Source organism: Pseudoalteromonas sp. SG45-1 (genome assembly GCF_014164135.1).
Lineage (GTDB): Bacteria > Pseudomonadota > Gammaproteobacteria > Enterobacterales > Alteromonadaceae > Pseudoalteromonas > Pseudoalteromonas distincta.
In genome coordinates this window covers 10,281-125,623 of the sequence record NZ_JACJEP010000006.1, presented here as the reverse complement: position 1 = coordinate 125,623, position 115,343 = coordinate 10,281, and the positions used below count along the sequence as shown (strand labels likewise).

At 38.9% G+C, this 115,343-nt stretch carries 113 protein-coding genes and 2 tRNA genes (1 of these 115 only partly in view); 35 read left to right on the top strand and 80 right to left on the bottom strand.

All coding sequences use genetic code 11. The features are described from left to right. A protein-coding gene (locus H5117_RS07810; RefSeq protein WP_002957811.1) for a hypothetical protein crosses the window boundary here: on the top strand, positions 1-222 show its 3' portion. 72 nt of this gene lie to the left of the window's left edge; 222 of the gene's 294 nt are visible here — the last part of the coding sequence; its start codon lies beyond the left edge, outside the window; it ends in the stop codon at positions 220-222. Between the two features lie 13 nt (positions 223-235). On the opposite strand, the gene H5117_RS07805 is transcribed toward H5117_RS07810, so the two are convergent. From H5117_RS07805 to H5117_RS07780, 6 genes are all read right to left on the bottom strand, one after another. Further along, entirely contained in the window at positions 236-1,153 is a 918-nt protein-coding gene (locus H5117_RS07805) for a histone deacetylase family protein (RefSeq protein WP_076925013.1), read from the bottom strand. A 100-nt stretch (positions 1,154-1,253) separates the two neighbouring features. Further along, positions 1,254-2,795, bottom strand: coding sequence for a serine hydrolase (locus H5117_RS07800; protein WP_182736986.1), 1,542 nt, complete (start codon positions 2,793-2,795; stop codon positions 1,254-1,256). A 15-nt stretch (positions 2,796-2,810) separates the two neighbouring features. Beyond that, positions 2,811-3,305: a gamma-glutamylcyclotransferase family protein gene (locus H5117_RS07795; RefSeq protein ID WP_182736984.1), complete on the bottom strand. Its 495-nt coding sequence runs from the start codon at positions 3,303-3,305 to the stop codon at positions 2,811-2,813. A 27-nt stretch (positions 3,306-3,332) separates the two neighbouring features. After that, positions 3,333-3,971 (bottom strand): LysE family transporter, encoded by a 639-nt coding sequence (locus H5117_RS07790; RefSeq protein WP_182671445.1) that lies wholly within the window; start codon positions 3,969-3,971, stop codon positions 3,333-3,335. Between the two features lie 11 nt (positions 3,972-3,982). Next, positions 3,983-4,756, bottom strand: coding sequence for a hypothetical protein (locus H5117_RS07785; RefSeq protein WP_002957816.1), 774 nt, complete (start codon positions 4,754-4,756; stop codon positions 3,983-3,985). 47 nt (positions 4,757-4,803) lie between these two features. Beyond that, positions 4,804-5,289: a CreA family protein gene (locus tag H5117_RS07780; RefSeq protein ID WP_002957817.1), complete on the bottom strand. Its 486-nt coding sequence runs from the start codon at positions 5,287-5,289 to the stop codon at positions 4,804-4,806. A 207-nt stretch (positions 5,290-5,496) separates the two neighbouring features. Here H5117_RS07780 and H5117_RS07775 point away from each other — a divergent pair, with 207 nt between their 5' ends. Both H5117_RS07775 and H5117_RS07770 read left to right on the top strand, forming a co-directional pair. Then, on the top strand, positions 5,497-5,826 hold the full coding sequence (locus H5117_RS07775; RefSeq protein ID WP_002957818.1) for a 5-carboxymethyl-2-hydroxymuconate Delta-isomerase: 330 nt from the start codon (positions 5,497-5,499) through the stop codon (positions 5,824-5,826). A gap of 520 nt (positions 5,827-6,346) precedes the next feature. Beyond that, positions 6,347-7,663 carry a tyrosine-type recombinase/integrase gene (locus tag H5117_RS07770; RefSeq protein WP_182736982.1) on the top strand — a complete coding sequence of 439 codons (1,317 nt, stop codon included), beginning with the start codon at positions 6,347-6,349 and terminating at the stop codon, positions 7,661-7,663. Between the two features lie 138 nt (positions 7,664-7,801). On the opposite strand, the gene H5117_RS07765 is transcribed toward H5117_RS07770, so the two are convergent. The 6 genes from H5117_RS07765 to H5117_RS07740 form a co-directional block, all read right to left on the bottom strand. Then, positions 7,802-8,314, bottom strand: a complete 513-nt coding sequence (locus H5117_RS07765) for a GNAT family N-acetyltransferase (RefSeq protein WP_182736980.1) — start codon at positions 8,312-8,314, stop codon at positions 7,802-7,804. Further along, positions 8,283-8,594, bottom strand: coding sequence for a DUF1778 domain-containing protein (locus H5117_RS07760; protein WP_182736977.1), 312 nt, complete (start codon positions 8,592-8,594; stop codon positions 8,283-8,285). Before H5117_RS07760 ends, H5117_RS07765 begins: the two co-directional genes overlap by 32 nt. Positions 8,595-9,101: 507 nt before the next feature. After that, positions 9,102-9,911 carry a replication initiator protein A gene (locus tag H5117_RS07755; RefSeq protein WP_182736975.1) on the bottom strand — a complete coding sequence of 270 codons (810 nt, stop codon included), beginning with the start codon at positions 9,909-9,911 and terminating at the stop codon, positions 9,102-9,104. Positions 9,912-9,919: 8 nt separating this feature from the next. Beyond that, on the bottom strand, positions 9,920-10,120 hold the full coding sequence (locus tag H5117_RS07750) for an AlpA family transcriptional regulator (protein ID WP_033032042.1): 201 nt from the start codon (positions 10,118-10,120) through the stop codon (positions 9,920-9,922). 517 nt (positions 10,121-10,637) lie between these two features. Beyond that, positions 10,638-11,015, bottom strand: coding sequence for a hypothetical protein (locus tag H5117_RS07745; RefSeq protein ID WP_182736972.1), 378 nt, complete (start codon positions 11,013-11,015; stop codon positions 10,638-10,640). Positions 11,016-11,074: 59 nt separating this feature from the next. Beyond that, positions 11,075-11,284 carry a hypothetical protein gene (locus H5117_RS07740; RefSeq protein ID WP_182736969.1) on the bottom strand — a complete coding sequence of 70 codons (210 nt, stop codon included), beginning with the start codon at positions 11,282-11,284 and terminating at the stop codon, positions 11,075-11,077. Between the two features lie 115 nt (positions 11,285-11,399). On the opposite strand from H5117_RS07740, the gene H5117_RS07735 reads away from it, so the two are divergent. Continuing rightward, positions 11,400-11,663: a helix-turn-helix domain-containing protein gene (locus H5117_RS07735; RefSeq protein ID WP_054202624.1), complete on the top strand. Its 264-nt coding sequence runs from the start codon at positions 11,400-11,402 to the stop codon at positions 11,661-11,663. A gap of 28 nt (positions 11,664-11,691) precedes the next feature. Here the strand turns inward: H5117_RS07735 and H5117_RS07730 are convergent, their stop codons facing one another. Continuing rightward, positions 11,692-12,519: a hypothetical protein gene (locus tag H5117_RS07730; protein WP_109874062.1), complete on the bottom strand. Its 828-nt coding sequence runs from the start codon at positions 12,517-12,519 to the stop codon at positions 11,692-11,694. A 499-nt stretch (positions 12,520-13,018) separates the two neighbouring features. Here H5117_RS07730 and H5117_RS07725 point away from each other — a divergent pair, with 499 nt between their 5' ends. Both H5117_RS07725 and H5117_RS07720 read left to right on the top strand, forming a co-directional pair. Beyond that, positions 13,019-13,240, top strand: a complete 222-nt coding sequence (locus H5117_RS07725) for a hypothetical protein (RefSeq protein ID WP_182736967.1) — start codon at positions 13,019-13,021, stop codon at positions 13,238-13,240. After that, positions 13,233-14,114, top strand: a complete 882-nt coding sequence (locus H5117_RS07720) for a site-specific integrase (protein WP_182736965.1) — start codon at positions 13,233-13,235, stop codon at positions 14,112-14,114. Before H5117_RS07725 ends, H5117_RS07720 begins: the two co-directional genes overlap by 8 nt. A 51-nt stretch (positions 14,115-14,165) precedes the next feature. Here H5117_RS07720 and H5117_RS07715 read toward each other — a convergent pair whose 3' ends face one another. The 7 genes from H5117_RS07715 to H5117_RS07685 all read right to left on the bottom strand — a co-directional run bounded on the left by H5117_RS07715 (position 14,166) and on the right by H5117_RS07685 (position 19,515). Further along, positions 14,166-15,743: a non-canonical purine NTP pyrophosphatase gene (locus H5117_RS07715; RefSeq protein WP_024600177.1), complete on the bottom strand. Its 1,578-nt coding sequence runs from the start codon at positions 15,741-15,743 to the stop codon at positions 14,166-14,168. After that, positions 15,736-16,647, bottom strand: coding sequence for a hypothetical protein (locus H5117_RS07710; RefSeq protein WP_241763451.1), 912 nt, complete (start codon positions 16,645-16,647; stop codon positions 15,736-15,738). The genes H5117_RS07715 and H5117_RS07710 overlap by 8 nt, the downstream gene beginning before the upstream one ends. Positions 16,648-16,681: 34 nt before the next feature. Further along, positions 16,682-17,386, bottom strand: a complete 705-nt coding sequence (locus H5117_RS07705; protein WP_024600179.1) for a hypothetical protein — start codon at positions 17,384-17,386, stop codon at positions 16,682-16,684. A 134-nt stretch (positions 17,387-17,520) separates the two neighbouring features. Next, a tRNA-Ile gene (locus tag H5117_RS07700) sits at positions 17,521-17,597 on the bottom strand. Positions 17,598-17,850: 253 nt separating this feature from the next. Then, positions 17,851-18,348: a hypothetical protein gene (locus H5117_RS07695; RefSeq protein ID WP_259404279.1), complete on the bottom strand. Its 498-nt coding sequence runs from the start codon at positions 18,346-18,348 to the stop codon at positions 17,851-17,853. 369 nt (positions 18,349-18,717) lie between these two features. Further along, positions 18,718-18,876, bottom strand: a complete 159-nt coding sequence (locus H5117_RS07690; RefSeq protein ID WP_002957822.1) for a YqaE/Pmp3 family membrane protein — start codon at positions 18,874-18,876, stop codon at positions 18,718-18,720. A 72-nt stretch (positions 18,877-18,948) separates the two neighbouring features. Next, the gene (locus H5117_RS07685) at positions 18,949-19,515 is read right to left on the bottom strand and encodes a BON domain-containing protein (RefSeq protein ID WP_182693927.1); all 567 of its coding nucleotides are present in this window, start codon (positions 19,513-19,515) and stop codon (positions 18,949-18,951) included. A 328-nt stretch (positions 19,516-19,843) separates the two neighbouring features. Here H5117_RS07685 and H5117_RS07680 point away from each other — a divergent pair, with 328 nt between their 5' ends. Beyond that, complete coding sequence (locus tag H5117_RS07680; protein WP_024597540.1) at positions 19,844-20,512, top strand: LiaF domain-containing protein; 669 nt, start codon at positions 19,844-19,846, stop codon at positions 20,510-20,512. 38 nt (positions 20,513-20,550) lie between these two features. On the opposite strand, the gene H5117_RS07675 is transcribed toward H5117_RS07680, so the two are convergent. Then, entirely contained in the window at positions 20,551-20,967 is a 417-nt protein-coding gene (locus tag H5117_RS07675) for a VOC family protein (RefSeq protein ID WP_182736962.1), read from the bottom strand. Positions 20,968-21,210: 243 nt separating this feature from the next. On the opposite strand from H5117_RS07675, the gene suhB reads away from it, so the two are divergent. Beyond that, positions 21,211-22,014: an inositol-1-monophosphatase gene (gene suhB, locus H5117_RS07670; RefSeq protein WP_002957826.1), complete on the top strand. Its 804-nt coding sequence runs from the start codon at positions 21,211-21,213 to the stop codon at positions 22,012-22,014. A 53-nt stretch (positions 22,015-22,067) separates the two neighbouring features. On the opposite strand, the gene H5117_RS07665 is transcribed toward suhB, so the two are convergent. The 7 genes from H5117_RS07665 to queA all read right to left on the bottom strand — a co-directional run bounded on the left by H5117_RS07665 (position 22,068) and on the right by queA (position 30,353). Continuing rightward, complete coding sequence (locus H5117_RS07665; protein WP_182695500.1) at positions 22,068-22,877, bottom strand: ABC transporter substrate-binding protein; 810 nt, start codon at positions 22,875-22,877, stop codon at positions 22,068-22,070. 19 nt (positions 22,878-22,896) lie between these two features. Continuing rightward, the gene (locus H5117_RS07660) at positions 22,897-24,684 is read right to left on the bottom strand and encodes a bifunctional diguanylate cyclase/phosphodiesterase (protein ID WP_182736960.1); all 1,788 of its coding nucleotides are present in this window, start codon (positions 24,682-24,684) and stop codon (positions 22,897-22,899) included. A 129-nt stretch (positions 24,685-24,813) separates the two neighbouring features. Beyond that, positions 24,814-25,761, bottom strand: a complete 948-nt coding sequence (secF, locus tag H5117_RS07655; RefSeq protein WP_182682574.1) for a protein translocase subunit SecF — start codon at positions 25,759-25,761, stop codon at positions 24,814-24,816. A gap of 9 nt (positions 25,762-25,770) precedes the next feature. Further along, positions 25,771-27,630, bottom strand: coding sequence for a protein translocase subunit SecD (gene secD / locus H5117_RS07650; RefSeq protein ID WP_007586473.1), 1,860 nt, complete (start codon positions 27,628-27,630; stop codon positions 25,771-25,773). A gap of 19 nt (positions 27,631-27,649) precedes the next feature. Then, on the bottom strand, positions 27,650-27,985 hold the full coding sequence (gene yajC / locus H5117_RS07645) for a preprotein translocase subunit YajC (RefSeq protein WP_002957830.1): 336 nt from the start codon (positions 27,983-27,985) through the stop codon (positions 27,650-27,652). Positions 27,986-28,010: 25 nt separating this feature from the next. After that, positions 28,011-29,138 (bottom strand): tRNA guanosine(34) transglycosylase Tgt, encoded by a 1,128-nt coding sequence (gene tgt, locus H5117_RS07640; protein ID WP_182736951.1) that lies wholly within the window; start codon positions 29,136-29,138, stop codon positions 28,011-28,013. 183 nt (positions 29,139-29,321) lie between these two features. Then, positions 29,322-30,353 (bottom strand): tRNA preQ1(34) S-adenosylmethionine ribosyltransferase-isomerase QueA, encoded by a 1,032-nt coding sequence (queA, locus tag H5117_RS07635; protein ID WP_024605593.1) that lies wholly within the window; start codon positions 30,351-30,353, stop codon positions 29,322-29,324. 186 nt (positions 30,354-30,539) lie between these two features. On the opposite strand from queA, the gene H5117_RS07630 reads away from it, so the two are divergent. Both H5117_RS07630 and H5117_RS07625 read left to right on the top strand, forming a co-directional pair. Further along, positions 30,540-33,071, top strand: a complete 2,532-nt coding sequence (locus H5117_RS07630) for a GGDEF domain-containing protein (protein WP_039489071.1) — start codon at positions 30,540-30,542, stop codon at positions 33,069-33,071. Positions 33,072-33,262: 191 nt separating this feature from the next. Next, entirely contained in the window at positions 33,263-33,475 is a 213-nt protein-coding gene (locus tag H5117_RS07625; protein ID WP_182724372.1) for a hypothetical protein, read from the top strand. An 18-nt stretch (positions 33,476-33,493) separates the two neighbouring features. Here H5117_RS07625 and H5117_RS07620 read toward each other — a convergent pair whose 3' ends face one another. The 7 genes from H5117_RS07620 to H5117_RS07590 all read right to left on the bottom strand — a co-directional run bounded on the left by H5117_RS07620 (position 33,494) and on the right by H5117_RS07590 (position 42,141). Beyond that, entirely contained in the window at positions 33,494-34,420 is a 927-nt protein-coding gene (locus H5117_RS07620; protein WP_002957836.1) for a hydrogen peroxide-inducible genes activator, read from the bottom strand. An 82-nt stretch (positions 34,421-34,502) separates the two neighbouring features. Further along, positions 34,503-35,771, bottom strand: a complete 1,269-nt coding sequence (locus H5117_RS07615) for an inorganic phosphate transporter (RefSeq protein ID WP_024597536.1) — start codon at positions 35,769-35,771, stop codon at positions 34,503-34,505. 39 nt (positions 35,772-35,810) lie between these two features. Continuing rightward, positions 35,811-36,488 carry a TIGR00153 family protein gene (locus H5117_RS07610; RefSeq protein WP_002957838.1) on the bottom strand — a complete coding sequence of 226 codons (678 nt, stop codon included), beginning with the start codon at positions 36,486-36,488 and terminating at the stop codon, positions 35,811-35,813. 150 nt (positions 36,489-36,638) lie between these two features. Beyond that, positions 36,639-37,340, bottom strand: coding sequence for a phosphate signaling complex protein PhoU (gene phoU / locus H5117_RS07605; protein ID WP_007586465.1), 702 nt, complete (start codon positions 37,338-37,340; stop codon positions 36,639-36,641). A gap of 46 nt (positions 37,341-37,386) precedes the next feature. Then, positions 37,387-38,214 (bottom strand): phosphate ABC transporter ATP-binding protein PstB, encoded by an 828-nt coding sequence (gene pstB, locus H5117_RS07600; protein WP_002957840.1) that lies wholly within the window; start codon positions 38,212-38,214, stop codon positions 37,387-37,389. A 27-nt stretch (positions 38,215-38,241) separates the two neighbouring features. Continuing rightward, on the bottom strand, positions 38,242-39,891 hold the full coding sequence (pstA, locus tag H5117_RS07595) for a phosphate ABC transporter permease PstA (protein ID WP_002957841.1): 1,650 nt from the start codon (positions 39,889-39,891) through the stop codon (positions 38,242-38,244). 15 nt (positions 39,892-39,906) lie between these two features. After that, the gene (locus H5117_RS07590; protein ID WP_024597535.1) at positions 39,907-42,141 is read right to left on the bottom strand and encodes an ABC transporter permease subunit; all 2,235 of its coding nucleotides are present in this window, start codon (positions 42,139-42,141) and stop codon (positions 39,907-39,909) included. A 380-nt stretch (positions 42,142-42,521) separates the two neighbouring features. Between H5117_RS07590 and H5117_RS07585 the strand changes: the two genes are divergently transcribed. Next, complete coding sequence (locus H5117_RS07585; RefSeq protein ID WP_002957843.1) at positions 42,522-43,028, top strand: glycine cleavage system protein R; 507 nt, start codon at positions 42,522-42,524, stop codon at positions 43,026-43,028. Between the two features lie 137 nt (positions 43,029-43,165). Here the strand turns inward: H5117_RS07585 and H5117_RS07580 are convergent, their stop codons facing one another. From H5117_RS07580 to H5117_RS07550, 7 genes are all read right to left on the bottom strand, one after another. Beyond that, positions 43,166-43,621, bottom strand: coding sequence for a hypothetical protein (locus H5117_RS07580; RefSeq protein WP_002957844.1), 456 nt, complete (start codon positions 43,619-43,621; stop codon positions 43,166-43,168). A gap of 200 nt (positions 43,622-43,821) precedes the next feature. Next, entirely contained in the window at positions 43,822-46,941 is a 3,120-nt protein-coding gene (locus H5117_RS07575) for an efflux RND transporter permease subunit (protein WP_182736949.1), read from the bottom strand. 8 nt (positions 46,942-46,949) lie between these two features. Continuing rightward, a complete protein-coding gene (locus H5117_RS07570) occupies positions 46,950-48,512 on the bottom strand; it encodes an efflux RND transporter periplasmic adaptor subunit (protein WP_182736947.1) in 1,563 nt (520 codons plus the stop codon). Further along, the gene (locus tag H5117_RS07565; protein ID WP_182736944.1) at positions 48,502-49,878 is read right to left on the bottom strand and encodes a TolC family protein; all 1,377 of its coding nucleotides are present in this window, start codon (positions 49,876-49,878) and stop codon (positions 48,502-48,504) included. The genes H5117_RS07570 and H5117_RS07565 overlap by 11 nt, the downstream gene beginning before the upstream one ends. Before the next feature lie 257 nt (positions 49,879-50,135). Next, positions 50,136-50,498, bottom strand: coding sequence for a hypothetical protein (locus H5117_RS07560; RefSeq protein ID WP_259404276.1), 363 nt, complete (start codon positions 50,496-50,498; stop codon positions 50,136-50,138). Positions 50,499-50,592: 94 nt separating this feature from the next. Next, positions 50,593-51,207, bottom strand: coding sequence for a paraquat-inducible protein A (locus H5117_RS07555; RefSeq protein WP_149593780.1), 615 nt, complete (start codon positions 51,205-51,207; stop codon positions 50,593-50,595). Positions 51,208-51,209: 2 nt separating this feature from the next. Next, positions 51,210-52,475, bottom strand: a complete 1,266-nt coding sequence (locus H5117_RS07550) for an EAL domain-containing protein (RefSeq protein ID WP_182694109.1) — start codon at positions 52,473-52,475, stop codon at positions 51,210-51,212. A 149-nt stretch (positions 52,476-52,624) separates the two neighbouring features. Between H5117_RS07550 and H5117_RS07545 the strand changes: the two genes are divergently transcribed. The 3 genes from H5117_RS07545 to H5117_RS07535 all read left to right on the top strand — a co-directional run bounded on the left by H5117_RS07545 (position 52,625) and on the right by H5117_RS07535 (position 54,959). After that, complete coding sequence (locus H5117_RS07545; protein WP_024595823.1) at positions 52,625-53,374, top strand: ABC transporter substrate-binding protein; 750 nt, start codon at positions 52,625-52,627, stop codon at positions 53,372-53,374. 78 nt (positions 53,375-53,452) lie between these two features. Further along, positions 53,453-54,019: a PhnA domain-containing protein gene (locus tag H5117_RS07540; protein ID WP_007586451.1), complete on the top strand. Its 567-nt coding sequence runs from the start codon at positions 53,453-53,455 to the stop codon at positions 54,017-54,019. Positions 54,020-54,140: 121 nt separating this feature from the next. After that, positions 54,141-54,959: an META domain-containing protein gene (locus H5117_RS07535; protein WP_024595822.1), complete on the top strand. Its 819-nt coding sequence runs from the start codon at positions 54,141-54,143 to the stop codon at positions 54,957-54,959. 107 nt (positions 54,960-55,066) lie between these two features. Here the strand turns inward: H5117_RS07535 and H5117_RS07530 are convergent, their stop codons facing one another. Beyond that, complete coding sequence (locus H5117_RS07530; protein WP_182671457.1) at positions 55,067-55,906, bottom strand: 23S rRNA (adenine(2030)-N(6))-methyltransferase RlmJ; 840 nt, start codon at positions 55,904-55,906, stop codon at positions 55,067-55,069. A 238-nt stretch (positions 55,907-56,144) separates the two neighbouring features. On the opposite strand from H5117_RS07530, the gene zapB reads away from it, so the two are divergent. The 8 genes from zapB to H5117_RS07490 all read left to right on the top strand — a co-directional run bounded on the left by zapB (position 56,145) and on the right by H5117_RS07490 (position 61,853). After that, positions 56,145-56,375 (top strand): cell division protein ZapB, encoded by a 231-nt coding sequence (zapB, locus tag H5117_RS07525; RefSeq protein ID WP_002957855.1) that lies wholly within the window; start codon positions 56,145-56,147, stop codon positions 56,373-56,375. Then, positions 56,375-56,680 (top strand): cell division protein ZapA, encoded by a 306-nt coding sequence (locus H5117_RS07520; protein WP_002957856.1) that lies wholly within the window; start codon positions 56,375-56,377, stop codon positions 56,678-56,680. The genes zapB and H5117_RS07520 overlap by 1 nt, the downstream gene beginning before the upstream one ends. A gap of 63 nt (positions 56,681-56,743) precedes the next feature. Further along, the gene (locus H5117_RS07515; protein WP_182736941.1) at positions 56,744-57,766 is read left to right on the top strand and encodes an MBL fold metallo-hydrolase; all 1,023 of its coding nucleotides are present in this window, start codon (positions 56,744-56,746) and stop codon (positions 57,764-57,766) included. A 55-nt stretch (positions 57,767-57,821) separates the two neighbouring features. Further along, entirely contained in the window at positions 57,822-59,291 is a 1,470-nt protein-coding gene (locus H5117_RS07510; protein ID WP_182712023.1) for a LysM peptidoglycan-binding domain-containing protein, read from the top strand. A 66-nt stretch (positions 59,292-59,357) separates the two neighbouring features. After that, a complete protein-coding gene (locus H5117_RS07505) occupies positions 59,358-59,846 on the top strand; it encodes a peptidylprolyl isomerase (protein WP_002957860.1) in 489 nt (162 codons plus the stop codon). Positions 59,847-59,867: 21 nt separating this feature from the next. Next, positions 59,868-60,596, top strand: a complete 729-nt coding sequence (locus H5117_RS07500) for an SDR family NAD(P)-dependent oxidoreductase (protein WP_182736939.1) — start codon at positions 59,868-59,870, stop codon at positions 60,594-60,596. Then, positions 60,593-61,432 carry an amidohydrolase gene (locus H5117_RS07495; RefSeq protein ID WP_182736937.1) on the top strand — a complete coding sequence of 280 codons (840 nt, stop codon included), beginning with the start codon at positions 60,593-60,595 and terminating at the stop codon, positions 61,430-61,432. Before H5117_RS07500 ends, H5117_RS07495 begins: the two co-directional genes overlap by 4 nt. A 49-nt stretch (positions 61,433-61,481) precedes the next feature. Continuing rightward, on the top strand, positions 61,482-61,853 hold the full coding sequence (locus tag H5117_RS07490; RefSeq protein WP_182736935.1) for a hypothetical protein: 372 nt from the start codon (positions 61,482-61,484) through the stop codon (positions 61,851-61,853). A gap of 101 nt (positions 61,854-61,954) precedes the next feature. Here the strand turns inward: H5117_RS07490 and H5117_RS07485 are convergent, their stop codons facing one another. The 4 genes from H5117_RS07485 to H5117_RS07470 form a co-directional block, all read right to left on the bottom strand. Beyond that, positions 61,955-63,130, bottom strand: coding sequence for a mandelate racemase/muconate lactonizing enzyme family protein (locus tag H5117_RS07485; protein WP_007375956.1), 1,176 nt, complete (start codon positions 63,128-63,130; stop codon positions 61,955-61,957). Positions 63,131-63,156: 26 nt separating this feature from the next. Continuing rightward, the gene (locus tag H5117_RS07480) at positions 63,157-63,924 is read right to left on the bottom strand and encodes a class II aldolase/adducin family protein (RefSeq protein ID WP_182736933.1); all 768 of its coding nucleotides are present in this window, start codon (positions 63,922-63,924) and stop codon (positions 63,157-63,159) included. A 165-nt stretch (positions 63,925-64,089) separates the two neighbouring features. After that, the gene (locus tag H5117_RS07475) at positions 64,090-64,413 is read right to left on the bottom strand and encodes a c-type cytochrome (protein ID WP_002957866.1); all 324 of its coding nucleotides are present in this window, start codon (positions 64,411-64,413) and stop codon (positions 64,090-64,092) included. Positions 64,414-64,595: 182 nt separating this feature from the next. Further along, positions 64,596-65,135 (bottom strand): DUF2058 domain-containing protein, encoded by a 540-nt coding sequence (locus H5117_RS07470; protein WP_002957867.1) that lies wholly within the window; start codon positions 65,133-65,135, stop codon positions 64,596-64,598. Positions 65,136-65,333: 198 nt separating this feature from the next. On the opposite strand from H5117_RS07470, the gene H5117_RS07465 reads away from it, so the two are divergent. After that, the gene (locus H5117_RS07465) at positions 65,334-66,482 is read left to right on the top strand and encodes an MFS transporter (RefSeq protein WP_182736931.1); all 1,149 of its coding nucleotides are present in this window, start codon (positions 65,334-65,336) and stop codon (positions 66,480-66,482) included. Here H5117_RS07465 and H5117_RS07460 read toward each other — a convergent pair. Both H5117_RS07460 and H5117_RS07455 read right to left on the bottom strand, forming a co-directional pair. Then, positions 66,449-66,949 carry a prolyl-tRNA synthetase associated domain-containing protein gene (locus H5117_RS07460; RefSeq protein WP_154903604.1) on the bottom strand — a complete coding sequence of 167 codons (501 nt, stop codon included), beginning with the start codon at positions 66,947-66,949 and terminating at the stop codon, positions 66,449-66,451. The two genes, H5117_RS07465 and H5117_RS07460, sit on opposite strands and share 34 nt — an antisense overlap. A 1-nt stretch (position 66,950) precedes the next feature. Beyond that, positions 66,951-67,346 carry a hypothetical protein gene (locus H5117_RS07455; protein WP_182694033.1) on the bottom strand — a complete coding sequence of 132 codons (396 nt, stop codon included), beginning with the start codon at positions 67,344-67,346 and terminating at the stop codon, positions 66,951-66,953. 166 nt (positions 67,347-67,512) lie between these two features. Between H5117_RS07455 and H5117_RS07450 the strand changes: the two genes are divergently transcribed. The 4 genes from H5117_RS07450 (at position 67,513) to H5117_RS07435 (ending at position 74,515) form a co-directional block, all read left to right on the top strand. After that, positions 67,513-67,588, top strand: a tRNA-Ala gene (locus tag H5117_RS07450). A 179-nt stretch (positions 67,589-67,767) separates the two neighbouring features. Next, positions 67,768-69,030 (top strand): PotD/PotF family extracellular solute-binding protein, encoded by a 1,263-nt coding sequence (locus H5117_RS07445; protein WP_182695517.1) that lies wholly within the window; start codon positions 67,768-67,770, stop codon positions 69,028-69,030. Further along, entirely contained in the window at positions 69,030-72,248 is a 3,219-nt protein-coding gene (locus tag H5117_RS07440) for a hybrid sensor histidine kinase/response regulator (RefSeq protein ID WP_182736929.1), read from the top strand. The genes H5117_RS07445 and H5117_RS07440 overlap by 1 nt, the downstream gene beginning before the upstream one ends. 59 nt (positions 72,249-72,307) lie before the next feature. Further along, the gene (locus H5117_RS07435) at positions 72,308-74,515 is read left to right on the top strand and encodes an EAL domain-containing protein (protein WP_182736927.1); all 2,208 of its coding nucleotides are present in this window, start codon (positions 72,308-72,310) and stop codon (positions 74,513-74,515) included. Positions 74,516-74,587: 72 nt separating this feature from the next. Here the strand turns inward: H5117_RS07435 and H5117_RS07430 are convergent, their stop codons facing one another. After that, positions 74,588-75,835, bottom strand: a complete 1,248-nt coding sequence (locus H5117_RS07430) for a glutamate-5-semialdehyde dehydrogenase (RefSeq protein WP_182736925.1) — start codon at positions 75,833-75,835, stop codon at positions 74,588-74,590. Further along, positions 75,832-76,938: a glutamate 5-kinase gene (gene proB / locus H5117_RS07425; RefSeq protein ID WP_002957876.1), complete on the bottom strand. Its 1,107-nt coding sequence runs from the start codon at positions 76,936-76,938 to the stop codon at positions 75,832-75,834. Before proB ends, H5117_RS07430 begins: the two co-directional genes overlap by 4 nt. Positions 76,939-77,807: 869 nt before the next feature. On the opposite strand from proB, the gene H5117_RS07420 reads away from it, so the two are divergent. Beyond that, complete coding sequence (locus tag H5117_RS07420) at positions 77,808-79,655, top strand: sodium:proton antiporter (RefSeq protein WP_182712016.1); 1,848 nt, start codon at positions 77,808-77,810, stop codon at positions 79,653-79,655. Between the two features lie 69 nt (positions 79,656-79,724). Here the strand turns inward: H5117_RS07420 and H5117_RS07415 are convergent, their stop codons facing one another. The 21 genes from H5117_RS07415 to rpsJ all read right to left on the bottom strand — a co-directional run bounded on the left by H5117_RS07415 (position 79,725) and on the right by rpsJ (position 96,040). Beyond that, positions 79,725-80,363, bottom strand: a complete 639-nt coding sequence (locus tag H5117_RS07415; protein WP_039489024.1) for a tetratricopeptide repeat protein — start codon at positions 80,361-80,363, stop codon at positions 79,725-79,727. A gap of 111 nt (positions 80,364-80,474) precedes the next feature. Further along, entirely contained in the window at positions 80,475-81,788 is a 1,314-nt protein-coding gene (locus H5117_RS07410) for an adenylosuccinate synthase (RefSeq protein WP_024597266.1), read from the bottom strand. 214 nt (positions 81,789-82,002) lie between these two features. Further along, a complete protein-coding gene (gene hflC, locus H5117_RS07405) occupies positions 82,003-82,881 on the bottom strand; it encodes a protease modulator HflC (protein WP_002957880.1) in 879 nt (292 codons plus the stop codon). A 5-nt stretch (positions 82,882-82,886) separates the two neighbouring features. Then, a complete protein-coding gene (gene hflK / locus H5117_RS07400) occupies positions 82,887-84,056 on the bottom strand; it encodes an FtsH protease activity modulator HflK (RefSeq protein ID WP_002957881.1) in 1,170 nt (389 codons plus the stop codon). 100 nt (positions 84,057-84,156) lie between these two features. After that, the gene (gene hflX, locus H5117_RS07395) at positions 84,157-85,446 is read right to left on the bottom strand and encodes a ribosome rescue GTPase HflX (RefSeq protein ID WP_024597267.1); all 1,290 of its coding nucleotides are present in this window, start codon (positions 85,444-85,446) and stop codon (positions 84,157-84,159) included. A 15-nt stretch (positions 85,447-85,461) separates the two neighbouring features. Next, positions 85,462-85,725 (bottom strand): RNA chaperone Hfq, encoded by a 264-nt coding sequence (gene hfq / locus H5117_RS07390; RefSeq protein ID WP_024597268.1) that lies wholly within the window; start codon positions 85,723-85,725, stop codon positions 85,462-85,464. 78 nt (positions 85,726-85,803) lie between these two features. Next, positions 85,804-86,721, bottom strand: coding sequence for a tRNA (adenosine(37)-N6)-dimethylallyltransferase MiaA (gene miaA / locus H5117_RS07385; protein ID WP_002957884.1), 918 nt, complete (start codon positions 86,719-86,721; stop codon positions 85,804-85,806). Positions 86,722-86,731: 10 nt separating this feature from the next. Beyond that, a complete protein-coding gene (gene mutL, locus H5117_RS07380; protein ID WP_182736923.1) occupies positions 86,732-88,579 on the bottom strand; it encodes a DNA mismatch repair endonuclease MutL in 1,848 nt (615 codons plus the stop codon). 36 nt (positions 88,580-88,615) lie between these two features. Further along, positions 88,616-89,959, bottom strand: coding sequence for an N-acetylmuramoyl-L-alanine amidase (locus tag H5117_RS07375; protein ID WP_182736921.1), 1,344 nt, complete (start codon positions 89,957-89,959; stop codon positions 88,616-88,618). A 27-nt stretch (positions 89,960-89,986) separates the two neighbouring features. Next, positions 89,987-90,454, bottom strand: a complete 468-nt coding sequence (gene tsaE / locus H5117_RS07370) for a tRNA (adenosine(37)-N6)-threonylcarbamoyltransferase complex ATPase subunit type 1 TsaE (RefSeq protein WP_182712012.1) — start codon at positions 90,452-90,454, stop codon at positions 89,987-89,989. Between the two features lie 622 nt (positions 90,455-91,076). Next, complete coding sequence (gene rpsQ, locus H5117_RS07365; RefSeq protein ID WP_002957888.1) at positions 91,077-91,334, bottom strand: 30S ribosomal protein S17; 258 nt, start codon at positions 91,332-91,334, stop codon at positions 91,077-91,079. Beyond that, the gene (gene rpmC / locus H5117_RS07360; RefSeq protein WP_002957889.1) at positions 91,334-91,525 is read right to left on the bottom strand and encodes a 50S ribosomal protein L29; all 192 of its coding nucleotides are present in this window, start codon (positions 91,523-91,525) and stop codon (positions 91,334-91,336) included. The genes rpsQ and rpmC overlap by 1 nt, the downstream gene beginning before the upstream one ends. After that, positions 91,525-91,938: a 50S ribosomal protein L16 gene (rplP, locus tag H5117_RS07355; protein ID WP_002957890.1), complete on the bottom strand. Its 414-nt coding sequence runs from the start codon at positions 91,936-91,938 to the stop codon at positions 91,525-91,527. Before rplP ends, rpmC begins: the two co-directional genes overlap by 1 nt. 12 nt (positions 91,939-91,950) lie before the next feature. Then, on the bottom strand, positions 91,951-92,652 hold the full coding sequence (gene rpsC, locus H5117_RS07350; protein WP_002957891.1) for a 30S ribosomal protein S3: 702 nt from the start codon (positions 92,650-92,652) through the stop codon (positions 91,951-91,953). Positions 92,653-92,663: 11 nt separating this feature from the next. Further along, positions 92,664-92,996 carry a 50S ribosomal protein L22 gene (gene rplV, locus H5117_RS07345; RefSeq protein WP_002957892.1) on the bottom strand — a complete coding sequence of 111 codons (333 nt, stop codon included), beginning with the start codon at positions 92,994-92,996 and terminating at the stop codon, positions 92,664-92,666. 13 nt (positions 92,997-93,009) lie between these two features. Then, positions 93,010-93,288, bottom strand: a complete 279-nt coding sequence (gene rpsS, locus H5117_RS07340; protein ID WP_004588689.1) for a 30S ribosomal protein S19 — start codon at positions 93,286-93,288, stop codon at positions 93,010-93,012. Between the two features lie 15 nt (positions 93,289-93,303). Next, a complete protein-coding gene (gene rplB / locus H5117_RS07335) occupies positions 93,304-94,128 on the bottom strand; it encodes a 50S ribosomal protein L2 (protein ID WP_002957895.1) in 825 nt (274 codons plus the stop codon). Positions 94,129-94,143: 15 nt separating this feature from the next. After that, positions 94,144-94,446, bottom strand: a complete 303-nt coding sequence (gene rplW / locus H5117_RS07330; RefSeq protein ID WP_002957896.1) for a 50S ribosomal protein L23 — start codon at positions 94,444-94,446, stop codon at positions 94,144-94,146. Further along, positions 94,443-95,048, bottom strand: coding sequence for a 50S ribosomal protein L4 (rplD, locus tag H5117_RS07325; protein ID WP_002957897.1), 606 nt, complete (start codon positions 95,046-95,048; stop codon positions 94,443-94,445). Before rplD ends, rplW begins: the two co-directional genes overlap by 4 nt. Positions 95,049-95,065: 17 nt before the next feature. Next, complete coding sequence (rplC, locus tag H5117_RS07320; RefSeq protein WP_002957898.1) at positions 95,066-95,701, bottom strand: 50S ribosomal protein L3; 636 nt, start codon at positions 95,699-95,701, stop codon at positions 95,066-95,068. Positions 95,702-95,728: 27 nt separating this feature from the next. Further along, positions 95,729-96,040, bottom strand: coding sequence for a 30S ribosomal protein S10 (rpsJ, locus tag H5117_RS07315; RefSeq protein WP_002957900.1), 312 nt, complete (start codon positions 96,038-96,040; stop codon positions 95,729-95,731). Between the two features lie 417 nt (positions 96,041-96,457). Between rpsJ and plsB the strand changes: the two genes are divergently transcribed. After that, on the top strand, positions 96,458-98,896 hold the full coding sequence (gene plsB, locus H5117_RS07310; RefSeq protein ID WP_039489010.1) for a glycerol-3-phosphate 1-O-acyltransferase PlsB: 2,439 nt from the start codon (positions 96,458-96,460) through the stop codon (positions 98,894-98,896). Positions 98,897-98,916: 20 nt separating this feature from the next. Here the strand turns inward: plsB and tesB are convergent, their stop codons facing one another. Continuing rightward, the gene (gene tesB / locus H5117_RS07305) at positions 98,917-99,774 is read right to left on the bottom strand and encodes an acyl-CoA thioesterase II (RefSeq protein WP_182736919.1); all 858 of its coding nucleotides are present in this window, start codon (positions 99,772-99,774) and stop codon (positions 98,917-98,919) included. A 77-nt stretch (positions 99,775-99,851) separates the two neighbouring features. Between tesB and H5117_RS07300 the strand changes: the two genes are divergently transcribed. Together H5117_RS07300 and H5117_RS07295 are read left to right on the top strand one after the other, a co-directional pair. Next, the gene (locus H5117_RS07300; RefSeq protein WP_182736917.1) at positions 99,852-100,310 is read left to right on the top strand and encodes an EVE domain-containing protein; all 459 of its coding nucleotides are present in this window, start codon (positions 99,852-99,854) and stop codon (positions 100,308-100,310) included. A gap of 69 nt (positions 100,311-100,379) precedes the next feature. Further along, entirely contained in the window at positions 100,380-101,414 is a 1,035-nt protein-coding gene (locus H5117_RS07295) for a hypothetical protein (protein WP_002957904.1), read from the top strand. 36 nt (positions 101,415-101,450) lie between these two features. Here H5117_RS07295 and H5117_RS07290 read toward each other — a convergent pair whose 3' ends face one another. Together H5117_RS07290 and H5117_RS07285 are read right to left on the bottom strand one after the other, a co-directional pair. Further along, the gene (locus tag H5117_RS07290; protein ID WP_002957905.1) at positions 101,451-101,648 is read right to left on the bottom strand and encodes a PLDc N-terminal domain-containing protein; all 198 of its coding nucleotides are present in this window, start codon (positions 101,646-101,648) and stop codon (positions 101,451-101,453) included. Beyond that, positions 101,648-102,715: a potassium channel family protein gene (locus H5117_RS07285; RefSeq protein WP_002957906.1), complete on the bottom strand. Its 1,068-nt coding sequence runs from the start codon at positions 102,713-102,715 to the stop codon at positions 101,648-101,650. The genes H5117_RS07290 and H5117_RS07285 overlap by 1 nt, the downstream gene beginning before the upstream one ends. Positions 102,716-102,884: 169 nt before the next feature. Here H5117_RS07285 and H5117_RS07280 point away from each other — a divergent pair, with 169 nt between their 5' ends. Beyond that, on the top strand, positions 102,885-104,195 hold the full coding sequence (locus H5117_RS07280) for a short-chain fatty acid transporter (RefSeq protein ID WP_182736908.1): 1,311 nt from the start codon (positions 102,885-102,887) through the stop codon (positions 104,193-104,195). Positions 104,196-104,297: 102 nt separating this feature from the next. Here the strand turns inward: H5117_RS07280 and H5117_RS07275 are convergent, their stop codons facing one another. Continuing rightward, complete coding sequence (locus H5117_RS07275; protein ID WP_182736906.1) at positions 104,298-105,038, bottom strand: CPBP family intramembrane glutamic endopeptidase; 741 nt, start codon at positions 105,036-105,038, stop codon at positions 104,298-104,300. Between the two features lie 291 nt (positions 105,039-105,329). Continuing rightward, positions 105,330-106,346 carry a metalloprotease gene (locus tag H5117_RS07270; RefSeq protein WP_182736904.1) on the bottom strand — a complete coding sequence of 339 codons (1,017 nt, stop codon included), beginning with the start codon at positions 106,344-106,346 and terminating at the stop codon, positions 105,330-105,332. Between the two features lie 166 nt (positions 106,347-106,512). On the opposite strand from H5117_RS07270, the gene H5117_RS07265 reads away from it, so the two are divergent. Further along, positions 106,513-107,724, top strand: a complete 1,212-nt coding sequence (locus H5117_RS07265) for an EAL domain-containing protein (RefSeq protein ID WP_182736902.1) — start codon at positions 106,513-106,515, stop codon at positions 107,722-107,724. Positions 107,725-107,756: 32 nt separating this feature from the next. Here H5117_RS07265 and H5117_RS07260 read toward each other — a convergent pair whose 3' ends face one another. Then, complete coding sequence (locus H5117_RS07260) at positions 107,757-108,833, bottom strand: hemolysin family protein (RefSeq protein WP_002957910.1); 1,077 nt, start codon at positions 108,831-108,833, stop codon at positions 107,757-107,759. An 84-nt stretch (positions 108,834-108,917) separates the two neighbouring features. Here H5117_RS07260 and H5117_RS07255 point away from each other — a divergent pair, with 84 nt between their 5' ends. Together H5117_RS07255 and H5117_RS07250 are read left to right on the top strand one after the other, a co-directional pair. Beyond that, positions 108,918-111,413, top strand: coding sequence for a S9 family peptidase (locus H5117_RS07255; protein ID WP_182736900.1), 2,496 nt, complete (start codon positions 108,918-108,920; stop codon positions 111,411-111,413). Between the two features lie 216 nt (positions 111,414-111,629). After that, a complete protein-coding gene (locus H5117_RS07250; protein WP_182736898.1) occupies positions 111,630-112,334 on the top strand; it encodes a response regulator transcription factor in 705 nt (234 codons plus the stop codon). On the opposite strand, the gene H5117_RS07245 is transcribed toward H5117_RS07250, so the two are convergent. Both H5117_RS07245 and H5117_RS07240 read right to left on the bottom strand, forming a co-directional pair. Next, positions 112,331-113,842: a YifB family Mg chelatase-like AAA ATPase gene (locus tag H5117_RS07245; RefSeq protein ID WP_182736896.1), complete on the bottom strand. Its 1,512-nt coding sequence runs from the start codon at positions 113,840-113,842 to the stop codon at positions 112,331-112,333. The genes H5117_RS07250 and H5117_RS07245 overlap by 4 nt on opposite strands. A 34-nt stretch (positions 113,843-113,876) precedes the next feature. Further along, entirely contained in the window at positions 113,877-114,491 is a 615-nt protein-coding gene (locus H5117_RS07240; RefSeq protein WP_002957915.1) for a trimeric intracellular cation channel family protein, read from the bottom strand. Positions 114,492-115,343 lie beyond the last annotated feature (852 nt).

The window sequence follows — 115,343 nt, the reverse complement described above, 5'->3', positions numbered from 1 at the left end:
CAAGAGTGCTTGCACAGCGTTACGCAAAGTGAGCTAAGCGATGTGCGAGTACTTAACAAGCAAGGTGACTACCTTAATTTACAAGGCACTGTTTGCCCTAAATTGAATGGCGAGCAACTAGCACAGCTTGTTACAGCTTACTTATTAAATGAAGGGCAATGCTGCCTTGGTAAAATCAAAACCCTAAGTACTGCGCAGGCGTTTGATTTACTAGGGCTATAAACACTCTCTTTATTTAAACCTCAGTAAGCACTTTTATATGCGCTACAGCACTGCGACCTAAAGCTGATAGCGCATAGCCACCTTCTAAATACGAAATAACCCCTTTACAACCGCCCTCTTTAGCAACACCACATAGTTGCTCGGTAAGCCAAATATAGTCATCCTCTACAAACTTTAAGCTTGCCATATCATCTTCTAGGTGAGCATCGAACCCTGCGCTTATAAAAAGTAATTCAGGTTTAAACGCTTTTAATTTTGGTAGCCATTGCTGAGCAAACACCTCTTTTAAATCGTCGCCATTACTGGCAATTGGCAGAGGTGAATTAACTATATGACTATTATTTTTAACCGCTGTATTTGGATAAAACGGATACTGAAATAACGAACAAAGCAGTACATTTTCGTCATCAATAAAAATATCTTGCGTGCCATTACCGTGGTGTACATCAAAATCCGCAATAGCAATGCGCTTAACCCCTTTGCTTTGTGCGTACTTAACAGCAATAGCTAAGTTATTAAACACACAAAACCCAGATGATGAGTTTTTATTAGCGTGATGCCCTGGCGGGCGCACTGAGCAAAAAGCAGCATCGAGTTTATCGGCAAGTATTTCATCAACCGCTAACAATCCTGCACCTACTGCCCGCTCAATCGCTTTAAACGAATCGGGGCACAGCCACGTATCGCCATCTAAATTAGCGAGCCCTTCTGTTGGTAGCGTATTTTCTACGTGTTTAAGTAAAGCTTCATCGTGAGCAAGTAAATAATGCTCACGCTCGGCCTTGGGTGCTTGTAGGTGTGTTAAGCCAACATCTACGCCGCTGGCAAGTAATCGGTCTGTTATGGCATCTAGACGTTCTGGGCACTCGGGGTGGTCGTCTATCATTTTATGCTTACGGCAATGAGGATGAGAAATAACAGCGGTACGCATAAAAAGTCCCTTACAAGGTGTAAAAGCTTAATATAGCAAAGCCACCGATGGGTGGCTTTGCGACTTTGGTTTATATCAATACTTTAAATATCAATATTAGCTATTTTGCTTTTAAATGTAGGTTTCTAAAGTCAAAGCTAAAGTCGGTTACTTGTGTTGATACCGCACGCATTTTGGCACTGTTTACACGATTTTGTGAGCTCATTTCAAAACGAATAAACGCATCTGCTTCTAGTAATTTTTCATCCCACTTAACAATAAATGTATTACCAGTGTAATGCTCAAGAGTGCCTTTCAAGCGTTTAGTGTGGGTAAAATCAATGCGTAATTTACCATCTAACTGCTCAATAATTACATCGCCATACCAATCATCGTGTAATGTACCGGTGTAATTAATGTTTGGTAATTGTGGTTGGTAGTCAGCGGGGGCTTCTGGTTTTGCATTAGCATACGCTTGTTGCTTGCCTTCAAAATGACTTTTAGCTAAATCTTCTACCCAGTCTTTATCTTCAAGTTCAAGTGCATCTTCAAGCACTTCATGGGTTACTGCCGAAAGTGCACCAAAAGCTTGTTGATTAGATAAAATAACAATACCGAGGTTTTTCTCAGGCAATAAAGTAACTTGCGATACCATTCCCAAAATACCACCGCCGTGACCTAGCTTTTTAAAGCCGTGGTAGTCTTCAATACTCCAGCCTAACCCATAACCCCTAAACTGCTGATGATACGATTCAAACGCACTTTTAGACGTCATAGACGTAATATGTGGGTGCCACATTTGCGCTTGTTGCTTTTCACTAAATAGCTGCTCGCCACTTGGCATTTTACCGCCTGCTAATTGCGTACGTAGCCATTGACTCATATCGCTTACACTTGAAGCAATGGCGCCTGCGCCTCTAAAGTCCTCAAGGTAGTTCACAAAAAATGGATGAAGCGTGCCATCCATAGGGATATGACCTGTCGCCCAGTTTTTATTACTTTTAGGAATACGTGAAAAGCCCGCGCGTGAGTTATCCATGTGCAGCGGCTGTAATATATTTTTTTCGATGTAATCGTTCCAGCTCATACCCGACACACGTGCAACCACTTCACCAGCGGTAACAAACATCAAGTTGTTATAAGCGTACTTACTACGAAAGCTGCTCGCTGGTTTTAAATACTGTAATCCCGCTAAAATTTCATCAACTGATTTATCGGTACTTGGCCAAATCATTAAATCTCCTTGCCCAAGCCCAAGCCCACTGCGATGACTTAATAAGTCACGAATACGCATTTCGCGTGTTACGTACGAATCGTACAATCTAAACTCGGGTAAATGATCAATTACGCGGTCATCCCAGCTTAATTTACCTTCATCAACCAACTTTGCCAGTGCCGCAGTAGTGAATGCTTTTGTGTTTGAAGCAATACCAAATAAAGTGTCTTTGTTTACTTTTTTGTTGGTATCGAGATTAGTTACACCAAAGCCTTTAGCAAATATTACTTTATCGTTTTCAACAATGGCAACTGCCATCCCGGGTACGTCAAAACGTGCCATTGACGCTTTAATTACATCGTCAACTTTGTTGGTATCAACTTGTGCCCAGCTGCTAAACGTAGTGCCTGCTAATAGTGCAATTGCGGCAAGTTTGGTTAATTTCATATCAATCCTATTTTATTATTTTTGATGAACTGCAAATTCAATTGCTGCGCGCTCTTGATTGGTGTCGCTTTTTTGTGCGCGATTTAATATGGCATCACTGTATTCTTTTGGTACGCCCGCTTCAAGTGAACCGCGATGAACGTGTTTTATGTACCAATCATATGGCAGTACATCGCTGTCATGGGTATTAGCTATATAACAATGTGCGGCTACAGTCTCACCCGTTAAAAGCGTTGGGGCTATATCTACACAATCGTAACCTACGCCCTCAATACCATCTAAAATAGCTTTTTCTTCTTCATTGAGCTCATAAATAACGCCGTAAACCAATGCATCTTCTTTATCGCTTGGACAAATACTGCATTTACCTGAGCCATCTTTAAATAGCATATCAAAAGTAAGCTCGTAGCCTTTAAGTATCGCAGTTCCTACACGCTTTACATTGGGCAAGCGCGCTAACAAACGGTTAGATGACATATTAGAACCAAACGAAAAATTATATAGCGGCATTTTTATCTCCTGCGCTTTTTGAATAAGTTAAATAACAACACGTACTGCAAGTGCAATTAAAATAATGCCAATTCCACGGTCAAACCAATAACCGCGTTGTTGGAAAAAGCCCCTTACATTATCGCGAGAAAGCATCATTGAAAGCATTGAAAACCACGCCCAAGTAGCCAATGCCATGTACACGCCGTAGCCGACCTGTACGCTAGTAGGTGTTGTTGGGCTAATCACGAGTGTAAATAACGACATAAAAAATAACGTGGCTTTTGGGTTTAATGCATTGGTGAAAAAGCCGCGCCTAAAAGCCACCCAAACGGGTTCCTCTTGAACGGTTTTGTTTTCAACATCTTTTACAGCCTCGCCTTCATTACTTTCAGGCGGTTTTGCAGCTCTAAGAGCTTGTACGCCTAAGTAAGCTAAATATGCACCAGCAAGGTACTTGAGCGCCATAAATAAACTAGGCGATTGCGTTAAAATAAGCGCAACACCTAAAACACAATAGGCAACGTGCAGTAAAATAGCAGCGCCAACACCTGCGCTTGTCCACAATGCATTGCGCCTTCCTTGTTGCACACTTTGCTTGAGTACTACGGCAAAGTCAGGCCCTGGGCTTGCTACTGCAAAAAAATGAGCAATAACAATCAGTAAAAATTCATCTAAGTATTCCACGCAGATCCTTGCTAGTTTGGCGAATAAGCTAATAACAGCGGGTTGGCCGAGTTATTTACCAATGCTTTAATTTCTTTTTGTGCTTTTTTAAACTGGCCACGTAAATGCGGCTTTAAATGCTTTTTAGACACTTTATCGTTTTTAAAGTAACTAATTAGGGCATGCATAAATACCGTATGCGTTTCACTTAACTTAGCTTCACGGTTAGCGTATGGGTTATAGCAAGAGCCACACCCGCCTTTAAACTGATACACCGTATTACTCATCATCACACCAAACCCTAAAAAACAAGCAAGTGCATCAGCAGCTTGTGGTAAATACTCCCTACCACCTGGCGGTAGCACCCCAACGTGATGAATAAGTATGGTGGCCAGAGTACCTGCATAACTAGCCACTAAATCTTGTGGCTGATTAATCTGGTTAGGATTAAAAGAAATATTAATCGTATGGCTTGGAGGCACAATTAGATGGCTGCCTTCGCCACGTATTTCATTGCTAAATTCAAAGTGTGGAAAAACTTGCGGTTGTAATTGCTGCGGTGCAACTAGTTGGATAGGCCATGCGTTCATACCCGCGTAATTAGTAACGCGGTTAAAAACATTACTCGCCATTTCTTCAATGCTCGATACCGAATCAGGGAAAAAAGTGGCCGTTGGCAGTATTATTTGAGTGTGCTTTGTAAAAAACTCAGCATCAAAGTTTTCTACAGCCCAAATAAATGTATCAATAAGCCATTGCTGTTCTTGCTGCTCTAATAATGGCTTTGATTTAAATAAAGCTAACATAGTGTGCTCTTTTAGGTTTTAGTTTAGGTGCTTACGTAGGTGCTAACTTAGTCTTTTTGTGTAAGCGCCCAGTCCCACGCTTGAGTATTGTATAGCGGCACTGTTGATAGCGCATGGTGGTGGCTTCCACTAGACTCTTTAGTTGAGTACGATAAGTACAATAAAGTACGATTTTCAGCATCGTAAATACGACGTACTTTTAGTGATTTAAATAATATACTTTTAGATGATTTAAAGATCACTTCGCCCGATTTGCTACGGTCTATTTTTTGTAGCTGCTGCGCTGTAATTGGCCCCGTTTGACGACACGCTATAGACATATCAGAGGGATCAGAAAAGTCCAAATTAGCCTCTATATGACTAATATGACAAGTAACGCCCTCAACAATAGGATCTTGCTGCGAATTCACCACAACATCTTTAGTTGTAAATAACCCAAGGCTTACCGAAGCAACATCGTCAGAGCAAGCACTTAACGTAACAATTGCACCTGCAAGTAAAGCTAAACGTTTAAATTTTTGTGGTAATTTCATACTTATCCTTAATCAATATATAGGTAACTTAGTAGATAAGTTACTAAGCGAAGGTTCACCTGTTTGTTTTTATACTAACATCAAAAATAAATACGACTAAATTAGTTTAAAGTAAAGATTTTAGATAGCTCAGGGTTTAGTGACCCCTCTTGTATTTGATACAATTACCTCTCGCTCATGCAGTAACTCATAATAGGAAACGCCTAAATGCCGCACATTATTATTGAACACTCAGAAGACCTCCCCGTTTTACCTCAAGTACTGGTAGAAAAAATTCATACAACCGCTTTCGAAAGTAACTTGTTTGAATTAGAAACCATAAAAACACGTGCTATTGCTTATCAGCAATATCAACTTGGCGCAGGAAAATCAGGGTTTATACATATCGCGGTACATATTTTGGCAGGACGCTCAATTGAGCAAAAACAAATGTTAAGCGAACTGCTACTTTCATGTTTAAAAACATATTGCAGAGCATCAGACAGTCTAAGCGTAAATATTTACGATATTGAGCATGAGATATACCGTAAAAATTAGTTAACTCTTGTAGCTTTGAGCAATAAAAGTAAACACTAGTAAGTAAAAAGCCCCAATAGGGGCTTTTTTGTCTTCTGACATTAAATGCTGATCACTGTCACTTATAAAGCAAAGCATCTGATCTAACGCTGGAATTTAATAGTGCATTCGCACTATTCCAAATTTAAGAAAGCTTAGCTTAATCTATGGATTAACTTTATTTAGATTACGTTTATTCTTAGGGGTAACTAAAGAATAAAAATTACACAATATTAAATTAATGTAGCTTTAAATAATTTGGATAGATATTTACTTGGGAAATTTGTAAAAGTGGTGGCCCCTCCCAGACTCGAACTGGGGACCTAACGATTATGAGTTGCAAAACAAGGACTTACTACGAGTTACTTTTTAATATAACTATTTACTAATTTTCATAGCTATATCATAGGGTTATTGAATAACCCCTACCTCTGATGCATAAATCATTATGTATTTCAGAACGTTAAATTTTACGTTCAAAGTAGCACAGAGGTAGCACCATATGTCAGACACAAAATTTCGCTTCACAGAATTGTCGCTTGAAAAGATAGAATCAAACGGTAAACGCACTCGCTATTATGACAATCTATTGTCAGGACTCATTTTAGATGTGAGCGTAGCAGGTAAGAAGTCATTTAGAGTTTATAAAAAAATACCAGGAAGAGACACCCCTATTAATGTCACCCTTGGGTACTTTCCATCAATTACACTTGATGATGCAAGGCGAATGGCTCGTAAAGTAATGGCAGATATTGCTGAGGGTATAAACCCGAACGACCTTAAGCGCCAATTTAGAGCAGCTTCAATTACCTTGAAAGAAGCCTTTGATTCATACATCGAATCTAGAGTTCTTAAGCCTATAACTGAAAGAGGGTATCAACAAAAAATAGATTGCTACCTATCTGATTGGCATAACAAACGTCTAGCCGATATTAATCAAACAATGATTTTAAAGCGCCAACGAGAAATAACCTCAAGAAGTCCTGCTCAGGCAAATTATACCATGCGCCTAATGCGTGCTTTATTTAACTTTGCTAAAGCTGAATACAAATCTTCTGAAGGTCGCTCATTATTTCCAGAAAACCCTGTAGATGCACTTTCTGAAAAACGAAGCTGGAATAATGTAAAGCGTAAAACAACACGGCTGCGTCGTTCACAACTAAAACCTTTTGTAGATGCATTATATGAAGTTAGAAATGAAGCAGCTAAATATCGTCAAAATACTCGCGTTGGTTTTTGTGATTATCTGGAGTTTTTAACCTTTTCAGGCCTGAGAAGGTCTGAGCTACTGCAACTCCCATGGTCACAAGTACACCTTGAAGATAGAATATTCATTCTAGAAGATACAAAAAATGGCTTGGACGTCGAGTTTCCAATTACAGATCGATTAGCTGAGATATTTAATCGACGAAAAGAATACAAGGTATCTGACTATGTATTTGGTACAAATAGCAAAAAAGGCTACCTGACTGATCCTAAAAAAACGTTAAAGCATGTATGCCAAATTGCAGGAGTAAAAATTACTTCGCATGATTTGCGCCGCACATTTACATCGATGGCTGAGAGTAGCGGAGTGTCAGGATACCTCCTGAAACGTCTCCTAAACCACATTACAGACAAAAGTGATGTAACTGCAGGCTATTTAATCTTAACCGCTGAGGAGCTTAAAGAGCCAGCAGAAAAAGTAACAGAAACGATAGCCAAATATGCGGGGCTTATCAGTCCCTGTTACAACTTGGGATTAACAGATATTAAGCTGCAGCTAGAGAGTTTAAGCAAGGAGCAAAAAATAGAATTAGTAAGTACGTTATTGAGATAATGCCTGCGAACTGCTTTGCTTGAATTATAATTTGCAGCTTCATAAAAGCTGCAAATAGATATTAAACTGCTTTCTAGATACCTGCTTAATTTAGCAACTATCGATACGAGTACGTAAACTAAATCTAATAATTTTCAACTAAATTAAGTCAGCACGGTTCAAAAGCAACTCACTATCTTTCATCGTAAGAAACAACCTATAAGGCTCGTCAGGAAAAGCAATGAATCCATATTTCTCATAAAACTCTTTTGCTTTATCATCTTTAGCATCTACAACTAGCATGGGGGTAGGGACTGAAAGAGAGGCAATATATGAATTGCGGATAGCGTCTATCAACAGGAACTCACCATGCCCTTGCCCTTGATACTGAATGTCTATTGCGAGCCTACCTAAAAGAGAGCAATTTAAATTGCCTTTTGGAAGCTTCTTGACCATTTCCGGAGGTAAAGATGATTGGTCAATACTCATCATAGCTAAGGTATAAAAGCCGATGATTTTTGAAGGTACTTTTCCATCTGAAAGAACAAATGTTCTTGCAAGATGTTTTTTTTCGTGTTGGCCTGAGATTGTTTTCAGGTAATTATTTAGCGGTAGAACACCGCAGTCAAATGACTTTTTATCATGTTCGGTGGTAATTTTCTCTATTTTCATTATTCTTACGAGCCTTATATTTCATGGCTGCTTGTAAGAGCTTATCATTAACATTCGCAGGTTTGTCTAACGCTTCAAATAATGCGCTTGCATTTGCTTCACTCAGCTGTAATACATTCGTATAATTCACAACTCGCTGAGCCTCTGAAATAGCTACATTAGTCAAAAAACTATTAAGACTTGTTGCACCAGATAATAATGCTGCTCTTTCCAGCAACTCTCTATTTTCTATTGTAACTCGAGCAGTAATACGCTCGGTCGCCATATTTTGAGTTTTCATATTTGATCCTCTATTCCCCTCCAGAATTAAATTCTTAGAGAGTGGCCTTATAAAGGCCTAGTTCCAAAAATCTTATCGAGCTTCCTTTGTTTATAAAATAGGACAGCTGCAACTAAGTTCGATTGGGCCAATAACAAGCAATTAAAACTTTACTTGTATTCTTACATTATAAGATGATTCTACCTTGCTGTCAATAGCGGTGCCATTTTGGCACCAAGCTTAAATTTTCATTTTAAATAACCAACTTTAAAAATCGAATATTATAATGCATCTGACTTATCAGAATTAAGCTGTATAAATTTAGGGGTTATAATCTCAGAACTATAAAATGCGTTTATTTCTATATTTATAAATACGTTTAGCACTTCTTCCTGTTTAGAACATTGAGTATACAGCTAACACAGGGGCCGCAAGGGACATAAAAAATCAAAAGTACGAATCAAAAAAGTTAAAGGTACGACAGCTTTCATCAAAAGTACGATACTATTCAAGATCAAAAGTACGACACTAACCTGTGTTTATCCTTTTCATAAAAAGTTCGGAGTTAAGTTTTGCGAGTTCCATCCTTCCACTTTCAATATCACGAAAAATAAATAAGCTGTCGCCTTCAACCTTCAATAGGTAATCAAGTATTTTTTCTATTTTTCTAAGCCGCTTTTTTAAATCTGACAATGACGATCTAATACCAATTCTTTCTCGTAAATTATCTAACTTGATAACTTGCTTAGAAGGTCTACCACAGCGCTTCCGGCAGACTTCATAAAGTCTGCGATCAAATGGTTTGGATAATTGAAAGTAATCTTCATGTAATGTTAATACATCATTGTCATCAACCGTCTCAATGAGCCAATCGGGCAGTGTTACTTGCCAACAACTTAAACCACTACCTTCGATTAACTTAAAGCCTTCGATGAGGCCCATACTTTCCAAAAATCTTCGGCCATTAAACTTATAATCAGTAGTGATTAAAGTTCCTGCGAGTCGATATAAAGCCTTTTCAACAAGTTTATACTCTTTTCCTGATGTTCCTCTCCCTGTAGCCTTTAGGAGATCATAGGTGTTGAAGCGAACCGTGTTACTAAGCTCTAACTTAGCATTTTTTGCAGCCATGATATGGCTTAAGCAATAAATGAGTATTTCTTTATCTTTGATGGTTGCTCGACCCAGGACGCTTGGAACGATTTTTATCGATACGCCTTTATATGAAAAATCCAAAACACCTTTAGACTTGCCGTCTAATGCAAACACAGGCCACACCATTGAAAACATATCTGATTTCAAATTGACATGAGTCATTTTGCATTCAAAATGCGCCATAGCTAGCGTTACTTGTTTCTTGGTTGAGAAGCTAACCAGTTGTGAAAATCTTCGACAGGGAAGAGTAATCGAGCGCCAATTTTAATATGTGGCGGTAATGGGTAATTTCCACAGCCTTGTTTGTTCTTAGAGATTTGATTAAAAAGAGCTTGTTTACTGATAAAAAGTAAGTCGGCTACTTCTTCTGAACGATAAAATACCTTTTCCATTATATTGACCTCAAAGCGTAAGCGTTGAGCTCAATTATTAGCTCAACACATCATTAATTAGTTGAGCGACAATGGTAATTAAGTGGTAAGAAGCTTGTCCTTGAAAAACAGGGGTAACTTTCAGGGGGTTTTTGATGTTTTAGGGACAAAGTGAAATAATCTAGTAAACGAAAAAGAGTAACTTTATGATTTTTATCTATATTATTTTTTAAAGTGGGGATTGGCTAGTGTAAATACCTACAAAAAAATTTTCTTGATAATCTTTTTAAGTAGGCTTTTGGAGAGGTCTACGTAATATCACTTACATTTAAGATAAAACAAAACAGCAAAGAAGAGCACAAGACTTAGAATCAAAGCGCAACCAGCGAGTACAGGAGCCATGTTTAAATCCTGCCTTCTTTAATTGCTGCAAAAAGATCATTTTTCAGCTTGTCGTAGCGTCGAATAGCGCGAATCGCTAACACCATTAAAATCCACATTTAAAACTATTCGTATATTGTCATAACTGCAATCTCTGCTAATGCTTTGTACTTGAGTATAGAAAAGATCCTTCCCAATTACACAAAGCAATAATCCACTCACTAATATTTTGTTGCTTCTGCTCATTACAGCCCATGAAGGGGAAAGTAATTTTTTTGCTTCGAGATTTGAAATGACTGAAAGGCTCTAACCTAATATCCCAAACCTCACCTATTTCATTTGTTACATCGAAAGCCAGCGCTTTTTGAGAAATCAAAGCAAAAAATATTTCCTGCTCTGTCTGCACTTCTTTCTCAAATGATAGCCCTAATGGTTCACATTCAGCTTCGATACCAGCTAAGCGGCTTTGAAACTCAGCTACTACAGGTATAAATGGCCTTAGTTCAACATTTTTGTATAGATCTAAAAGTAACATACATTGCTCCTTAAAATTAGGCATGCCTAATTTTGAACACTGCCCTATTCTTTAAGTGATTAGTAATAGGTGTCGTAAAGCTCTCCACGTGATTGTGCATCTTCAGCTTCTTCACGCGACATAAATTCACCATCAGCGATAATATTGCCCATACCATCATTCAATTGGTCTAGTTGCTCTTTTTCGTTCGACGACTGCTCATCGCTTGTAAATATACTTACCAGCAAGTAGATAGCCCCGACTAATACACACACAAATGTTTCAAGCATATTCATTCCTCTCCAAATTCAAATTACCCACGAAAGCAAAAGCTAAGGATTCCTTAGTATCCAGATCCAATTAAAGCTAAGAAACTCTTAGTTTTCAAGTTAAGAATAATAAATAATGAAAACTAATGACGAATCACCATTTCCAAAGCGATTAAAAGAGGCAAGAAAAGCCAAAGGCTTATCACAAAAACAGCTAGGGATTTTAGCTGGCATGGATGAATTTGCAGCATCAGCAAGAATGAATCAATATGAAAAAGGTGTACATTCTCCAGACTTTAAAACAGTGAAAGCACTTGCTGATATTTTAGAAGTGCCCACTGCTTACTTGTATTGTATTGAGGATGGATTAGCATTGATTATTTTAGAGTCTAGTTCTTAGGACAGAAGACGATAATCATTGAGATTAATTATTTATCGGACTTAGCTAGAGTAGCTAATGGCGCAGTACAATGATGCTTAAGCTGTTTATCATCATCTTTATCTAAATCATATCTTGGTGAACAAGCCAAATGTTTTCCCTTTTCATCAAAAATAATACTTTCTGTATTAGTGACAAAAATAAACTCTTTCTTACCCGTGTAAACGATTCTACCTTGTAAGTAATTACCATAAGCATCAATATAAACTGTACACCCCGAGACCTTACTATATTCTTCTTTTTTTACTTCTTTAAAAGGCCTACAAACACCATCCCCTATTAACTTAGCGCCATAAGACTGACCAGCCGAAAAGAATATTGATAAAATACCCCAAACAACCCACAGCAAGGTGGATATAGATATCATATAAATGATCAACCCTATAAATGCGAAAAAAGGATATGCGAACAATTTTTTTAAGCCACCAGGAATTTTTTTAAGCCAATTGAACACCCTACTTGGCTTATTTTTATTCTTTTTTGATAGTTTGTGCTCAAAAAATAAATACCAATAGAGAGCAACAATAAGACAAAGTACAGAAATACTTTCCCAACCCATTTTGAAAAACTTCGCTACCTCGTCCATCCAGTTCTCGTGCATAGTACGGATAGCAAACATAGTCATATGTGTAGTTTCTTGATTACTTAATTCAACATTTGAATTGCCTAATCCTATAACCTCTATAACTCCCTTCAAAAAGCTATAACCTGCATAATGATTAATAGCAGCAATTGCACCGCCTAAAATAGCTAAGATTGACAGTTTGGTCGCAATTCTCTCTATTGTTTCGCTTTTTCTTTTAGTCTCTTCAGTCATTCAATATTCCTTGTAATTGAAACTAATAATTATCATGCTTAAAAGTGTGAATGAAGTAATAAATCACTTTTAAGTTAATTAATTAAACCATTTCAAAATGAGGCATCATGAGCAATTGCCTCCTCTTTTCTGGGCTTCGCCCATCCCCCGCTATGTAGAAGCCTAAAATAGGCTTGCACATAGCGGGGGATGGGCTCTTGAGCATCTTACACGCAGATTTTTATTTGCAGATTGAAATTTAAATTAAAGCTGCTAACCTAAATATTAATCAAGCCCTTCGGGCAAGAAAAAAACAGGCGCTTTTCTGCTGCCTTCAACACGTTGTTACATTCCCTGTAACCCCCACTTCAGAAGCTTTCAGCTTCATCATAAAACCAAGTTTTTTGATTTTTAGGCGCGATCAGTCCGAGCCTTACGCATGCGTAAAACAGGGGCGAATAGGCGTTAGCCGCTGAGCTTAATCAGCCAGTTTTTCTTACAACCACAACGGAGAATAACTATGACCTTTAATGCTAAAGCAGAAGCATTGCGCCTAAAAAATGAAAAAAAATTGATCACTAAAAAACGATTTAAGCCATCTAAACTAGATAAACATAAACAACGACTTCTGGCTCTTTATGAAGAAGATACGAGTATAGCCAATCTTCAAAGATGGCTCTTGCGTAAAGGAATGAGAGTACATTGGACAACTGTAAAACGTTGGGTACAAAAGAATGCCTAAGTTCGCAAAACCAGAAACGCAAGCGGAAAAACTGGCTAAAAACTTATACAAGCACAAAATTATTAAATCTCTAGGTACCGCTCGAAGCTATAAAGCAGCACTTATAAAAATAGCTCGGTGGTCAAAGGATATTGGCATTAATGGTGTGCAAGGCATGAGTATTCAAGATGCTTATAAATATATTGATTACCGCAGTGAGTTTGCAGGCCAAAAAACGCTGGATATGGAACGGCAAGCAATTCAAGCTATGTTTAAACTCAATGGTAAACTTGGCCCTAAAGAAACACTGACTGTAATAAAATCTGAAAAGGAGATAATCGAAAAGTCTCGCGCCTATACTTCAGCCCAAGCTCATGCAATCAGTGAACATCAAACTAGAAAATATAATTTATCTACAAAAATAGCCTACGCAGCAGGCTTAAGAGCCCATGAGCTTTTAACGATTGCCAGAGTATCAGAGCGTAAATCTGATAACCGCCCTGCGTTAAACAGTAAATGGCTTGGTCGAGAAGGTTGTATTTATACAGTGAAAGGCAAAGGCGGCCTAATCCGTGATGTACTAATACCTAACGCACTGGCTACACAACTAGAACAAAGGCGCTTAGCACAGCCTATTACCATTCGTGACAGGGAAATTAACTACTTGCAACGTTATGATATTGGCGGTGGTCATAAATGGTCATGCTCATTCTCAAAAGCATCTAGTCGTACACTATTTTTTTCTAATGGCGGTCATGGCCTCAGGCATAGCTACGCACAAGAGAGAATGGTTGAGCTTAAAGGTTTGGGGCTTAGTAGGCAAATAGCTCTTGAAACAGTTTCGCAAGAGCTGGGTCACTTCAGAGCTGAGATTACAGAGGTTTATTTAAAGTAAGGAGCAGGACGAAAAGGATTTAATTATTAAAGCGGCTAGTTAATATTCAGGCTAATGAGGGAATTCAAACTTTCTAAGTATCAGTTTCGCAAAACCGACTCCAGTATTAGACAAGCGATATTTTCTAATTTTATTAATAACAGCAATTTCAAATAACTCACTCCTATTCATTTTAAAAAACCTGCCAACATTAGTCACATGCTTCGGCTTAGAAATCCCGTTATTATTAATCATCTCTGTGACCTGAGTGGTTGTAAAGAATTCAGATTTCTCAGCATCTCCTCTAGCAACATATAAGACTAATATAATTAACTCTTTTAGAGAAAGCTTCTCAAAATTAGAATGTTTTTGCCTTGTTTGCAAGCCCTGTCCTGCTAAAACGAGCTTCGATTCATAGTTAGTATATAAATCGTTCAACGAGCTCTCATTAGATATTTCCACCGCTTTTGCTTTTTCATGAATTAGTTTCGCAACCCCCATTTCCAATTCCCTTTCATCTCTTTCCTGGAGACCTTCTTCATTAATACTGTCGATGGGCCTGTTGCGCTGATTCTTTCGGTTAAGTCTAAGCTGACTATTGGCTGTCACTAAGACTCTTCTACTTTTATATTTACCAGAAAGATTTTGCTCTATAAACTCTACCTCTTCAACTAAGCGGAAACCAGTAATCACAATATTTTCATCTCCAAAAGAAGATATATATTCAAGAACTTTCTCTGCAACTAGAAATGGAGAAGTCTTCAATATTTCTCTAGCAAAAGCCCCTATCGCAATATCACTTCCCAACCCATGATGTTGCCAATAAATAACATGCATAAAGTCAGAAGCTTCTATGTGTAGGAAATCAAACTTATTTATTAAGTATGTCGCAATTGTGGTTTTACCTGAACAACTTAATCCATAGATAATGTGACAATTAATATTATCAACTAAGCTACCTGTTTTGCTTAATGAATTTGTAATTTTACTTTTCTCTTTAAGCAATTTGTAGCGATCTAAAACTTTAAACATTTCCTCAAATGCTTTTTTTCTAAAATCATACAGATCTGCTTTTTCAATAGGTAACATGCTCAATACGGTTGAAACATTAACAGGTACAAACCATTTGTTAAAAGTTTTATTATCAAGCCACGGGTATATGATATTTGATTCAAAATCGTATTCTTTAATCGTAAAGCTGCCTTCTGTCTTACCTACAAAATAAAAAGGCTCTTCTCTAACCTCTGGCAAATATAAAACTAAATCCGATCTAACCGTAACTGAGCGATCATTTCCTAGTAAATCTAGTTCTAAATCAATATCTATAAAATTTGCATTTTCCATCCAATACTTAACATCAAGGCCTGGGTATTCATAGTTGTATTTTCTAGAAAGCGCATGAATATCTACAGAGGTATCTTCGATTAAAAATGGCTTAACTGCACCAAGCTTAGATTTTTTAAGTTGAGATAAAGCACTTTGGAAGCTCATTTCAAGGAGTTTGCGTCTATTGTATAATCTTGGTTCTTTGTAGTTTGCTAAGCTAGTAATTTCATTGAAATTTCTTATCGTGATATCATAATTTCTACATATATGACGAGCATTTTGCATCTTTATTCGACTTGAAGTAAAAAAGATAAGCTCAAACATACTCTAACTTCCGTCCAGTGTTATTTGGCTTTAGTAATATCTCATTTAAATCATATTTTTCTTTCACATCGCGAATAACCTTTTTATTTTTTCGAGAAAATATGAATACCCCTGGCCCCATACTACTCATTCCAATACCCTTAACATGTTCATTTTCAAGCATAGAAAAAATATTTTTAACATTAGAACCACTGTATTGAACCTCAGCCAATTTCCATGCTGTGTTTCTTATTAAATCGATTGCTTCAATAAATGTTTCATAATTTTTGTCTGCTAATGATGCTGAAACCATAAATATTGCGTTATAGCATGCTTCAAAAGAGTCTATTTTAGCGATAGGAGTAATGGCATTAAAAAAATCAGCCTCTTGCTGCCCGAAGTTATTAAACATACCTTTTGGATAAAGAAATACTATATCGCCAAAAGGATAGCTTTTTTGAAAAAGTAAAGTTGGAATTTTGTTGGGTTCAACCAAGGCCGAAGGTAAATGCGGTTTATTTTCAGATTGTATTCCTGTATCAAATACGAATCCCCCAGTAAAATATGAATGAAGACCCACCCCAGAAGTTCCACCTCTACCCGATAGTACTTGCAAAAATTGAGACGTATAGTCATACCTATTGATAATCAAAAGCGCTTCAATGGCAGCTAGAGTTATAGCTGTACCACTCCCTAAACCAATATGTGGTAGAGGGGCATTATATAAACATGCTTCTAAACCATGAGGAAGCTTTAGGTCTTTTCTTATTTGCTCAAGTTTTATAACTATTCTATCTAATGTAGGCCTAAGCTCTTGAGAAGCAGGTTTAAATTCAATAATACTGGATTTTTTACCTATTAATTTAAAGCCTGTATCAACAGCCATTCCAAACCCACCATTGCATCTAAACGAGCACTGGTGCATTGCAATTAAGTTAAAATGAAGTCTTAACGGAACACTAATCGAAACTTTTTGCATTTTCCCACTCAGTATCGAAAAATTTCTTATAAGGGGCTACAAAACTAGCATTTGAACGAAAATGTATTGAAGGTAAGTATTTTCCTCTTTCATTTTTGAAGTAAGGCCCTATTACTGCGTCTTTATCAGTAATAAATAGATTGTGATTGGGCTCATGCTCATAAAACTTTACCTGGAAGCGTTGATTATATTTATCAGTAAGGCGTTTAATCGCTCGTTTACTGATGTCATATGAGGGCTGCTCTTCTGGCTCTAGAAAATCCCGGTGGGTCAGCAGCATTCTCACTGTTAGCTTTTGATTGCCATCCAGCTTTTTTATAAGAAAATTATCTTCAGCTTCTTCTTCGCAAAAATCTTCAAAGAAACGCTTAGAGGTGTGAAATATCAGGTCAAATTTAGCATCGGCTTTATTTATTAATCGAGAGTAGTATTTCTTATCACCTCTGGTGCTAAGAAACTCTAAAACACCACAATCCTCAAGCTTTTCATTATTTCGGTAATTTTTATAGCCAATCAAAAACTGAACTAAGGAAACTAAAGATGATATTGCCATACCACCTACAATTGGTGCCCACTTTTGATCGAACACCTCCATGGCATATAAGATAAGTAGAACAGTAGTTATTGAAAATAAAGAAATAAGAACAATTAATGATAAAGAAATATTTACTTTTCGTCCGTGCATCTATAGTCCGTTATGTGTTTGATTATTTGTTAAAACTATACTGTATTAATTCAGTGTGGTAAATTCAAAAGTAGCACAGAGGTAGCACAGGGTAATTTCTGTTAGTAGGTGTTTACTTGGAAAGCGTGTAAAAGTGGTGGCCCCTCCCAGACTCGAACTGGGGACCTAACGATTATGAGTCGTGTGCTCTAACCAACTGAGCTAAGGGGCCAACTTTATATAACTGCTAGGCAGTTAATTTTTGAAGCGTTCAGTCACAGAGCGACTAAAGCGGGTTGCAGTATAAAAACTTTTTAGGTGCTTGTCACTACCAAAAACCTTTATTTTAACAATCAACAAGCTAACTGCTTAAATAGTAATCTTTTAAGTGGGCATAAACATAAAATGTAAGATATTTACCGTGCTATTCACTGCATTAAATTATAAACAAAACCTATCCCATATAGTCTTTTATATTTAACCCTCTACTTTTTAAGCAAAGCTAACATATATGTGTAGGCATACAAGGCTGTAAAAAATATGCTTGGGGCTACTGTCAGTGCCAGATTAGGTGTCTGATTAACTACATTTACCATAATCACTAAGCTCGATTGAACAGTAATCGGAATAATAGGCGCAAAAAGTACGCCTGCTATTTTTTTATTACTTAAATACGAGGCACTAGAGTTAATTGCATTATTAAAACTTTGTCGTATTGCTACGTTTTGTGGTGTTTTAGAATGAAACATACAAATAATTGGAGTTACGAACGCAAGCGTTACATAACTAAACTTATACTTGTTGACGACCCTTTCTAAAATAAAGGTAAAAAACAGCGTTACAAATCCACTATACAAACCTTGCACTAATGCAGCTTGAAGAGTGACCGATTTAGCAATGTCTGCCGCGCTATTTGCCCAGAAGGCCCAACTAAAATAAAAAACGAATGACACAACGCCTGACATTATAAGTCGAATATTCAATTAACTACCTCAACATGCCTAAAAACCTAGTTTAATGATAACACTAGAAGTGAAGGTAATATTGTCACTAAATAATAAGGTATTTGATTGTATATTATGGATGTATAAACACACTAATGTTGAAGATTTCCTAAATGGCATCAAATCAGAATCTGAGCGCGACTGTTAGCTGGAAAGCTTATTAGTAAACAATAAGTATAGTTTTAAAATAATATTGGGAGTGAGTTAAGGAAGTGAATTAATGGGTTGAAGAGTTTTAAAAAATGGATTTAATCTAAAAACTTTCTAAAAACTAATATTGTGAGCCGATCGGTACTAAAGTATTTAGCTAAACCTCAGTAGTCGGCTTACACAATATATAATCTGTCATTATTTTTTCGCAATAATGTAGATTGCATGTATTAACCCTGGGAAATAACCTAGCAGTGTTAATAGAATATTTAACCAAAAATGCATACCTAAGCCAACTTGCAAAAACACACCTAATGGCGGTAATAAAACCGAAAGTATTATACGAATAATATCCATGATCAAACTCCATTTAAATTAAACATTGAAAAGACTTAAAGCCCAGTATTACTGGGCCTTAACTATACTGTATTATTCAGCAACAATAGCTAGTTTATCAACTACGTCGCGAACATCTTCAGCATTTTTAGCAATTTTAACTGCTAGTTGCTTTTCAGCTTCAGACTCTACAGAGCCATTCAGAGTTACCACACCGTTGTCGGTATCAACATCAATGTCTGTACCACCTACTTCTGAGTCAAACAGGAAGCGAGTTGTGATTACAGTGGTGATTTTAGCGTCCGTTAGGTCGTTATCATCATCGTCCATCATGTCGTTGTTTTTATCTTCGGTGTCCATGCTTTTAACAACAGTAAGGCTGTTATCAACATCAGTTACACCATCTAGGCTAAGTACAAGTTCTTCTGCTAGCTCTTTATCGAGTTCGCTATTAACTTTACCTGTAAGTACTACCTTGCCATTTTTTACATCAGTGTTAATGTCAAAGTTGTTTAGATTAGTGTTCATAAGTAGAACGGTTTCTGCCTTACCATCAATCCAAGCATCTTTACTTTCGTTTTCCCAGCTGTTTGCTTGGGCACCCATAGCCGTAGTACCAAGAACTAGAGCTGCGATAATAGATTTGTTAAATGTTTTCATAATCTTTCTCCTTTTGATTAAAGACACTTTAACTAATGCGAGCTTCAGGCCAACTTTATTTACCCTTTAAATTCAACGGTTTGAATTAATTAAGAGATTAAACCTTATCTATGTTTGTGTAACTATTTACAGGCTACTCGGTAAAACTTTCTCAAATAGTGAAAATAGCTAGATAATTGCTCTTTTGGTTAATCTATCGTTAATATAACAAAACAAAAAACACCGTTAAATAATAACCAATTGATTATTAATGAAATTATATTTGGTACGCGGTTTGCAATCTAACTACAATAGCAGTATCAATAGTAAATATAAGAAGGAATAACTCATGTCTGTAAAAGTTGAAGACCGCCCAATAGAGCAAGTACGCGAACAAGTGATTGATCAATTAATTTATAATTACAGTCATGGTGTTATTTCTGTTGATGCATTCGAAAGACGTTTAGATAATGCGATGGATGCACCTAATAACGAAGCTCTGCTAGCCTTAGTAGAAGACTTAACACTTAATACCGATCAGCAATATAAAGCAGAAAAACAATCGCAATTTACACCACATTATAGTGCACAGCAAAACAGTGATGATGATTTTACATTACGCAGTATTTTAGGATCTAACGAGCGAAGTGGTCAGTGGGTTGTGCCAAAAAATATATATTTGAGTAACTTTATGGGATCGGTGGTGCTTGATTTTACCGATGCTATTTTTGCGCATCAAAATGTAACTATTCACGTTAACTGTATTTTTGGTAGCGATGAAATTTACGTACCAGAGCATGTCAATGTAGTGTCTAAAATGTTTTGTATTTTAAGTAGCCTTGAAAATAAATCTGTGTCGCTTAACAAACGCCAAGGCCCTACAATTCATATTGAAGGAAAGGCAGTAATGGGCTCGGTTGAGGTAAAAATAAAGCGCACAATTAAAGAAAAATTTATGAGCTTTGCAAATGAGCTAAAAACCCAGTTTGGCACGGGTAATAATAATCGCTCACTATAATTGAGTAGCAGCACTTTAGCGTGCTGCTTAGTATTTTATTATAAATCGTTATTTCGCTCGCTTGGTATATCACTTAAATACTCTACAAACTCAACTTCAAACCCTGCAGGATCAATAAAGTAGACATTCTTTCTGAAAGGATTCTCGTTACCTTGCTTGCTTAGAGTAAAACCCACTTTATTTAAGCGCATTACTACTGCGCTTAAATTATTAGTTACATAAGCAAAGTGTGCAAAACCAACTTGATGGCCCGATAAGTTTCTGTTTTCACCCTCACCATGACTGCTTATCGCAATATAATGCGTGTCATCCCCAAAGTGTACCCAGCGTCTTGGTTTTCCATGCCAATCGCCTCTGCCCTCACTTCTAATCGACCAATGTGGAAATACAGCGCGATAAAATGTAAGCATACTATCTATATCACTCGCGACTAAGTTTACGTGCTCTAAATACATAATGTTATCCTATCAGTTAAGTTAGGAGCACGATAAAACCTCAAGTTAACTTTAGGTAAAGTGTTATTTAAATTTAATTTATTTAAATGCAGATAATTATTTTTTAAAAATATATAAACTTTTCAATCTTGTATAAAAAACAAACACAAGTATTTGGGGTTTATTGTTTACTTTATGGCAAAAGTCGCTAAAATACGCCGGCTGAAATATATAAACGTTCTTTTACAACCCAAAGGTAATACCATGCATCCAATGTTAAACATTGCGGTTCGCGCTGCGCGCAACGCAGGCAAAATTTTACTTCGCGCAAGTGAAGATTTATCAAAAGTTGAAGTGCAACAAAAAGGCGCTAACGACTTAGTAACTAACATTGATAAAGAAGCCGAAGCCGTAATTCGTGACACTATTTTACAGTCTTACCCTACTCACTCAATTGTTGGTGAAGAACTAGGTGAGCATAAAGGCAAGGATGATGATTACCAATGGATTGTAGATCCTATCGATGGAACAACTAACTTCATCAAAGGTATCCCTCATTACGCGGTTTCTATCGCACTTAAAGTTAAAGGTCGTTTAGACCAAGCTGTTATTTATGATCCAATTCGTGGTGAGCTTTTCACTGCATCTCGCGGTCAAGGCACTCAGTTAAACAGTAAACGTCTACGCGTTAGCAAAACTACGGTTCTTGCAGGCACTGTACTTGCTACTGGTTTCCCTTTCAAAAACAAAAACCACATGGATGCATACACTGAAGCGTTTAAAGCATTGTTTGTACACACTGCTGATATTCGCCGTGCAGGTTGTTCTGCTTTAGATATGGCATACGTTGCAGCTGGCCGTGTTGATGGATTTTTTGAAATTGGTTTAAAACCTTGGAACTCTGCTGCGGGCGAACTAATGGTTAAAGAAGCGGGCGGTATGGTTGTAGATTTCGCCGGTGGTAATAACTATAACCACAGCGGCAATATTATCTGTGGTTCACCAAAACTGACTCAAGCAATTATCCGCGAAATTCGTCCAGTATTAACTGAGTCGTTACTTCGCTAATTAAATGCTATTAATAGCATACTAAAAAGGAGCCTAGGCTCCTTTTTTTGTGCCTAAAAATAAGGGTTATCGAGCTTAATCTCTATTGTTTTACCTTTTGTATAAGGTAGTGTATTTAAATCCTTTGCGAAGTATTCATTAAATAATGCATCAAACTCGCCGTTTGTCTGCATTAATATTAAGCCCTCCTCTACTGCCTTTGCCAATTCGGGTTTACTCTTAGTCACAAAATAATAAATACCCGTTGGGTAGCTTATATATAAATCAGGCACAACGACTAAGTTACTTTGTTTGTTTTCAATAAGCTCAGAATTAACCTCAATAAACGAGCGAGGAAAGTAATCTATTCGCCCACGGCTCGTTAAAGTGAACATGGCTTGGTAATTGGTAAGCGGCCTTACACGTAAGCCGTTATAGGACATTATTCTTGTATCTGGCCAGTTGTGACCCTGCACTGCTGAAAACTCTCCTAGCTGCTCTAGGGTTTTTACGTCTTTAAAGCGTGCTACGTTTTGTTTATTAGTGAGTAAAGCCCGCTTTCCTATATAACCTTTAAATAGTGGTATTTTAATAGCTAAAGCAAGTGCCTCTCGCTCTGGACTACTCATACTCCAATACATATCTAGTTCGTTATCATTTAGGTTTATGAGCTTACGTTTTTGCTGATCTGATATGGGAGTCATCCTAATAACCCCAGGATAGTTAACACTCTCAAGTGCACGTACCAGTAGCTCACTTAAGTACTCTTCTCGTGCGTTTTGAGTATCTTGCTTTTGGGCTACATTAATTATTTGCTCTTGCGCCATAAGTGCAAAACTTGCAAGCAGACCAAGTACACTGGTCGAGATTTTTATTGGCAACATAATAATTACCTATTTTTATTTAAATTACCTGCTTATTGCTTGCTAGGCGCACCACTGCGGGCGCAGGCCCTTTACGTTTGCAAATAAACAAATAACTATGGCGATAACGTTTGGCTTCTTTTTTAGCATCAGTTGCGAGTGCTGCAACTTGGTGACTGTTTTTACATTGTTGTAAATCAGGCTCAACTAAGCCAATCGATAACGTTAGTAGCGGCACAAATTGCTTTTCTCCTTCACGATTTGTGGCCCAATACCCTTCGCTCTTTATGTGCTCAGGTGTAAAAAATATACGAGACTGGTGTTCAAATTGCTCAATAATGGTATTACATATATCAACAGCGTCGTGCTGATCAAACACCACCATAAAGTCATCGCCACCTATATGCCCTACAAAGTTAGCACTATTTTTACACGCTTGCACTGTTACATCAGCTAATAGTTTAATTACACTGTCGCCGCTAGCGTAGCCATATAAGTCATTAAATTGCTTAAAATGATTAAGGTCTATATACGCGAGTGAAAACGAATTACTACCTCTTAATCGCTGCTCTATAGCCTCATTAATTGCTACATTACCAGGGAGCATAGTAAGCGGATTAGCATGTTGTGCATGACGTATTTTTTCTTCGGTTATGTGTTTTAAAATATCGCGAAGCGGCGCTAATCCTAAATAAGCTTTTTCTCTAGTTATCACTATATGGCGGCGTATATCAAAGTCTTGCTCAGTTATTTGCTTACTTACGGTATCGAGTAATTGGTTTTCATCAACGACTAAGGGCTGCTTATCCATAAGTGCAGTAACTGGGCGTTTATCGTAAAGGGCATGTCCATAGGGCGCTGCAAAAACTTCTGTTAATTGATCTCTGTGAAGTAGCCCTATTGGCTGGTTTTCAGTACTTAACACTGCAATACTTATAAGTAATTTATCTTGCTCAAAGAGCTTATGTGCATCTTTACAACGAGTATCACTATTTATTGCAGGTTGCGTAATCGATAGGCGACCTATGGCCATTGATTGATCTAATAATGCGTTTGTTTGCACAAATGAAAGTGCCTGCAGCTGTTCTGAGCTGAAGTCCTCACTTGGCTTTATGCTTGGCTTTTCGAGTAAAAACCCTTGTACATTACTAATACCTAAGTTTTCTAAAAATGTAAGCTCTTCTGGACGTTCGATGCCTTCGGCAATAACCTGAGTATTAGTAGCTCTGGCCAAAATAGTAATAGATTTCAAAAACTCTTTTTTAACTTCGCTTTCATCACAATGATCAATAAAATAGCGGTCAATTTTTACAAAATCAGGGCATAGTTCAGACCATTGCTTTAACCCTGAATACCCAGCGCCTAAATCATCTATTGCTATAGTAAAACCGAGCTCTCGATAATGGGCTATCGTTTTTAATAACAAGAAGCCATCATCTACTTTTTCTTGCTCAGTAACCTCTATAACTACACGGTTAGCAGCTAAGCCAAATTGCTCTATTAGGTGCAATGTTTCCCCTTTAGGGTGGCAAGGGTCTAGTAGTGTTTTAGGGCTTACATTTAAAAATAATTTACCTTGTAGGTTAAGCCTTACAAAGTTTTCAATCGCTTTAGAGCGACATAGTAATTCAAGCTCCGAAATTAAACATTCCTCATGGGCAACTTTAAATAACGTATTAGGCATTTCTAACGGGCTATTTTTAGGTCCTCGACTAAGTGCTTCGTAACCTAAAATAACTTGATTACTAATATCAAAAATAGGCTGAAACAGCGTTGTTATTTCACCGCTTTTTAAAATGTACTCTAATACTTTGCGCTGAATCGTCACGTATTTGCCTTACAACTATTTTGATTGGAGCAATAAAGTACCAAGTGTGTATGACATTTTTATTGCGCAAAAAAATGCGCTCATAAAAAAACCGCTCATAAGAGCGGTTTTTATTAAGTACAAACCTAGTTACGGCATAGCGTCTTGGTCTGCGCCTTCTTTTTCTATTACTTCTGGTATTAAATCTTCTTTGCTTACGCCCATTGCTATAGCAACAGAGCTTGCAACATAAATCGAAGAATAAGTACCAATAAACACACCAAACAGTAATGCAGTTGCAAAACCATGAATGGTTTGTCCGCCCCATGTAAACAAGGCAATCAATACTAAAATAGTCGTGATTGATGTTACAAGTGTACGGTTAAGTGTTTGCGTAAGTGAAATATCAATAATTTCTATCGTATCGTCAATGCGTACCTTACGGAAGTTTTCACGTATACGGTCTGATACAACAATCGTATCATTGAGTGAATAACCAATTACCGCAAGAATTGCCGCTAATATAGTTAAATCAAACTCTAAACCTAATACCGAAAATAAACCCACAGTAATGATAACATCGTGTAGTAGTGCACCTACCGCACCTACTGCAAAGCGCCATTCAAAACGAAACGCAACGTAGATTAAGATACAAATAAGCGCAGTTAACATGGCAAGGCCACCCTGCTCTTTTAAGTCTTCACCTACACTTGGGCCTACAAATTCAATACGGCGCATTACTACGCTGTCGTCTGCTTTTTTAAGTGCATCGATTACTTGGTTACCAATTACTTCAGCTTTTACATCGCTACCGCGTGGTGCTAAGCGAACTAAAATTTCTTGGCTTGAACCAAATAGCTGCACTGATGCATCAGCAAAACCATTATCAGCTAGTGCATCACGTACTTTTTTAAGGTCAGCCGGTTGTGAAAAACCCACTTCTACCGCAGTACCGCCGGTAAAATCTAAACCAAAGTTTAGGCCTTTGATAAAAATTGATGCAAACGACGCTAAAATTAGTAGCGTCGAGAAACCCATAGCCACTTTTCGAAGAGACATGAAACGAAGGGTTCTACTACCCAAACTTAAAATTTGCATGTCTGCTCCTTAAATCGAAAGTTTATCAATGCGTTTACCACCAACAAATAAGTTGATTACCGCACGGGTACCAACGATGGCTGTAAACATTGAAGTTAAAATACCAATCGCAAGTGTCACTGCAAAGCCCGCAATCGGACCAGTGCCCACTGCAAACAGTATAATGGCAGCAATTAGTGTCGTGATGTTGGCATCAAATATAGTGCTAAATGCACTATCGTAACCAAAATGAATCGCTTGTTGAGGGCTACGGCCATCGGCCAGCTCTTCACGAATACGTTCAAAAATAAGTACGTTAGCATCAACCGCCATACCTACCGTTAATACAATACCGGCAATACCTGGTAGCGTAAGTGTAGCGCCCGGAATTAAAGACATAACACCTACAATTAGTACTAAGTTAGCCGCAAGCGCAAGGTTTGCAACCATACCAAAACCTTTGTAGTACACAAGCATAAACACAAGTACAAACGCAAAGCCAAGTGCAACCGCAGTCATACCCGCTTCAATATTTTCTTGTCCTAAGCTTGGACCTACTGTGCGCTCTTCAACAATTTGAATTGGCGCTACAAGTGCACCAGCACGAAGTAGTAAGCTTAAGTTATGTGCTTCAGCTGGGTTATCGATACCTGTAATACGGAACGAGCGATCAAGACGTGCTTGAATTGTTGCTACGTTAATAACTTCTTCAACCTTAATAGGCGGAAGCGCTTTACCATCTGCATCTTTTTTACCTGATGGCTTGTACTCAATAAATACCGTTGCCATACGCTTACCAATAGCACGTTTGGTAAAGGCATTCATTTTTGCCCCACCTTTGCTATCTAGCGTAATACTCACTTGCGGGCGTTGGTATTCATCAGCGCCAGATTGCGCGCCAGTTATATGACTGCCTTCTAGAATAATACGCTTTTTAAGTACAACAGGGTAACCGTCGCGGCTCATGATCATTTCAGTACCCGCAGGGATACGACCTTGAGCAGCAGCGCTAATATCAGCGTTTTCGTCTACTTCACGAAATTCAAGTGTTGCTGTTGCGCCTAAAATTTCTTTAGCGCGTGCTGTGTCTTGAATACCAGGTAGTTGAACAATAATACGCTCAGCACCTTGGCGTTGTACGTTAGGTTCTGCAACACCAATTTGGTTGATACGGTTACGAATAATCGTTTCATTTTGCTTGATAGCGTAGTCACGAATTTCTTTGAGTTTTTGCTCACTCATTGTCGCAAAAAATGCTTTATCGTTACTGCTGTCATCAATGTAGACATTCAGCGGGTAGCGAGTTTCTAAGAAGCTCTCTGCTGCATTTTTGTCTTCTTCAGTACGCATTTCTACACGCATACGATCGGAGCCTGCTACGCGGCGAACACTACGATAACGTAGTTTTTCTTCGCGCAGGTCACTGCGAAAATCTTGTTCCATTTGCTCAAGCTGGTTATCAACCGCTGTTGCCATGTCGATTTCCATGGTGAAATGTACGCCACCACTTAAATCAAGACCTAGCTTCATAGGGTTACCACCAACCGCTTTTAACCAAGCTGGTTGAGCAGGTGCCATATTAATAGCAGAAATGTAATCGTCGCTCAGCGAATCACGCAGTAAATCATGCGCTTTAAGCTGTTCTTCAACATTTTTTAAACGAACTAAAATTTGCCCATCTTCAAGTATTGTCGATTTAGCGGTTACATTATTTTTTTCAAGGATTGCGTTTACTTTGTCTACAACACTGAGATCGACATCAGCGCCTTTAGCACCTGAAACTTGTATGGCCGGATCACGACCATACAAGTTTGGAGAGGCATATAAAAGGCCAATGGCTACCACAGCTAAAACAAGTAAATACTTCCAAACTGGAAACTTGTTTAACACGGGGTCGTCCTTATTATTTTTATAGCGACTTCATTGTGCCTTTTGGCAATACTGCAGATACTGCAGATTTTTGTACTGTAACTTCTGCTTGCTCGTTTAAAGAGATAACGATGAAATCTTTCTCTTCAGAAATTTTCACAATTTTACCCACTAAACCGCCTTGGGTAAGTACTTCATCACCTTTAGCCATCATACTCATTAAGCTTTTGTGCTCTTTAACGCGCTTAGCTTGTGGGCGGTAGATTAAAAAGTAAAAAACCAAACCGAAAATAGCTAACATTATTAGCATTTCCCAACCACCGCCTGCCGCAGGTTGACCAGCTGCTGCGTGTGCATTTGAAATAAATAAACTCATGATACTTCCTCTTTAATTTTAAAGTTTAATTTTTTATATCTGCTAACTCTGGCACATCTTGGCCTCGGCGAGCATAAAAATCTTGTACAAATTCTTCTAATTTACCTTCGCTAATTGCATTACGTAAACCTTCCATAACACGTTGATAGTAACGTAAGTTATGAATTGTGTTTAGTCGCGCACCTAAAATTTCGTTACATTTATCAAGGTGATGCAAATAAGCTCGTGAATAGTTTTTACACGTATGGCAATCACACTCAGGGTCAAGTGGCCCTGTATCTGTTTTATGCACTGCGTTACGTATTTTTACTACACCCGTGGTAATAAATAAATGGCCGTTACGCGCATTACGTGTTGGCATAACACAGTCAAACATATCAATACCACGGCGAACCGACTCAACTAAGTCTTCTGGCTTGCCTACACCCATAAGGTAACGAGGCTTGTCTTCTGGCATTTTAAACGCACAATGATCAAGGATATTCATCATTTCGTTTTTAGGCTCACCTACTGATAGGCCACCTAATGCATAACCGTCAAAACCAATTTTTTCAAGGCCAGCTTGTGATTGTGCACGTAATTCTGGGTACATACCACCTTGGATAATACCAAATAAAGCAGATGGATTATCGCCATGCCCTTCTTTTGAGCGCTTAGCCCAACGAAGAGATAACTCCATAGAATCTTTAGCTTCTTTTTCAGTCGCTGGGTATGGCGTACACTCGTCAAAAATCATAACGATGTCTGAGCCTAAGTCGCGCTGTACTTCCATCGACTTTTCAGGCGACATCATAATTTCGTCACCATTTACTGGAGATTGAAATAAAACGCCTTCTTCAGTGATTTTGCGCATTGCGCCTAAGCTAAATACTTGAAAACCGCCTGAGTCAGTTAAAATTGGGAAGTCCCAATTCATAAAGTCGTGTAAATCACCATGTTGTTTAATGATCTCAGTACCTGGGCGAAGCATTAAATGAAAGGTATTACCTAAACATATTTGCGCACCAGTGGCTTTAACTTCATCTGGCGTCATACCTTTTACAGTACCGTAAGTACCAACAGGCATAAAAGCAGGTGTTTCTATTACACCACGGTCAAAAATCAAGCGGCCGCGGCGCGCTTTTCCGTCAGTACAATCTAATTCAAATTTCATATCATCCTCAATGTCGGAAAAACAGTCCAACAAGCTATAATTTAACCGCCTGATTCTACCCTTTTTGCCTCACTAATACTATTAGCTGCGATAAATTCAGTTTTGCCAATTGCCGCAAACAAAAACCCCAGCAACTAAGCTGGGGGTTTTAATATATTCTACTGAGTATTAAACAATATTTTGTTACTTACGTGTTAAAAACATCGCGTCGCCATAACTAAAAAAGCGGTACTGCTGCTCTATTGCAGTATTGTAAGCGCCCATAATATTGTCTTGGCCGCTAAATGCGCTGACTAACATTATAAGCGTTGATTCTGGTAAGTGAAAATTTGTGACCATGGCATCAACAACATTAAATTGATAACCCGGAAAAATAAATATATCGGTATCACCAAAATACGTATCTAACTTGCCGCCGTGAACTTTAGCAGCCGACTCTAATGAGCGAACTGAAGTTGTGCCTATCGCAATTACACGCCCACCATTTGCTTTAGTTTGCGCAACAGCTGCAACTACGTCATCAGGTACTTCTATGTATTCTGAGTGCATTACATGCTCATCAACACTATCAACTCGTACCGGCTGAAAAGTACCAGCACCAACGTGTAGCGTAACAAAAGCCATATTTACGCCTTTATCTTTGAGTGCTGTCATTAACTTATCGTCAAAATGTAGACCTGCAGTTGGTGCTGCAACTGCACCTGGTTTTTCACCATAAACAGTTTGATAACGCTCACGGTCAGCATCGGTATCAGGTCGGTCAATATAAGGAGGCAGTGGCATATGGCCAATATCATTAAGTATATCTAACACGTTTTGGCTATGATCGAACTCAAGCTCAAATAAAGTATCGTGGCGTGCAACCATTATTGCCTTGGCTTTGCCTTCTAAAATAACTTCGTTACCGACCTTAAGCGACTTACTTGCCCGTACATGCGCAAGTACGCGATGCTCATCTAATACCCGCTCTACAAGTACTTCAACTTTTCCGCCTGAAGCTTTTTGACCAAACATACGTGCTGGAATAACGCGTGTATTGTTAAAGACCAATAAATCGCCTTCGTTTACTAAATCAAGTATATCGCTAAACACTTTATGTTCTAAAGTTCCGCTTGGGCCATCTAAAGTGAGTAGACGGCTGCTGGTTCTGTCCGCTTTAGGAAAACGAGCTATTAATTCATCAGGTAAGTCAAAGCTAAAGTCAGCCACGCGCATAATTAGTAATCCACATCATTTAAAATCGCGCCAAGTGTATATGTATCGGATATTAAGCTCAAGAAATCAGCCAAACTTATAATGTCTGTTTGCGTGTTTGCCACTAAATTCTCTTGTTCTTATGGTTAAATGTCACTATTCTTATTCGGCTAAATTATTATAAGTTATATTAGGGGTGTTCAACTCGTGCCAAACCAGCTTAAATTGCTAATATTAAACGCAAGTAGTGCTGAACGTCGCGCGATTAAGGGCACTTTAGAGAGCTTAAATGTATTTACCTTTATTGATGCCCAAGACAGCCAACAAGCTTTAAAGCTTTTAAAACAACACCCTGTTGATATTATAATAACGGGCATTAATGTTGGTAAAATTGATGGCTGGCGCTTTTCTAGGATGATCCGCTCAGGATTATTAAAAACACCAAAAAACACACCAATCTTACTTATTCCGCCAATTTACTGTGAGCGGATTGCCGAAACAACAGCCCGAAGCTATGGGATAGATGCTGTACTACCGTTTGAGCACAAAGATATGCTCCCTCAAGTACTTGCGAATGTTTTATCTACTCACTTAGAAAAAAGTAGCCGGCTAAACTTATTATTATTAGAGCCACTTCAAAATACGGCAGACAAAATAAGTGAACAGTTAAAGTTAAACTTTGCTATCACTCACGTAACTTCAGCTAAAGCGGCACTTAACGCTTATAACCAACAGCAGTTTTCAATTGTGCTACTCGATGCCACTACATCAAGTGCAGAGAGCTCGAGTGTACTCGTTGAAGAAATCCTCCAGCACAATTCTAAACAAGCTATTGTTACAATTATAGAAAGTGACGATGCCGATTACGCTGAGCAGCTTTTGCTTTCGGGTGTTACCGACTTTATTAGAGCCCCTTACGATCCTTCATTTTTAAACAAAGTGTGTGACCACGCCGCACGACGTGAAGATTTTATGGTGAGTTATGCTGAATTTGCTTACAAAGTAGAACAATTAAGCGTGAGCGAAGTGCGTTACAAAGAGTTATTTTCAGCTCATCAGCGTATTTTATTGCACTTAAATACAGTTGTTTTAGAGCTCGATCAGCAAGGTAATATTCGTTTTATTAACCCCGCATGGGAAACATTAAGCGGTTTTGGTGTTAAATCATCACTACAAAACCCATTAAGCGCTTATTGTAATAACGAAGATAAAGGAAGGCTTGACTACACTATTAACGATATTTTACATGGTGGCGAGCAACAGCAACAAATAGAAGTAAAGTTAACCCACAAAAATGGCAATTTAATTTGGGTTGAATGCAGATTGCAGCTAATAAAAAATAGTCGTAACAACGCGACTATAACCGCAACTATCGACAATATACACGAACGAAAGCAAGCTGAGATTCAACTACGTCATTTAGCACACCATGACCCATTAACTGGTTTACATAATCGTTATTATTTTGATCAACAGCTTAATAAAATATGCCAAGATAAATACACCTATGATGGCATAGAGCATGCTGTTATTTATATTGACCTCGATCACTTTAAAATAATAAACGACAGTAAAGGCCATCATCAGGGCGATATAGTTTTAAAAGAAGTGGCGCAATTATTTAAAGCAAATATTGGCGACGATCACCTGGTATGCAGAATTGGTGGGGATGAATTTGCAGTCATACTTACCAATATGAATTTACTGGATGCACACCTTATTGCAGAAGGTGTGTGTAGTGCGATAGAAAAACATGCTTTTAAATCAGAAGATCAGATATACACTATTAGCTGCTCTATTGGTTTAACTCAAATCACGACACAAAATAACGACCCTAATGAGTGTTTAAAACAAGCCGATATTGCTTTGTATATTGCCAAAAACCTAGGGCGTAACTTAGTACATTGCTATTCAAAAGAAGATGCTCAAAACAATACACTACAAACAGGGCTTGAATGGGGCCACGAAATTCGCCAAGCACTACAGCAAGATAATATTGAACTACATTACCAACCTATTTGGGATTTTAAAGAGTGTAAAGTTGCTTATTTTGAAGCGCTTTTACGCTTAAAACTAAAAGGTGAACTCGTATACCCAAATCAGTTTATTCCCTCTTTAGAAATGCTTAACGACACATTTTTGATGGATCAATGCGTTATACGTAATGCTATTGCTTGTGTATCTAAGCACCCAGAGTTAAACCAAGTTGCTATTAATTTGTCAGCACAATCGTTCTTAGATGAACGCTTATTGCCATTAATTGAATCAAACCTTGAAAAGTATAACGTGCCTGCTTCGCGGATAATTTTTGAAATAACTGAATCTGCGAGTATTAATAACCTAAAGGCCACTCGTAAAATGATTGAGAAGCTTAATAGCTTAGGCTGTCATTTTTCTATCGATGATTTTGGAACTGGATTTAGTACATTTAATTATTTAAAACAGCTACCAGCACAGCATGTGAAAATTGACGGCTCATTTGTAAGTGATATGCTCAATGACCCTATAGATTTAGCGTTAGTAAAAGCAATAAATGATATTAGTCGGTCTCTCGATAAGCGCTCTGTAGCTGAGTACGTTGAAAACGAAGAGATATTTTTTGCACTAAAAGAAATTGGTGTTGATTATGGGCAAGGCTACTTTATTGCACGCCCAATACCTGTTGAAAAAGTAAAAGATGAACTCGAAAAAATTTCTAAAAATAAAACGTTTTACCAACAACAAGCTAGCCCAAAATAAACAAAATTAAACAATTTTAATCATTTTATTACTACCAATATTACCTTTCTTGCCTATACTTTCAGCATCAAATGAAAAATGTCGTTCCTTTTTATGTATTTCACTTTAAAAACATGACATTACCTTTTGGCGGCGTAGTACCGATATTTATAGTGGGTTTCAAAGCTATTTAAGCTTTTAAGGAAGAAGGTATGACACAACTAGTTATGTTATTACTGATTATACATTTTGCAATCGCGTATCAGTGTTACCGCTACGCGAATATTAAAGGCTACCCAGTTAAGGTTTTTACTGTATTAGGCTTTGTGCCTTACTTTAACTTGGTGGTATGGATTTATTTATTATTTTTACCTGAACTTGAGCCTTTTGAAAGCCATCTTCAAAATCAAAAGCAGCCTTTGTAGGCTGCTTTAGTTCACTTATTATTCTGCTTTAGAAAAATCTAAACTACATTGACGCTTTAAAAACACCTCAAGCTGTTGACTAAATAGCCTAAAGTCTCGAATTCGGCCCGTAGTTTTACGCCACAAGATACCAATATCTCTATATGCATCACTTTGTGATGGTGTAGCCACCATATTTTTATTATCTAAAATACCCGCATTAATCGCCATCTGTGGTAAAAAAGTCACCCCGAGCTGATGCTCAACCATGCTTAATAGAGTATGTAAGCTTGCAGCTTCAAATGGGTTAATACAACTGGCACGGTTTAAGTGACATGCACTAAGCGCATGGCCCGTCATGCAGTGCTCGCGCTCTAATAAGAATACGCTAGCCTCTGGTAATAGATTAAAGTCGACTACGCCCTTTGCAGCGCTGTAATCCTTATGGTGCACTAAACTAAACTGATCTTTTGCCAATACTTGTGTATGAAATTTATCTGTTTCGTACGGCAGCGCAAGTAGCGCTAAATCAATATGCCCATGTTCAAGTTTATCCAGTAGCTTGTCACTCGTATCTTCAATTAATACCAGCTCTAAATCACAAAAGGTTTCTTTACAAAAATGATAAAGTGGAGCCGCTATAAAGCTTGCAATTGTAGGTATAACACCCACAGTCAGCTTACCACTTAGTGGTGTTAAAAAGCTTTTTGTAAGCTCTTTTAAACTAATTGTATCGTTAATTATTTTACGAGAACGCTCAACAACTTCTTCACCAATACTGGTAAACATCAGGCTGCGATTTTCACGCTCAATTAGCTGACAGCCTAGTGTTTCTTCAAGATTTTGAATAGCGCTACTTAAAGTAGATTGTCCTATAAAGCAGGCACTAGCGGCTCTGCCAAAGTGCTGATGTTGATGAACAGCTAATAAATACTGTAGTTGTTTAATACTTGGAAGGTTAGTCATTTTTTCTTTCCACAAATAAAAAGACCCCAACACCTAGGGCATTGAGATCTTTTCAAGCTAAAAGTCTTTGAGTACTTTTTTATTAAACCCCAAATGCGGTTCTTAGTACGTAGAAAATAACAATAGCAAGGGCAGCGCCAACTGGCAATGTAATTACCCAAGAAACTACAATGTTTCTGATAACACCCATGTTAAGCGCGCCAATTCCACGTGCCATACCTACACCTAATACCGCACCCACTAAGGTTTGAGTAGTAGAGATTGGCATACCAGTACCTGAGGCAATAACAACGGTAGAAGCAGCAGCTAGTTCAGCAGCAAAACCACGGCTAGGTGTTAAATGTGTAATACCTTCACCAATTGTTTTGATTACTTTTTTGCCTAAAATAGCAAGACCAGCAACAATACCAAAACCACCTAGAGGTAGAATCCACCAAGCAATAGCTGCTTTTTTAGCAATTTCACCATTGTTTTCAACAATGTTTACAACAGCTGCTAGTGGACCAATTGCATTAGCAACGTCATTAGAACCATGTGCAAATGCCATACAACATGCTGTTAGTACCATAAGAACAGCAAATACTTTTTCAACATTGTTGAACTGCATTTGTTTATCTGCTTTTGGATCAATATTTAAGCGAGATATGGCAATTTTACCAATCACAGCAACAACTATTGCAACACCTACTGACAGTGCATAGCCTTCAGCTGAGCCTAGGTCTATACCAACGTGCTTTAAGCCCTTTTTAATTGTAACCAATGCCATGATAAAACCTGCTAAGCCCATATAAAGAGGGACATAACGTTTAGCATTTTTTAGTGGTGCATCTGTATTAAAAATAAGTTTTTGTGCGCTCATGAATATTAAGTATGCAATAAAGCCTGATATGGCAGGTGTTATAATCCAACTACCTACAATACCACCTACTTTATCCCATTGAATCGCCTCAGTACCTACTGCAACTAACGCAAAACCAATGATTGCACCAATGATTGAGTGAGTTGTAGATACAGGCCAACCTAAGAACGAGGCCATTAATAACCAAGCACCGGCTGCAAATAAAGACGAAATCATACCCAGAACCATTAATTCCGGAATATCTGCAAATGGTGCTGCATCAATAATTCCTTTACGAATTGTTGATGTAACCTCACCACCTGCTAAATAGGCGCCTGCAAATTCAAAAATCATCGCTATAAAAATAGCTTGTTTGATTGTTAGCGCTTTTGAACCTACAGATGTACCCATGGCGTTCGCTACGTCGTTCGCGCCAATACCATAAGCCATAAAAAAGCCGACTGCTGCGGCAATTAAAATTAATACCGTGCCGTAAGATGCAATGATATCCATTGTAAAACCTTAATCTTTCGTGTTTGAACTGATTTTAAATTAACGAGCTAACATCAGCTCAAGACGTGATCCTACGCGCTCTGCAATATCTGCAAGCTCGCCAACCCATTCAATGATTTTGTACAAAAACATCACATCAATTGGGTTTAACTCACCCTCTACATCACGTAGCTGGCGGCGTACTTTTATCTGCATTTCGTCCGTGTCTTGTTCTATGGCATCCAATTCAACTAACATTTTTTCTACTAAGGTGACTTCTCGACCTTTAAAACCCGTTTCTAGCAATTCTTCTAATTCGTTAATTGCTTTAGATGCTTGTTTAGTCGCATCTACACAACGGGTTAAGTAAGCTAAGAAATCAGCTTGCATAACTTTAGGAATGGTCATTTCACGACCAATCACTCGTCCTGCAATATCTTTTGCTTTATTGGCAATTTTATCTTGTTGAGTTACTAATTCGAGAAGATCTGTACGCTCTACCGGCATGAATAAACCACGTGGCAATTGTAAGCGTATATCTCTTTTCATATCATCAGCTTCACGTTCTAAATTGCGAATAGTGATGCGAAGCTCTTCAGCTTGTACCCACTCTTCTTTAAATACGTGATTAAAAAAAGGTATCAAAGCTTTACTTGCTTGATGAACCTTCTTGATGTGTTCTTCCATTGGTTTGATAGGAGATTTTGCAAATACTCCTAAAAACGCGTTTGTAGGCATAACTGACCCTTTAATCAAATTGATATGCTTTGCAGCATGAATTTTACAGTATTAACCAAGATTGTGAACGCTTTTTATTACTTCACTAAGGCTTGCAATGCACAAAGCGGCACTAAGCCGCTTTAATAAAAAAGAAAAATAGGTAAAAAATTATAGCGATTTTTCTATATCTTCTTGAGATGTATGACGAATATCTTTGCCATTTACAAAATAAATAATGTATTCCGCAATATTTTGACAGCGATCACCTATGCGCTCTAATGAACGAACAGACCAAACTAAGTCCATAATTTTAGGGATTGAGCGTGGATCTTCCATCATATAAGTCATTATTTGACGTGTGATAGCTTCATATTCACGGTCAACTTTTGCATCTTCTTTATGTACTTGAAATGCGCGCTGCACATCCATACGTGCAAATGCGTCTAGTACATCATGTAACATCTTTAGAACTTGGCGGCCCATATTCTCAATATTTACTAACAAGTCTTGTTGATCTTTAGTAAATGAGTCTAGTGCAACTTTAGCAATTCGCTCAGCTTCATCGCCAATACGTTCTAAATCTGCAATAGTTTTTGCAATTGCAATCACTAAACGTAAGTCACTTGCTGCAGGCTGACGACGAGCAATGATACGCGTACATTCTTCATCAATGCTGACTTCCATTGCATTTACTTTGTAATCGTTCTGACGTACCTTTTGAGCAAGCTCAGCATCGTTACGACTCACCGCATCAAGCGCGCTATTTAATTGCTGCTCAACTAAGCCACCCATACTCAATACATGGTTACGTACATTTTCTAGTTCTTGGTTAAAGCGCCCAGAAATATGCTTATTAATATTATGTTCCATAGTTACCTTCTCTCTTAATCTTGTACAACACGCTATAACGGGCTAATTAACCGTAACGACCGGTAATGTAATCTTCAGTCTTTTTCTTCGTTGGTGTAGTAAATAAGGTATTTGTGTCTGAGTATTCAATCAATTCGCCCATATACATAAAGGCTGTTTGATCAGATACACGCGCTGCTTGTTGCATGTTGTGTGTAACAATAACAACGGTAAATTTGTTTTTTAAATCGTTTATTAGCTCTTCGATTACCAAAGTAGAAATAGGGTCGAGTGCTGATGTTGGTTCATCAAGTAAAAGTACCTCAGGCTCAATTGCAATTGAGCGAGCTATAACTAAACGTTGTTGCTGACCACCCGATAAGCCAAACGCGCTATCGTGCAATCTATCTTTTACTTCATCCCACAAAGCAGCACCACGAAGTGATTGCTCTACTACTTCATCTAATTTACGTTTCTCTTTAATGCCTTGTAAGCGCAGGCCATAAACTACATTTTCATAAATTGATTTAGGAAATGGATTAGGACGCTGAAACACCATGCCTACATTACGACGAAGTGCTGCTACATCTACGCTCTTATCGTAAATATTTTGACCATGGAGTAATATTTCACCTTCAATACGGCAAATATCAACCAAATCATTCATGCGATTAATACAACGCAGTAATGTTGATTTACCACACCCAGACGGCCCGATAAACGCAGTTACTTGGCCTTTAGGAATGTTCATATTAACTTTATTAAGCGCCTGCTTATCACCGTAGTAAAGATCGAGGTCTTTAATCTCTAGCGCTTTTTGATCATCCGTTAAATTTTCTAGGTCTAACTTTTGACCAATATTAGCTTGGTTTACTTGTGGAGCGACTGTAATCATTTTTGTTACCTATAAAATCTTTACTAATTAGTGTTCAAGCGATCTGAATTTTTCACGTAAATGGTTACGTATACCAATGGCCGTTATGTTTAGGGTAATAATCACCGACACCAATAAAAAGGCAGTGGCGTATACCAGCGGACGTGCCGCTTCAACATTAGGGCTTTGGAAGCCAACATCGTATATATGAAAGCCTAAGTGCATGAACTTTCTATCTAAGTGAAAATACGGGAAGTTACCATCAAGTGGTAATGTAGGGGCCATTTTTACAACGCCTACTAACATTAATGGTGCAACTTCACCTGCAGCACGCGCAACTGCCAGTATTAAACCAGTCATAATTGCAGGGCTTGCCATTGGAATAATTATGCGCCATAACGTTTCAACCTTTGTTGCGCCAAGCGCTAGTGAACCGTCACGTACGGTACTTGGAATACGAGATAAGCCTTCCTCAGTCGATACAATAACAACTGGCAAAGTTAATATAGCAAGCGTTAACGCCGACCACATTACACCTGGCGTACCAAATACTGGCGTTGGTGCCGCTTCAGGGTAAAATAATTGGTCTAAGCTACCACCTAACATGTATACAAAAAAGCCGAGGCCAAACACACCGTACACAATTGAAGGCACACCGGCCAAGTTAATCACCGCAATACGAATCATCTTAGTGACTGCATTTTTAGCGGCATACTCGTGTAAGTAAATTGCAGCAACAACACCAAACGGCGTCACTATTACAGCCATCAGCATAACCATAAACACAGTACCAAATATAGCAGGGAAAACACCGCCCTCTGTATTTGCTTCACGTGGGTCATCAGATACAAACTTACCTAGCTGCACAAAGTAGTGCCCTAGCTTTGCAAAAAAGCCCATATCATTTGGAAACCAAACATCAAGTACTTGATACATTGGAATCGTAACTACTTCACCGCGCATATCTTTTACAGTTACGTGGTCACGTTTAGCTTGTTTACGTAGTGCAAATAAATCTTTTTCAAGTACACCATACTGCGCACGTAATTCAGCACGCTCTTGAGCAAGCTCAGCAACACGTTCATCAGTGAGTGCGTTATCTAGTAAGTAGCCCTTTTCTTTTAAACGAAGACGCTCAAGCTCATAGTTAATATGCCCAATGTCACCATTTTGTAAATCAAGTGCTTCGTCGTTTAAATCCACGGCACGCTCTACAAGTTCATGTAGAGCTTCAATTTTATCGCCTTCGACTGGTTTACCATCTTTAATTACACTTTCAACATAACCATAAAAATTACCGTTTTTACTACGCTCAAATACAGCAAGCGTTGCAGGCGTTGTTTTATTTTTAATGTCGGTTTCTAATATCCAACGAAAGTCTAAATCTACATACTCACGATTACCTGTTTTAATAAGTAAGCGCTCTATTTCTTCTTTTTCAAATCCGCTAACGTCAATACCTGTCGCGGCTAAACGCGTTTTTGGTACTAATTCACGGTCATAAACTTCGCCAATAACGGTTTGTTTTGAAATTGACCCTTCAAGTTCAAACTGCACAACTTCTGAAGGCCAGAAAAAACTTAATCCTTTCCAGGCTATCATTGCTAATAAGCCTAGAACTGAAATTAAACTGATGCTCACTGCACCACCGGTCATCCAAATCCAAGGAGAACCAGACTTAAACCACTGCTTTACCATGTCATGTCTCTCCGCTTACATTGAGCTATATTTTTCACGCAGTTGCTGGCGAACAAACTCAGCGACTGTGTTAAAAATGAATGTGAATATGAATAGTACAAAGGCCGCTAAGAACAATATTCTGTAATGCGAACTACCTACTTCTGACTCAGGCATTTCAACTGCAATATTTGCTGCAAGCGTACGCATACCTTGGAAGATGCTCCAATCCATAATAGGTGTATTACCCGTTGCCATAAGTACAATCATGGTTTCGCCAACGGCGCGGCCAAGTCCCATCATTACCGCAGAGAAAATACCAGGGCTTGCTGTTAGTAATACAACACGTATTAGTGTTTGCCACTGCGTTGCACCTAATGCTAATGAGCCATTTGATAAATGCTTTGGAACACTAAATACGGCGTCTTCTGCAATTGAGAATATAGTTGGAATAACTGCAAACCCCATCGCAATACCTACAACCAGCGAGTTACGTTGATCGAATGTCATACCTAGCTCATTTGTTAAGTACTGACGTACATTGCCGTCAAACATCCAAAGCTCAACAAATTCACTCATCGCAAACGAAAACCAGCCAATAAGTAAAACGACCGGAATAAGGATAATTGAATGAGATCCTTCAGGAATTCGATGACGAATTTTGGTTGGTAATTTAGTCCAAGCTAAACCTGTCGCTAACATACCTAAAGGTAATAATATGAGTAACCCAACAATTGCAGGTAAGTGCTCTTCTATCAATGGAGCTAACCAAAGACCGGCTAAAAAACCTAAAATAACGGTGGGTAATGCTTCCATTATTTCAACAGTAGGCTTAACTACCTTACGTAATTTGCTCGACATAAAGTATGCCGTGTAAATTGCCGCCGAAAGCGCAATAGGCACTGCAAATAACATCGCGTAAAGGGCTGCTTTTAATGTACCAAACGAAATTGGCACTAATGAAAACTTAGATTCAAAGTCATCACTGGCTGATGTTGACTGCCATATATAACCTGGCTCTGGGTAACCTTCGTACCACACTTCTTGCCAAAGCGCTGACCAAGTGACTTCTGGATGCTCGTTATGTATTTCTAATACTGTTAGTTTGTTATCCGCCAAAATTAATGCAGCATTTGAACGCGGTGAAATTGCAAAGTTTTGTATTGCGCCTTCACTTACTTTACCTTGCCATAATTTTGCTTCGCTTGTTGTGTAGTACACCCCAAGCTCACCGTTACTGCTGGTCGTAAAAAAAGTACGACGGTAGAACTCTGTAAATACATTTAATTTACTTTGCTTAGTCGTTTCAAATGAACGTATTTTTTCATATTCGCGGCCAGTGTCAGTGTTAACTTCAAACCACTGCGAAACTTCGCCGTTATCATTGGCAAGCATTAATGAGTTTGCACCTGCTAGTAATTGTGCAGATACAATATTGGCATTTTCTTCGTTAGCTGAAAGTAGCTGAATTTGCTCTACATCACTTGGGTCACGTGTATCGTATACGTAAACTTGATTAGCAGAACGTACAAAAGTACGGGTTGTATCTGGCGACATTAATAGCTCATCTACACGCCCTTCAACATCTAGCTCTGTGCGCTCAACAACCCACTCAACTTCGCCAGTAAACATATTCTCTTCAGCAACAAAACTGCTAAACAGCACCCGTTTGTCTTCTGTAAGTGCGACAACAGCTGTTCTGTCTTCATAGTGGCTAAATGCAAAGCGTTTAATAGCTGAGCCTTGTTCATCTACTTCCAAAGCCATTTCCCCAAGAGGAAAGTCTAAACGAGGCGTTAATTTACGCTCGTTATTAGGAAAGGTGACCAAAAATTTAGGTGCTACGACCATTACAGTGCCATCTTTTAAACCAAACGCATAATACCCTTGAAAAGGCGCGCTAGTTGCAAAGCTTGTTGCATCACTTGGTAGCTCGGCGTTTAATGTTTTAAGCTTTTTACCAAAGCTGCCATCTTGCACACTGTAAAAATCAACCTGACCTTGCTGACTGAGTAAATAAGCAACTTCAGTTTGCTCTTCTACACCTAGGCCTGCTATTTGCTGCGAATTAGCGACCTGAAAGCTATCGCGTTTTTCTACTTTTGCTGATTCAAAAATTGGCTGTACTACATAAAGAAGGTAAAAGAATATTAATAGCAGTGCTACCAATACCATTATCCCACCTGCGGTTATACCAAATTTGGCAAACCGATCTTTAAATAGACGGCTTCGATCCGTATTAAAAGTCGGTTTATTCGGATTTGAAGTCATCAAAACACCCTTAAATCTTAACGTTCTATAAATTATATTTCATCAAGATGACAGTAATGTTACAGCAGTAATAATAAGCACGTTAAAACGGTTTTAAATAAAACTAGCGAAGAAAATCGCTAAATAAGTCTCATATAGATGATTTTTAAGTGAACTAAATTATAAAATAATTGGACAAAGCATTTATCGAGGTCAATACTAAAAGAGTACTTACAAAATAAGAATGACTATTAATACCGCGTATAGTCAACACAACCACATTCAACTTTATTATTTTAAAATCAACGATTTATAAAAGTGCAACAACACACAATTTAGATTAGACAATACACTTAATGCCTATGCATTTACTTTCTTTGGGCTTAAAAAGAGAATTATTTATGAAGCAGTTGGTTATAACTATTCTAGGGCAAGATCGCCCTGGTTTAGTAGAGAGTATCTCATCCGTCGTGTTACAAAATCATGGCAACTGGCTAAGCAGTAACTTAAGCCATTTATTAGGTCATTTTGCAGGTATTATTCAACTTGAAGTTGCTGAGGAACACTTTCAATCATTACAAAGCGCTTTAAATAAGTTACCTAAGTTAGACGTTCGAATTGAAACCGGAAACACAGAAATTGAACCATCAACATTAGAACAAATCAATCTGGTTATAACAGGTAACGATCGCCCAGGTATTGTTCAAGAGTTGGCGAGTGTAATACGCCACAAAGGCGCTAACATTACTCATTTAAATTCAAGGCAGCAAAGTGCGCCTAATTGGGGGGTGCCTATTTTTAGCGCTGTTGCTACCGTTACTTTACCCAATGGTATGAATAAAGATGAAGTCATTGAAGCATTGGAATCAATAACAAGTGATTTAATTGTAGATACAGAAGAAGTTTGATCTCCCTAGGTGCGTGCCACACTGTTGACACGCATATTATTTTAGCCAGTTTATCAAAGCCCTCTGCGGGTTATTTAACGCAGACATAAAATAAGCCGATGCAAGCATCGGCTATTTTAAATAGTTATCTTATAAAGCTACATATCCATATGACGATTCGTACTTTGCATCATTTGCTTTATACCTTGCTTTTCCAGCTCTAGTATTTGTTGCAGCTTTTCTTGGCCACTTTGAGTTTCAGCGCGCTCAAGTAAGTATTCGTATAATTCAATTACCTTTTGATGCTGCTCTGATAAATAAGCTTGAATAACTTTCTCATCAAATTGCTGGTCTTTACTAATGTCTTCGAAAGTAATTAGCTCAGGATTCTTAGCAAAGTATTCATAACAGTACGTATCGAGCGTATTTATTTCGGTTATCGCTTTAAACCCGACTAAATCTTCAGCGAGTTTTTTTTCGTAATTTAGGTAGTAGTCCACCAGCATTGCATTATGTTCATCGAGTAAATCCTTTACGCTATGAAAATTAGCCGCCATTTGCGTATGAAACAAAACGGTCCAATCGTATACCTCTTTAATTGTTTTAACTTGCATGTGCATTCCTTACTTAGTTGACTGTATAGGTACTACACTGCGTAAAGCGTGCCAATTAAAAAACCATTTAAAAACAGAAGGTTAATTTTAAAATGGATATTAGTTAGCAATTTAATAGAATAACTTACAAATTATAGGTAATTTTTATAGAGCAATGCGTGGGTAGTAACCGCACTCCTCTATCGTCTTGTTGCTTTATATTATTTAAGTCCTTGTTTGCGCCACAGTAGGTAAACCGCAGGAATAACAAGTAAGGTGAGTACAATTGCACTGCCCATACCGCCAACCATAGGTGCAGCTATTCGACTCATTACTTCGCTTCCGGTGCCTGTGCCATACAGCACAGGTAGCAAGCCAATAATAATTGTCGCGACAGTCATCATAACCGGGCGTACTCGAAGCCCTGCACCTTCAATAATAGCTTGCTGTAATTGCACTAAACTAAGTGGCTTATCTGCCTGCTCTGCATCGATGCATTTTTCTTGATAGGCCTGGTTTAAATACACCAACATAATGACCCCAATTTCTACCGCTACCCCAGCTAAGGCAATAAAACCTACACCCACTGCAACTGAAAAGTTAAAGCCCTCTAAATACATTAGCCATACGCCACCAATCATTGCCAGTGGCAACGTAGCCATAATAATAGTGACCTCAGCAAAGCTTCTAAAATTAAGATAAAGCAACACAATAATAATCGCTAATGTAAGTGGTAATACATAAGTCAGTTTGTCTTTAGCGCGCTGCATGTATTCATACTGCCCAGCCCACGTAATTGAGTAGCCAGCAGGTAGTATTAGGTCTTTATAGAGCACTTGCTGAGCGTGCTCAACGTAAGTACCAATATCAACGCCATCTATATCAATAAAACTCCAACCGTTTAAACGTGCATTTTCGCTTTTTATACCAGGCGGTCCATCTTCAATAAATACATCAGCTACATCACCAAGTGCTATACGCTGCCCTGTAGGCGTTACAATAGGTAACAACATTAGCTCTTCTGGCGAGTCTCTGTATGCTTGCGGGTAACGCAAATTAACTGGGTAGCGCTCTTGCCCTTCTACGGTTTGAGTTACGTTTGTACCACCTATTGCAGTAGATACAACTTGCTGTATGTCGCTAATATTTAAGCTATAACGCGCCGCTTTTTCTCGGTTTATATCTACTTTTATATAACGCCCACCGGCTACTCGCTCTGAGTAAACCGATGCAGTGCCTTGCACATCTTTTAAAAGCACTTCTATTTGTTGACCAATTTTTTGAATTTCACTCAACTTTGGTCCCGCAACTTTAATGCCCACGGGAGTTTTAATACCGGTTGCGAGCATATCAATACGTGTTTTAATTGGCATTACCCACGCATTCGTCAACCCCGGAAACTTAACCAAACCGTCGAGTTCTTTTTTAAGTTTTTCAAGCGTCATACCCTCGCGCCATTCGTTTTTTGGTTTTAGCTGAATAAACGTCTCTATCATTGTAAGCGGCGCAGGATCTGTTGCAGTTTCTGCTCGCCCAACTTTACCAAATACTGTTTTAACCTCGGGTACTGTGGCAATTAGCTTGTCGGTTTGCTGTAGTATTTCGCGCGCTTTACCTACCGATAAACCTGGATACGTTGTGGGCATATACATTAAGTCGCCCTCATCGAGTGGCGGAATAAATTCACTGCCTATTTTGTTTACCGGGTAAAAGCCAATAACAGAAACAACCACCGCGAGTACCAATGTCATTTTTGGAAATTTAAGCACCCAGTTAAGTAATGGCCGATACGCTGCAACAAGTAATCGGTTAACTGGATTTTTTTGCTCCGAAATAACTTTACCTCTAATAAAGTAACCCATTAATACCGGCACTAAGGTAATCGCAAGCCCAGCAGACGCTGCCATAGCATAGGTTTTAGTGTAAGCCAGTGGCGCAAACATACGCCCTTCTTGCGCTTCTAAAATAAATACCGGCATAAAGCTGACGGTAATAATTAATAAACTAAAAAATAATGCAGGACCTACTTCACTCGCTGATTTAGCCACAACTTCCCAACGGTTTTCCTTGGTAAGGGGCGTTTTTTCCATATGCTTATGCATATTTTCAATCATAACGATAGCGCCGTCGGTCATTGCGCCTATCGCTATTGCAATTCCTCCTAAAGACATAATGTTGGCGTTAATCCCCTGCCAATACATAATTATAAATGCCGTTAAAATCCCAAGCGGTAACGTAATAATCGCCACCAGCGATGAGCGCACATGAAACAAAAACACCACACACACTAAGGCAACTACAATAAGCTCTTCAATTAGCTTACTTGTTAGATTATCTACCGCGTTATTTATTAAGTTAGAGCGATCGTACACAGGGACTATTTCAACGCCCTCTGGTAATCCCTTTTTAAGCGATTCTAATTTCGCTTTTACGAGCTCAATGGTTTTTTGTGCATTTTCGCCATAGCGCATAATAACAATGCCGCCGGTTACTTCGCCTTCGCCATTTAGCTCTGCAATACCACGGCGCATTTGCGGTCCGACCCGAATATCAGCTACATCACGTAATTGCAGCGCAGTACCGTTGGCGTTTACACCAAGCGGAATAGCTTCCAAGTCGGCAACACTCTTAATGTAGCCGGTGCTTGTTACCATGTATTCAGCTTCAGCCATTTCAACTACCGAGGCGCCCATCTCTTGGTTGCCTTGTTGAATAGCTGTTTGAATAAGGCTTAGCGGAATACCATATGCCCGTAATTTATCGGGCTCTACATTGACTTGGTATTGCTTAACCATGCCACCAACAGCAGCCACTTCAGATACACCGGGCACAGTTTGTAGCTCAAACTTTAAAAACCAATCTTGTAAGCTTCGTAGCTGACTAATATCGTGTTTATTTGTTTTATCAATTAGTGCGTATAAGTAAATCCAACCTACGCCTGTTGCATCAGGGCCAAGCTCTGGCGTAGCGCTATCGGGCAATCGGTTTGCTGCTTGCCTTAGGTATTCTTGTACTCGGCTACGCGCCCAATACAAATCAGTTTTTTCATCAAAAATAACGTAAACGTACGAGTCACCAAAAAACGAAAAACCCCTTACAGTTTGTGCACCCGGCACAGAAAGCATTGCAGTGGTGAGCGGAAATGTAACTTGGTCTTGCACTACTTGCGGCGCTTGCCCCGGATAAGTAGTTTTTATAATGACCTGAACATCAGATAAGTCAGGCAAGGCATCCACGGGCGTATTTTTTAGTGCAAACAACCCTCCACTTAGTAAAATTAATGTAAGCAACAACACAAAAAAGCGATTGCCAACAGACCAGCGAATAATGGCAGTTATCATAATGGCTCCTAGTGAGAACTGTGTTGCATAGGTTGCATAGTAGAATGATCAATCAGCTCTGCGTTTTGCGCTTTAGTAATTACAAATTCATCGTTAATAATGCTAAAAGTAAAATTAATATACTGGGCATTTTCAAACTGACTAATATCAATATCTGGCGCTAATACAAAGTCCATTGTGGCGGGTTCTCGATTCCATTTTTCAATGGCCTCTCGACTAATATTAATAATGCGATTTTGTGTATCTATGGCATTAATAGTGCCGTTAACCGTGGCGCTTTGTGGCTGCATATCCATGTTCATATTTGAGTCTGAACCAGAATCCGAACTCATACCTGAGCTGATACCAGAACTAGGTATTTCCATTCGTTTAAAGTCGGAGCTCTTACTTGACTCAGAATCTATTAAAAATTGCGCTGAGGTCACTACCGTGTCACCTGTCTTTACACCTGACAAAATGACCGCTTCATTACTATTAATTTGCCCAACTTCGACTTCTACCGATTTAAAACGACCCTCACCTAATGCAATAACCACACGGTTTTGATGCTGCGTGCGAATTACCGCTTCTTTAGGGACTGTAAATTGCGCTTTACTCGCCTTAGCGTGAATGCTCACTTGTGCAAACATATTTGGTTTTAACCGATGATCTGCATTTTCAAACCTGAGTCTTACACGCAGCGTTCGGTTTTTAGCATCAAGCGCGGGGTAAATGTAATCAACCTTACCTTCCCACTTTTGACCTTTTAAGTAATCAAGCGTCATTGTAACGGGCAAGCCCACGCTCACTTGTTCTGATTGGCGTTCAAACACTTCTGCCTCTACCCAAATTTCATCAAGCTGAGCAATACTCATCATTGATGTGCCTGGTTTAACGTAAAAGCCTTCTCGTACTGTTAGCTCATCTACCACACCACTTTGCTTTGCGTAAAAAGTAATATTTTGCATTATCTTTTTATTTTTTTGTAAGCGCTCGATAAATCCATCAGACACATTTAACGACTCTAAACGTGCCTTTGCTGCGCGAATTAACACGGTATTATCACGATTAACCGCCAGTAAAAATTCTTCCTGTGCATTCACCAATTGTGGGGAATACAAAGTATATAAAGGCTCACCGGCTTTAACTTGTGCACCTTGCGCTTTAACATATAAACTTTCAATCCAGCCCTCTACACGCGGATGAATGTGAATAAGTTGGTCTTGGTTATATTGCACATAACCCACAGTATTTATATCGCTGTGAAGTGTTTTAAGCTCTACTTTGGCAGTTCTTACACCCAAGTTATTGATGACTGCAGGCGAAATAGTTACTGCACCTGGTCCATCCTGAGCGTTGCTATCGCTTTCATATACAGGGACTAAATCCATTCCCATTGGCGACAGCCCTGGCGCGTCACGCCTGTAATTACTATCCATAGGGGCTACCCAATATAAGGGCTGTTTTTCAGCACTTTGCTGTTCATTCATTGCCGAGCTGCTAGGTAAAAACTGCATCACTAAGGCGCCAATTAACGCAAATGCGCCCGCACCGACTAAGGCAGCAACAAGTAACTTTAAATTAGTATTCATTATGTAATTCTCCAGTTTTATCGCTCATTACTTGGGGGTCTAAGCTACTTGCATAATAATTAAGGCGAGCGGTAATAATATGCTGTTCTACTTGAATATTAAGCGCGTCTATTTTGGCGTTAAGTTCACCAATGCGCGCGCGCATCACGTCAGAAAAATCCCCATCGTCGCGCGTATAAGCATTAAGTGTTGCTTGAGATTGCTCTGACATTTGCGGTAATAACGTATTTTGATAAAGCGCATCGCGTTTTTGCAAACGAGCGAGTTGGCTAAACTCTTTAAAGTACATGCCTTTGAGTTTTTGAAGCGCCACCAGCTTTTGTGTTTTAGTAGCTTCTGCACTAGCAATAGCCGATTTAACCTGTTGATCTTGTCTGTTATCAGTAAACAATGGCAAATCAATGCTAAATCCTACTGAAAGTAAATCAGCTCGCGACTCCCCCATAGGCGTTTCATCTCGGTAACCATAACCCACATTAACGCCCATTTGAGGTTTGTAACTTTGCTTGGCGAGTGCAACTTCGGTTTGCTTTGCGGTGACGGTTTTTTCTATCGCAATAATTGCGGGATGCGCCATAAGCAACTGTATTAATTTATCAAATTCAAGGTTTGCAAAATCAACCAGCCCTGTGGTTTTAGTAAATTCGGCATTTAAAGGCTGCATAAGCATATTCATAGGTAACCACTGTGCTAAACGGTTTTTAGCACTTTCAAATTGCTGCTCAAGCATAACCAACTTATCTTCAAGGCGAGTGAGTTCTAATTGCGCACGAATAATATCTTGCTGGCGTGTTTTACCTAAGGTACTTGCGTAGCTTGCTTCGGTAACTTCAATAAGCTGAGTAAATAGCCCTTTATCTTGCTCAATTAAAGCAATACTTCGCTGAGCACGATACGCGTTTAACCACGACTCAATCACAATTGCTTTTACTTGTGCTAAGCGATCGGCGCGCTGCCAAGAATATTGTTGAGCAGACTGAGCTAATGCCTTTTGTTTAAGCGCTAAACTATTCCCTCGGCTAAACTTTTGGCTCAAATCGACTTTAAGCTGCGTCATCCCTTCTTTATCAAACGCATAACCGTTAGTAGGTAAGTTAAGTAAGCCAACCGTTAAAACAGGATCGGGTAAGGTGCCTGCGGCAATACTTTGTGCTATTGCGGCATCTTCTTGGTAGCCACTCGCTTTTAGCCATGGCTCATGCGTTAGTGCATAATTAAGCGCTTGCGTTAAGCTAAGCGTTTGCTCATCGCGGGCTTGCTTTAGCGTATCGATATTTAGGTTATTTGAATTATTTTGCGCATTAACAGCTGTGCTAAATAACACAACACTACATAATACGGCTTTAATACTTACAGCGTGGTTCATCACCTGCTCCATCTAAAAATAAAAGAAATTCTTAAATTAAGAAGCAAAAAAGGTGTTTAGGAGTTTTACAAAAACCTTTTATATCAATTGCATTGAATTAATGATCTATTATTGCGGTAGGAAAATTGCTCTATAACAAGGAAAAAATTACGCAGTATAGTTGCTTTATATAAGTAATTTTTAACGCAGTTAGAGAGGTATTTAGTTCCTAGAATGAGCATGTTTTCAATAAAATTGATATTACACCTATCCTGCTATTAAGCAGACATAGGAGGGCGGTAGAGTGAACGAGGTATATTAATTTGTGTAGTAAATACACTTATATTTACTTTTTCAGATTCAAGTAAAGTAACGCTAAATAAAGTATCAACACTAAGCATTGAATTAGCAGCGCAGCCACTGATAGGGCATTGGCAATCATTTTGTGGCGTACTTTCGTCGTCGCAACAATCCATCTGCATCATATTTTCAGACATGCTAGCAACAGCTGTTGCATCACTACTGTGTGTCATTGGCATTTGGGCATGCGTTGATGTTTTCGTTGGCAAATGTGGCATTTCGCATACCATAGCTACAGACGCAACTGCCTGACCCACAAAAGTGAGCAGTAAAGTTATCATGAGTAAACTAGAGTAAAAACGTTGCAACATTATGCCTTTTAATAAATTTTAAAATGATTGTAAGATAACCTAACGGCAACCACAAATACTTTAATTATTTAGACTGCGGTTTATCAGGTGTTTTAATTAAGTTACTCGCGATAATTGCAAATATACAATATGCGCTAAAATACCAAAAACCCTCACCAAATTGTGCATTCATAACAAGTAGCTCACCACTTTTACCATGAGCGTTACCTGCTAGGTAAGTCACTATTAATGCAATAACAAATACATCAACCATGCTCCACTTACTTAATGCACAAATAACCAGACCGAGCTTTTGCTTAAACCCATTCAAAGGTAGGCAACAATAAAGCAATTGTAATAGCAGCTTCAAGCTTGGAATAACAATAGAAAACAACCCCACTAAAGCAGCTACAAATAAATTATTATTGCTAGCAAGCTCTTTAACTGTGCCTAAAATACTTTGTGTTTTGTTATAGGCGCTAATCTCGCCCTCTAACTTATCAAGCCCTAGCATATTCGAGAACATCATTAGCATGCTACGAGTCCGACCATCACCCTCTTCAGCAAGCATTTCAATGCCCGCTTGCGCTAATTTTGATTTATCTATGTTGCCCTCTATTGTTAATACTGGTTTTGTAATACCAGGAAACAATAAACAAAGAGCAACCACTACACTTATAACCGACAACCAATTACGCATATTTATTCTGCTATTGCCTCAATAATGTCATCACTGTATAAAACAGCATCCAATAAAAAATTAAATATATCGCCAATGTGCAGCTCTGAGTTTATGTTGGCCAAATGGACCATAGCTTCATCTATATTATCTAATTCAAACTCTTTTATAAGCGATAAACAGTTCCCTAAAATGCCGCTCTCTAATAGTAACGCATCAGATATTGCAGCATCTAAAGTAAACTCTTTAACTATGTCTTTTAATTCAGCATCTAAAATAGCATCAAGCACCGAGAACAACCCCACCAGATACCCTTGCTCGGTCAACTCTTTATTATTTTGCTCCAATATTAGCGACATAAATTGAGCCCGCGTTAAAGCAAGCTTAGTTAATTCTGTTGGCTTTTCGACCCCCAACTCACTAATTGCTAAAACACGTACAAATTGCCTAATTGTGTCTTCACCTAAATAAATAACCGCTTGTGAAATAGACGTAATGACTAAATTTGCTTTGCCTGAACGCGCGTTAGCTAGCTTTAAAACCCTCGCTGTTATGGCGACATCTCTGGCCACTCGTTGATGAACTTCTTTAAAGCAAAGTGTTTCTTTTGCTGTAAAACGCAATAGATCAAAAACGGTTAGCTTAGAAGGCTCTACACCTTTATACGTAATCATTTCTGGGCGAGAAAAAAAGAACCCTTGAAATAAATCGCAGCCAGCCAGTTTTAATACATTAAATTGTTCATGCGTCTCTATTCGTTCAACAATTATTTTTGCATGTGGATTTGCGCGTTTTATTTTTTTAATGCGCATATTGGTTTTAATAACCGGATCATCTATCTCAATTTTTATGTAATCAACATGTGCTAACAGTGGCTCCCATTTTGGATCGCCATCGTAATCATCAAGTGCAAAAACATAGCCTTCTTTTTTAAGTTCTTGCACACGCTCAGCCACCGCAGGAATATTACCCGTGCGCTCCACTATTTCAATAACACTATTTTCTGGCAATAAAAGTTTGGGGAAGTTATCGAGAATAGTTTCTGATGACAAGTTTATAAAAGCTAAATGATGTGCGGTAAGTCTATCTAAACCAACCAACATTAAAGCATTAAAAAATAGGCGGCTTGTCGCATGGACATCAGAAGTGCCTACAGGAAACGCATTATTGGCTGAGTCTCTATAAAGCAATTCGTACGAGAAAACATTCTGGTCTATATCAAAAATAGGTTGCCGCGCAACAAACTGAGTTATTTTTTGTACTTCATCAGGTATGTTATGTAATTTCACTTGGCTCTAAACCTATAAATAAAAGATGGCAAAACAGCCAATAATATGTGTACTTTAATGCAACACGCATAAGATAAATATAGTCGTCATTGCAAAAACGTTAAAATTACACAACACTAATATAAAATATTAATATAAAAGGTAGAGATTTGACTAACTTTATTCGGTTATTAGTACTGAGCCCTCTGCTATTTGTATTTTTTAGCTATGCCAGCATTAATCCTACTCCCCTCAAATATAATGTCAGCGCGTCAGGGAGTCATTATCCATATTATACAAATGATCCAGAAAAGCCTGGCATATTACCCGAAATTATTGAAAAAGTACTCGATGATGCCAATATTGCAGCTTCTCATATCGACCTACCTACAAAGCGTATTACCAAATATTTACAAGATGAAATAATCGATTTTGATGTTATTTCATTAGAATGGCTCTCAAAGAGTGAGAGAAATGACCCTCGTTATGTTTTTTCAGAGCCGCTTATTTATGCCACAGAAATGATTGTTACCTTGCCTAAAAATGCCCAGCATTGGCAAAGCGCTGATAGCTTGAAGGGTAAAAATATAGGAACGGTACTAGGTTACTATTACTTTAATGACAACACCTTTGAGCGTGTTGACTTTCCATCCGAAAAAGAACTTATGACAGCCCTATCAAGAAACCGTGTAGAAGCTGCACTAGTAGGTAAGTTAACTGCGCTCTATTGGGCAAAGCAGTTAGGGATAAACATTGCCTTTGGCGCACAGCATTCCCATGGTTTTTTAAGAATTCGCTTATTGAGCAAACACAAAGAATTATTGCCCCAGATAAACCTAGCAATTAAAAACCTTCACGCTCAAGGATATATAAAAACTATTGAAGATAAGTATATGAGTAATATACCCACACAAAATTAAGGGACTAATGGCGCAGAGCTCGTGTTTTGGAGTACAATAGCAGCAAATGTTAACTCGACCAGAATCAGAAAGAGCCCCATGAGTATTGAAAAAGCCTTAATCGAACGTAGTAATAATCAATGTGAATTGTGTGCAGCCACCGAGAACTTATCTGTTTATGAAGTACCACCGGTAACTGAAACCCACTCAGATAAATGTATTTACACGTGTCAAACATGTAAAGATCAAATCGAGAATAACAGCGAAATAACGCCTACGCATTGGCACTGTTTAAACGATAGCATGTGGAGCCAAACTCCTGCAGTACAAGTTGTAGCTTACAGAATGCTTTCGCGTTTAGCGCCTGATAATGGCTGGGCACAAGATGCGCTAGACATGATTTACCTTGAAGAAGATACGCTAACGTGGGCTAAAAAAGCACTTGCTGAAGATGACGATTTAAAGCATGTAGATAGCAACGGTGTAGTACTTCAAGCAGGCGATACTGTTACCCTAATTAAAGACTTAGACGTTAAAGGTAGTAGCCTTACAGCTAAACGCGGAACAGCTGTTCGTAATATTGGCCTAACCAGCAACCCTGAACATATTGAAGGGCGAGTTGACGGCCAGCGCATAGTTATTTTAACTAAGTTTGTTAAAAAATAATCGTTTGTTTTTAATTATTAAAGGCGCTAATGCGCCTTTTTTTATGTTTAAAATAAGTTAAGGAATGATTAAGTCACTAGGTAATACACTAGGGGGATAATATTGAGTAAGGATAACAAACATGGAAAAGCATCAAGCAGTACATTCACGTAAAAAAGCACTTACAGGACTTAGTTTATTAGCACTGAGCGCTTTTGCTATAACCGGTTGTGATCAACAAACAAAGCCGACTGAAAATACAGAGCAAGCAAAATCAATATCGACTCTAACTACCCAAGTTAGCTACAAAGATCGCAGTATGCTTCGCCCCGGTTCACAGTTAATAGTTACGCTTTCGGATGTATCTAAAATGGATGTAAAAGCAGATATAATAACCCAAGAAGTGATTGATATTACCCAAGCCCCACCATTTACTGTAGAGCTAACTTATGATGCCAGTAAAGTTAACGATAAACACCGCTATAGCCTAAGCGCCAGAATCATAAATAAAGACAAAGTACTTTACACAAGTACCACAAATAACGACCCATTTAGAGAATCACAGCTAACTGGCCCTTATAAAATTGAGCTTTCAAAAGTATCCGTTGAAAAGCCAGACGTAACGCTTACAAACACGTACTGGAAAGCAATAACAATCAATGCTCAAACAGTAAATGTTAGAACTAAAGAGCCGTTTATTCAGTTCGATAAAGACTACCGTGTTAATGGCTTTTTAGGCTGTAATAATTTTAGCGGAAGTTATAGCACCGAGCAGCACACAATTACACTTAGTCAGTTAGCGAGTACAAAAAAGATGTGTTCGGAGAATATGGACCAAGAGGCAGCTATGTCTAACGTACTTAACAATACTTCAAAGTGGGAAATTACAGGCGAGTCACTAAAACTTAAAAACAACAGCGGTAATACGCTTGCTACTTTTAACGCAGTTTATTTTAATTAATATTTAGCTCCCTAATATATGTGTTACCTAACACATTCGTATTGATTTTAAATAAAATGCCCAGCAAAACTGGGCATTTTATCATTCATTGTAAGCACTATTTAAAGCTACTCATCAACGAGTTGTTCACTTCTGTAAAAACCACTTGGCTCACTCAACAAATCAACAAGTTCAGGCATTATTGCATCCATTGTTTGCTTTAGCTTCCATGGAGGGTTAATCACAATCATGCCAGATGCTGTCATGCCGTGTACGTCAGTGTCCGCTTCAGTGCCTAATTCAAATAGCTGAATGTTGCGCATTCCTGAATCAATTAAGCCCTGCTCCATATTATCAATGCGCTCTCTGTCTACTACCGGATACCAAATCATATAAGTACCTGTAGCAAAACGCTGATGAGCTTTAACTAAGGTTTTTACAACCGTTTCGTAGTCATCTTTAATTTCGTACGGAGGGTCAATTAACACACACGCTCTGCGAGATGCTGGTGGTAATAATCCTACTAAGCCGGTAAAGCCATCTTCTCCGCGCACACGAATGGAGCGCTTACCTTGCATATTTTCTTCAAGTAATAATAAATCGCGCGGGTGCAGTTCAAAAAACCAACCCTTATCTTGGCGGCGCAAGTAATGCTCTGCAATTTTTGGTGAACCCGGATAAAATGCAAGTTCGTCAGTGTCGTTAAATGACTTAATTAATTCAATGTACTCATTAAGCTCAGCATGTTCACTTTTATGTTGCCAAAGTTTTTCAATACCATCTTGATACTCTTGCGTTTTTTGCGCATCAGCAGCTGCCAGTTCAAAAAAGCCAGCACCTGAATGCGTGTCTATATAATCAAGCGGTTTATCTTTAATTGTTTGGTAATTTAGTACTTGTGCCAGTACTAAATGTTTAAGTACATCGGCAGGATTACCCGCATGAAATGAGTGTCTGTAACTAAGCATTATTTATTTTCGCCATACGCAATTTAATATCGTAAGTGAACCATAAGCACTAGGCTTTGGCAACTTACACCAAGATAAGAGAGTGTTAAAGTGAACCATTTCTGAATGAAAAAGCTCATATGCTGAATTATCCCTTAACGCAGAAGAAAAATCAGCTAAAACCACCGTAAATGCTGGCAAATCAACACACTTTGCTTTACATTTGCATGACATTAATTACAGTTATATGAGCGCCTTTATGAACAACACTACTCTTCAACAACTCGAACAACTGATCGATTCTTTAATCGAACGTAATAATCAATTACAAACAGATGTTGCTACTTTAAAAGAACAGAACACTAAACTAAGCGATGAAAACGAATTACTACAGCTTGAAGCTTTAGAAAATGAAGAAAAGCAAAAAGATGCCAGCACTACTTTATCTGGTCTTCTTGATAAATTACAAAGCGCACAACAGGCTAGCTAATGTCTGAGCTGCAAAACCAGCGGGTCACTGTTGAGTTGCTAGGTAAAGAGCAGCAATTTGCTTGCCCCGAAGGGCAGGAAGATGCATTAATAGCAGCAGCTAAAAATCTAAATGACTTAGTTGAGCAAATGAAACAACGCTCAACCGTTAGAAACGATCAAAAAGCCCTACTAATGGCAGCATTAAACTTAAGCCACGAATTGCTAGAAGCAAAAACACAGGCTACAGTTGAACAACAGCATCAAGACCAATTGATTGATAAACTCAGTCAGCATTTGGCAAATGACCCCAAACACCAAAAATAAAAAGCGCATACTGCGCTTTTTGTTTATTATTAAAGTAATTAAACCTCAGCGTAGAGATAATAAATGAAGTTAAAACTTTCAAACATAACCTCTTCATGTAAGCACTTACTATTGTCATGCACTTTACTATCAATAGCACCTAGCACCTACGCTGCCGTTATTTGGAATACAATAAACCCTCATATTCAGTTTTTAAAGCAACAAGACAAGCTTCGCTTTTACGACTCTAACCAAGTATTAATTGAAGGCGAAAAATGTGCCCTACTGGTTGATACGAGTGCCAATTTTGCTGCAGTTGAACAACTTGCTGAAGATTTAAAAAAACGCCTTAAAACACCTTTATGCTATTTGGTTGCCACGCATTACCATGACGATCACTTGCTCGGTATGGCGGTTATGCAAAATTTTTATCCTGATGCCAAGCTCGTTGTTCATCAGCAAGTAAATAAAAATTTTAGCCTTTACCAAACAGCATATACCGACAAACTAGACACCTATGAAAAGAGCATTGAGCTGAGCTACCAACGATTAGCGAATGTCCCTAAAGAAGAGCAACCTAAATGGCGTGATAAGTTAAAGCTTGCAAAAAAGCGACTTTTTCGCTGGCAGGAGTATCAGCTTAGCAAACCCGAAATAGTCATTAATAGTCGTAAAATTATCGACCTTGGTGGTTTTGAGGTAACGCTTGAGCCGCAGCAAGCCCATACTAACGGTGATTTAACTATTACTACTAATAATGGCAGTGTGCTGATTGGTGGCGATATCGTTGACTGGCTTCCTTACCCTGGACACGGTGAACTTAAAAGTTGGCAAACGTTGCTTAAGCAATATATTAACGACGAAAAGCTCACTATTATTATACCTGGCCACGGCGGCACATTAACAAAAGAGCAGCTGAAACAGCCACTATCATTTTTAACAGCCATAACAGAGCACGTTAAAAACAATAAAGATCAAAGTATTGAGCAGTTAATGCTATCGTTTCCTGAATCAGTTATTGAGCCTTATAAACAAGAAGCGCTTAATATAAAATCGAGCAACTTCTTTTTACAAGCTGGCCTAAATCGCGCAAAAAGCGCAGAATAACTCAACACAACGGATTGTGTTAAAATAATAAAAGGAATTTACAAAAGTGATCACTATGCGCAGTTTGGTTTTATGTTGTTTGGGTATTTTGTTATTTGGTTGTCAATCAACGGAGCAAGAACCACAAGACGCTCCACAAATATTTACTCATTTTGAGCCTGACTATACTTATGATATTGACGAGGAAGTAGCTCAAACGCCTCAAGTTAATGAGCCAGTTACGCCACTTCAATTCAAAAAAACAATCGTAAAAAAGCGCCCACCAAAAACCACCGATCTGTGGGTGCATATAGCCAATAATCTACACTTTACGATTTATCAAAATCGCGCTTTAAAAAAGCGTATCAGCTGGTATGCAAAGCAACCTAACTACTTACAAACGGTGAGCAAACGCGCAGCGCCTTACCTGTATCACATCGTAAAAAAAATTGAGCAAAAGCAATTACCTATGGAGCTCGCATTACTACCATTTGTAGAAAGCGATTTTAGACCAACAATAGCCTCATCACAGCAAGCTGTTGGTGTTTGGCAGTTAGTTGGCGCAACGGCGCATCACTTTGGTGTTAAGTCAGACCAATGGTATGACGGGCGCCAAGACGTACTTGCTTCAACCGATGCTGCACTTGATTACTTAAGTTACTTACATAAACGCTTTGATGGTAATTGGCTACATGCTTTGGCCGCTTATAATAGTGGTGAAGGCCGTGTTAAACGTGCAATCGAAAAAAACAAAAAACGCGGTAAAAGCACCGATTACTGGTCGCTCAGTCTGCCAAAAGAAACTGCTGACTATGTACCCAAATTACTCGCTTTAAGTTATTTAGTTAAACACCCACAAAAAGGGATTAAACGTCCAAAGCTTGCATATAAACCATTTACAACACAGATGAATATAGGCCAGCAGTTCGACTTTTCAGTCATTGCAAAGCTCTCTGGTATAGGTTCAAAGCAGTTACATGCTATTAATCAGGGATATTTAAAAAATCAAAGCTCACCTAACGGGCCGCACACTTTACTGCTGCCTATAGGGCAAGAAGCATTATTAAAAAGTCAGTTCTTCAAATCAAACTTTGCTGGAGAGTACATCGTTAAACAAAACGATACGCTTTACAGTATCGCCAGGCGTTTTAGTATGTCTGTAAAAGCTTTAAAACAACTTAATAATAAAAATAATAATTTAATAGGTGTTGGAGAAAAGTTATTAGTTGGACAACCTAAAACTCTGCCAAGCACATTAACTGTTGATTACAAAATCAGCCCTTATTTAGAACACCAAGAGATTGCGATCCCCACCATTGAAATAGATTACGAAGTTAAGTCAGGCGATAGCCTTTGGAGTATAAGTCAGCTTTATGATGTACCTCATAGCGACTTGGCAAAATGGAACAAACTCTCTGCATCAAGTATTTTAAAGCCTGGCACTCAATTAGTACTGTTTATACCACAGGCTGAAAAGCAAAAAGCAGCACCAATAAAAAAAGATTTACTGCTAGATTTACAAAAAACACTAAATCAGCCACGTTAAGTTTATAAACAAGTATATTTCGCGTAAAATTGCGCCCTAACATAGTTATTATTTGAAGAGACAAGCATGCAAATTAGCAAAAATTCAGCAGTTGAATTTCATTACACCCTTAGCGAAGCGGGCGAACAAATTGAAAGTAGCACAAACGAAGCGCCACTTACTTACATTCATGGCAGCGAAGGCATGCTTCCTGGTTTAGAAAAAGCACTTGAAGGTAAAGAAGCCGGCGAAAAATTTAGTGTAACTCTAGAGCCAAGTGAATCGTACGGCGAGCGTGTTGATGATTTAATTCAACGTATTCCGCTTAAGCATCTACAAGGCGACGTTAAAGTATGGAAACCAGGTATGACAGCAATGGTTAGCTCTAACCAAGGTCGTCATCAGGTTACCATTGTTAAGGTTGGTCGTTTTAACGCAGATTGTGATTTAAACCACCCATTTGCGGGCAAAACACTAACGTTTGATGTTGAAGTTGTATCTGTACGTGAAGCAACAAGTGAAGAAGTTTCTCACGGACATGTGCACGCTGAAGGCGGCTGTGGTCACTCTCACTAGTTAGCGATAAAGGAAGTAAGTATGTCTAAAGTTGCAGTAGTTACAGGTGGTACAAAAGGAATTGGTCTAGCCGTTGTAAAGCGTTTGCTAAGTAATGGCTATAAAGTACATAACCTTGATATAGAGCCAAGCGAAACTGGTATATTTCATCAGTGTGATGTAAGTGATGTATCGGCGGTACAAAGCTGTATCAACGCTATCTGTGAACAAAGCAAACGCATTGATGTACTTGTTTCTAATGCTGGAAAACACTTAAGCGCAAATATAGAAAGCACCGATGAGCAAACTCTCGATGCACTTTTTGCGCTTAATGTTAAAGGCGCGTATGCCGCAGTACAAAGCGTATTGCCAAGCATGAAAGCGCAAAATAGCGGCGCTATTATATTAGTCGCATCCGATCAAGCAATTATAGGTAAGCAAAACTCTTTTGCGTATAACCTAACAAAACATGCCCTTGCCTCAATGGCCAAAACAACGGCGCTTGATTACGCGAGCTTTAATATTAGAGTAAATGCGGTATGCCCTGGCACAATAGAAACCCCGCTATTTCATAACGCGATAGATGCGTACTGCGCAAAAAGTGGCACAAACAAAGCTGAAATAGTTGCCGAGGAAGCAAGTCTGCAACCGCTTAACCGATTAGGTCAAGCCGACGAAGTTGCTGCTCTTGTGAGCTTTTTAGCAAGCGAAGATGCCAGCTTTATTACTGGTAGCTTACAAAGTATTGATGGCGGCTATACAGCCCAATGAGCATGCAAATTATTGACCCTCATGTGCATTTTTTTAATCTTGCCGAGGGGCAATATACTTGGCTACAAGGCGAAAACCTACCAGCATGGCCTAACCTAGAAAAAATTAAACAACCAATAAGTGCAGAGCAACTTGTTAAAAGTACTGATTTTGAACTTGCGGGTATTGTGCACATTGAGGCTGGGTTTGATAATCAATCACCTATAAACGAGTTAAACTGGCTAAGCTCGCATTTAAAAAACCTTTCATTTAAGGCTATTAGTTACAACCAAATTGATGCGCCCGCAGAGCAATTTAATCACGCGCTGAATGCACTGGCTCATTCAAGCCTTTGTGGTATAAGAGATATAACCGAAGAAGATGATGCAGTGAGACTAAAAAGCCCTCATTGTATTAATAACCTTAATTTATTGGCTACAAATAAACTGCATTTTGAAGCTCAATTTGATATTGAAAATAGCGAAATAACCAAACAAATAGCTTACTACGCTAAGCAGCTACCGCAGCTTCAAATTATAATTAATCATGCAGGACTGCCAAGTAATTTAAATGACTGGCAACAAGGTGCTGAGTTACTTGCTCAGCACGACAACATAGCAATTAAATTCTCTGGTTTTGAATTACTTAGGCTCACCAGTGAGCAACAAGCAGCGTGTTTTAATATTCTTTTTAATCACTTTGGCCAGCAGCGTATTATGTTTGCAAGCAACTTTCCTGTGTGCCAAATAAATACAAGCTACAACACCCTATGGCACTCCCATAAGGCGTTATGCTCAAACGATAAGACATGGCATAACCTTAGCTATGCAAACGCTAAGCACTACTATCAAGTTTAAGTAAAACTAGTTATATTAAACTCTCTTTTTATAATAATACGGCCAATTTATGAAAATGTACTTTTTACTAATCGTTGTATTTTCTGCGTTTTTTCTCAATGGCTGCATATCTCAAAATCCAGATCCGACACCTAAGCTGCAACATGCTCTACTGGCAAAGCCAAATAAAACAGCCGTTAGCAAAGCAATTAAAACACTTGTACATATACAAGAAACTCAATTAGCTGATAATGTATTTACTACCAGCAGCACAGTAACCCTTAGCAATGTGGATGGTAATAATATTATCGACACGCAAAGTCGCAATACACCCGATCAGTTTGAATTGATGATTAAAGGCAAGCAATGCTATATACGCCACCTTGATAGTAAAGCCACTATTGAGCTTAAAGACGTAGAATGTAAAATTAACGAGTTATAACATGCTTTACTTCCCCCTAAATAAGCAAAAGCCGGTAAGTGACTAATCACTTACCGGCTTTTGCTTTTTAATGCATGACCTAAAGTTAGGTTAAAAGGCTATTATTTTATTTCTACGCGTTGAGAACGCATAACAATCTCATCATTTAATTCAATACCCAACCCTGGCTCTTCTGACACTTCAAAGAAACCATTTTTAGGTTGTGGGTCTTGTAAACATAACTCGCGGTTCCACTTTTTAATCGCATAAGTGTGGTGCTCATGAATCAAAAAGTTAGGGATAGCCGTTTCTAAGTGCAGTGATGCTGCTGTTGCAACAGGCCCGCCACATACGTGAGCCTGAATACGCACATCAAAGATATCTGCGTAATCACATACTTTTTTAGTTTCGGTAAAGCCACCACATAAACCAATATCAGGTTGCAGAACATCAATACTTTGATCTTCTAAATACGGGCGCACACCCCAGCGATTATACAAACGTTCACCACCAGCAATTGGCACATTAACTTTATCTGCTACTTTTGCATGTAATGAGTGGTTTAGGTAGTTAACTGGCTCTTCAAAGTACATACAGTCAAATTCTTCTGCAATTTCACCTAGCTGAATAGCTGTTGTAACACCTGGTAAACTGTGGCATTCAAAAATAATATCCACTTCGTCGCCTACTGCTTCGCGAATAGCTTGCATACGTGCACGGTATAGCTTCATTTCAGTGCGTGAGATTATTTTTGTACGGTCGTAATAAGTGTTACCGTCTTTATCGTACTGAATTGGATCTACTTTTACTGCATCGTAACCTTCGGCCATCGCCTTTAAAGCCGCTTCTGCATATTCTTGCGGTTGTACTAGCGCTTTAAATTCGCTATCCCAGTCAAACTGTAATTGCGATGCGTAAGTGCGTAGTTTGTCGTTAACTTTACCGCCTAATAACTGGTATACAGGTAAACCAAGCGCTTTACCTTTTATATCCCAAAGTGCGGTATCAATTGCGCTCATTGCAGCATATACAACAGGTCCGCCGCCTAAACCCCAAAAGCTTTCACGTAACATACGTGACCATAGTTTTTCTGTTTGAAATGGGTCGTGGCCGATTAAAAAGGCGTCGGCCATTTCTTTAATCATAGCCGCTGCAGCACTGTGACCTAAATCGTATGCAAGGCCCGCTTCGCCAACACCACTAATACCTTCGTCAGTATGAATACGTACAAACACAGGTGTCCAAGAAGGTCTATCAGGACAGTGAATATCAAATACTTCAACGCGATTTACTTTCATTAAAATTCCTTATTAACCGCTATGGGTTATTTTGCAAAACTAGGGTCAAGTCGATACGCTTTACGTAACATCGCAGGCCACGCAAGTTGCCCGCCAGTGCTGCCACTGTGTACTACGTTTGCTTGATTATAAATATTGTCGATTATAGGTTGCGGTACTTCAATCACCTCTTGCGAGCTTGATTGTAGCGCTAGTTGAATTTCACACGCTCGCTGTAAATCATAAAAGCGCATAAACGCATCGCCTACCGTTGGGCCTACTGTTAAGCCACCGTGATTTACCAATAACATATGGTTAGTGCTGCCCAAATCATCTTGCAGCACTTTTCGCTCGTCGTCGTTTACTGCAAGCCCTTCGTAGCCATGATAAGAAAGCGATGGCAGTGAAAACATTGAATATTGGCTAAGCGGTAATAAACCATTTTTTTGTGTAGCGACTGCGATTGTTTCTTTGGTATGAAGGTGAATAACACAATGAGCGTCTTCGCGTACCTCGTGAATCGCACTGTGAATAGTAAAACCAGCTGGATTAATACTAAATGGCGTATCGTCAATAATGTTGCCGTCTAAGTCGACCTTTACTAAATTAGAGGCTGTTACTTCATCAAAGGTTAAACCAAACGCATTCACTAAGTAGTGGTCGGTGCCAGGCATACGTGCTGATAAATGCGTATAGATTAAATCCCCCCAACGAAAGTGCTCTACCAGTCTATAACACGCGGCTAAATCAACACGAAGTTGCCACTCTTGTGCTGATACTTTATTTTTTAAATCGAGTTGGGGTAAATCAAACATAATGAGCCTTATAAAAACGTACATTATTAACCTGTACGAACAGATGTTTAGAAGTCTAAAGCAGTCTCTATTTTATAGCAAACACCAAACAAAACAGCCACACTATTGTGTGGCTGTTTATAAAACTAAAATACCAATTGCATTAAAATGGTATAACTGCGTAAATTATTTTACGTTAGCTAGGTAATCTGCAATTGCTTCAAACTCTTCATCAGTTACCGTTGCAACCATTGCTTTCATTGCCATGGTCATACCGTTATTACGTGCACCTGACTTAATATCTTTCATTTGCGCTACTAAGTAGTCTTTGTTTTGACCGTTTAGTTTAGGGTACATACCCATAATTGGTGCTTTACCTTCAGCGCCATGACAAGTTTGACAATTCTTAGCGGTATAAAGTGCAGCGCCATCGGCAGCTGCTGCATTAAACGAGAAGCTTGCGGCTAAAGTAATACCCGCGCCTAATAGTAGTGTTTTCATCTTGCTCATTGTATTTACTCTTCTTTTTTGACGGTTAGAAAAACTGTTCTATTGATTGTAGTAAACAATCAAATAAAAAGCATACGTACGAAACGACGCTAGACGATCAACTTAACCAAAAACCGCTAACTCGTTTCTATCTCACTTTTATATACTTTAGCAAATAAAAATGAGCTTACCCTTAATAACTATTACCACACTATATCATCTGGTACTTCAAAGTCTGCGTACGGGTCATCTTCATCTTTTGGTTTGTTTTCTGGCTCTACATGAAAAACAATATACTTTTCGTCAACTTCAGCCACTTTGCGTGCTGGTTCGTCGTCTAATACGTAAAATTGCCCTTCTAGTACACAAATAGCTAAACGACCGCCCGATAACGCTTTTTGCGTTTTCTCGTTCACGTCGATATTTTTTACTTTGTTTTGATAAGTAAAATTAAATGTGCGCTCACCACGAATAGCATCTTGGTTGTGGTGTTCTAAAATTTGTTTAACACGCGCTTCTTGTTCGCGCTGCTTTAAGCTCACTTGGCGTGTTTGGTTAAGCTCTTCAGCTTTTTTTTGCTGCTCTAGCTTGGTTTGTTGAATATGCTTTTGCAGATCACTTGGGTTGCTAGTAGCCCCTTTCTTTTGCTTTTTTTGTTGCTTACGCTTTTCTGATTTAGCAACTTTAGCATTATGCGATGTTGTTAATCCTGCTTGAAGCAATTGGTCTTGTAATGAACCCATGACTTTGTTCCACTAAAAACTAATATTATCGCTATTTTAATCACCAACGAGTTCAAATAACAGCGCTATCGACATTAATCTAGCAAACTAGTTAAAACAAACCATGATATAGCGCAATGACTATGGTTTTAATTATGAATTAAAAGCAATTTTTAATACAATACCACGCAACCAATCAGCAAATGCACAAGCCATATAATGCGTTTACCTCATCTACTCGTTTGCTCGGTATTTATATTTTTTGTGCTTTATGCACCGCAACCCCTACTTAGCGTTTTTGCGAGCGAATTTAATGTAGCACCTGCGGTAGCTGGCAGCTTAATGACTGCAACTATGCTGCCCTTAGCCATTGCCCCGCTCGTTTATGGTTTATTTTTAGCAAAAATAAATCCACTACTTATATTACGTATTGCAATGGTGCTTTTAGGCCTTAGCTGCTTACTTTTTGTTTATGTACCTAGCTTTGAGCTTTTATTATTAGTCAGATTTTTACAGGGTTTAACGCTCCCCGCAGCTTTAACAGCAATGACTAGCTATATAGGCATGAGTTATAGCGCTGATACACTTCAAAAAAATATGACCCTATATATTGGTAGCAGTATAGTTGGTGGTTACTTTGGACGTGTGCTTGCCGCTTTGTTTAGCGACTTATGGAATTGGCAGAGCTTTTATTACGTAATTGCTTTTATGCTTCTTTGCTTAGCTTTGACAGTTAAGCATTCCCGCTTTACAAACCCAGCTAAACAGTCGCAGCTCTCCCCACTCGATTACATTAAACAACTTAAAGAAGGCGCTGTACTTAAAGTTTACGGCGCCGTTTTTTGTATGTTTTTTTGTTTCGCTGCACTGCTTAATTACTTACCGTTTATATTACAAAACACGTTTTTAATTACCAATACTCGTGACATAGGTTTAGTTTACAGTGGTTATTTAATTGGTGCCCTCGCCTCTATTGCTGCACCTTGGTTACTTAAAAAAGTCCCTTCGCCTTGGCACTTATTAACTGCGGTATTTAGTTTTTATAGTGTGAGTATTATTTTATTAATGAGCCATCAGCTTAGCTTATTTTTAATCGCATTTACTTTGTTTTGTGGTGCTATGTTTGTGATTCATTCAACTGCCGCACCGCTCGTTAATAAAATAAGTAAAGCCCCACCAAGTGTAACCAATGGCGGATATGTATCGTTTTATTACAGTGGTGGCGCATTGGGGTCGTTATTACCCGGTGTGGTATACCAACATCATGGGCAAACAGCGTTTATGCTTACGCTGCTTGCGGTTTGCTTATGTGGTTTATCGTTAATTATGTGGGCTTATTTTGAGGGTAAAAATACAACGCGCGGTTGATGCTTTGTGTAATTAAAAAATGTTTCTAAATCAGCTTTACTAAGCAACCATGTTTGGGTGTTTTCAAACGGATGACAATGAAACAAATCACCGTGCCAAATATCTTGGTCAACCCATAAGCTCACTTCGTTTTGCTTATCATTTAAAAGAGCCAACATAGATACACACCCAGGAGCCACTTTTAAATATTTAGCTAGCCGCTCACTCGATGCGAACCCTAAGCGTGAAAGCCCTTGTTGCTTTGATAGTGCCTTTAAGTCGAGCTGCTTATTGTGCGCTGTAATAACTAAAAAGTGTCGCTTGCCTTCGTTATCGCGTAAAAATAGGTTTTTAAGACGAGTACCTGGGCGCTCAATCATAAACTCATCTGCCGCTAAGCTAGTATGTAGCGGCGGATGCTCTATTACATCATAGTTAATATCTAGGTGCGCCAAAAGCTCTGCTAACTTAGTTTTATCAGCCAACATATTACAAACAACGCCCTCTTAGTTGTACACTCAAATCTCGCCATAAAACATCATTAACTTCATGCTTGTTGTCGCAATACTTACGATCTTTTAGCTCCTGATTTAATAATTCAACTGCTTGGTCTTCTAGCTGTAACTTCAGAATGCTCGACTCTTCAAAATGCTCTTTCTCTATATACTGCTTAACCTCACCACGACTTGGTCTCTTATTAGAACCACGGTCAAGGTTAAAGTTTTCACGATGCTTAGCTTTTACCGAAACAACATAAGCAAAAAGCTTATTGCCTTGATCATCTTGCTTTTCGTGAAACTGTTTATTATTTATTTCAAAAGGCGGCTCATCATTTGAGGCACAGCCAGCGAGTAAAACCATAAGCGCTAGAACACATTTTTTCATTGTTTTTTATCGTTTTAGTTTTGAATTAAGCCGAGTCTAACAAAAATTGACGTAAACAGTGAAAATTTACGAAAAAATACTTGACCAAATTTATAAAAAAACTTAAAGTTCGTCCCGCTTGGAACTCAGCAGTCAAGCAGTTACATTATATGTAACTTAGGAATGTGGGGCTATAGCTCAGCTGGGAGAGCGCCTGCCTTGCACGCAGGAGGTCAGCAGTTCGATCCTGCTTAGCTCCACCACTTTCCTACTCCTTTTCAAATTCGTTCTACTCTTCTATTTTTCCACTGTTTTTATTATTTTTTGACACCCTAATATTCTAATTTTTCATTCTATATAATTTTAAATTTATCCATTCAACTTGTGTCTTTACAAGTTCTTAGCTATACATAATGTCACACATTAGTACTTTAGGCTTAACATGGACAACCCTAAGCGTTCAACGCTAAAAAAGCTAGCTGCAATAGGTTTAACAGCTGGTGCAATAACACATGCGCCTTATGTTTTTGCCCGAAAAAAAGTCACATTAAGAGTGCTTGGTACGCATGTAACACTCCAAGAGGCTATCCGCAAGCAAGCGATGAGTGACTTGGGTATTAATATAGAATTTACTCCCGCAGGCAGCGCTGCTGTTTTGCAAAAGGCATCAATGGACCCTAGCTCCTTTGATTTATACGAACAATGGTCAGACAGCATTAATGTGCTTTGGGATGCAGGTTCCATTCAGCCAATAGAAAAAAAACGACTCACCTACTTTAACGAGATAAATCCACTTACTAAAACGGGAAAACTAACCGAAACTGCAAGTATTGGTGCAGGTGATTCCCCCTATAAATTATTAAATGTTCAACCCGATGGCACATTAAGCGCACAAGAAAGCGATCATCTTAGCTTTTTACCTTATGTGCATAATGTTGACTCTTTTGGTTACAACACCGACTTTATTAAGCCCGGTATAGCATACGAAACAGAAAGCTGGAGTTGGCTGCTTGATGACGAGAACAGAGGTAAAGTAGCTATTGTAAATGCGCCTACCATTGGATTATTTGACCTAGCCCTAGCAGCACAAAGTAAAGGGCTTATAAAATTTAACAATATAGGTGCAATGACCCGCCCAGAACTTGATAGATTGTTTAGTATATTACTCGACTTTAAACGCCAAGGTCACTTTAGTGGCTATTGGAACTCGGTTCCTGAGTCGATTGAATTTATGAAAAGTAAACGAGCCCATATAGAAAGCATGTTTTCGCCTGCAGTTTCTGCATTAAACAGCCAAAATATTAATGTACGATTTGCCGCGCCAAAAGAAGGCTACCGAGGCTGGCATGGTGTTATGTGTTTATCGTCACAAATACAAAGTAGCGCAAAAGATGCAGCTTACGATTATATGAATTGGTGGCTTTCAGGCTGGCCTGGTGCATTTATTGCTCGCCAAGGTTATTACATTAGTAACCCGCAGCGCTCTAAACTACTCCTATCTCAGTCTGAATGGGATTACTGGTACGGTGGAAAAGCAACAAACATAGATTTATTAAATACCAATGGCGACGTAGCAGTAAAAGCAGGTGGGCAACGTAATGGCGGTAGTTACCATAAACGCTTTAGTAATGTAGCAGTGTGGAATACAGTTATGCCAACCTATGACTACAGCCTGCAAAAATGGTATGAGTTGATTAGCCGATAATGATAATAAACTCAATTAAATCAAAAATAATATTAGCTCTGTGTTCGCTGATTGGATTACTTCTTTTACAGAGCTATTTGTTTAACTATTCGCAAACGTCTTTACTTAACTTGCAAAAATCGCAACATAACGCGCTTATTCAAAGTGAAGCTGTAACTAACTTAGAAAACGATATTATTTCCCTGCAAGGGCATGCAGTTTCATTTATTGACAATGCAAATGAAAATACGATTACCAAATTTAATTTTTACTTAAATAAGGCAAATCTAAATCTCGAGCAGCTAAAAACAAACACTCAAAACCAGACCCCTGAGTATCAAAACTCACTAATACGCCTTGGCGAGTATTTAAGTAATTACCAAGATACATTTGGCCAAGTTGTCGTAAACAGACAAAAACGCGAACACCTTTACATTACTCAGTTCAAACAACCTATTGATGACTTACAAGTAACAATTAGTGATTTAGAAGGGTCTTCAAACAATGATAATAAAGTTATTTTTAACGATGTTTTACTCACAATAAGTAATTTAAAACATGCAATTATAAGCTACCTCTATAAACCTAATTTTGATGAAGCACAAAATGTAAAACAAAACTTAAATCACTTACATAAAAAACTAACGAGCACCTCTGTAATAAATGAATCCCTCTCCAATAAAACAACAAGCTTAAAACAAGCTTATAACCAACTTGTATTACTCACCCGTAGCTACACTTTTTCTGTAAATGTAGTGCTTACAGGCATAGAAAACGAATTGCTGTATTTAACTAATGAAATTAAAAACATAGAAAAAAATAAACTAATCAAAACAGAAGAGCTACTAAGTAGCCACTTAACAAAAAATACAGAACAGGCAAATATATTTGCCGTTTTAATTATGTTAATCATTTTATTTTTAAGCTATTTTATTTTTAGATCGGTTATAAAACCAATTACTCAGCTCACTTTATTACTTAAAGATATGAATAGCGAAAAGCCAGTAACTATTTCAAATAACAGCCAAAATCAAACTGAAATAGCATCGGTAATAAAAGCAGCTAACGCTTTATATTTAAAAAATAAGCAAACCAAAGAGCTACTCAATGAAACCCGCGTATTAAATTCCCAAATGGAAGCAATGAATGCCGACCTGACGAGTGCCATGGAGCAAACCGATAAAGCCAATAAAACAAAAATAGATTTTGTAGCCAATATGAGTCATGAACTTCGCACCCCAATGAATGGCATATTAGGTATGTTGCAACTTTTACAAAGCAGCGAGCTTCCCTCAAGGCAAAAACACTACGCAGATAAAGCTTTTTCAAGTGCTCAAAATTTATTGCAGATTTTAAACAATATTCTGGATTTTTCTAAGCTAGAATCGGAAAAAGTTCAGTTAGAGCAAATCCCTTTTACCTTACATACTATAGTTTCTAACGTTCAAAATTTATTCTCAACAAATGCCAAGCAAAAAGGTTTGTTATTAAACTTTACTTTACACGTTGATGCAGGGCTTGAACTTATTGGCGACCCAATGCACTTAAGCCAAATAATAAATAACTGTGTAGGTAACGCAATTAAGTTTACTGAGCATGGTGAAATATCATTAATTATAGAAGCGACATCTCAACACGAAAAAACAATAAACCTTCGCTTTAGTATAAAAGACACGGGTATTGGGATGACTGAAGAGCAATCAAAAATTATATTCCAGTCTTTCTCGCAAGGTGATTCAAGCACAACAAGAAAGTATGGTGGGTCCGGTTTAGGACTCACTATAAGCAAACAATTAACTAAATTGCTGGGCGGAGATATACAAGTAAGGAGCACGATTAATCAAGGTAGCGAGTTTTTCTTTACTCTACCCTTTACTTTATCTGAGCAACAAAAGCTTAAAAAACACGCCTTATTAATTAGCCCTGATAATGAGCAAATTAAAAAATTAATGGACTTACTAAGTGGTATAGACATAACGACAGAAACAACAAAAGAACCATTAAGAGCCATTGCAAAAATGTCTCAGCCTAGTAGCCCATTTAGTATTGTAATAATGTCGATAGAAAAAAAAGAGCTCAACGATAACTTTATTTTACAACAACTGTACGCTCAAAATAAAAACGTTAATGAAAAATTGACACTTATTTTATTAATTACCGATGAAGAGTCTCCAGAACCAATTGCAAAAAATGAAAATATAAACATTATAATTATTGGTAATAAAAATAGTGAAGTAGAAATTTTAAGAGCACTCGCACCAAATAATTTTAAAGAAAAGCAATTAAAGCCTCACCCTAAATTCTCGGGTTTTAATGCATTAGTTGTTGACGACAATAAAATTAATCAAGAAATAGCTTCCGCTCTTTTAGCCAGATTAGATATGACCGTGATCATTGCTGATAATGGACATGATGCATTAGATAAAATAGAGACAAATGACATCGATATTATTTTTATGGATGTTCAAATGCCAGTTATGGACGGACTAGAAGCAACAAGCATATTAAGAGAGCGAGGCTACAAAACTCCTATAATTGCTATTACGGCAGCCGCAGACCCTAATGATAAAAAAGCAGCATTTAGAGCCGGTATGGATGACTTTTTAGTAAAACCGATTATTTTTGATGCACTTTACAAAAGTATAGAAAAGCATCTGCAAAGTAGTGAACCTCTGAGCACTATAAACCTGCCATTAGCAAAAGAAAACCTAGAAAACAATGACAAATTGTTAACTAAATTATTTACTCAGTTTGTCAACGATTACAATGACTTTTCGACTAAAGCTGATATATTAATCAAAAATAGAGAGTTAGAAAGCTTAATTCGACTAGTACATACACTCAAAGGACTGGCCGGCACATTAGGCTTTGAGCTACTGCAACACAGCGCGCAAAGTGTTGAGAAAAGCTTAATAGATAAGAAAAGTATTAACTTATCTCATTTTAATGAACAATTAACACTTACACTTTTTGCTGTAAAACAATTTTTGATAGCTGACAGCTTTAAAAAAGAACATATACAGCAACATCAACTAGAAAACGAAGACTCGGTTATTGATAATATATACTCATTAGCATTAACGGCTCGCCCCGTACCTAGCAGTTTGGTTAGACAGCTAGAAATGAATCAATATGAGAGAGGCCACTCCCTATTTAAGCTCAAAGAAGCAATTGATCATTTTAACTACGCGTTAGTAATTGAGCTTATTGATATGTATAGAAACGATAATAAAAATTAGGCATAACCACTAACCTGAACTAGATTTAATATTGTAAAGAACGCAGAGAAGGACAGATAGTGCATTCAAATTACCTCGCAAACAGTAATGGATTAACCACAGAACAAAAGCATAAACCTTTAATTCTTATTGTTGATGACGAACCTAGTAATTTACACGTATTAGTAGAAGGACTTTTAACTGACTACGATGTACGTATTTCTACTAGTGGTGAGCAGGCTTTGATCTTTATTGAGTCAACTCGGCCTGACTTGATTTTATTAGACATAATGATGCCAGGCATGGACGGCTACGAAGTATGTAATATACTCAAAGCGAAACAAAATACCAAAGGGATCCCTGTCATATTTGTAACAGCGCTTACCGAGGAAGAGTCTGAAGAAAAAGGCTTCGCGATGGGCGCAATTGACTACATACACAAACCTTACAAGCTAGCGCTCGTTAGAGCGCGTATTCGTACACACATTACAGCGCAAGGCATGCTAGACAGGTTAATAGAAAAAAACTTTGACCTGCACGACAAGCTACTCGAAATAGAGTCTCTTGCGAAAGAGCTTAGCCAACGTGAAGAAGAGCTAAAAGAGCTTTCATCAAAACAAAAGTTATTTTACCAAGCCCTAACGGGAACCGCTGATGGTGTTGTTATTGCCGATAGTAATGGCAAAATTATAGCCGTAAACCCTTCATTTTGCCGTATAACCGGTTACTGTGAATCAGACTCACTACAAATGCAGTTGCACGATATTAAACAAAATAACCATCCTAGCATTAGCTTTGACCAAGTATGGGAGCATGCGAATCAAGCAGGCTATTGGAGTGGAGAACTTGTAACCAGACGAAAAAATGGCGAACTTTATCCAGAGCTACTAACTCTCAGTTTGGTTAAAGGCGATCAAGATACTAACGTTCACTATATTGGTGTATTCAGTGATATTTCGAGCGTTAAAGTAACCCAAGAAAGAATTCATTACCTTACATGGCATGATGAACTTACAGGTTTACCCAACCGAAATGGGTTTTTAAAGCAGTTAGAGCAACAACTTCAGGTTTGCAGTACCGAAAATAGTTATGCCTATATCTATATTATTGACATAGACAGCTTCCACTCAATCAATGATGGATTAGGATTACTCGCTGGCGACAGTATCCTTAAAGTATTAACTAAACGAATCCATACTCACGTGAGTAAAAAAGATGTTATTGCTCGCTTAGGTAGTGATGAATTTGCAGTACTGTGTACAGTTGAAAAAGGTGTGGGCAGAGCTAGAGCTCAAGCTATGGCTGAAAATAAAGCCCAAGAGCTACTTGCAAGTGTAAACCATCCATTTGTCGTTGCTGAACAAGACGTTAGCTTAACAGTAAGTATTGGCACCTATATTTTTCCACGAGAAGATCAATGGGAAAGTGCTATTGAGACTATTCGTAACTGTGAAGCGGCCTGCTACAAGGCAAAAGAGAAAGGCGGCAATAGAGTTACCTTTTTTGATACTTCATTTGGCGAGCAAGCAAAACGCCGTTTTGAAATAGAACAAGATTTACGTAAAGCTATTTTAAATAATGAGCTATCGCTATATTTACAATCCCAATTTGATCGAAACCAAACTCTTAAGGGCGCTGAGGTTTTATTAAGATGGGAGCACCCTCAAAAAGGCTTTATTAGCCCTGGTGAGTTTATATCTATAGCCGAAGAGTCAGACATAATTTATGATTTAGATTGCTGGGTAACTTCAAATGCACTTGAAATACTAACGCAACTTGGTAAAACCCACCCTGAGTTAAACTTATCAATTAATATAAGTGGCAGGCACTTTCATGAAGCGCGTTTTTTAAACTTTATTAGCCAACAGATAAAGCAACATAACATTAATCCTCAACAACTCACTATTGAGATAATTGAAGGTACGTTACTTAATCATATGGAAGCGGCTATTGAAGCTGTTCACTTTCTCAAGAAGCTAGGTATTAGAGTATCAATTGATGACTTTGGTACTGGATATTCGAGCTTAACCTACCTAAAACAATTACCAATACAAGAACTTAAAATTGATCGTTCTTTTGTTTTAGAGGCTCCTACCGATAACAACGATAAACTAATTATTGATATGATTGTAAGCTTAGGTCGTTTATTTGAACTCGAGATAGTTGCTGAAGGCGTAGAGAACCAGTCCCACTTTGATTTACTACAGGAGTATCCTGAGGTTATTCTGCAAGGCTATTATTTGCATAGACCAGAACCTGCAAGTGATTGGTTAAAAAAGTTAAAGTAACTGTAGCGTGATTTATAAACTAAAAAGCCGAGCATAAATATGCTCGGCTTTTTATGGACTTAATTTTTGCGGTTACTCGCGAACTTGGCCAACTCCATTAACTAAATACTTTTCTGTCGTTAGTGACTCGAGGCCCATAGGACCGTATGCATGTAGCTTGGAAGTAGCTATTCCAATCTCTGCACCTAGGCCCAATTGTGAGCCATCAGAAAAACGAGACGATGCGTTAACCATTACTACAGAAGCATCAACACTACGTTGGAATAACTCTGCAGCAGCTTCATTTTTAGTACAAATTACTTCTGTATGGTTTGATCCAAACTGTGCAATGTGTTCAACCGCTGCCGTAAAGTTTGGAACAACGCGAATAGCGATTTCTAGGTCTAGATATTCTTCACCAAATTCGTTATCGGCTAGGACTGTTGCGTTATCAAAGTATTTAGCTGCAAAGCTGTCAGCATTTATTTTTACACCTTCTTGGCGTAATACAACTGCACACAAATTTAAAAACTCATCTGCCACATCTTGATGCACAACTAAACCTTCTAGTGCATTACAAACACCGGTACGCTGCGTTTTACCGTTAAGCAGTAAGTTAAGCGCAATTTCTAGGTCGGCATCTTTATCTACATATAGATGACAAACGCCTTTGTAATGCTGAATTACTGGGATCGTACTGTTTTCAGTAACAAAGTTAATTAAACCCTCGCCGCCGCGTGGAATGATTAAATCAATGCTTTCGCGTTGCTGCATCAGTTCCATTAACAGCGCACGGTCTGGATCTGGAATCACTGAAATAAGTGATACCGGTAAGTTGTGCTTCTCAAGTACGCTGTGCATTACACTTGCGATAGCTTGTGAACTTCTAAGTGCTTCTTTGCCGCCACGTAAAATTACGCCATTACCTGATTTAAAACATAATGCACCAGCGTCTGCTGTCACATTCGGGCGTGCTTCGTAAATCATACATACAACGCCAAGAGGTACGCGCATTTTGCGAATTTTAATACCATTTGGGCGCTCAGTAATATCACGCAGCTGACCAACAGGATCATCAAGGCTTACGATTACTTCAATGCCTTGTGCCATTGATTCAATACGCTCATCGTTTAACGTTAAGCGGTCGATCATTGAGGCAGCTAAGTTATTGTCGCGTGCTGCGCTTAAATCACTTTCATTTTCTTTTATTATAAATGCTTTTTGCTCTCTTAGTGCCGCTGCCATTTCAACTAGTACTTTGTTTTTAGTCTCGGTATCGAGTAAAGCAAGTGTATGTGCAGCTTTAGCTGCCTGACGTGAAATGTCCGTAATTAAACTCATGACTTCTCCAATAATGCGATATGTTTTTCAGATATAACTGGTCCAATTGAATCCTGCATTTTTTCGCTGAATTCACTCTGTTCGTTGTCTGCAATAAAGTTTAACAAACAGCTACTATAATTTGCGGTCGCTTTAGCTAAACGCGTACCGTCTTCACTACGTACTAAAATGGTATCACCCACGGCAAATTCACCGTGAACTTCCATGATTTCGTCACCACGAATACATCCACTTTCACCTTCAAGAGATTCATCAAATGATCCATCAACAACAACTTCACCTTGCTCATTTGCTGTATGTGTCATCCAATGAATAGAGTCCTGCATCGGTTTTTCGTACGGTAAAAATACACTACCTGGGTTTTCTCCAGCTAGCAGTTTTGTAAATGTTTCTTCTTTAAAGCCATTTATAATATAAGTCGCTATACCATGTGACGTTGCTTTTTCTGCCGCTTCTATTTTAGTTTTCATACCACCAGTACCTACCGCACTTGTAGCACATCCTGCCATAGCATAAATAGATTCATCAATTGATTTTATTTCAGGCAGTAACACCGCATCATCATGTAAGTTAGGGTTTTTATCATATAGCCCATCAACGTCTGAGAATATTAATAAAGCATCGGCATCGGCAGCTGCTGCGACCATTGCTGATAAGTTATCGTTGTCCCCTACTCGTAAATCGTCGGTGGTTACTGCATCGTTTTCATTAATGATAGGAAGTACACCATGTTCAAGTAAAGTGAACACGGTTTCACGGATGCTCTGGTAACGCTCGCGGTCACGTAAATCGCCATGCGTTAATAATAGCTGCGCAGATGGAAAGTCAAAAAAGCGGTCCCACATGGCAATCATTTCTGTTTGACCTGCTGCCGCCATTGCTTTTTTCATTACCACAGAGCGTGGTTTGTCTGATGGGAATAAATGCGCGCCAGCAGCTACAGAACCCGATGATACTAAAATCACCTCGATTCCACGGGCACGACAACGAACAATGAACTGTGCGATGGTTAATATGTAACGCGAACGGCAGCCATCTTGATCTGGTGCAATTAATGCACTACCTACTTTAAGTACGATACGTCGCCAATTTAACTTTTGCATAAATGCTCAACTTTCCATTTTATCTGCGCTCACCTTAATTAGACGAGCTAAAACTAAGTAGCTAGGTTTAAAACATAGCTTCGAATTTGTCTTTCATTTAGGCAACACTTTTTTACACACACGCGAAAACCATATCTAAAACAATAAGCTTAGATTTAAGGTTAAGTATAAAGTAGCAACAACCCAATAATATCGAGCAGCACTAATCAAAAAATTTAAAAGTGTTGTTTATGCATCGCTGTAAAAAGCTGTGTGTGGCTTTTTTATTAACAACATACATAGAGCCTCTAAAGTCTGATACACCAACAGATAGGGTGAAGACCAAAGGACCGAGATTTAACCGCCACGATGGGGGTTAAACATTGAAAGTAATAGTTCAACTCAAACCTTTATTTACTTAAATAATTAAATAAACTTGTTTAGCAAAACCATACCAAGAGTTCGGCAAATGAAATTATATAGTGTTCGAATACTAGTAACACCACTAATGCATGATTATAAAGGTTAAAAATGACGTTAAGATTAACAAACCACTTTTACTTCCAATAAACTTCATTAGATAACTAATCATTAGAACACGAAGCATATTACACTAAATACCCCTTAAAAATCAAGGTTAAAATTCGAGCGAAGCTAATTCCTCCTCGTTTGTGGTGTTAGATTGTTATTAAAATTCAACCAATTAAACAATTAATACAGCCTAAAATAAGGCGGCTTAACACGCGCAAAATAATTTAAGCCTACTAATCTTCTATAAGCAGCTAAAATTGATTAGTAATATTTGAATTTCCCGTGTATACCCCTGTATTAATAATTAACAAAAGTTATACTTTCTAAACAAACCGTCATAAATAAGGAATTCTTAATCTATGTCAGCAATTTACATAGCCGGTATCGCACTTTGCTCTGTGCTTGCCCAATGGGTCGCGTGGGCTTTTAGAGTGCCCGCTATTCTTTTCTTATTGCTTACTGGTCTTTTACTTGGGCCATTTAGTGGTGTTTTAGACCCTGATGCATTGTTAGGTGATTTACTGTTTCCAGTTGTATCACTAAGTGTTGCCATCATTTTATTTGAAGGATCCTTAACTCTGCATTTCAGAGAGCTAAAAGGAATCGGAAAAGTTGTAAGAAACCTTTGCTCCATCGGCATGCTTACTACCTGTATTATTATTAGCCTCAGCGCCTATTGGTTGCTTGAACTTAATTGGCGTGTAGCTGCGGTATTAGGTGCAGTGCTAGTTGTAACAGGCCCTACTGTTATAGCACCGCTATTAAACTCAATGCGCCCAACACAAGACATTGACCGCATACTTCGATGGGAAGGTATTGTAATAGACCCGATCGGCGCATTATTCGCTGTATTAGTATTTGAAGCCGTAATGCTGGTAGGCCAAGGCGAAGTATTTAGCCACACTATTATTGCTTTAGTTAAAACCCTAGGTGTTGGATTAAGTATTGGTGTTGCTGCTGGTTGGTTAACAACACTATTAATGCGCCGCGAGTGGCTACCATTTGAATTACATAAGTTTGGTATATTGGCATTAGTACTCATTAGTTTTTCTGTATCAAACTATTTAAGCCATGAATCAGGCCTATTAGCAGTGACTGTATTTGGTATTTGGCTTGCTAACCAAGACGATTTAGAAATAGATTCTGTACTTGAGTTCAAAGAAGACTTGTCGATGATATTAATATCAACGCTGTTTATTTTACTTGCAGCACGCTTACAGCTCTCTGATTTAATGATGCTCGACAGCGATGTATTTATATTTTTAGCTATCGTGCTTTTTGTTGCTCGGCCACTGTGTATTGCTATTTCGACCTTTGGTACTGACTTACCAATGAAGTCTCGTTTGGTACTTGCCTGGATAGCTCCACGCGGTATAGTCGCCGCAGCCGTTGGGTCAGTATTTGCGCTTAGCATGATGGAGTCTGGTGTTGCGGATGCTGAAAAAATGGTACCTCTTATATTTACAGTAATTATAATTACCGTTGTACTACAGAGCTTAACCGCCATTCCTGTCGCCAAGCTATTAGGTGTACGCCAGCCATCGCCAAATACAATATTAATTATTGGTGCAAACCATGTATCGCGTGCAATCGGCCGAGGCTTACAAGAGCAAAACATTCCGGTTCACCTGTCAGATCCTGCATGGGAAAACTGCAGAATGGCACGTATGGATGGTTTAGCTTGTTATTATGGTAACCCGCAATCAGAGCATGCTGAACGCTACTTACCTCTAACAACGATTCGTAGTGTATTAGCATTATCGCCAAATCGTCATCATAATGCGTTAGGTGTTCAATACTTTTCGCATTTACTTAATGAGAAAAATGTATTTTCGCTACGCTCATCAACGTCGCATGCAAAAGCAAATAAAGACAGCGCAACGTTTTTATCTAGACAAATACTGTTTGGAGACGAAGGCTCGTATGCACGTTTAAGCAGTATTATAGCTAAAGGCGGTAAGGTTAGTTCAACACGTATCTCGGATGAGTTTAGCTGGGAACAATACTTAGAAATGAACCCTGAGGCTATCCCTTTATTTATTCTCAAAGGTGATAAAGACAGTGATGACGATACACCAATTAAGCTAAGACCGTTTACAATCAACATGGAAAAACCGCCGCAAGAAGGCGAACGCGTTGTTGCTTTACAGCCGCCTAAAATGTCAGTTTTAAAAGACCCGCAAACAAAGACTAAAGAAGACAGTTAAATACTTTTACAGTCTGTAAAAACTAAAAAACCCTAACTTAAAAAGTTAGGGTTTTGTTTTTAACAGCCATTAAATAGGAAGGCGAGCTCGAGCAACCACACTATCTGGCATTTTTTGCGCTAACTTAGTCAGCGCTCGCTCAATTTTTCTATGAGTCGCTTTATCTGCCACCATAGAATTAAATAGCCAACGATAGGCATCTTCAAAATCACGCGGGCTGCCATAACCATCATTAAATAATTTAACTAAACGTAGTTGTGCTTTTAAATTGCCTTGCGACGAGGCTTCACGCAAATAGGTAATTGCCATTGCTTTATCTTGCTGAACTAAGCGACCAGTGTCGTAGTATCGTCCCAATTGCTCTAGCGCTGCCGCTAAGCCTTGCTCAGCTGCTTTTCGCATGTAATACACACCTAACTCTACATTGCGATCAACGCACACGTTATAAGCCAGCATATCGCCGTATAAAAATTGATAAGACGGCAATGCCATTTTATTGGCTCGTGCTTCTATATCTTGCACCAACTGGCAATCATCTGCCTTTACGCGCGCTAAATGCGTATTTTTATTTATTAACGCAATTAGCTCTGATTCTGTATATAGCGGCACAGCAGCAGGGCTTTCTGTAGCTAAGCTGTTGGTTGCTATAAATAAAGACAGCGGTATTAACGAAAGCCTTAGTACGCAATTACGATTAAATAAACGCATGTTCACCACTTATATAAATAAACTTATTAAATAATATACAAAGATCGTTCCAAGGTGAATTTTAGACACAAAAAAAGCTGCACGAAGCAGCTTTTTTTAATCTAATGGTAATTACGCAAACGGATTGCGAAGCACCATAGTTTCTACACGGTCAGGACCTGTAGAAATAATATCAATTGGGACACCCGTAATTTCTTCAATACGTTTGATGTAGTCAATCGCAGCTTTTGGTAAACCGTCAAGACTAGTTACACCAACAGTGTTTTCTGACCAACCTGGCATTTCTTCGTATACTGGTGTTACTTTATCGTAACCTTCAGCCGCTAATGGTGTTACGTTAGTAACTGTGCCATCTTCAAGCTTGTAACCAGTACAGATTTTAAGTGTTTCTAAGCCATCTAAAACATCAAGCTTAGTTAAACAAAAACCTGAAATACTGTTGATTTGAACTGCACGGCGCATAGCCACTGCATCTAACCAACCAGTACGACGAAGTCGACCTGTTGTAGCGCCAAACTCATGGCCTTTATCACCTAGGTGCTTACCAACTGGATCTTGTTTATCAAGACCGTCGTAAAGCTCTGTAGGGAAAGGACCTGAACCAACACGTGTAGTGTACGCTTTAATAATACCTAAAACGTAATCAAGGTTTAATGGACCAAAACCTGCACCAGTCGCAACGCCACCAGCGGTAGTGTTTGAAGATGTTACATAAGGGTAAGTACCGTGATCTATATCAAGTAACGTACCTTGTGCACCTTCAAATAAAATGTTTTCGCCTGCTAAACGCGTTTGATCTAAAAGCTCAGTTACATCTACAACCATTGCTTTTAAGATATCAGCAACAGCCATTGCATCATCAAACGTTTTTTGGAAATCTACAGCATCTACTTTGTAGTAGTTAACTAAAGTGAAGTTGTGGTACTCAAGCACTTCTTTTAATTTAGCTGCAAATACTTCAGGATTAAATAAATCGCCTACGCGTAAACCACGACGTGCTACTTTATCTTCGTACGCAGGACCGATTCCACGGCCAGTTGTACCAATAGGCTTATCGCCACGAGCTGTTTCGCGGGCTACATCTAATGCAACATGGAAAGGCAAGATTAGCGGACATGCTTCACTTATTAAAAGACGCTCGCGTACTGGTACGCCGCGCTCTTCAAGCATGCCAATTTCTCTCATTAGCGCTTCTGGTGATAAAACTACACCATTACCAATCACACATTTAACATTGTCACGTAATACACCCGATGGAATAAGGTGTAGAACCGTCTTTTCACCTTCGATAACTAAAGTATGACCCGCATTGTGGCCACCTTGATAACGAACTACTAAAGATGCTTTGTCTGTAAGGAGATCAACTACCTTACCCTTTCCTTCGTCACCCCATTGGGTGCCTAATACAACAACGTTTTTACCCATCGTAAATTCACTTAGAGAAAATTAGGACGAGATTTTACCAGAAAACTAAAGTAAAGATCACCCCTGTTCAGCTTATTTTTTCTGCGGGCAATTGTTATATCCAAATATTGACCAATAACCACATAAATAACAGTGATTTAACGCACTAGTTTGTATTTAACAAAAAGCCCCGCAAATGCGAGGCTTTTTAACTTTTAAATAATTAACGTAAAGTCTATTGAGCTTTAGCGCCTTTCATATATTGGAAGAAGTCGCTATCTGGTGAAAGCACCATAACATCTTGCTTATCTTTAAAAGTCTTTTTGTAAGCTTCAAGTGAACGTACAAAACTAAAGAACTCAGGGTCTTTGTTATACGCATTAGCATAAATGCCTGCAGCATCAGCATCGCCTTGACCACGTACAGAACGTGCATTACGCTCAGCATCAGCAAGCATTACAGTTACTCGACGGTCAACTCCCGCACGAATAGTCTCTGCTTTTTCCTGACCTTCAGAACGGTGCTCTTTTGCAACCGCAGTACGCTCAGCGCGCATACGTTGGTAAATAGAGCTACTCACTTCTTGTGGTAGGTTAATTTGCTTAACACGTACGTCTAGTACTTCAATACCTAGCTCACGTGCACTTTCAGAAGCTTGTACTAACGCTTCTTCCATCAACTCGCTACGCTCACCTGATACAATTTCGCGAATTGTACGTGTACCAAAGTTTGTACGAAGACCATTGTTTACTTTTTGCTTAAGTAGCGTTTCAGCATATTGCTTATCGCCACGAGCACGTAAGTAAAAAGCACTAAAGTCATTAACTCGCCATTTTACAAACGAATCAACAATTAAGTCTTTTTTCTCGCTAGTAACAAAGCGATCTGGCGCACCATCTAGCGTTTGAATACGTGCATCAATACGACGTACTTGGCTAAAAAATGGTACTTTAAATTGTAGGCCTGGGCCATATACAATCGCTTTGTCGTCGCTATCTTTTTGTACTTTACTGAATAACATTACAATTGCTTTTTGCCCTTCAGGTACAACAAATACCGATGAGAAAGACATAACAATGGCAGCTAATAGTATTACTAAACTAAAGTTTTTCATTATGATTATCTCCCATCATTGAAGCGGTCGTTGTTAAAGCGGTCATTGCCACTATTAACAGAGCTATTGCGCGACGTATTAACTTTATTACGTAAGTCTTGAATATCACTTGAACTTGGAAGTGCAACTCGTGTTGCGGTTCCTTGCTTGTCCATGATTTTATCAAGAGGTAAATACATCATGTTATTGCCGCCTTTAACATCAACCAATATTTTAGAACTACTCCCTAACACTTCTTCCATTGCATCAATGTATAAGCGCTCACGAGTAACTTCTTTAGCTGCTTGATATTCAGGTAAAAGCTTTTCAAAGCGAGCTACCTCACCTTGTGCTTCCAATGTAATGCGCTCTTGATAACCTTCCGCTTCTTGAGTCATACGCGTTACTTGACCACGAGCACGCGGTTCAATTTCACGAGCATATGCTTCTGCTTCACGGATGAAACGTTCTTCATCTTCTTGTGCAGCAATTGCATCATCAAATGCATCTTTAACTTCAGTTGGTGGACGAGAGTCTTTAAAGTTCACGTCAGTAACAATTAAACCTAAGTTATATGGTTCGATAATCTTATTAAGCTCATCCCATGTATTTTGACGAACAACCTCACGGCCATTAGTTAATACTTGGTCCATTTTTGCATGGCCCACAACATAACGCAGGGCACTGTCTAGCGCTTCTTCTAAGCTACTATCAGCGTTAGTTACGCTAAATTCATAAAGGTATGGGTCAATAACACGGTATTGCACCTGAAACTCAACGCTCACTACGTTTTCGTCTTCAGTAAGCATAAAACCAGAAGCCGATAATGAACGAACAGCTTCAATATCTACTGGGATTACCGTTTCGATAAAAGTCATTTTCCAACGCAAACCAGGATCAGCAATTCGGTCATATTTACCAAATTGTAGAACCACACCACGCTCGGCTTCTTTAACCGTATAAATACCACTTAACGCCCATACAATAACGGCGATAATAAGTATGAATGAAATACCGGCTCCGCCAAGTCCACCGCCGCTACCATTGCCGGATTTTTTCCCGCCAAATAAGCCGCTGAACTTGTTACTAAACTTGCGGAACACCTCGTCTAAATCAGGTGGGCCTTGATCACGTCCGCCTTTATTATTCCACGGATCTTTGTCATTGCCATTATTACCCGGTTCATTCCAGGCCATAGCTATACTCCATTGTTATCTAAATAAATTAGGAAATTGTGTTAAATCTAACAAATCTACCGCGTTTCTCATACAAAAACCGACATTAAAACGTCAATTTTTAATTACGGTTGATAAAACCAGCAATTTCAGGACCAAATTCTTTAATTAAACGATTCCACTCAACCATTGGCATTCTAACATCTAACAGCCAATTACCTTGCTCATCAAATTGCTCTTCATGCACTGCATTTAAACTGAACAATGCAGCTCTTAAGCGACCATACAATGGCGTAAGAAATAATGTTTCGTTAAACATCTTCTTAGCTAGTAACTCACTGATAGCCTCGCTAAGTAATTCACACCCTTCACCAGTCTGAGCGCTAAGCCATACTCTTATAGGTTGACCTTCGTCATCTCGATCAATACGTGGGCTTACGTTATCCAGCGCATCAATTTTATTATAAATTAATAGCTGTGGTACTTCATCGGCCTCAATTTCTTTAAGCACCGATTGTACTTGTTCAATATTTTCTTGCAGACGTGAGTCTGCGGCATCAATTACATGTAACTGCAAATCAGCTTCGCGAGTTTCAGTAAGCGTTGCTTTAAAAGCAGCAACTAAGTCATGTGGTAGGTGACGAATAAAGCCCACTGTATCAGCTAAGATAACAGGGCCAACATCACCTAACTCAAGCTTACGTAGAGTCGGATCAAGCGTGGCAAACAACTGATCGGCCGCGTATACATCTGAATTTGTAATTCGATTAAATAATGTAGATTTACCCGCATTGGTATAACCAACTAATGAAACTGTAGGTATTTCGTTGCGAGTACGAGCTCGCCTACCTTGTTCACGTTGCACTGCAACTTTAGCTAAACGTGCACGAATATTTTGAATACGGGCACGAAGTAATCTTCTGTCAGTTTCAAGTTGAGTTTCACCAGGACCACGTAAACCAATCCCGCCTTTTTGACGTTCAAGGTGAGTCCAGCCTCGAATTAATCGAGTCGACATATGGCGAAGTTGAGCCAATTCAACTTGCAGCTTACCCTCGTGGGTACGTGCGCGTTGGGCAAAAATATCAAGAATTAGCGTCGTTCTATCAAGCACACGACATTGACAAACGCGCTCTAAATTACGCTCTTGTGATGGCCTGAGTTGATGATTAAAAATTACGACATCTGCTTTGTGGATTTTGACAATCTCAGCTATTTCTTCTGCTTTACCGGTACCGACGAATAGTTTCGGATGTGGTGCTTGACGGCTGCCTTGCACAACCGCCAAACTACTAACACCAGCAGAAGATACCAACATTTCTAATTCGTGAAGATCTTCACGATCTCCTTCTTTAGGCAAGTCGATATGAACTAAAATTGCCTGTTCGCCGGATTCATAGCGGTCAAACAAACATTATGCTCCTAATTAAAAGTTTCCAGCTTCTGCCTCTTCAGTGTCTTCACTCCCTTGAACTGCTTGGAAGTTAACTGCGCGAGCAGGGACAACTGTAGAAATTGCATGCTTATAAACCATTTGATTTACGGTGTTCTCTAGTAAAATAACAAATTGGTCAAATGACTGAATTTTGCCTTGTAATTTTATGCCATTTACCAAAAAGATTGATACTGGAATGCGCTCACGTCGTAGTGCATTCAAAAATGGGTCTTGTAACGATTGGCCTTTTGCCATGTTATTGTTCCTTCGTTCTAGGTGTTATTATAATTAAGTGGCTGAACTTATTTGATAAAAAACAATATTCAACTACTACTAGCTTAGCGAACTTACTACACGATGCAAGTTTTCTTCGTCGCCTGTTGTTAACCAAGTAACATCAGGCCAACTACGAAGCCACGTTAACTGCCGTTTTGCCAGCTGACGTGTTGCTGCGATGCCACGAAAAACCATTTCATCATGGTTTGTTTCACCCGCAAGGTAATCCCACATTTGTCTATAACCAACACAACGAATAGAAGGCATATTGGGGTGTAAATCCTTACGTAGATATAGGGTCGAAACTTCATTTTCAAACCCCTGATCAATCATTATTTTAAACCTTTCTTCAATTCGGCGGTGTAATTCACTGCGTTCTTGCGGTGCAATTGCAAATTGATGAAAAGTATAAGGTAAAGCCGGCTGTTTTTGCATTTGCAACTCAGTCATGGTCTTACCAGTTAACCTGTAAACCTCTAAAGCTCGATTAATTCTTTGTGAATCATTTTCACTTATTTTTTCGGCTGCTTTTGGGTCAACTTTAACTAATTCTTTATATAAATGAGGCCAGCCAAATTCTTTAGCTTGCGCTTCTAGCTCTGCTCTTATCTCTGTATCTGCTTCAGGTAAAGGCGATAAACCATCAATTAAAGATTTGAAGTACAGCATTGTACCTCCAACCAATACAGGTACTTTACCTTGTCTGTGAAATTCGTCAATTTTTTGCACTGCATCGCGCCTAAAATCTGCAACTGAATACGTTTCACTCGGGTCAAGTAGATCAATTAAATGATGCGGAGCTTTGGCTAATTCTTCGGCATCAGGTTTTGCTGTACCAATGTCCATACCTTTATACACTAGCGCTGAATCTACGCTGATTATTTCTGTATTTAAATGCTCGCACAGCGAGATTGCCAATGCTGTTTTACCTGCTGCAGTTGGACCCATTAAAAATATAACTGGTAAATTACTCAACACTGATACCTTAATCTAATTGCGTTAAATAGTGATTTAGCTCTATTTTAACTGCTTTTTTACGCAAGCGTTCAATAGTTTGTGGATTATTTTGTAAGCGCATTTGTTGCGCTAAAAATACATTGCTTAAATAAAATCGGGTCGGCACGCATTTCATTTGCCATTCTAACCAATTCTCTATATTTTCAAGTTTTGCTTTACACGCATCAAGTAGCTCACCTACCGCTGCACTTACGTCAAGTAAATATAAACACGCTGGCAATTTTTTAACCATTACAAATTGTTTTTCTATTACAAGTTCAAAACCAAGTAAGGTAAACCACGATTGCTGGGATTCTATAAGTAAGCAATCTTCTTTTTCTAAGTTTACTCGCACTGGTAACAAAAGGGCTTTCCCTTCTAAACTTCCGAACTCTTTAATTTGATTATGCCAATCATCAACTAATGCATATTTAAAATGTGAGCAATACAATTGCTGCTCTTCACTAAAGACACACACTCCTTCACTAACACTTATAATAGAAACAGCTTTTAAGACATTATCCACAGATACGGACTCGTGTGGTGCAGCAGATATATTGGCTGCATTATCAAAATGCGCGGCGTGTTGCTCACTCACTCCTTGATAAAACGCATTTACGTCATGATGGCTCGTACTTGGTGCAGCACGGTATGCACCGCCAACACTTCTAGTACCTGAGGACGAACTTGAGCTACCAGCACTTCCAGAGGAAGAGGGCTGTAATTTCGATTTAGGGTAATCAAACACTCCTTCGCTTTCTATATTATTAGCACTGCTATGAGACGACTCAATGAACGCTGGCGTGAGTTCTGCTGCTGTGCTCGCTGATTCGTTAGTGAATTCGCCTTGCAATGGCACTACTACCTGCTTAATAGCTTGCAATATAAAATCATGAATTAACCGCCCTTGATGAAAACGCACTTCATGCTTAGCAGGGTGAACATTTACATCAACCTGCCGAGGGTCAATATCAATATAAATGACAAAACCGGGTAATTCTTGTGTTCCACTTACTTCTTCAAATGCCTGGCGTATAGCATGCAAAATAAGCTTATCGCGCATCATGCGATTATTCACATAAGTGTACTGAGTCGTATTAGCTGAGCCTACAGGTAGCACCCAACCATGCAACTGTAAACCGGCTTCTCCTGATTGAATATGCAAACCTTGCTCGGCAAAGGCCTTGCCTGCAACTTGTGCTACGCGTGTTATAGCCTGAGAGGGATCAGTTTTGGCACGATACTGCCTTACTACTTTTTCGTTGTGAGTTAGTGTAATAGAGACATCAAAGCGACTAAGCGCAATACGCTTTATCAACTCATCAATATGGCTAAACTCAGTTTTTTCGGTGCGTAAAAATTTACGACGTGCTGGAGTATTAAAAAATAAATCTTTTACTTCAATGGTTGTGCCATCGGGATGCGCTACAGGTTTTACTTGAACGGCCATGTCGCGGCCTTCTGCAAAAGCTTGCCAAGCCGCTTCTTGCTCTTTTGGTTTTGAGCTCAGCGTTAAACGCGACACAGAACTAATTGACGCAAGTGCTTCCCCTCTAAAGCCAAGTGAGCAAATGTTTTCAAGGTCATCAAGTGATTTTAATTTACTTGTCGCGTGGCGAGAAAGTGCGAGCGTTAGCTCATCTTTACTTATCCCTGCGCCATTATCACGAATACGAATAAGTTTGTGGCCGCCGCGCTCAATATCAATTTGAATACGCGTTGCGCCAGCATCTAAGCTATTTTCAACAAGCTCTTTTACTACCGACGCTGGGCGCTCAACCACTTCGCCTGCGGCAATTTGGTTGGCTAAACGCGCGGGTAATATTTCAATATTCATGAGACTTCCTAGCAAACATTGCGCTAATAATAATGACTAACTTTGAGGTATATCGAGCTCTTGCCCAATAAATAAGGTATTAGAACTAAGCTTATTAACTTGTTTTAATTTATTGACTGTAACGCCATAGCGACTCGCTAACATACTTAAAGATTCACCGGGGCGTACTTTATGCTTTGTTGGATATTGCGACTTTAATTTAGCAAATAAAGAATCATCCGGCGGATTTTTCAAATAATAATTTTTAATTGAAGTAAATATAGCTTTAGCTAAACGCTCTTGATGATTAGGACTTTTAAGTAGCTTTTCTTCTCGCGGGTTAGATATAAACCCTGTTTCTACCAAAATAGATGGAATATCTGGTGATTTTAGTACTGCAAGGCTCGCATGCTGGGGATCTTTTTTATGCAGTTTGGCAACCTTACGAAGCTCTTTAACCACTTCATCAGCTACATTTAAGCCAGTTTTCATAGAGTGGTCCATCGACATATCAAGCAACGCTTGTGCTAGATATTTTTCATTGGCGGCATCTTTCATTACATCAGCAGCGCCACCTAAAAGCTCGGAGTGTTTTTCTTTATCTTCTATCCATTTACCTATTTCTGAATTAGCACGTCTTAATGACAAAACCCACACAGAGGCACCATTTGGCCCAGGGCTTGTAAATGCATCAGCATGAATAGAAACAAAAAAATCTGCCTTTTTTTCACGGGCTCGATTAGTACGGGTATTTAATTTTACAAAATAGTCACCGCTTCGTACCATGCGCGAAATCATGCCACGTTCGCCATCAATCATGCGCTCTAAACGTTTCGCAATTTGCAGTGTAACTGTTTTTTCGTAGGTGCCTGATGGCCCAATTGAACCAGGATCTTCGCCGCCATGCCCCGCATCAATTGCAATAACAATGTCGCGCTCTTGGCTTAGTTGACGGTTTTTAGCGGCTGTTTGAGCAGGAGAAACAACTGTAGTAGCATGGCTTTTATTGTATAAATCAACAACGAGTCTATTTTTATAAGGGCCTGTAGGTGCGAGGGCAAATACCACTGGCTTTATTGGCGCACTTAATTCAAATACTAAACGTACGCTTTGTTTATTTTTAGGTTTTGAGTAACGTAATTTGCTTACTATTTGATGTTTCGGGGGCACACCTGGCAATGTTTTTAACTCGCTAGTATTTTCTAAATCAATCACTAGGCGGCTAGGGTTTTTAAGCATGAAATAGCTAAAGTCGGGCTTATCATTTAAATCAAATACCACGCGCGTACTATCTGGAGACGGCCATACACGCACACTATTGATTGTGTTTTTAGCCCATAGCGGCAAGCTTATGGTGATAACCATAAGATAAATAAAAAGTTTAACTACACCTCGGCTCATTGGATAATTACTGCCTTAACTATATTATTATTGATTATTTAGTTTTTCGACAATTGCTATACCGCGCTCACTCGCACTATTTATAACAATTTTACGTTCGTTACCCACATAGCTTAGAGTAATATCTAAATCAGGCACAGGAATAAATTCACCACCCTTTTCAGGCCATTCAACAACACAAATTGCGTCTGCTGAGAAATAATCGCGTATTCCCATGTATTCGAGTTCTTCAGGATCACCTAAGCGGTATAAGTCAAAATGATAAACATTTGCACGCTCAAGCTCATAAGGTTCTACTAGTGTATAGGTCGGGCTTTTAACCTTACCTGTATGGCCAAAGCCTTGCACTACACCTCGTGTAAACGTTGTTTTACCAGCACCTAAATCACCATGTAAATAAATAACCGCACCTTGCTCTATAATATCAGCAACGCGATTACCCATTGTAACCGTGGCAATCTCATCAGTTAAATGAAATTCAAAACTACGCGTCATTATTACCTCAAAAATTCATTCAAAAGCGCATATTTGCTAATCATACCAGAATATTCATTTAAGGCGATAAATTGAGGTTTTAGACATAAAAAAACCAGACAAGCGAATGATTAAGTTATATTTGAATATCTATTTTCGATACCTTAAAACTGTAACATTGAAATAAAGTAAGAGAAAAGTAACGCTACGGCTTATATGCCTATAGCAAGTATTAAAGTTACTGAGATATGTAAGCTTATAATCAAACTTTTATGATTCAGCCACTAGTTTTGATACTAAAAAATATATAGCAACAACGGAGTTGATGACACAAACCAGAAAACTACCCTGCATGCTTTTGTATTTCTGATAAAAAGATAATACCAATTCGCTTAATTAAGTGATCTATTTTGAGGCTGGAAAAACGTGTTGATAGCTAGGCAGAAATTCGCTATTTAGTTGTTCTAAATGAGCATTTTTTAAAGCAGGTAGCGACACGTTTAGCATCACAAAATGATTAAGTATTATTGCGGATTGGTATAAGTCCTAAATGTGTAAACACGTTTCAGGATAAGGCATTTCCAGAAAACAAAAAGCCCCGGCTAATGCCAGGGCTTTTTTACAAAACTAACTTAATTAAAAATTAAGCTTGTTTTGGACTAGAAATAACGTCTACTAAAGTCCAAGATTTATTCTTAGAAATTGGTGCGCATTCACGGATAGTAACTACGTCACCCGCTTTTGCTGTGTTATTTTCGTCATGTACGTGTAACTTAGTCGTACGTTTAATGAATTTCCCATAGATTGGGTGCTTCACATAACGTGCGATAGCGATAGTGAAAGATTTTTCCATCTTGTCGCTGATTACACGGCCTTGAAGAGTACGAATTTTATCGCTCATTATTGACCTGCCTTCTGGTTAATAACTGTTTTTACACGCGCGATATCGCGGCGTACTGTTCTTAGCGTGTGTGTCTGAGCTAACTGACCAGTGCTAGCTTGCATGCGCATATTAAATTGCTCACGAAGTAGTCCTAGAAGTTCAGCATTAAGCTCTTCTACGCTTTTATCTTTTAGTTCGCTAGCTTTCATCACATTACCGTCCGAGTTACGAAAGTTGTTTTGAATGGCAGTTTACGAGCAGCAAGGTCAAACGCTTCACGAGCAAGCTCTTCTGAAACACCTTCCATTTCGTAAAGTACTTTACCAGGCTGAATTTCAGCAACCCAATATTCAACAGAACCTTTACCTTTACCCATACGAACTTCAAGAGGTTTTTCTGTAATCGGTTTGTCAGGGAAGACACGAATCCAGATTTTACCTTGACGTTTCACGTGACGCGTCATAGCACGACGAGCTGCTTCGATTTGACGAGCAGTCATACGGCCACGGCCAGTTGCTTTCAATCCGAAAGTACCGAAGCTTACTTTGTTACCGTTTTGCGCTAAACCGCGGTTGCGGCCTTTGTGCATTTTACGGAATTTTGTACGTTTTGGCTGTAACATTACTCGCTACCTCTACTTAGCACTTTTCTTGGCTTTCTTTGGTGCGCGTTTAGCTGGCTTCTCTTGCTCTTGTACTAGTGGTAAACCACCAATAACTTCGCCTTTGAAGATCCAAACTTTAACACCAATGATACCATAAGTGGTTAAGGCTTCAGAAGTTGCGTAATCGATATCAGCACGAAGAGTATGTAGAGGTACACGACCTTCACGATACCATTCTGAACGTGCGATTTCAGCGCCGCCAAGACGACCGCTAACTTCAACTTTAATCCCTTTAGAACCGATGCGCATTGCATTTTGTACCGAACGCTTCATAGCGCGACGGAACATAACACGACGTTCTAGTTGAGAGGCAATGCCGTCTGCTACTAGTTGTGCATCTAGTTCTGGTTTACGTACTTCAGAGATATTAATCTGAGCAGGTACACCAGCGATTTTAGTTACCGCTTGACGTAATTTTTCTACGTCTTCGCCTTTTTTACCGATAACAACACCCGGACGAGCCGTGTGAATTGTTACTCGGATTGATTTTGCTGGACGCTCAATAACGATTTTAGACACAGAAGCCGTTTTTAATTCCTTAGTAAGGAATGTACGAACTTTGTGATCGCCAAAAAGCTGTGCAGAGAAATCTTTTGAACTCGCGTACCAGGTAGAAACCCAAGGTTTAGATATACCTAGGCGAATACCAGTAGGATGAACTTTTTGTCCCATTACTTATACTCCTAGCTATCTGAAACCATAACAGTGATATGGCTTGTACGCTTAAGGATGCGATCTGCGCGTCCTTTAGCACGAGGCATAATACGTTTCATTGTAGGACCATCGTCCACAAAGATCGTTGTTATACGAAGCTCATCAATGTCAGCACCTTCGTTATGCTCTGCGTTAGCAATAGCAGACTCAAGTACTTTCTTAACTAATACAGCCGCTTTCTTAGGGCTGTACGCCAGGATTTCTAGTGCGCGATCTACAGGTAACCCGCGGATCTGATCTGCAACTAGACGTGCTTTTTGCGCCGAACCAGAGGCGAATTTATGTTTAGCTAATGCTTGCATTTATCTTCCCCTCTTATCGTTTCTTCGCTTTCTTATCCGCAGCATGGCCACGGTAAGTGCGAGTTGGTGCAAATTCACCTAGTTTGTGACCGATCATTTCGTCAGAAACGAAAACTGGTACGTGCTGGCGACCATTATGGACAGCAATGGTCAATCCGATCATGTTAGGTATGATCATTGAACGACGGCTCCAAGTTTTAATTGGCTTTTTCTCACCGCTTTCCAAAGCTTTCTCTACCTTCTTCAGCAAGTGTAGGTCTATAAAAGGACCCTTCTTGAGAGAGCGTGGCATGGCTATTCCTCAATATTACTTAGTACGACGACGTACTATAAATTTATCCGTACGCTTGTTCTTACGCGTCTTCGCACCTTTAGTCGGTTTACCCCATGGAGACACAGGATGACGACCACCAGATGTACGACCTTCACCACCACCGTGTGGGTGATCTACCGGGTTCATGGCAACACCACGAACTGTCGGACGAATACCACGCCAGCGATTTGCACCTGCTTTACCAAGTGAACGAAGCATATGCTCAGCATTGCCTACTTCACCTAGAGTCGCACGACAATCAGATTCAACTTTACGAACTTCGCCTGAACGAAGACGTAATGTTACATACTGACCATCACGAGCAAGGATTTGAACGTATGCACCAGCAGAACGTGCGATTTGAGCACCTTTACCTGGTTTTAATTCTACGTTGTGAACAGTCGAACCTACAGGCATATTACGCATTGGTAATGCATTACCAGGTTTGATTGGTGCATCAACACCAGACTGGATTGCATCGCCAGCTTTTAAGCCTTTTGGTGCGATAATGTAACGACGCTCACCGTCTGCATATAATACAAGAGCGATGTTTGCGCTACGATTTGGATCGTATTCTAAACGTTCAACAGTAGCTGGAATGCCATCTTTAGTACGTTTAAAATCGATTAAACGGTAATGTTGTTTATGACCACCACCGATATGACGAACCGTAATACGACCATTGTTATTACGACCACCTGATTTAGAGTTTTTCTCTAAAAGTGGTGCGTATGGCTTACCCTTATGTAGATCAGAGTTAACCACTTTAACTAGGTGACGACGGCCCGCAGAAGTAGGCTTACACTTTTGAAGTGCCATAATTCTATCCCCTTATTACTCGGCGCCGCCGACAAAGTCTAGCTCGCTGCCTTCTTTAAGAGTAACGTAAGCTTTTTTCCAGTCGCTACGACGACCGAAACGTGCGCCAGTACGTTTTGTTTTACCCTTAACGTTAAGTGTGCGAACACCCGTTACTTCTACTTCAAAAAGCTTCTCAACTGCTACTTTAATTTCAGCTTTAGTTGCGTCATTTACTACTTTAAAAACAATAGTATTGTTTTCTTCAGCAGCAATTGTGCTTTTTTCAGAGATATGTGGAGCAAGGATCACTTTTAAAAGACGTTCTTCGCGAATCATGCTAGCGCCTCCTCAAGTTGCTTAACAGCAGCGGCTGTAATAAGTACCTTATCGAAAGCAATTAAGCTTACAGGATCGATACCAGCTACATCACGTGTGTCAACCTTATAAAGGTTACGTGCCGATAAGAAAAGATTTTCATCTACTTCTTCAGTCACGATAAGAACATCTTTAAGCTCAAGTTCTTTAAGCTTAGCAACTAGTTCTTTAGTTTTTGGTGCTGCTAGAGCAAAACTTTCAACAACGATTAAACGCTCTTGACGAACTAATTCAGATAAGATGCTTTTAATCGCACCACGGTACATTTTACGGTTTACTTTTTGGCTGTGGTCTTGTGGTTTAGCTGCAAAGCTAACGCCACCTGAACGCCAAATTGGGCTACGGATTGTACCGGCACGTGCACGGCCAGTACCTTTTTGAGCCCATGGTTTTTTACCACCACCGCTTACTTCAGAACGTGTCTTCTGAGCACGAGTACCTTGACGAGCACCTGCTGCGTATGCAACAACTACTTGGTGTACTAATGCTTCGTTAAACTCACGTCCAAAAGTAGCTTCAGAAACTTCAAGACCGCCAGAAGCGTCTTTAATTGCTAATTCCATCACTAAATCTCCAGGACTTATGCTTTAACAGCTGGTTTAACGATAACGTCACCGCCAATAGCTCCAGGTACTGCACCCTTAACTAAAAGCAAATTACGCTCAGCGTCAACGCGAACTAGTTCTAAGTTTTGAGTCGTTACACGCTCAGCACCCATATGACCGGCCATTTTCTTACCTTTAAACACCTTACCAGGTGATTGGTTTTGACCGATTGAACCAGGAGCACGGTGAGATAGAGAGTTACCATGTGTAGCGTCTTGCATGCTGAAATTCCAGCGCTTAACACCACCTTGGAAACCTTTACCTTTAGAAGTACCGGTTACGTCAACCTTGTTGATTTCGTTGAATAATTCAACAGTAAGCTCAGCGCCTACTTCAAAATCGCCTTCACCACCGTTAAGGCGGAATTCCCACAGACCGCGACCCGCTTCAACACCAGCTTTAGCGAAATGACCCGCTTTAGCTTTGTTTACACGACTTGCTTTTTTAGTGCCTGCGGTTACTTGAAGCGCGTTATAACCGTCTGTTGCGTCAGATTTGATCTGAGCAATGCGGTTAGGTGTCGCTTCAATAACTGTCACAGGGATAGATACACCATCTTCAGTGAAGATTCGTGTCATACCCACTTTACGACCGACTAGACCTAATGCCATTTTCCTAAAACCTCTCTAATCTTTCGATTAACCCAGGCTGATTTGAACATCAACACCAGCAGCAAGATCTAAACGCATAAGCGCGTCTACAGTCTTGTCAGTTGGTTCTACGATGTCTATCAGACGTTTATGGGTGCGGATCTCGTACTGATCACGCGCATCTTTATTAACGTGCGGTGAAGTTAGTACAGTAAAACGTTCAAAGCGTGTAGGTAGTGGGATTGGACCACGTACTTGTGCGCCAGTGCGTTTCGCAGTTTCCACGATTTCTGCCGTTGATTGGTCAATCAAACGGTGGTCAAAAGCTTTTAGGCGAATACGAATGCGTTGATTTGACATTCTTAACCTCAATATAAAGAGCATATAAAAGAGCATAAAAAAACGACCGAAACAATCTTAAAACTTAAGATGTCGGCTGTTTGATTATATCTACGTTGAGTTCCAAATCGGAACTCCTGTTTATTAGCTTGAAATCCAAGCTTAATTTATCCTTTCTAATTCCCACAGGAATTTTGAAAGCCTGCGTATTATAGAGGTATTGGTGATAAATGCAACAACTATTTAGAAACAATGTAATGAATACTAATTTGATTAAATATGCGTCCATACATGTTCAATAGCTATACTTGAACTAATGCTTTTGATGCTAGTCAACAAACAACTAAACATCTTAATTGCGCAAACTAAGGGATTTTTAGATATTATGGTATCCTATTGCGCTAATTTTGCCCTTAATACTCTCAATATGGTGAGTCGATGCGTATTTTTAATTATTGTTTAAATGTTATGTCTGCTGGATTTAGCCGCTTATTTGTGAAAAGCAAAGTGCTGCCAGAAAATCCTATTAAACAGTATGATCTAAACCCTGAGTACCCTACATTTTACATAGTGCGTTTAAATTCACGTTTTGATTTAGCCGCGCTGGCGCATGTTTGTAAAAAGAATGGCCTACCTAGCCCAACAGAAGAGCAAGTGCTAGGGACCCAAAATTTAGACCGTTTTATTGGTATTAAAAATCCTCCACCGTTATTTGGTGATGAAGCAAAACCAACCAATGCTTTAGCCCAAGGCAAGCAAATTATTGAGTACTTAATAAAAAGCGGTCAGCAAAACGTACAAGTGGTGCCTGTTACTATTTTATGGGGGCGCGATCCAGGTAAAGAAAAGCCAGGACTACGTACTTTAATTACACACTCTCTTACTCCAAGCTGGTTTAGAAAGTTTTTTGTGGTGTTATTTTCAGGGCGCGATAACTTTATTCGCTTTAGCCAACCACTCGACTTATCACTTTTAGTCAATGAAAAAGCCGACGTAAGTGAGTTACCTCATAAATTATTACGCGTAGCGCGTGTTCACTTTAAGCGCCAAAAGCTAGCTGCTACAGGCCCTAAAATGCCATCTCGTGAGCAATTATTTAATTCATTATTAGCGTCACCTACTATAAAAAAAGCAATTCAAGATGAAGCTAACGCTAAAAACATTAGCCAAACAGAAGCTCGTCAAAATGCACTTAAGCTACTTGATGAAATAGCCGCTAATTACTCTGAAGCAATGATACGTGTGGCCGAAAGGTTTTTAACTTGGTTATGGAATAAGCTTTATAATGGTATTGATATTAAACACGCCGAACAAATTCATGAACTAACAGATAAAGGACATGAAATAATTTATATGCCTTGTCATCGCAGCCATATGGATTACTTACTGCTTACTTACTCTATTTATCATTTGGGTTTAGTACCTCCGCATATAGCTGCTGGTATAAATCTTAACTTTTTCCCTGCCGGAGGCATATTTAGACGCTCTGGTGCGTTTTTTATTCGCCGTTCATTTGCAGGTAATAAACTTTATTCTGCCATATTCAAAGAGTATTTAAGCCAACTGTTTATTAAAGGTTACTCTGTTAAGTTTTACACGGAGGGCGGTCGAAGCCGGACTGGACGCCTACTTCCGCCTAAAACGGGTATGCTATCTATGACATTACAAGCAATGCTACGCGGAATAGACAGACCAATATCTATTGTTCCTGTTTACATTGGCTACGAGCACGTCATGGAAATTAACACCTACCTTAAAGAGCTGGATGGTAAAGATAAAAAAGGCGAATCTATATTTGGTATTTTTAAGGCAATCAAGAACCTTAAAAACTACGGTCGTGGTAATTTAAACTTTGGCGATCCAATCTCTATTAACCAATACTTAAACGATAACCAACCTGATTGGCGTGATTCAATACACCCAACTGACGTGCAAAAGCCACAATGGTTAGCACCACAAGTAACTAAACTTGCCGACCAAGTAATGGTTAAAATTAATAATGCAGCGGCGCTTAATGCGGTTAACTTACTAGCGATGATATTGCTGGTTAACGATAAACAAGCATTGAGTAAACCAAAGCTATTAGCTCAGCTTGATTTTTATCTGCGCTTACAACGTGATGCAAGCTACAGTAATAAAGTAACTACACCAGACGAAACACCAGAGCAATTACTAACGCATGCATTAAAGCTTAATAAGTTTGAAGTTATCAGTGATGAGTTTGGCGAAATTATTACGATTAGCGATAAAGAAAAAGTACTGTTTAATTACTACCGAAACAATATTTTGCACTTGTTTGCAGTACCAAGCTTAATTGCACTACATCTATTTAAACAACACAGCACTACGATTGCTCAATGCCAACAACTTGTAAAAACATTTTATCCGCTATTTGCTAAAGAATGGTATTTACAACCTCTTGATGAAAACTACATAACGCGTATTTTAGCTAATTTTGCCGATCAAAATTTAATTGAGTTTGATGGCGATAACATTCATATAACAAACAGTAACGACTGCTTAGCTAAGCTAGAAATGCTTGGACGAGCACTTAGCTTTACCCTACAACGTTACGCTATTGTGATTGGTTTTATTCAAACAAGTGATGGCATTGAAAAAGCCGAGCTTGAAAGAGAAAGCCAAGTACTCGCACAACGTTTAGGTACACTGCATGGTATTAAAACACCTGAGTTTTTTGACAAAAAAGTACTTGTTAGTTTTATCGAAAACTTACGTGGCGAGTCGTTAATAACAGAGGGTGATAAGGGCTTAGTAGGTAGCACACAACTATGTGAAACCTACGCACACCTTAAAACATTACTGCCAGCACGCGTCTGGCAGTCAATCAGCGATATAGTTCAAGATCAGTGTAACTAGCAATGCATTTACAGAAGGGGTTAACGTTGACGCATAACCCCTTCTTGCATTGTTGAGGCAACCAAGTTGCCTTGGCGATCAAAAAACTGCCCCCGTACCAAACCACACCCATTACTCGCACTTGGACTATCAATTGAATACAAAATCCAATCATCCATTCTAAATGAACGATGAAACCACATTGCATGATCAATAGTAGCTACTTGCATATTTGGCTGCATAAACGATACACCATGAGGTTGTAATGCAGTTGGTAAAAACTCAAAATCAGACGCATACGCTAATAAGTAATTATGGATACGCTGATCGTCCGGCATTTCACCATTAGCTTTAAACCAAATATGCTTTACCGGCTCCATAACTTCTGGTTTAAACGGGTTATGAAAAGTAACCGGTCGCATTTCAATTGGCATTTCACGGGTAAACTTATTACGGATAACCTCTGGGATATGCGAAGCATTATCTTGGTAAAACTCAAGCGATGAACGTAATTCTTCAGGTGCGGGAACATCAGGCATTGTCGCTTGATGCGATAACCCATTTTCTTCACCTTGGAATGACGCGGTCATATAAAAAATAGGTTTACCGTACTGAATTGCTTTGACTCGGCGCGTACTAAAGCTCTTTCCATCACGAATAGTTTCAACGTCATAAACAATGGGTTTAGCCGGATCGCCTGGGCGTAAAAAGTAAGAATGTAATGAATGAACTATTCGCCCTTCAGGTAGAGTTTCTTTGGCAGCAGAAAGCGCCTGCCCCATTACTTGACCACCAAATACAGCACCAAAACCTAAATCTTGGCTTTGTCCTCGATATAAACCTTGCTCAATTTCTTCAAGTGTTAACAACGACAATAAATCATCTAATACTTGGCTCATTATTTCTTCCTCATTACCCTAGTGTCCAAATGATACTATACAATAGTGGGAAGTAAATATTTGTTAGGAATACTGTTATGGCTTACTGGCTATTTAAAACTGAACCCGATGCGTTTTCATTAGATGACTTAAAAAATGCACCAAAACAAACGACTCTTTGGGAAGGCGTGCGTAATTACCAAGCTCGAAATTTTATGCGTGACGGCGTCAAAGTCGGTGATTCAGTCATGATTTACCATTCAAGCTGTAAACACCTGGGCGTAGCGGGCATTGCCGAGGTTACTAAAGAAGCCTACCCAGACCCCACTCAATTTGATTTAAGCAGCGACTATTACGATGCAAAAGCCACCAGCGATAAACCACGTTGGGTGGTTGTTGAGGTTACTTATCAAAGCCATTTAAAAAAATTAATTAGCCTTAAAGATATTAAAGCCAATGACAATATTACTGAAATCGCACTTAAAAAGGGCGGACGTCTATCAATAATGCCTGTTACTAAAAATGACTGGGATGAAATAATCAAAATGGCGCAGTAATACCCTATCGGTTTGACCTAATTTCATTGAGTTTGATATGATCTATGCTGACTTATAGCTGGAGGATTAATGAAATTACTGTATTGGTTAGATGAATGGTTAACTCTCCCGCGCAATGAGCAACAAACTCGATTACCCATGACGGGTAGTGATTTACTCGGCGATGTATTTGTTAAGTATGATTTTGTTGACGTTAATAAACCCCTGCTTTTTACCTTTTCCCCTGCTGGCACTAACGTGCAAGAGCAAGATCTTCATCCTGATTTTGCACCATGGGGTTATCACTTAGCTCAAAAACAAAACGTAAACGTAATCGCTTTTCAGCATTTAGGTAAAAGTAATTGGTTTCGTAATCGTAATTTAATCTTTTTTCTCGAGCAATTATCAACATTACTTACGCCGTTTAATTGTCGACTTGGCTATGGTTTAAGTCGTGGCGGATTTGCTGTTGGCGCTTTTGCTAAACTATTAAAGCTAAATCAGGTGTTGTTCTTCCATCCGGTAAGTACTAAAAATAAAGAATTAGTACCGTGGGATGACCGCTCTAGTACCGATATAGCTCAGCAGTTTGATTGGCAGCAAGATTATCACGATCTAGATTTAGGAGATGCCCAAGGCTATATTATTTACGATCCTACTAATCGTATAGACCGAATGCACGCTAAGCGCTATAAGCAGTTAACTCACTTACGAGTATTTGGTATGGGACATGGCACACACGCTACATATTTGAATAAGTTTGGGTTTTATAAGCAAGTAGCCGTCGATTTTATCCAGCATCAGCAAATTGATATTGCGCAATTTCGTATGCAAACTAAAACCTTACGTTTTAAAGAGGATTATTACAAAAGCCTTAATAAAGCGAATGTAAACTCAGCTCACCGTCAAACACTATTAAGCAAAGCTCATAATATTTTGATTGATGAAAAAGAAGTTCACGTACAGGAACATCAGGCAAAAATTGATATTCAGCCATTAATAGATGTTGCCCTTAAACATCAAGATGAGCATCCTAATGATGCCATTCAGTTATTAGAAGTTGCTCAACAACTTGTACCTGACGATCCTTTAATTGAGCATAAAATTAAGCAACTAGAAGAGTAGTTACGCCAGTAAAAGCGGCTGTAAAGGCCAACTACTCTATTTGGCCTTTTTCTTTTTGTGCCCATACTTGGGCACAATGGCAAAGTACATCATTAACCCTAACCAAGAAAATATAATTATTCCCATTAGCCAGCCATTCTTTTCATGACCCTGTGTACGCTTACTATTGAGTACGATAACGACAGGTAATATATAAGCACTTAAAACAACAATTAAAAATACAACTTCATTCATTATTTTTCTAGGCTCGACCAGTCTACTTCACTACTTAATACTCGATCTACCGATATATAGTGCAGAATATCGCCTTCACTTACTTTGTAATCTAATGGTGGATTTAAATCCATATTTTGTGCACTTAAATTATGAGCAACACCCAACAGTATTGCATCATGCTCAAGCTTAAAATGATGAAACAAAGTACCAAACTCCATATCTTTGCAGCCGCCTGGTATTTTCAAACTAAATTGTGTATCGCCGTGCAAAGTAGATAGCAGCTCCTCTTGCACACGGCTCGAACCTGGATCTTGCATTGAGCGTACGAGTATCTCAGCTGATTTTGCACTACTACACTCTACATTTTGGCAATGCTCTAACATCATCTCAACTTTGGTTTCATCCAAAAAGTGAGCACTTATATGACAATCATCTTTTACTAAGCGACTAATGCGCAGGGCTGTTGTAAATGTCTGATCGTCATCTTGACCATCAATAATCACCTTATCAGCACTACGAATAGCAACCCGCTCTAGCTCAGCTAAATTAGTAAAGCTCGTTAAACGTGCAAAATCAACGCTTTCGTTAGCTAAAAAAGGATGATCCATTTGCTCTGTTACCGCGAGTAAAATACGACGGTCAGTACGTTTCGTATCTGCCAAAATGTAATCAATCATCTTTTTTGTACGAGTGTCGTGCCAACCAAAAATAATAATATGGTGGTTACTGTGGGCAAAGTTTTTATCACCAGTCATAGCGCGCCTAATTAAGTAAGTAACAGTTTGTCCTGCTTTTCCTAGCAAAACACCAAATAAAGCTAAACCAAATGGAATTTGTATTAATGCAACCACCCAACGACCAAGATCAGTAGTTGGACTAAAGTCACCATATCCCACTGTTGATGTTGTTACTGTGTAATAGTAAAAAAAGGTAGTAAGCGAGGTTAACGCTTTCTCATTCGCTATAAATAGTAAGCTCCATGTTAATAGCATATGAGTCAAAATAGCTAATGCCACTGCTTGCCAACTCAACTGATCTATATGAGCGCGAACAAGTAACGCTAGCCTTTTAAATATCACCGGCATAATACAAAGTCTTCGTTAGTAAATTATCTATAAACAGTACGTTACTGTAAGCGATGCTTTTAAGCAATGTTTAAGCTTTTAACCGCAAATATTAGACTAAATGCTGTTTGCCAATGGTGATTTTTCATGATTAATTAGCGTTAAAATAATAACCAAAACAGTTGTGCTTATGCTTAATAAAATAGCCCGCCCTTTTACTAAAATTGTAGAGCGCTATCTTCCCGACCCTTTTATATTTGTAATTTTACTTACAATAATTACTCTTGTCAGTGCGAGCTTATTTACAACCGCAACTAACATTGAAGTATTACAAGCGTGGGGAGGTGGGTTTTGGAACTTATTAAGTTTTGCTATGCAAATGCTACTAGTGTTAATTACAGGCTATATGTTGGCAAGTACGCCACCTATAAGTAAGTTATTAGAAAAGCTAGCAACATTTGCAAGCACCGCACCTAAAGCAATTATTTTAGTCACGCTTATTTCGCTTTTAGCGAGCTGGATAAATTGGGGATTTGGCTTAGTTATTGGTGCCCTTTTTGCCAAAGCAATTGCTAAACACACTCGTGTTGATTATCGATTATTAGTAGCCAGCGCTTACTCAGGTTTTGTTGTATGGCATGGCGGATTAGCGGGTTCGATTCCTTTAACCATCGCAACCGATGGTCACTTTTCAGAGGCCAGCATTGGTATTATTAGTACAGAGCACACTTTATTTGCGGGCTTTAATATAGCCATAATAGTTGGTTTATTTATTATTATGCCGCTCGTTAATCGCTATATGCTGCCAAGCGAGCAAGAAAGCGTATATATCGACCCAGCTCTTTTACAAGAGACAACACCTAAGCCCACAACAATAACCAGACCTGCCCAACATTTGGAACAAAGCAAACTACTCGGTATGACAATTGGCTTATTAGGTTTGGCATATTTAGGTTATTACTTTTTTATTGCTCGCGGAAACTTAAACCTTAATAGCGTTATTGCCGTATTTTTGTTTTTAGCTATTACGCTACATCAAACTCCTCACAATGTGCTTAATAGCTTACAACAAGCAATTCCAAGTGGTGCGGGTATTGTTATTCAGTTTCCGTTTTATGCTGGCATTATGGCGGTGATGGTCGATACAGGGTTAGCACAACAAATATCACAAGGCTTTATTGCCATTGCAGATGCCGATAGCTTGCCATTTTACAGCTTTATAAGTGCAGGACTCGTTAATATGTTTGTGCCCTCTGGCGGCGGCCAATGGGCAGTACAAGCGCCTATTGTTATACCCGCAGCGCAAGAGCTAGGCGCCGATATATCGCGCGTTGCAATGGCTGTAGCATGGGGCGATGCGTGGACTAATTTAATTCAACCTTTTTGGGCACTACCCGTATTGGCTATAGCGGGCCTAAAAGCAAAAGATATTATGGGTTTTTGTGTAGTGCAGCTATTTGTAACAGGGATTTTTATATCGCTGGTATTGAGCTTTTACTAACGGCAAGCATAATAAAAAGGCGTGATTTTATTTCGCGCTTGCTAGCTGCAAACCAAAAAGAACTAAGCAAGAAAATAAAGCTAACTGGTAAGTAATTTAATATCACCAAATAATTTCACCTAGTGCTAATAAATTACAGATCATGTGAGCGATAATGCAATACCACAGATTACCCGATAAATGACGAATTAACCCCACCAAGCAAGAAAATACAAACAGAGAAATAAAAATTTCAACTTGATCATACTGCCCATGTATCAATGTAAACACAATACTTGAGATAATAATTGCGCCACTGACTCCTAAAGCGGTTTTTTTCAGCCTATAGAATGCCACTCCTCGAAAAATCACCTCCTCATATATAGGCCCAATAAGTACTACTGCTAAAAGCAGCATAATTTTGGCTAAAAGCGAATTTGTTTGTGCTTCAACTTCTAACATAAAATCTGGCAAGGCGACTTCCATAAAACCAAAAAGCCATTGTTCCAATAAAACGTAAGCCGCTGTTAATAACATTGTGATGATTAAAGGAAAAAGAGCCACTTTTTTTATTGCTAAGCGCCCAATAACTTCGCTTTTATTTTGCGCATCAAGAGTAGGCTTTAAAAATGGCAGTGTAAGTACAGCAGTGAGGAAGGTAGATATAAAAACTAAGCCGGGATTCGAATCTAGTTGCTCTAAATGTGTAAGGTCATTTAACAATAATGCCCCACCACCCGATAAAAAAATAATCAAGTATGAGGCCATTGGGAGCACCAGTACAAAAAAGGCGAACCAATAAAGCGTGTACAATAAAGATTCCCCTGTGCTTTGATTTACTTGTTGTTTTATCGCATCATCCATAATTTTATCAGCTCACGGCTTATTGTTATTTTTCATTCTGAGGGATAGTACCATATCAATTCCCCCATTAAGAAACAAATCAAAACTAACATCTTGCTATCGCCACACAAGCTAAAATAAACACAATTAATTTTATTCAGAGTGGTTGGGCAAGCGTAATTGCCCCTGTTAAACGCCCACTTTACTGAGCGACAGCTTCCTTTCTAAACAACAAATGCACAAAAACCTTAAAAGCAACGTACAAAAAACAGCATAGTGAGCGAGATTTGAGCTACCATGCTCTTATTATTGCTAGCTCGATAAAATAGTCATCGGCAGGCTCAATATTGGATTTTCTGAATCGGCAAAGTGCATCATTACAGCTACATGCCCCGCTACTACAATTGCATACATAACTGCTGAAAAGCCTTGGCCATATTTATCTAGTGGCATTAAGTGTGAATAGTGACGGCCTCGCCATTCAAATACAATTTCCAGCGCACCTACAAACAAAAAGAATACCAGTAACATTAAGCCAAATGTGTAGCTCAGCCATAAACCAAACAGTACACCGAGTAAACATACACTTAGGCCAATCCATGAACGCATTGAAAAGCTAATACTTTTTAGTACATGCCCGCCATCAAGCGGCAAAATTGGTAGCAAGTTAAATAAATTTAATAACGCACTAAGCACTGCCACACCTGCAAATATTTCCATCTCGGTGGCGTAATATAAAACGACACCCAGTACCGAGGTAATTAAACCAAATGCAGGCCCCATTAATGATATAACTACATCTTGCCAACGAGTCGTTATTTTATCGTCACTTACAGCAAGCCCACCAACAAACGGGATTAAGTAAATACCTTTGGTTTTTATGCCAAAGTATTTCATTGCTCGCACATGGCCGTATTCGTGTACCACTAAGCAACCAATTAACATTAGTGCAAATTCAATACTAAATAACCACGCATAGCCTGCAACAGAAGCCCCTGCAAGCACTACTTTAATTACCTTAGCGCTTTTAAAAAGCTTAAAACCTAATGCTGCTAGCCCTAAAAAGCCTTTTTTAGGTGACCCATTTGTAGGTGCTGGCAACGCAAGTTGTGTTGCAAATTGATCATCTACAAAGAGCGAAATGCTTTGCTCTTCGACTGCCCCTGTATTGATGCCTATTTTTTTGTTGTCGTAAGTAAACTGATAGTAGTTTTCACGAGGGTTATCAAAGGTAATGGCTTGTTGCGCATGAAATACCTGCACAATTTTTTGCCCAGACACCATAAGCGAAAATGGTTGCTCGGCTAAAGTAAGATCTATTCTTATCATAATTAAGACCGTTTAAAACAATGGCGCTAGTATACCTAATCAGCTTAAAAACACGAGAGAAGGTGCTAGGTAACTATTTTCAAAATAAAAGCATTTGATACTGACAAAATAAAAAAACACTACTACTTTTATAGTAACTCCAAGCGATACATTGAAAGGGATAACAGTGAAGAAGATAGTGCCTAATATTTTAGTTGTTGACGATTCAAAAGCAATTTTGATCGTTATGGAAGCTATACTTAACGAATTGGGTATGTCCAACACTATAACTACGTGCCTGAATGCAAAAGAAGCGCTTGAAAAAGTTAAAGAGGATATCAACTACTTTGATGCTATTTTTACTGATCTCAATATGCCCGAAATGGACGGCATGGAATTAATCCGCCACTTAGGAGAGCGACATTATCAAGGCGGTATAATAATTGTTTCTGAAATGGACCATAAAGTTATTAGCTTAGCTGCCAATCTCGCGAAACAACATAACGCGCACCTCATTGGTAATATTTCAAAGCCAGTGCAACTGTCTCAGGTTAGTAGGTTACTTACTAAAGTGGCGCAATTAAACAGCCACACTTTATTAAAAGAGCCAGCCATTTCAAAAGATGAGCTTATTGATGCATTAAAAAACGATGAAATAACGCCTTTTTACCAACCAAAAATAAACGCGGATAACAATAAAATTGAAAGCGTTGAAGTGTTAGCGCGTATTTTATCAAGTAAAGACGACAATATTATTTTACCTTGCCGTTTTATAAATACTGCCGAACAACACAACTTAATTAATCAAATTACATTTTCTCTTTTTGAAAAGGCCACCAGCGAATTCAAAAATATGACAGCACAACTAGGTCATGATTTTAAAATGGCCTTTAACTTATCGCCAACCCAGCTCGATGACCTAAACTGCCCTAATAAATTACTACTTATTTTAGAGCTAAACCAACTCACACCTAGTAATATAATTATAGAAATAACAGAACAACATGCACTCTCAAGCCTCATGCAATTAGAAACAGTAAACAGATTAAGAATGCATGGCTTTGGTATATCGCTAGACGATTTTGGTGTTGGTTTTACTAATATGAATCAGCTTCGAAATCTTCCTTTTACTGAAATTAAAATAGACCGTTCACTTATTAGCCATATAGAAACAGATTTATTTTCTCAAGTGGTCGTAAGTTCGTTATTTAATATTACGAGTAAAGATAATTTAGACTTAGTAGCAGAAGGTGTTGAACGACCAGAAGAGCTCGTTTATTTAAGGCATTATAGAAGAAAACTAGCCATACAAGGTTTTTTATTTAGTCGCCCTAAACCACAAGACGAATTTATATCTTGGGCTAAAGATTGGTTAAAAACTGATGGCAGCCCCGCTTAAAGCGGTATTAATATTTAATCGGGGCTGGTTAACTAATTATCACCCCGAGTGTGTTTATCTTCTTCACTGACTATATGCGCACTACTTGCTAAACGTTTGTGCCAACGCTGCCTTGCTACTGCGCGCATATTAGTAGATTGGTCACGCTCATCTACAATCTCTAGCCCCATTAAAGCTTCAATCATATCCTCTAGCGTTACAATACCTTGCACGTCACCGTACTCATCTACAACTAGGCATATATGCGTGCGCTTTGTTAAAAGAGTTTGCAGTAACGACGATACGTTCTGAGAAGTTGGTACGGTATAAATAGGCTTAATCAATTTGCTAATTTTGTAATCGGTGCCTAAGCGGTGAAATGCCAGCATAATATCGTTTTTATGCACAAACCCAACGATATCATCGGCATCTTTATCAAATACCAACACTCTAGAAAACGATGACGACCCATGTTCATTTAAATACTGATTAACTGTTAAATCTTTATGGATTTTGAAAATAACAGTTCGCGGCGTCATTAAATCACATAATTTTGCATGCTTAAAATGCAACAAATTACGGATAATATCAGATTCATCTTGATGTAATGCTCCCGACTCCGTGCCTATATCTGCCATTGCCTCTATCTCTTGACGAATATAATAAGCCTCATCGTGCTTTGGACCCATTAAATTTGTTAGCTTTTGAGCAAACCATACAAAAGGCTTTAGCGATATAACTAAAAAACGCAAAGCGTAGGTAACGCTTGGCGTTAAAGCTCGCCAGTAATTAGCCCCCAAGGTTTTAGGTATAATTTCAGAAAGAATTAATACGAGAAATGTCATAATGGCTGATGCAATACCTACAGCCGCATCGGAAAAAACGACAGCCGCTTGTGCGCCAACTCCCGCTGCACCTGCTGTATGGGCAACTGTATTTAAAGTTAAAATAGCAGCTAAAGGCTGATCTATATTGTTTTTAAGCTTTTCGAGCTGTTTAGCAAGCTCAGGGTGTTTTTTTCTAAGTGATGCAACATAGCTGGGCGAAATACTTAATAACACAGCCTCCATCACAGAACATAAAAACGAAATAACAATCGCCACTACCATATAAACTATCAGTAAAGTCACTTTCTCTCCTCTATATTGGATATGTGAGCATGGTAACAATACATGCTATATTTGGCCAAACTTCCAATAATAATAGGCATAATAATGAAATTTAGCGCACCATGGTGTCATCAAAATAAGCTATTTAAGTACGCAGCAGCTCTTTTAACACTTAGCAGCTTAAGCTTTGCTGCAATAGCGGCACCATTGGATAAATCAAAAATTCAGTTTATCGGCCCACTTGCCGAAGATATGCAGTTAAAGCCTTTTCAGACACCTCATGGCAGTGCGATTATTAACAACCTATTGCCGCAACTACAAGCAGACACCGATAGTTTTTCTATATTTGGGAAAAAACAAAACTGGCAACCGTTTAATAAAATCAATGCGCTCACTTTAGGTGGGTTACAGGCACTAAAATTTAATATTGAAACAACCCGCTTTACGCAAGGTACGCTTACCTTAAAAGGGATTGAGCAAGGGCAGTTATTTATTAATGGCGAACTACAAACAGGCGATAAAAATAGCTATAAGTTAGCTTTAAATAACAGTACTCACACTGTTTTAATAGTAGCCCAGCAAGTAGCTAATTGGCACGATGTAACGCTTGATTTTGCACCTAAAAGCGAGGTTGATAAAATTACGCTCAGCACTTCACACATAAAACGTTTATCTGCAAAACAACTGTTTGATGCCCCTACAATTAGCCAATTATCACTCGCACCTAATGCCAAGCAGTACGTTACTACCACTCGCACTTATAGTGATAAAACACAAAATCAAGCAAATACAGTTACTGTACTTGAAGATTCAGACAATCAAACGCTTTATCGCTTTGAAGCAGGCCAACCAAGTAACATTATTTGGAGTCCAGATAACCAATATTTAGTGTATTTGTTAAATGGTGAGCTTAAACAACTTAACCGTAAAAACCTCTCAATAAAAACATTAGCAAACGATTTAGAAGGAGCTAATAGCTTTACCTTTTATAACAACACCAGCCTTTTGTTTAGCTGGTCTAAATCACCTGAGAGCACTAACAGCTTAACCAAGCACTATAAAGGTCTACAAGATCGCTGGTCGTATGCACGTACCACCAGCCAAATTTATATGCTTGATACTAAAAGTGGTTTAACAAAAGCACTTAGCCAAGGTCCTCTTTCTTACAGCCTTGAAGATTCAAATAGTAACCGTGGCAAAGTATTAATGAGCCGCCCAGTAATGGCAATGCAAGCATCAACTCACCCTGAAACAGAGCTTGTTGAACTCGATTTAAAATCAAACAAGCTTTCATCGCTTGGTAAATTCAAAACGTTTAATTTAGCCAAATATACAAATAAAGATATTTATGTAGTTGCAGGCCCTGACTTTAAAAATGGCGCAGGCAGAGCATTACCAAAAGCTATGCTCGCTAATAACTACGACGGGCAACTTTACCTACTTACTGAAGGCGGTAAAAACGTAAAAGCACTCAGTAAACAGTTCGACCCCGCTATTGGCCAACTGCACGTTTTAGAAAACGGCGATGCGCTTATTAAAGTAACAGAGCAAGACACTCAACCACTTTACCTATTTGATTTAAGTAAACAGCGCTTTAAAAAGTTAAATACAGGATTGGATATTGTTGAACAATTTAGTTACTCACACGACCGTAATACCGAAATTTTATTAAGTGGCACTAACGCTTTAGCGCCACAACAACTAAAGCGCCTGAACGTAAGTAAAAATAAAACAGATTTAATATGGGATTCAAAACCAAGTAGCTATGCAAATACACGACTCCCTACATTAGAAGAGTTTAATTTTAAAAATAAACATGGTGTCGAAATAACGGGTCGTGTGTACATTCCTAGCAACTTAGATAAAACTAAAAAGCACCCTGCGCTCGTGTATTACTACGGCGGTACTTCACCCGTTACGCGTGGTTTTACAGGTCGTTACCCGTTTAACTTATGGGCAGAAAATGGCTATGTTGTTTATGTAGTGCAACCTACTGGCGCAACAGGGTTTGGACAAAAGTTTTCAGCGCAGCATGTTAATGCCTGGGGCGACTACACCGCAGACGATATTATCGAAGGCACACAAGCCTTTTTAAATAAATACAACTATGTTGATAGTAAAAAAGTAGGTAACTTAGGGGCATCGTACGGTGGCTTCATGACCATGTTATTGGCAACTAAAACCGATATATTTAGTGCTTCAATAGCTCATGCGGGGATTTCTAATATTACCTCGTATTGGGGTGAAGGTTGGTGGGGCTACTTATATTCTGGCGAAGCATCAAAAAATAGCTTCCCGTGGAATAACCCTGAGCTTTACAGCCAACATAGTCCTGTATTTCATGCCGACAAAGTAACAACACCTATGCTACTTCTTCATGGTGATAGCGATACCAATGTACCTGTTGGCGAAAGCTTAACAATGTACACTGCGCTTAAACTGCTTAATAAGGACGTAGAGTTAATCGAATACAAAGGCGCCGACCATCAAATTTTTGCACGCGATAAACGATTTGATTGGTGGAACACCATGCTCGCATACTTTGATAAAAAGCTAAAAAACGAGCCTCAATGGTGGGACTCGATGTATAAAAATGACTGAGCCTGAACCTTTAAAATAACAACTTAATACAGATTTATTAGTAGTAGAATTAATTATTTAGCACCTTTTAATTAGTTTAAAGGTGCTAACCTCATCCTCTAATAACGTCTTATACCCCTTTGAAATATTAAGTTACTTAAAACTAATAAACCCCCTTCTCAGCATTTACCTATTGGTGCTACCATACAGAGCTATAAGCATTCAAAATAAAGTACTATGGCTATTAATGTTTTATTGGTTGAAGACGATGAACTACTCGTTAAACGCATCCATAATCACTTTGCAGATACCGAATTTACAATAGAGGTAGACCCCACTGGCGCTGATGCACTTAACATTGTAAGGCAGCGGGTAAACCTGCGCGGTGCTATATCATTAGCCATAATTGACATTGTCTTACCAAAGCGCGACGGGCTTCAGCTCGCAAAAGAATTAAACACACTGACCGATATTGGCGTTATTGTATTATCGAGTCGTGACTCCCAAGCCGATCGTATTGCAGGCCTTGCACAAGGTGCTGATGACTATATTTGTAAGCCCGTCGATTTACTTGAGTTAGAGCTTCGCATGCGCGCGCTCTATAAGCGTGTTGCCGTCAACCTAGAAGACGACGAAAGCGAAGAGTTTATAGAATATGCTGACTTTAAGCTTCATCCTGATAACCGCACATTAATTACTGCTGCGGGCGTTGAGTCACGCTTAACTGAAGCCGAACATAAAGTGCTTATTTGCTTAATTAGTAATGCAGGTAAAGCCACATCCCGTGAAAAAATATCTGAAGAAATAGGCCAGCCCGATTGGAGTCCAAACGATCGTACTGTTGATGTGCTTATTGGTCGTTTACGTAAAAAATTAAATGACGAAAAAGATCAAAAACGCATCGTTACCGTACGCGGTAAAGGCTATATGCTTTCTATTTAATACTTAGTTAATTGCGCAATAAGGCGCTCAAATGCGCGGTAATTAAGTGCTTCTTTAAGCTCATTTAAACTAATGTTTTCAGCGCCTTTTAAATCACTAATAGTCCGCGCCACCTTAATTACTCTATGGTAAGAGCGTGGCGATAAAGATAACTTCTCGCTTGCTCTGGCTAAAAATTGCAACTCTGCAGGCGCAAGTTCACAGTGCACACTCATTTCTTTATTATTAAGTCTCGCATTAACCTTACCTTGACGTTTTAGTTGTAGGTAATAAGCAGCCTCAACTCTTGATCTAACCTCTGCACTGGTTTCCTCTGGTTTGGTACTTTGTAGCTCAACACTCGTTAAACGAGGTAGTTCTATTTGCAAATCAATACGGTCAATAAAAGGCCCCGACACGCGTGATAAATAACGCATAACTTGATCGGGAGTTGCCCGCTTATCAGTATGGCTCCCCGTTGGGCTTGGGTTTAATGCTGTAATAAGCTGAAACTGCGCTGGGAACTCCATTTGCCTAGCTGCACGTGAAATAGTTACTGTGCCGGTCTCCATTGGTTCACGCAGTGAATCAAGCACCTTACGCTCGAATTCCGGTAACTCATCTAAGAAGAGCACACCGTTGTGTGCCAGCGAAATTTCACCAGGCTTGGGATTTGAAGAGCCCCCCACCAAAGCAACAGCTGAGCACGTATGATGCGGATTACGAAATGGCCGCTGTCGCCAATTAGTTAAATCTATGGATTGTCCAATAATAGAGTAAAGCGCAGCTGTTGAAATAGCTTCATCGTCCGACATAGTAGGCATTATAGTTGCCATTCGCTGGGCCAGCATTGATTTACCAGTACCTGGAGGGCCTAAAAATAGTAAATTATGCCCGCCAGCTGCGGCTATTTCTAATACTCGCTTGGCGCCAGGCTGACCTTTAACATCGCTTAAATCGAGCAAAAAGTCAGGGGCTTGTGTGCAGTCGGGATACTCTATATTTAATGGCAAGGGTTGTTGATTAAGTAGGTCGCCCCACACTTCTTGAATAGAGCTTACGGCTTTGCGTTTAACGCCATTAACTAAGCTTGCTAGGCTGTCGTTTGCAAGAGGTAAAAAGCAGCAGCGATCTTCTTCTTTAGCAGCAAGTACCGAAGGTAAAATAGCGTTTACACCACGCACTTCACCATTAAGAGCAAGCTCACCATAAAACTCGTACTTATGAATATCAGGACACACTATTTGCCCAGAGGCGACTAAAATACCCACCGCAATAGCCAGATCAAACCGCCCACCATCTTTTGGTAAGTCGGCTGGGGCTAAATTTACGGTTATTCGTTGATCGGGAAAACCAAATTGTGAGTTTTCGAGTGCGCTACGTACCCTGTCTTTCGACTCTTTAACAGACGCTTCGGGCAGGCCTACAATATGAAAAGCGGGTAAACCATTTCCTAGGTGAACCTCTACAATAACTTCAGGGGCATTTATGCCCACTTGAGCACGAGAAAATATACGAGCTAACGACATTCCTTATCCTAGTAAATGGTGTGATTACACCAGTTTAGTCAGGATATTTAAAAACGTGTAATGTGATTTGCCATTTTATAGCGGCTAAACGAAGTAATAAGGTCATTAACATTCCTAATACCATCGCCATTTCGGTTGCTAACGAAAAACTAATGCCAAGCGTATAAACAGTACCACCCGCTATACAGGTAATAGCGTAAAGCTCACCCTTTAATAGCATAGGGATCTCGCGTGCAAGCACATCTCGAATTAATCCACCAAAGCAGCCTGTAATTACAGCCATAATTACCGCAGTCATATCGGGCATACCAACAAGCTGTGCTTTTTGCGCCCCCATTACTGCAAAAAAAGCTAACCCAAACGCGTCCGCTGTTTGTAAAATATAATGAGGTATCGGCTTTTGTTTATTTATAAGGCGTGTTGTAACAAATACTGAAGCGAGTATGGCAAAAAAGTAACTTTGATCGTGTAACCAAAACACTGGAACATCTAAAATTAGATCTCGCACTGTACCACCACCAATAGCAGTTACTGTCGCTAAAACTACGACCCCAAAGCCATCCATTTTTTTCTCATACGCTAGCAAAGTGCCCGATACAGCAAACACCGCAATGCCTATTAAATCAAACCAGTGGTAAAGTTCAGTCATATTTGTAACAACCTAAAAATATTTGTGCCGTTTTAACACAAACCAAACAAGGTTTTAAGTAATAACGATTTATTTTAAGAAGTTTATAACATTTTAAAGTGTATCTCAGGGGGCGGGAGCTTGCGCTTATGAGAAGTGAATGCCTCATGCAGTGAAGATGATCTTTATCCTATAAGCTAAATCACCACACTCATCAAATTTTAGACATAAAAAACACGCTTTAAGCGTGTCGTTTCATTCTTATTTATTTCAGTGGTTGCGGGAGCCTGAACTTATAAAAGGTGAACCGACGACCTTCGGGTTATGAGCCACAATATACACACCAAATTTTAGACATAAAAAAACACGCTTTAAGCGTGCCGTTTCATTCTTATTTATTTCAGTGGTTGCGGGAGCCTGAACTTATAAAAGGTGAACCGACGACCTTCGGATTATGAGCCACAATATACACACTAAATTTTAGACATAAAAAAACACGCTTTAAGCGTGCCATTTCATTCTTATTTATTTCAGTGGTTGCGGGAGCTTGAACTTATAAAAGGTGAACCGACGACCTTCGGGTTATGAGCCACAATATACACACTAAATTTTAGACATAAAAAAACACGCTTTAAGCGTGCCGTTTCATTCTTATTTATTTCAGTGGTTGCGGGAGCTTGAACTTATAAAAGGTGAACCGACGACCTTCGGGTTATGAGCCACAATATACAAACTAAATTTAGACATAAAAAAACACGCTTTAAGCGTGTCGTTTCATTCTTATTTATTTCAGTGGTTGCGGGAGCCTGAACTTATAAAAGGTGAACCGACGACCTTCGGGTTATGAGCCACAATATACACACCAAATTTTAG

Bases quoted from the DNA above. Each gene is read 5' to 3' on its own strand.
- pstB (WP_002957840.1), bottom strand. From the start codon at position 38,214: ATGATTACAGTCGCTCCACAAGTAAACCAAGCTAATATTGGTCAAAAG.
- secF (WP_182682574.1), bottom strand. From the start codon at position 25,761: ATGCAAATTTTAAGTTTGGGTAGTAGAACCCTTCGTTTCATGTCTCTT.
- H5117_RS07575 (WP_182736949.1), bottom strand. From the start codon at position 46,941: ATGATAACTGCCATTATTCGCTGGTCTGTTGGCAATCGCTTTTTTGTG.
- H5117_RS07410 (WP_024597266.1), bottom strand. From the start codon at position 81,788: ATGGGTAAAAACGTTGTTGTATTAGGCACCCAATGGGGTGACGAAGGA.
- phoU (WP_007586465.1), bottom strand. From the start codon at position 37,340: ATGGAACATAATATTAATAAGCATATTTCTGGGCGCTTTAACCAAGAA.
- H5117_RS07555 (WP_149593780.1), bottom strand. From the start codon at position 51,207: ATGCGTAATTGGTTGTCGGTTATAAGTGTAGTGGTTGCTCTTTGTTTA.
- H5117_RS07805 (WP_076925013.1), bottom strand. From the start codon at position 1,153: ATGCGTACCGCTGTTATTTCTCATCCTCATTGCCGTAAGCATAAAATG.
- suhB (WP_002957826.1), top strand. From the start codon at position 21,211: ATGCATCCAATGTTAAACATTGCGGTTCGCGCTGCGCGCAACGCAGGC.
- H5117_RS07375 (WP_182736921.1), bottom strand. From the start codon at position 89,959: ATGAGCCGAGGTGTAGTTAAACTTTTTATTTATCTTATGGTTATCACC.
- rplV (WP_002957892.1), bottom strand. From the start codon at position 92,996: ATGCAAGCATTAGCTAAACATAAATTCGCCTCTGGTTCGGCGCAAAAA.
- rplB (WP_002957895.1), bottom strand. From the start codon at position 94,128: ATGGCACTTCAAAAGTGTAAGCCTACTTCTGCGGGCCGTCGTCACCTA.
- H5117_RS07540 (WP_007586451.1), top strand. From the start codon at position 53,453: ATGAGTATTGAAAAAGCCTTAATCGAACGTAGTAATAATCAATGTGAA.
- hfq (WP_024597268.1), bottom strand. From the start codon at position 85,725: ATGGCAAAAGGCCAATCGTTACAAGACCCATTTTTGAATGCACTACGA.
- H5117_RS07565 (WP_182736944.1), bottom strand. From the start codon at position 49,878: ATGAACCACGCTGTAAGTATTAAAGCCGTATTATGTAGTGTTGTGTTA.
- hflK (WP_002957881.1), bottom strand. From the start codon at position 84,056: ATGGCCTGGAATGAACCGGGTAATAATGGCAATGACAAAGATCCGTGG.
- H5117_RS07570 (WP_182736947.1), bottom strand. From the start codon at position 48,512: ATGAATACTAATTTAAAGTTACTTGTTGCTGCCTTAGTCGGTGCGGGC.
- H5117_RS07665 (WP_182695500.1), bottom strand. From the start codon at position 22,877: ATGTTGCCAATAAAAATCTCGACCAGTGTACTTGGTCTGCTTGCAAGT.
- H5117_RS07485 (WP_007375956.1), bottom strand. From the start codon at position 63,130: ATGAAAGTAAATCGCGTTGAAGTATTTGATATTCACTGTCCTGATAGA.
- tesB (WP_182736919.1), bottom strand. From the start codon at position 99,774: ATGAGCCAAGTATTAGATGATTTATTGTCGTTGTTAACACTTGAAGAA.
- H5117_RS07535 (WP_024595822.1), top strand. From the start codon at position 54,141: ATGGAAAAGCATCAAGCAGTACATTCACGTAAAAAAGCACTTACAGGA.
- H5117_RS07750 (WP_033032042.1), bottom strand. From the start codon at position 10,120: ATGGAAAAGGTATTTTATCGTTCAGAAGAAGTAGCCGACTTACTTTTT.
- H5117_RS07730 (WP_109874062.1), bottom strand. From the start codon at position 12,519: ATGACTGAAGAGACTAAAAGAAAAAGCGAAACAATAGAGAGAATTGCG.
- H5117_RS07610 (WP_002957838.1), bottom strand. From the start codon at position 36,488: ATGCCTACAAACGCGTTTTTAGGAGTATTTGCAAAATCTCCTATCAAA.
- H5117_RS07500 (WP_182736939.1), top strand. From the start codon at position 59,868: ATGTCTAAAGTTGCAGTAGTTACAGGTGGTACAAAAGGAATTGGTCTA.
- yajC (WP_002957830.1), bottom strand. From the start codon at position 27,985: ATGAGTTTATTTATTTCAAATGCACACGCAGCAGCTGGTCAACCTGCG.
- H5117_RS07680 (WP_024597540.1), top strand. From the start codon at position 19,844: ATGTCTGTAAAAGTTGAAGACCGCCCAATAGAGCAAGTACGCGAACAA.
- H5117_RS07530 (WP_182671457.1), bottom strand. From the start codon at position 55,906: ATGCTTAGTTACAGACACTCATTTCATGCGGGTAATCCTGCCGATGTA.
- H5117_RS07510 (WP_182712023.1), top strand. From the start codon at position 57,822: ATGCGCAGTTTGGTTTTATGTTGTTTGGGTATTTTGTTATTTGGTTGT.
- H5117_RS07470 (WP_002957867.1), bottom strand. From the start codon at position 65,135: ATGGGTTCATTACAAGACCAATTGCTTCAAGCAGGATTAACAACATCG.
- H5117_RS07785 (WP_002957816.1), bottom strand. From the start codon at position 4,756: ATGTTAGCTTTATTTAAATCAAAGCCATTATTAGAGCAGCAAGAACAG.
- H5117_RS07735 (WP_054202624.1), top strand. From the start codon at position 11,400: ATGAAAACTAATGACGAATCACCATTTCCAAAGCGATTAAAAGAGGCA.
- H5117_RS07675 (WP_182736962.1), bottom strand. From the start codon at position 20,967: ATGTATTTAGAGCACGTAAACTTAGTCGCGAGTGATATAGATAGTATG.
- H5117_RS07475 (WP_002957866.1), bottom strand. From the start codon at position 64,413: ATGAGCAAGATGAAAACACTACTATTAGGCGCGGGTATTACTTTAGCC.
- H5117_RS07255 (WP_182736900.1), top strand. From the start codon at position 108,918: ATGAAATTTAGCGCACCATGGTGTCATCAAAATAAGCTATTTAAGTAC.
- H5117_RS07240 (WP_002957915.1), bottom strand. From the start codon at position 114,491: ATGACTGAACTTTACCACTGGTTTGATTTAATAGGCATTGCGGTGTTT.
- rpsC (WP_002957891.1), bottom strand. From the start codon at position 92,652: ATGGGACAAAAAGTTCATCCTACTGGTATTCGCCTAGGTATATCTAAA.
- H5117_RS07740 (WP_182736969.1), bottom strand. From the start codon at position 11,284: ATGCTTGAAACATTTGTGTGTGTATTAGTCGGGGCTATCTACTTGCTG.
- H5117_RS07440 (WP_182736929.1), top strand. From the start codon at position 69,030: ATGATAATAAACTCAATTAAATCAAAAATAATATTAGCTCTGTGTTCG.
- rplD (WP_002957897.1), bottom strand. From the start codon at position 95,048: ATGGAATTAGCAATTAAAGACGCTTCTGGCGGTCTTGAAGTTTCTGAA.
- hflC (WP_002957880.1), bottom strand. From the start codon at position 82,881: ATGAAAAACTTTAGTTTAGTAATACTATTAGCTGCCATTGTTATGTCT.
- H5117_RS07725 (WP_182736967.1), top strand. From the start codon at position 13,019: ATGACCTTTAATGCTAAAGCAGAAGCATTGCGCCTAAAAAATGAAAAA.
- H5117_RS07490 (WP_182736935.1), top strand. From the start codon at position 61,482: ATGAAAATGTACTTTTTACTAATCGTTGTATTTTCTGCGTTTTTTCTC.
- H5117_RS07760 (WP_182736977.1), bottom strand. From the start codon at position 8,594: ATGAAAACTCAAAATATGGCGACCGAGCGTATTACTGCTCGAGTTACA.
- H5117_RS07705 (WP_024600179.1), bottom strand. From the start codon at position 17,386: ATGCACGGACGAAAAGTAAATATTTCTTTATCATTAATTGTTCTTATT.
- rplP (WP_002957890.1), bottom strand. From the start codon at position 91,938: ATGTTACAGCCAAAACGTACAAAATTCCGTAAAATGCACAAAGGCCGC.
- H5117_RS07445 (WP_182695517.1), top strand. From the start codon at position 67,768: ATGGACAACCCTAAGCGTTCAACGCTAAAAAAGCTAGCTGCAATAGGT.
- H5117_RS07430 (WP_182736925.1), bottom strand. From the start codon at position 75,835: ATGAGTTTAATTACGGACATTTCACGTCAGGCAGCTAAAGCTGCACAT.
- H5117_RS07780 (WP_002957817.1), bottom strand. From the start codon at position 5,289: ATGAAATTACCACAAAAATTTAAACGTTTAGCTTTACTTGCAGGTGCA.
- H5117_RS07580 (WP_002957844.1), bottom strand. From the start codon at position 43,621: ATGCAAGTTAAAACAATTAAAGAGGTATACGATTGGACCGTTTTGTTT.
- H5117_RS07795 (WP_182736984.1), bottom strand. From the start codon at position 3,305: ATGCCGCTATATAATTTTTCGTTTGGTTCTAATATGTCATCTAACCGT.
- rpsS (WP_004588689.1), bottom strand. From the start codon at position 93,288: ATGCCACGCTCTCTCAAGAAGGGTCCTTTTATAGACCTACACTTGCTG.
- H5117_RS07590 (WP_024597535.1), bottom strand. From the start codon at position 42,141: ATGACTTCAAATCCGAATAAACCGACTTTTAATACGGATCGAAGCCGT.
- H5117_RS07615 (WP_024597536.1), bottom strand. From the start codon at position 35,771: ATGGATATCATTGCATCTTACGGCACGGTATTAATTTTAATTGCCGCA.
- rpmC (WP_002957889.1), bottom strand. From the start codon at position 91,525: ATGAAAGCTAGCGAACTAAAAGATAAAAGCGTAGAAGAGCTTAATGCT.
- plsB (WP_039489010.1), top strand. From the start codon at position 96,458: ATGCGTATTTTTAATTATTGTTTAAATGTTATGTCTGCTGGATTTAGC.
- H5117_RS07250 (WP_182736898.1), top strand. From the start codon at position 111,630: ATGGCTATTAATGTTTTATTGGTTGAAGACGATGAACTACTCGTTAAA.
- H5117_RS07755 (WP_182736975.1), bottom strand. From the start codon at position 9,911: ATGGCGCATTTTGAATGCAAAATGACTCATGTCAATTTGAAATCAGAT.
- H5117_RS07300 (WP_182736917.1), top strand. From the start codon at position 99,852: ATGGCTTACTGGCTATTTAAAACTGAACCCGATGCGTTTTCATTAGAT.
- H5117_RS07455 (WP_182694033.1), bottom strand. From the start codon at position 67,346: ATGAAAAAATGTGTTCTAGCGCTTATGGTTTTACTCGCTGGCTGTGCC.
- tsaE (WP_182712012.1), bottom strand. From the start codon at position 90,454: ATGACGCGTAGTTTTGAATTTCATTTAACTGATGAGATTGCCACGGTT.
- H5117_RS07520 (WP_002957856.1), top strand. From the start codon at position 56,375: ATGTCTGAGCTGCAAAACCAGCGGGTCACTGTTGAGTTGCTAGGTAAA.
- H5117_RS07690 (WP_002957822.1), bottom strand. From the start codon at position 18,876: ATGGATATTATTCGTATAATACTTTCGGTTTTATTACCGCCATTAGGT.
- proB (WP_002957876.1), bottom strand. From the start codon at position 76,938: ATGCAAAAGTTAAATTGGCGACGTATCGTACTTAAAGTAGGTAGTGCA.
- zapB (WP_002957855.1), top strand. From the start codon at position 56,145: ATGAACAACACTACTCTTCAACAACTCGAACAACTGATCGATTCTTTA.
- H5117_RS07765 (WP_182736980.1), bottom strand. From the start codon at position 8,314: ATGAAAATAGAGAAAATTACCACCGAACATGATAAAAAGTCATTTGAC.
- H5117_RS07460 (WP_154903604.1), bottom strand. From the start codon at position 66,949: ATGTTGGCTGATAAAACTAAGTTAGCAGAGCTTTTGGCGCACCTAGAT.
- H5117_RS07745 (WP_182736972.1), bottom strand. From the start codon at position 11,015: ATGTTACTTTTAGATCTATACAAAAATGTTGAACTAAGGCCATTTATA.
- H5117_RS07515 (WP_182736941.1), top strand. From the start codon at position 56,744: ATGAAGTTAAAACTTTCAAACATAACCTCTTCATGTAAGCACTTACTA.
- H5117_RS07625 (WP_182724372.1), top strand. From the start codon at position 33,263: ATGACACAACTAGTTATGTTATTACTGATTATACATTTTGCAATCGCG.
- rpsQ (WP_002957888.1), bottom strand. From the start codon at position 91,334: ATGAGCGATAAAATTCGTACTCTTCAAGGCCGTGTAATCAGCGACAAG.
- pstA (WP_002957841.1), bottom strand. From the start codon at position 39,891: ATGGTAAAGCAGTGGTTTAAGTCTGGTTCTCCTTGGATTTGGATGACC.
- H5117_RS07280 (WP_182736908.1), top strand. From the start codon at position 102,885: ATGCTTAATAAAATAGCCCGCCCTTTTACTAAAATTGTAGAGCGCTAT.
- H5117_RS07295 (WP_002957904.1), top strand. From the start codon at position 100,380: ATGAAATTACTGTATTGGTTAGATGAATGGTTAACTCTCCCGCGCAAT.
- H5117_RS07685 (WP_182693927.1), bottom strand. From the start codon at position 19,515: ATGAAAACATTTAACAAATCTATTATCGCAGCTCTAGTTCTTGGTACT.
- queA (WP_024605593.1), bottom strand. From the start codon at position 30,353: ATGCGCGTGGCTGACTTTAGCTTTGACTTACCTGATGAATTAATAGCT.
- H5117_RS07620 (WP_002957836.1), bottom strand. From the start codon at position 34,420: ATGACTAACCTTCCAAGTATTAAACAACTACAGTATTTATTAGCTGTT.
- H5117_RS07480 (WP_182736933.1), bottom strand. From the start codon at position 63,924: ATGTTTGATTTACCCCAACTCGATTTAAAAAATAAAGTATCAGCACAA.
- H5117_RS07800 (WP_182736986.1), bottom strand. From the start codon at position 2,795: ATGAAATTAACCAAACTTGCCGCAATTGCACTATTAGCAGGCACTACG.
- rplC (WP_002957898.1), bottom strand. From the start codon at position 95,701: ATGGCATTAGGTCTAGTCGGTCGTAAAGTGGGTATGACACGAATCTTC.
- H5117_RS07715 (WP_024600177.1), bottom strand. From the start codon at position 15,743: ATGTTTGAGCTTATCTTTTTTACTTCAAGTCGAATAAAGATGCAAAAT.
- H5117_RS07415 (WP_039489024.1), bottom strand. From the start codon at position 80,363: ATGCGTTTATTTAATCGTAATTGCGTACTAAGGCTTTCGTTAATACCG.
- H5117_RS07465 (WP_182736931.1), top strand. From the start codon at position 65,334: ATGCGTTTACCTCATCTACTCGTTTGCTCGGTATTTATATTTTTTGTG.
- H5117_RS07495 (WP_182736937.1), top strand. From the start codon at position 60,593: ATGAGCATGCAAATTATTGACCCTCATGTGCATTTTTTTAATCTTGCC.
- rpsJ (WP_002957900.1), bottom strand. From the start codon at position 96,040: ATGTCAAATCAACGCATTCGTATTCGCCTAAAAGCTTTTGACCACCGT.
- tgt (WP_182736951.1), bottom strand. From the start codon at position 29,138: ATGAAATTTGAATTAGATTGTACTGACGGAAAAGCGCGCCGCGGCCGC.
- H5117_RS07585 (WP_002957843.1), top strand. From the start codon at position 42,522: ATGAAGCAGTTGGTTATAACTATTCTAGGGCAAGATCGCCCTGGTTTA.
- rplW (WP_002957896.1), bottom strand. From the start codon at position 94,446: ATGATTCGCGAAGAACGTCTTTTAAAAGTGATCCTTGCTCCACATATC.
- H5117_RS07420 (WP_182712016.1), top strand. From the start codon at position 77,808: ATGTCAGCAATTTACATAGCCGGTATCGCACTTTGCTCTGTGCTTGCC.
- H5117_RS07270 (WP_182736904.1), bottom strand. From the start codon at position 106,346: ATGATAAGAATAGATCTTACTTTAGCCGAGCAACCATTTTCGCTTATG.
- H5117_RS07505 (WP_002957860.1), top strand. From the start codon at position 59,358: ATGCAAATTAGCAAAAATTCAGCAGTTGAATTTCATTACACCCTTAGC.
- H5117_RS07245 (WP_182736896.1), bottom strand. From the start codon at position 113,842: ATGTCGTTAGCTCGTATATTTTCTCGTGCTCAAGTGGGCATAAATGCC.
- H5117_RS07275 (WP_182736906.1), bottom strand. From the start codon at position 105,038: ATGGATGATGCGATAAAACAACAAGTAAATCAAAGCACAGGGGAATCT.
- H5117_RS07560 (WP_259404276.1), bottom strand. From the start codon at position 50,498: ATGATAACTTTACTGCTCACTTTTGTGGGTCAGGCAGTTGCGTCTGTA.
- H5117_RS07720 (WP_182736965.1), top strand. From the start codon at position 13,233: ATGCCTAAGTTCGCAAAACCAGAAACGCAAGCGGAAAAACTGGCTAAA.
- H5117_RS07285 (WP_002957906.1), bottom strand. From the start codon at position 102,715: ATGCCGGTGATATTTAAAAGGCTAGCGTTACTTGTTCGCGCTCATATA.
- H5117_RS07770 (WP_182736982.1), top strand. From the start codon at position 6,347: ATGTCAGACACAAAATTTCGCTTCACAGAATTGTCGCTTGAAAAGATA.
- mutL (WP_182736923.1), bottom strand. From the start codon at position 88,579: ATGAATATTGAAATATTACCCGCGCGTTTAGCCAACCAAATTGCCGCA.
- H5117_RS07290 (WP_002957905.1), bottom strand. From the start codon at position 101,648: ATGAATGAAGTTGTATTTTTAATTGTTGTTTTAAGTGCTTATATATTA.
- H5117_RS07775 (WP_002957818.1), top strand. From the start codon at position 5,497: ATGCCGCACATTATTATTGAACACTCAGAAGACCTCCCCGTTTTACCT.
- H5117_RS07710 (WP_241763451.1), bottom strand. From the start codon at position 16,647: ATGCACCAGTGCTCGTTTAGATGCAATGGTGGGTTTGGAATGGCTGTT.